General features: G+C 57.6%; 102 protein-coding genes, 1 tRNA gene, 1 pseudogene and 1 riboswitch (2 of these 105 cut by a window edge). Of the genes and pseudogenes, 48 read left to right on the forward strand and 56 right to left on the reverse strand.

Features of this window, described 5'->3' with window-relative positions; translation table 11 throughout:
- Nucleotides 1–380, forward strand: partial view of a mannitol dehydrogenase family protein gene (locus tag F3J41_RS15640; protein WP_166711718.1) — the 3' end only. 1,081 nt of this gene lie to the left of the window's left edge; the window shows 380 of its 1,461 coding nt (coding positions 1,082–1,461); its start codon lies off the left edge, out of view; it ends in the stop codon at nucleotides 378–380.
- A 99-nt stretch (nucleotides 381–479) separates the two neighbouring features.
- Nucleotides 480–1,166, forward strand: coding sequence for a GntR family transcriptional regulator (locus F3J41_RS15645; protein ID WP_021509299.1), 687 nt, complete (start codon nucleotides 480–482; stop codon nucleotides 1,164–1,166).
- A 208-nt stretch (nucleotides 1,167–1,374) separates the two neighbouring features.
- Here F3J41_RS15645 and fbaB read toward each other — a convergent pair whose 3' ends face one another.
- From fbaB to thiM, 3 genes are all read right to left on the reverse strand, one after another.
- On the reverse strand, nucleotides 1,375–2,427 hold the full coding sequence (gene fbaB / locus F3J41_RS15650; RefSeq protein ID WP_058757271.1) for a class I fructose-bisphosphate aldolase: 1,053 nt from the start codon (nucleotides 2,425–2,427) through the stop codon (nucleotides 1,375–1,377).
- A 146-nt stretch (nucleotides 2,428–2,573) separates the two neighbouring features.
- Nucleotides 2,574–3,374, reverse strand: coding sequence for a bifunctional hydroxymethylpyrimidine kinase/phosphomethylpyrimidine kinase (thiD, locus tag F3J41_RS15655; protein WP_059012819.1), 801 nt, complete (start codon nucleotides 3,372–3,374; stop codon nucleotides 2,574–2,576).
- Entirely contained in the window at nucleotides 3,371–4,156 is a 786-nt protein-coding gene (gene thiM / locus F3J41_RS15660; RefSeq protein WP_166711720.1) for a hydroxyethylthiazole kinase, read from the reverse strand. Before thiM ends, thiD begins: the two co-directional genes overlap by 4 nt.
- Nucleotides 4,157–4,189: 33 nt before the next feature.
- A riboswitch (TPP riboswitch) is annotated at nucleotides 4,190–4,286 on the reverse strand.
- 345 nt (nucleotides 4,287–4,631) lie between these two features.
- Here thiM and F3J41_RS15665 point away from each other — a divergent pair.
- Entirely contained in the window at nucleotides 4,632–4,829 is a 198-nt protein-coding gene (locus tag F3J41_RS15665; protein WP_021509295.1) for a hypothetical protein, read from the forward strand.
- Nucleotides 4,830–4,881: 52 nt separating this feature from the next.
- On the opposite strand, the gene ahpF is transcribed toward F3J41_RS15665, so the two are convergent.
- Nucleotides 4,882–6,450 (reverse strand): alkyl hydroperoxide reductase subunit F, encoded by a 1,569-nt coding sequence (gene ahpF / locus F3J41_RS15670; RefSeq protein ID WP_166711722.1) that lies wholly within the window; start codon nucleotides 6,448–6,450, stop codon nucleotides 4,882–4,884.
- A gap of 70 nt (nucleotides 6,451–6,520) precedes the next feature.
- Nucleotides 6,521–7,084, reverse strand: coding sequence for an alkyl hydroperoxide reductase subunit C (gene ahpC, locus F3J41_RS15675; protein WP_010617942.1), 564 nt, complete (start codon nucleotides 7,082–7,084; stop codon nucleotides 6,521–6,523).
- Between the two features lie 289 nt (nucleotides 7,085–7,373).
- Between ahpC and F3J41_RS15680 the strand changes: the two genes are divergently transcribed.
- Nucleotides 7,374–7,817, forward strand: coding sequence for a GNAT family N-acetyltransferase (locus tag F3J41_RS15680; protein ID WP_058757267.1), 444 nt, complete (start codon nucleotides 7,374–7,376; stop codon nucleotides 7,815–7,817).
- A gap of 3 nt (nucleotides 7,818–7,820) precedes the next feature.
- On the opposite strand, the gene apbC is transcribed toward F3J41_RS15680, so the two are convergent.
- Nucleotides 7,821–8,933: an iron-sulfur cluster carrier protein ApbC gene (gene apbC, locus F3J41_RS15685; RefSeq protein WP_166711724.1), complete on the reverse strand. Its 1,113-nt coding sequence runs from the start codon at nucleotides 8,931–8,933 to the stop codon at nucleotides 7,821–7,823.
- Nucleotides 8,934–9,095: 162 nt separating this feature from the next.
- Here apbC and metG point away from each other — a divergent pair, with 162 nt between their 5' ends.
- Nucleotides 9,096–11,129: a methionine--tRNA ligase gene (gene metG / locus F3J41_RS15690; protein WP_031280054.1), complete on the forward strand. Its 2,034-nt coding sequence runs from the start codon at nucleotides 9,096–9,098 to the stop codon at nucleotides 11,127–11,129.
- A 342-nt stretch (nucleotides 11,130–11,471) separates the two neighbouring features.
- On the opposite strand, the gene F3J41_RS15695 is transcribed toward metG, so the two are convergent.
- The gene (locus F3J41_RS15695; RefSeq protein WP_021509290.1) at nucleotides 11,472–11,819 is read right to left on the reverse strand and encodes an endonuclease domain-containing protein; all 348 of its coding nucleotides are present in this window, start codon (nucleotides 11,817–11,819) and stop codon (nucleotides 11,472–11,474) included.
- A 151-nt stretch (nucleotides 11,820–11,970) separates the two neighbouring features.
- Here F3J41_RS15695 and F3J41_RS15700 point away from each other — a divergent pair, with 151 nt between their 5' ends.
- From F3J41_RS15700 to sanA, 5 genes are all read left to right on the forward strand, one after another.
- Nucleotides 11,971–12,354, forward strand: a complete 384-nt coding sequence (locus tag F3J41_RS15700; RefSeq protein WP_021509289.1) for a CidA/LrgA family protein — start codon at nucleotides 11,971–11,973, stop codon at nucleotides 12,352–12,354.
- On the forward strand, nucleotides 12,347–13,039 hold the full coding sequence (locus tag F3J41_RS15705) for a CidB/LrgB family autolysis modulator (protein WP_021509288.1): 693 nt from the start codon (nucleotides 12,347–12,349) through the stop codon (nucleotides 13,037–13,039). Before F3J41_RS15700 ends, F3J41_RS15705 begins: the two co-directional genes overlap by 8 nt.
- A 124-nt stretch (nucleotides 13,040–13,163) precedes the next feature.
- Entirely contained in the window at nucleotides 13,164–14,060 is an 897-nt protein-coding gene (cdd, locus tag F3J41_RS15710; protein ID WP_166711725.1) for a cytidine deaminase, read from the forward strand.
- Between the two features lie 158 nt (nucleotides 14,061–14,218).
- On the forward strand, nucleotides 14,219–15,916 hold the full coding sequence (locus F3J41_RS15715) for an NAD-dependent malic enzyme (RefSeq protein WP_058757262.1): 1,698 nt from the start codon (nucleotides 14,219–14,221) through the stop codon (nucleotides 15,914–15,916).
- A 139-nt stretch (nucleotides 15,917–16,055) separates the two neighbouring features.
- Complete coding sequence (sanA, locus tag F3J41_RS15720; RefSeq protein ID WP_031280053.1) at nucleotides 16,056–16,775, forward strand: outer membrane permeability protein SanA; 720 nt, start codon at nucleotides 16,056–16,058, stop codon at nucleotides 16,773–16,775.
- 64 nt (nucleotides 16,776–16,839) lie between these two features.
- On the opposite strand, the gene mglC is transcribed toward sanA, so the two are convergent.
- From mglC to F3J41_RS15755, 7 genes are all read right to left on the reverse strand, one after another.
- A complete protein-coding gene (mglC, locus tag F3J41_RS15725) occupies nucleotides 16,840–17,850 on the reverse strand; it encodes a galactose/methyl galactoside ABC transporter permease MglC (RefSeq protein WP_021509284.1) in 1,011 nt (336 codons plus the stop codon).
- A gap of 18 nt (nucleotides 17,851–17,868) precedes the next feature.
- Nucleotides 17,869–19,389: a galactose/methyl galactoside ABC transporter ATP-binding protein MglA gene (gene mglA, locus F3J41_RS15730; protein WP_021509283.1), complete on the reverse strand. Its 1,521-nt coding sequence runs from the start codon at nucleotides 19,387–19,389 to the stop codon at nucleotides 17,869–17,871.
- Nucleotides 19,390–19,460: 71 nt separating this feature from the next.
- A complete protein-coding gene (mglB, locus tag F3J41_RS15735; RefSeq protein WP_021509282.1) occupies nucleotides 19,461–20,456 on the reverse strand; it encodes a galactose/glucose ABC transporter substrate-binding protein MglB in 996 nt (331 codons plus the stop codon).
- Between the two features lie 308 nt (nucleotides 20,457–20,764).
- Nucleotides 20,765–21,805 (reverse strand): HTH-type transcriptional regulator GalS, encoded by a 1,041-nt coding sequence (galS, locus tag F3J41_RS15740; RefSeq protein ID WP_021509281.1) that lies wholly within the window; start codon nucleotides 21,803–21,805, stop codon nucleotides 20,765–20,767.
- 141 nt (nucleotides 21,806–21,946) lie between these two features.
- Nucleotides 21,947–23,107, reverse strand: a complete 1,161-nt coding sequence (yeiB, locus tag F3J41_RS15745; RefSeq protein ID WP_166711727.1) for a DUF418 domain-containing protein YeiB — start codon at nucleotides 23,105–23,107, stop codon at nucleotides 21,947–21,949.
- A gap of 54 nt (nucleotides 23,108–23,161) precedes the next feature.
- Complete coding sequence (gene folE, locus F3J41_RS15750; RefSeq protein ID WP_021509279.1) at nucleotides 23,162–23,827, reverse strand: GTP cyclohydrolase I FolE; 666 nt, start codon at nucleotides 23,825–23,827, stop codon at nucleotides 23,162–23,164.
- Nucleotides 23,828–23,951: 124 nt separating this feature from the next.
- The gene (locus F3J41_RS15755) at nucleotides 23,952–25,082 is read right to left on the reverse strand and encodes a YbfB/YjiJ family MFS transporter (RefSeq protein WP_166711729.1); all 1,131 of its coding nucleotides are present in this window, start codon (nucleotides 25,080–25,082) and stop codon (nucleotides 23,952–23,954) included.
- Between the two features lie 103 nt (nucleotides 25,083–25,185).
- On the opposite strand from F3J41_RS15755, the gene F3J41_RS15760 reads away from it, so the two are divergent.
- Genes F3J41_RS15760 through fghA form a run of 3 tightly spaced genes read left to right on the forward strand, consistent with a single transcriptional unit; the run spans nucleotide 25,186 to nucleotide 28,122 of the window.
- Nucleotides 25,186–26,097: a LysR family transcriptional regulator gene (locus F3J41_RS15760; protein ID WP_058757258.1), complete on the forward strand. Its 912-nt coding sequence runs from the start codon at nucleotides 25,186–25,188 to the stop codon at nucleotides 26,095–26,097.
- Nucleotides 26,098–26,142: 45 nt separating this feature from the next.
- Nucleotides 26,143–27,267 (forward strand): S-(hydroxymethyl)glutathione dehydrogenase/class III alcohol dehydrogenase, encoded by a 1,125-nt coding sequence (locus F3J41_RS15765; protein WP_021509276.1) that lies wholly within the window; start codon nucleotides 26,143–26,145, stop codon nucleotides 27,265–27,267.
- Nucleotides 27,268–27,279: 12 nt separating this feature from the next.
- Nucleotides 27,280–28,122 carry an S-formylglutathione hydrolase gene (gene fghA / locus F3J41_RS15770; protein ID WP_166711731.1) on the forward strand — a complete coding sequence of 281 codons (843 nt, stop codon included), beginning with the start codon at nucleotides 27,280–27,282 and terminating at the stop codon, nucleotides 28,120–28,122.
- A gap of 47 nt (nucleotides 28,123–28,169) precedes the next feature.
- On the opposite strand, the gene F3J41_RS15775 is transcribed toward fghA, so the two are convergent.
- The 5 genes from F3J41_RS15775 to F3J41_RS15795 form a co-directional block, all read right to left on the reverse strand.
- Entirely contained in the window at nucleotides 28,170–28,958 is a 789-nt protein-coding gene (locus F3J41_RS15775) for an ABC transporter ATP-binding protein (protein ID WP_166711733.1), read from the reverse strand.
- A complete protein-coding gene (locus F3J41_RS15780; protein WP_058757255.1) occupies nucleotides 28,958–30,037 on the reverse strand; it encodes an iron ABC transporter permease in 1,080 nt (359 codons plus the stop codon). Before F3J41_RS15780 ends, F3J41_RS15775 begins: the two co-directional genes overlap by 1 nt.
- A gap of 378 nt (nucleotides 30,038–30,415) precedes the next feature.
- Nucleotides 30,416–31,882, reverse strand: a complete 1,467-nt coding sequence (locus F3J41_RS15785; RefSeq protein WP_021509272.1) for an amino acid permease — start codon at nucleotides 31,880–31,882, stop codon at nucleotides 30,416–30,418.
- Between the two features lie 136 nt (nucleotides 31,883–32,018).
- The gene (gene yieE, locus F3J41_RS15790; protein WP_058775786.1) at nucleotides 32,019–32,885 is read right to left on the reverse strand and encodes a DNA-binding transcriptional regulator YeiE; all 867 of its coding nucleotides are present in this window, start codon (nucleotides 32,883–32,885) and stop codon (nucleotides 32,019–32,021) included.
- A 9-nt stretch (nucleotides 32,886–32,894) separates the two neighbouring features.
- On the reverse strand, nucleotides 32,895–33,272 hold the full coding sequence (locus F3J41_RS15795; RefSeq protein ID WP_058757253.1) for a YkvA family protein: 378 nt from the start codon (nucleotides 33,270–33,272) through the stop codon (nucleotides 32,895–32,897).
- 106 nt (nucleotides 33,273–33,378) lie between these two features.
- Between F3J41_RS15795 and F3J41_RS15800 the strand changes: the two genes are divergently transcribed.
- Both F3J41_RS15800 and nfo read left to right on the forward strand, forming a co-directional pair.
- Nucleotides 33,379–34,425, forward strand: a complete 1,047-nt coding sequence (locus F3J41_RS15800) for a YeiH family putative sulfate export transporter (protein WP_166711735.1) — start codon at nucleotides 33,379–33,381, stop codon at nucleotides 34,423–34,425.
- A gap of 56 nt (nucleotides 34,426–34,481) precedes the next feature.
- Nucleotides 34,482–35,327, forward strand: coding sequence for a deoxyribonuclease IV (nfo, locus tag F3J41_RS15805; protein ID WP_058775787.1), 846 nt, complete (start codon nucleotides 34,482–34,484; stop codon nucleotides 35,325–35,327).
- Between the two features lie 69 nt (nucleotides 35,328–35,396).
- Here the strand turns inward: nfo and fruA are convergent, their stop codons facing one another.
- From fruA to F3J41_RS15825, 4 genes are all read right to left on the reverse strand, one after another.
- The gene (fruA, locus tag F3J41_RS15810; protein ID WP_058769933.1) at nucleotides 35,397–37,094 is read right to left on the reverse strand and encodes a PTS fructose transporter subunit IIBC; all 1,698 of its coding nucleotides are present in this window, start codon (nucleotides 37,092–37,094) and stop codon (nucleotides 35,397–35,399) included.
- 16 nt (nucleotides 37,095–37,110) lie between these two features.
- The gene (gene fruK, locus F3J41_RS15815) at nucleotides 37,111–38,049 is read right to left on the reverse strand and encodes a 1-phosphofructokinase (protein WP_021509266.1); all 939 of its coding nucleotides are present in this window, start codon (nucleotides 38,047–38,049) and stop codon (nucleotides 37,111–37,113) included.
- A complete protein-coding gene (gene fruB / locus F3J41_RS15820) occupies nucleotides 38,046–39,176 on the reverse strand; it encodes a fused PTS fructose transporter subunit IIA/HPr protein (RefSeq protein WP_166711737.1) in 1,131 nt (376 codons plus the stop codon). The genes fruK and fruB overlap by 4 nt, the downstream gene beginning before the upstream one ends.
- Nucleotides 39,177–39,453: 277 nt before the next feature.
- Nucleotides 39,454–39,708, reverse strand: coding sequence for a YkgJ family cysteine cluster protein (locus F3J41_RS15825; RefSeq protein WP_132465165.1), 255 nt, complete (start codon nucleotides 39,706–39,708; stop codon nucleotides 39,454–39,456).
- Between the two features lie 152 nt (nucleotides 39,709–39,860).
- Between F3J41_RS15825 and yeiP the strand changes: the two genes are divergently transcribed.
- The 9 genes from yeiP to yejF all read left to right on the forward strand — a co-directional run bounded on the left by yeiP (nucleotide 39,861) and on the right by yejF (nucleotide 50,731).
- Entirely contained in the window at nucleotides 39,861–40,433 is a 573-nt protein-coding gene (yeiP, locus tag F3J41_RS15830; RefSeq protein ID WP_031280049.1) for an elongation factor P-like protein YeiP, read from the forward strand.
- A gap of 99 nt (nucleotides 40,434–40,532) precedes the next feature.
- A complete protein-coding gene (locus F3J41_RS15835) occupies nucleotides 40,533–41,507 on the forward strand; it encodes a GTP-binding protein (RefSeq protein ID WP_166711739.1) in 975 nt (324 codons plus the stop codon).
- A 45-nt stretch (nucleotides 41,508–41,552) separates the two neighbouring features.
- Nucleotides 41,553–42,260, forward strand: coding sequence for a phosphatase PAP2 family protein (locus F3J41_RS15840; protein ID WP_058769930.1), 708 nt, complete (start codon nucleotides 41,553–41,555; stop codon nucleotides 42,258–42,260).
- 514 nt (nucleotides 42,261–42,774) lie between these two features.
- Nucleotides 42,775–43,350, forward strand: a complete 576-nt coding sequence (mepS, locus tag F3J41_RS15845; protein WP_031280047.1) for a bifunctional murein DD-endopeptidase/murein LD-carboxypeptidase — start codon at nucleotides 42,775–42,777, stop codon at nucleotides 43,348–43,350.
- A 227-nt stretch (nucleotides 43,351–43,577) separates the two neighbouring features.
- The gene (locus F3J41_RS15850; RefSeq protein ID WP_166711741.1) at nucleotides 43,578–45,143 is read left to right on the forward strand and encodes a cyclic di-GMP phosphodiesterase; all 1,566 of its coding nucleotides are present in this window, start codon (nucleotides 43,578–43,580) and stop codon (nucleotides 45,141–45,143) included.
- Nucleotides 45,144–45,208: 65 nt separating this feature from the next.
- A complete protein-coding gene (locus F3J41_RS15855; RefSeq protein ID WP_166711743.1) occupies nucleotides 45,209–47,017 on the forward strand; it encodes an extracellular solute-binding protein in 1,809 nt (602 codons plus the stop codon).
- A 10-nt stretch (nucleotides 47,018–47,027) separates the two neighbouring features.
- Nucleotides 47,028–48,119, forward strand: a complete 1,092-nt coding sequence (locus F3J41_RS15860) for a microcin C ABC transporter permease YejB (RefSeq protein WP_058757245.1) — start codon at nucleotides 47,028–47,030, stop codon at nucleotides 48,117–48,119.
- Entirely contained in the window at nucleotides 48,119–49,141 is a 1,023-nt protein-coding gene (locus F3J41_RS15865) for an ABC transporter permease (RefSeq protein ID WP_058757524.1), read from the forward strand. The genes F3J41_RS15860 and F3J41_RS15865 overlap by 1 nt, the downstream gene beginning before the upstream one ends.
- On the forward strand, nucleotides 49,142–50,731 hold the full coding sequence (gene yejF, locus F3J41_RS15870; protein ID WP_058757244.1) for a microcin C ABC transporter ATP-binding protein YejF: 1,590 nt from the start codon (nucleotides 49,142–49,144) through the stop codon (nucleotides 50,729–50,731).
- Here the strand turns inward: yejF and F3J41_RS15875 are convergent.
- The 3 genes from F3J41_RS15875 to rsuA all read right to left on the reverse strand — a co-directional run bounded on the left by F3J41_RS15875 (nucleotide 50,725) and on the right by rsuA (nucleotide 53,310).
- A complete protein-coding gene (locus F3J41_RS15875; RefSeq protein ID WP_021509254.1) occupies nucleotides 50,725–51,051 on the reverse strand; it encodes a hypothetical protein in 327 nt (108 codons plus the stop codon). The genes yejF and F3J41_RS15875 overlap by 7 nt on opposite strands.
- Before the next feature lie 331 nt (nucleotides 51,052–51,382).
- A complete protein-coding gene (locus tag F3J41_RS15880; RefSeq protein ID WP_021509253.1) occupies nucleotides 51,383–52,576 on the reverse strand; it encodes a Bcr/CflA family multidrug efflux MFS transporter in 1,194 nt (397 codons plus the stop codon).
- An 11-nt stretch (nucleotides 52,577–52,587) separates the two neighbouring features.
- A complete protein-coding gene (rsuA, locus tag F3J41_RS15885; RefSeq protein WP_088517030.1) occupies nucleotides 52,588–53,310 on the reverse strand; it encodes a 16S rRNA pseudouridine(516) synthase RsuA in 723 nt (240 codons plus the stop codon).
- Nucleotides 53,311–53,535: 225 nt separating this feature from the next.
- Between rsuA and F3J41_RS15890 the strand changes: the two genes are divergently transcribed.
- Together F3J41_RS15890 and rplY are read left to right on the forward strand one after the other, a co-directional pair.
- Nucleotides 53,536–55,290, forward strand: a complete 1,755-nt coding sequence (locus F3J41_RS15890; RefSeq protein WP_166711745.1) for a DEAD/DEAH box helicase — start codon at nucleotides 53,536–53,538, stop codon at nucleotides 55,288–55,290.
- Between the two features lie 131 nt (nucleotides 55,291–55,421).
- The gene (gene rplY, locus F3J41_RS15895) at nucleotides 55,422–55,706 is read left to right on the forward strand and encodes a 50S ribosomal protein L25 (protein WP_010618083.1); all 285 of its coding nucleotides are present in this window, start codon (nucleotides 55,422–55,424) and stop codon (nucleotides 55,704–55,706) included.
- Nucleotides 55,707–55,770: 64 nt separating this feature from the next.
- On the opposite strand, the gene yejK is transcribed toward rplY, so the two are convergent.
- Entirely contained in the window at nucleotides 55,771–56,775 is a 1,005-nt protein-coding gene (gene yejK / locus F3J41_RS15900; protein ID WP_166711747.1) for a nucleoid-associated protein YejK, read from the reverse strand.
- A 158-nt stretch (nucleotides 56,776–56,933) separates the two neighbouring features.
- On the opposite strand from yejK, the gene F3J41_RS15905 reads away from it, so the two are divergent.
- From F3J41_RS15905 to F3J41_RS15920, 4 genes are all read left to right on the forward strand, one after another.
- On the forward strand, nucleotides 56,934–57,161 hold the full coding sequence (locus F3J41_RS15905) for a YejL family protein (RefSeq protein WP_021509249.1): 228 nt from the start codon (nucleotides 56,934–56,936) through the stop codon (nucleotides 57,159–57,161).
- Nucleotides 57,162–57,184: 23 nt separating this feature from the next.
- On the forward strand, nucleotides 57,185–58,933 hold the full coding sequence (gene yejM, locus F3J41_RS15910) for an LPS biosynthesis-modulating metalloenzyme YejM (RefSeq protein ID WP_127834353.1): 1,749 nt from the start codon (nucleotides 57,185–57,187) through the stop codon (nucleotides 58,931–58,933).
- Nucleotides 58,934–59,005: 72 nt separating this feature from the next.
- Nucleotides 59,006–59,082, forward strand: a tRNA-Pro gene (locus tag F3J41_RS15915).
- Nucleotides 59,083–59,244: 162 nt separating this feature from the next.
- Entirely contained in the window at nucleotides 59,245–59,571 is a 327-nt protein-coding gene (locus tag F3J41_RS15920; RefSeq protein ID WP_104188522.1) for a four-helix bundle copper-binding protein, read from the forward strand.
- 33 nt (nucleotides 59,572–59,604) lie between these two features.
- On the opposite strand, the gene F3J41_RS15925 is transcribed toward F3J41_RS15920, so the two are convergent.
- Nucleotides 59,605–59,877 (reverse strand): hypothetical protein, encoded by a 273-nt coding sequence (locus F3J41_RS15925; RefSeq protein WP_058769922.1) that lies wholly within the window; start codon nucleotides 59,875–59,877, stop codon nucleotides 59,605–59,607.
- A 143-nt stretch (nucleotides 59,878–60,020) separates the two neighbouring features.
- On the reverse strand, nucleotides 60,021–60,524 hold the full coding sequence (locus F3J41_RS15930; RefSeq protein WP_211075271.1) for a hypothetical protein: 504 nt from the start codon (nucleotides 60,522–60,524) through the stop codon (nucleotides 60,021–60,023).
- 393 nt (nucleotides 60,525–60,917) lie between these two features.
- Between F3J41_RS15930 and F3J41_RS15935 the strand changes: the two genes are divergently transcribed.
- Both F3J41_RS15935 and F3J41_RS15940 read left to right on the forward strand, forming a co-directional pair.
- The gene (locus tag F3J41_RS15935) at nucleotides 60,918–61,121 is read left to right on the forward strand and encodes a hypothetical protein (protein ID WP_010618078.1); all 204 of its coding nucleotides are present in this window, start codon (nucleotides 60,918–60,920) and stop codon (nucleotides 61,119–61,121) included.
- Nucleotides 61,122–61,197: 76 nt separating this feature from the next.
- Nucleotides 61,198–61,923 carry a 4'-phosphopantetheinyl transferase gene (locus tag F3J41_RS15940; protein ID WP_166711749.1) on the forward strand — a complete coding sequence of 242 codons (726 nt, stop codon included), beginning with the start codon at nucleotides 61,198–61,200 and terminating at the stop codon, nucleotides 61,921–61,923.
- Between the two features lie 153 nt (nucleotides 61,924–62,076).
- On the opposite strand, the gene F3J41_RS15945 is transcribed toward F3J41_RS15940, so the two are convergent.
- From F3J41_RS15945 to apbE, 3 genes are all read right to left on the reverse strand, one after another.
- Nucleotides 62,077–63,729 carry a multidrug ABC transporter permease/ATP-binding protein gene (locus tag F3J41_RS15945; protein ID WP_104188528.1) on the reverse strand — a complete coding sequence of 551 codons (1,653 nt, stop codon included), beginning with the start codon at nucleotides 63,727–63,729 and terminating at the stop codon, nucleotides 62,077–62,079.
- Between the two features lie 86 nt (nucleotides 63,730–63,815).
- Nucleotides 63,816–64,457 (reverse strand): DNA oxidative demethylase AlkB, encoded by a 642-nt coding sequence (alkB, locus tag F3J41_RS15950; RefSeq protein WP_058769918.1) that lies wholly within the window; start codon nucleotides 64,455–64,457, stop codon nucleotides 63,816–63,818.
- A gap of 17 nt (nucleotides 64,458–64,474) precedes the next feature.
- The gene (gene apbE, locus F3J41_RS15955; protein WP_058775798.1) at nucleotides 64,475–65,506 is read right to left on the reverse strand and encodes an FAD:protein FMN transferase ApbE; all 1,032 of its coding nucleotides are present in this window, start codon (nucleotides 65,504–65,506) and stop codon (nucleotides 64,475–64,477) included.
- A gap of 401 nt (nucleotides 65,507–65,907) precedes the next feature.
- On the opposite strand from apbE, the gene F3J41_RS15960 reads away from it, so the two are divergent.
- Nucleotides 65,908–66,063, forward strand: coding sequence for a hypothetical protein (locus F3J41_RS15960; RefSeq protein ID WP_164861051.1), 156 nt, complete (start codon nucleotides 65,908–65,910; stop codon nucleotides 66,061–66,063).
- Between the two features lies 1 nt (nucleotide 66,064).
- Here F3J41_RS15960 and F3J41_RS15965 read toward each other — a convergent pair whose 3' ends face one another.
- The gene (locus F3J41_RS15965; RefSeq protein ID WP_166711753.1) at nucleotides 66,065–66,520 is read right to left on the reverse strand and encodes a nuclear transport factor 2 family protein; all 456 of its coding nucleotides are present in this window, start codon (nucleotides 66,518–66,520) and stop codon (nucleotides 66,065–66,067) included.
- Nucleotides 66,521–66,617: 97 nt separating this feature from the next.
- Between F3J41_RS15965 and F3J41_RS15970 the strand changes: the two genes are divergently transcribed.
- Nucleotides 66,618–67,181 carry a TetR/AcrR family transcriptional regulator gene (locus F3J41_RS15970; protein WP_058769916.1) on the forward strand — a complete coding sequence of 188 codons (564 nt, stop codon included), beginning with the start codon at nucleotides 66,618–66,620 and terminating at the stop codon, nucleotides 67,179–67,181.
- Between the two features lie 22 nt (nucleotides 67,182–67,203).
- Here F3J41_RS15970 and ompC read toward each other — a convergent pair whose 3' ends face one another.
- Nucleotides 67,204–68,313: a porin OmpC gene (gene ompC / locus F3J41_RS15975; protein ID WP_031280043.1), complete on the reverse strand. Its 1,110-nt coding sequence runs from the start codon at nucleotides 68,311–68,313 to the stop codon at nucleotides 67,204–67,206.
- 892 nt (nucleotides 68,314–69,205) lie between these two features.
- Between ompC and F3J41_RS15980 the strand changes: the two genes are divergently transcribed.
- The 3 genes from F3J41_RS15980 to rcsB are packed head-to-tail and all read left to right on the forward strand — an operon-like array spanning nucleotide 69,206 to nucleotide 73,694.
- Nucleotides 69,206–70,360, forward strand: a complete 1,155-nt coding sequence (locus F3J41_RS15980; protein ID WP_058758442.1) for an MFS transporter — start codon at nucleotides 69,206–69,208, stop codon at nucleotides 70,358–70,360.
- A gap of 24 nt (nucleotides 70,361–70,384) precedes the next feature.
- On the forward strand, nucleotides 70,385–73,042 hold the full coding sequence (gene rcsD / locus F3J41_RS15985) for a phosphotransferase RcsD (protein WP_166711832.1): 2,658 nt from the start codon (nucleotides 70,385–70,387) through the stop codon (nucleotides 73,040–73,042).
- A 1-nt stretch (nucleotide 73,043) separates the two neighbouring features.
- On the forward strand, nucleotides 73,044–73,694 hold the full coding sequence (rcsB, locus tag F3J41_RS15990) for a response regulator transcription factor RcsB (RefSeq protein ID WP_013509853.1): 651 nt from the start codon (nucleotides 73,044–73,046) through the stop codon (nucleotides 73,692–73,694).
- A gap of 42 nt (nucleotides 73,695–73,736) precedes the next feature.
- Here the strand turns inward: rcsB and rcsC are convergent, their stop codons facing one another.
- Both rcsC and gyrA read right to left on the reverse strand, forming a co-directional pair.
- Complete coding sequence (gene rcsC, locus F3J41_RS15995) at nucleotides 73,737–76,589, reverse strand: two-component system sensor histidine kinase RcsC (protein ID WP_021509234.1); 2,853 nt, start codon at nucleotides 76,587–76,589, stop codon at nucleotides 73,737–73,739.
- A 167-nt stretch (nucleotides 76,590–76,756) separates the two neighbouring features.
- Nucleotides 76,757–79,396, reverse strand: a complete 2,640-nt coding sequence (gene gyrA / locus F3J41_RS16000) for a DNA topoisomerase (ATP-hydrolyzing) subunit A (RefSeq protein ID WP_021509233.1) — start codon at nucleotides 79,394–79,396, stop codon at nucleotides 76,757–76,759.
- A gap of 176 nt (nucleotides 79,397–79,572) precedes the next feature.
- Between gyrA and ubiG the strand changes: the two genes are divergently transcribed.
- From ubiG to yfaE, 4 genes are all read left to right on the forward strand, one after another.
- On the forward strand, nucleotides 79,573–80,298 hold the full coding sequence (ubiG, locus tag F3J41_RS16005; protein WP_021509232.1) for a bifunctional 2-polyprenyl-6-hydroxyphenol methylase/3-demethylubiquinol 3-O-methyltransferase UbiG: 726 nt from the start codon (nucleotides 79,573–79,575) through the stop codon (nucleotides 80,296–80,298).
- Nucleotides 80,299–80,925: 627 nt separating this feature from the next.
- On the forward strand, nucleotides 80,926–83,211 hold the full coding sequence (gene nrdA / locus F3J41_RS16010) for a class 1a ribonucleoside-diphosphate reductase subunit alpha (protein WP_021509231.1): 2,286 nt from the start codon (nucleotides 80,926–80,928) through the stop codon (nucleotides 83,209–83,211).
- Between the two features lie 74 nt (nucleotides 83,212–83,285).
- Entirely contained in the window at nucleotides 83,286–84,416 is a 1,131-nt protein-coding gene (nrdB, locus tag F3J41_RS16015) for a class Ia ribonucleoside-diphosphate reductase subunit beta (RefSeq protein WP_021509230.1), read from the forward strand.
- Nucleotides 84,417–84,418: 2 nt separating this feature from the next.
- The gene (gene yfaE / locus F3J41_RS16020; RefSeq protein WP_021509229.1) at nucleotides 84,419–84,679 is read left to right on the forward strand and encodes a class I ribonucleotide reductase maintenance protein YfaE; all 261 of its coding nucleotides are present in this window, start codon (nucleotides 84,419–84,421) and stop codon (nucleotides 84,677–84,679) included.
- 363 nt (nucleotides 84,680–85,042) lie between these two features.
- Here yfaE and F3J41_RS16025 read toward each other — a convergent pair whose 3' ends face one another.
- The gene (locus F3J41_RS16025) at nucleotides 85,043–86,239 is read right to left on the reverse strand and encodes a nicotinamide mononucleotide deamidase-related protein YfaY (protein ID WP_059009139.1); all 1,197 of its coding nucleotides are present in this window, start codon (nucleotides 86,237–86,239) and stop codon (nucleotides 85,043–85,045) included.
- A 153-nt stretch (nucleotides 86,240–86,392) separates the two neighbouring features.
- Nucleotides 86,393–86,701, reverse strand: coding sequence for a stress response protein ElaB (elaB, locus tag F3J41_RS16030; RefSeq protein WP_021509227.1), 309 nt, complete (start codon nucleotides 86,699–86,701; stop codon nucleotides 86,393–86,395).
- A 288-nt stretch (nucleotides 86,702–86,989) separates the two neighbouring features.
- On the opposite strand from elaB, the gene F3J41_RS16035 reads away from it, so the two are divergent.
- A complete protein-coding gene (locus tag F3J41_RS16035) occupies nucleotides 86,990–88,648 on the forward strand; it encodes a glucan biosynthesis protein D (protein ID WP_031280040.1) in 1,659 nt (552 codons plus the stop codon).
- 28 nt (nucleotides 88,649–88,676) lie between these two features.
- On the opposite strand, the gene F3J41_RS16040 is transcribed toward F3J41_RS16035, so the two are convergent.
- From F3J41_RS16040 to F3J41_RS16105, 14 genes and pseudogenes are all read right to left on the reverse strand, one after another.
- Complete coding sequence (locus F3J41_RS16040) at nucleotides 88,677–89,129, reverse strand: GNAT family N-acetyltransferase (protein ID WP_166711755.1); 453 nt, start codon at nucleotides 89,127–89,129, stop codon at nucleotides 88,677–88,679.
- A gap of 175 nt (nucleotides 89,130–89,304) precedes the next feature.
- Nucleotides 89,305–90,762, reverse strand: a complete 1,458-nt coding sequence (gene nuoN / locus F3J41_RS16045; RefSeq protein WP_031280039.1) for an NADH-quinone oxidoreductase subunit NuoN — start codon at nucleotides 90,760–90,762, stop codon at nucleotides 89,305–89,307.
- Between the two features lie 6 nt (nucleotides 90,763–90,768).
- A complete protein-coding gene (nuoM, locus tag F3J41_RS16050; protein WP_031280038.1) occupies nucleotides 90,769–92,289 on the reverse strand; it encodes an NADH-quinone oxidoreductase subunit M in 1,521 nt (506 codons plus the stop codon).
- A 208-nt stretch (nucleotides 92,290–92,497) separates the two neighbouring features.
- On the reverse strand, nucleotides 92,498–94,333 hold the full coding sequence (gene nuoL / locus F3J41_RS16055; RefSeq protein ID WP_058775806.1) for an NADH-quinone oxidoreductase subunit L: 1,836 nt from the start codon (nucleotides 94,331–94,333) through the stop codon (nucleotides 92,498–92,500).
- Nucleotides 94,330–94,632, reverse strand: a complete 303-nt coding sequence (nuoK, locus tag F3J41_RS16060; protein WP_013509877.1) for an NADH-quinone oxidoreductase subunit NuoK — start codon at nucleotides 94,630–94,632, stop codon at nucleotides 94,330–94,332. Before nuoK ends, nuoL begins: the two co-directional genes overlap by 4 nt.
- The gene (gene nuoJ / locus F3J41_RS16065; protein ID WP_021509221.1) at nucleotides 94,629–95,180 is read right to left on the reverse strand and encodes an NADH-quinone oxidoreductase subunit J; all 552 of its coding nucleotides are present in this window, start codon (nucleotides 95,178–95,180) and stop codon (nucleotides 94,629–94,631) included. Before nuoJ ends, nuoK begins: the two co-directional genes overlap by 4 nt.
- A gap of 10 nt (nucleotides 95,181–95,190) precedes the next feature.
- Nucleotides 95,191–95,733, reverse strand: a complete 543-nt coding sequence (gene nuoI / locus F3J41_RS16070; protein WP_021509220.1) for an NADH-quinone oxidoreductase subunit NuoI — start codon at nucleotides 95,731–95,733, stop codon at nucleotides 95,191–95,193.
- Between the two features lie 11 nt (nucleotides 95,734–95,744).
- On the reverse strand, nucleotides 95,745–96,722 hold the full coding sequence (gene nuoH, locus F3J41_RS16075) for an NADH-quinone oxidoreductase subunit NuoH (RefSeq protein WP_021509219.1): 978 nt from the start codon (nucleotides 96,720–96,722) through the stop codon (nucleotides 95,745–95,747).
- The gene (gene nuoG / locus F3J41_RS16080; RefSeq protein ID WP_021509218.1) at nucleotides 96,719–99,442 is read right to left on the reverse strand and encodes an NADH-quinone oxidoreductase subunit NuoG; all 2,724 of its coding nucleotides are present in this window, start codon (nucleotides 99,440–99,442) and stop codon (nucleotides 96,719–96,721) included. The genes nuoH and nuoG overlap by 4 nt, the downstream gene beginning before the upstream one ends.
- Nucleotides 99,443–99,542: 100 nt before the next feature.
- Complete coding sequence (gene nuoF, locus F3J41_RS16085; RefSeq protein ID WP_349844522.1) at nucleotides 99,543–100,883, reverse strand: NADH-quinone oxidoreductase subunit NuoF; 1,341 nt, start codon at nucleotides 100,881–100,883, stop codon at nucleotides 99,543–99,545.
- Nucleotides 100,884–100,885: 2 nt separating this feature from the next.
- Nucleotides 100,886–101,429: pseudogene (nuoE, locus tag F3J41_RS16090) on the reverse strand (NADH-quinone oxidoreductase subunit NuoE).
- A complete protein-coding gene (gene nuoC, locus F3J41_RS16095) occupies nucleotides 101,404–103,203 on the reverse strand; it encodes an NADH-quinone oxidoreductase subunit C/D (RefSeq protein WP_031280036.1) in 1,800 nt (599 codons plus the stop codon). Before nuoC ends, nuoE begins: the two are co-directional and overlap by 26 nt.
- A gap of 116 nt (nucleotides 103,204–103,319) precedes the next feature.
- A complete protein-coding gene (locus tag F3J41_RS16100) occupies nucleotides 103,320–103,997 on the reverse strand; it encodes an NADH-quinone oxidoreductase subunit B family protein (protein ID WP_021509214.1) in 678 nt (225 codons plus the stop codon).
- A 15-nt stretch (nucleotides 103,998–104,012) separates the two neighbouring features.
- On the reverse strand, nucleotides 104,013–104,456 hold the full coding sequence (locus F3J41_RS16105) for an NADH-quinone oxidoreductase subunit A (RefSeq protein WP_136545532.1): 444 nt from the start codon (nucleotides 104,454–104,456) through the stop codon (nucleotides 104,013–104,015).
- 477 nt (nucleotides 104,457–104,933) lie between these two features.
- Here F3J41_RS16105 and F3J41_RS23595 point away from each other — a divergent pair, with 477 nt between their 5' ends.
- Nucleotides 104,934–105,068, forward strand: coding sequence for a hypothetical protein (locus F3J41_RS23595; RefSeq protein ID WP_021509212.1), 135 nt, complete (start codon nucleotides 104,934–104,936; stop codon nucleotides 105,066–105,068).
- Between the two features lie 48 nt (nucleotides 105,069–105,116).
- On the opposite strand, the gene lrhA is transcribed toward F3J41_RS23595, so the two are convergent.
- The gene (gene lrhA, locus F3J41_RS16110; protein ID WP_021509211.1) at nucleotides 105,117–106,040 is read right to left on the reverse strand and encodes a transcriptional regulator LrhA; all 924 of its coding nucleotides are present in this window, start codon (nucleotides 106,038–106,040) and stop codon (nucleotides 105,117–105,119) included.
- A gap of 965 nt (nucleotides 106,041–107,005) precedes the next feature.
- Between lrhA and F3J41_RS16115 the strand changes: the two genes are divergently transcribed.
- Nucleotides 107,006–108,223: a pyridoxal phosphate-dependent aminotransferase gene (locus tag F3J41_RS16115; protein ID WP_021509208.1), complete on the forward strand. Its 1,218-nt coding sequence runs from the start codon at nucleotides 107,006–107,008 to the stop codon at nucleotides 108,221–108,223.
- Between the two features lie 70 nt (nucleotides 108,224–108,293).
- Nucleotides 108,294–108,893 carry a 5'-deoxynucleotidase gene (yfbR, locus tag F3J41_RS16120; RefSeq protein WP_021509207.1) on the forward strand — a complete coding sequence of 200 codons (600 nt, stop codon included), beginning with the start codon at nucleotides 108,294–108,296 and terminating at the stop codon, nucleotides 108,891–108,893.
- Between the two features lie 25 nt (nucleotides 108,894–108,918).
- Here yfbR and F3J41_RS16125 read toward each other — a convergent pair whose 3' ends face one another.
- From F3J41_RS16125 to yfbV, 3 genes are all read right to left on the reverse strand, one after another.
- Nucleotides 108,919–109,578, reverse strand: coding sequence for a sugar phosphatase (locus tag F3J41_RS16125; RefSeq protein ID WP_058780303.1), 660 nt, complete (start codon nucleotides 109,576–109,578; stop codon nucleotides 108,919–108,921).
- Between the two features lie 14 nt (nucleotides 109,579–109,592).
- Nucleotides 109,593–110,087, reverse strand: coding sequence for a YfbU family protein (locus F3J41_RS16130; RefSeq protein WP_021509205.1), 495 nt, complete (start codon nucleotides 110,085–110,087; stop codon nucleotides 109,593–109,595).
- Between the two features lie 150 nt (nucleotides 110,088–110,237).
- On the reverse strand, nucleotides 110,238–110,690 hold the full coding sequence (yfbV, locus tag F3J41_RS16135; protein ID WP_021509204.1) for a terminus macrodomain insulation protein YfbV: 453 nt from the start codon (nucleotides 110,688–110,690) through the stop codon (nucleotides 110,238–110,240).
- A gap of 339 nt (nucleotides 110,691–111,029) precedes the next feature.
- Between yfbV and ackA the strand changes: the two genes are divergently transcribed.
- The 3 genes from ackA to F3J41_RS16150 all read left to right on the forward strand — a co-directional run.
- Nucleotides 111,030–112,232: an acetate kinase gene (ackA, locus tag F3J41_RS16140; RefSeq protein WP_021509203.1), complete on the forward strand. Its 1,203-nt coding sequence runs from the start codon at nucleotides 111,030–111,032 to the stop codon at nucleotides 112,230–112,232.
- 69 nt (nucleotides 112,233–112,301) lie between these two features.
- A complete protein-coding gene (gene pta, locus F3J41_RS16145; protein ID WP_176428128.1) occupies nucleotides 112,302–114,446 on the forward strand; it encodes a phosphate acetyltransferase in 2,145 nt (714 codons plus the stop codon).
- Nucleotides 114,447–114,592: 146 nt separating this feature from the next.
- Nucleotides 114,593–115,343, forward strand: the 5' portion of a protein-coding gene (locus F3J41_RS16150; RefSeq protein WP_166711759.1) for a 4-aminobutyrate--2-oxoglutarate transaminase. The gene runs 509 nt beyond the window's last position; only the first 751 of its 1,260 coding nucleotides appear in the window; its start codon is at nucleotides 114,593–114,595; its stop codon lies beyond the right edge, outside the window.

A 115,343-nucleotide genomic window follows, 5' to 3' on the forward strand; every position in this document is an offset into this window, starting at 1 on the left:
GCACTTATCAAATCGCCACCGACGGCACGCAGAAGCTGCCACAGCGCCTGCTGGATAGCGTGCGCTGGCATCTGCGTAACGGGACGGCCTGTGATTATCTGCTGCTGGGCGTGGCAGGCTGGATGCGCTATATCAGCGGCGTCGATGAGCAGGGCGCGGCGATTGAGGTTCGCGATCCGCTCAGCGCGCAGCTGGCCAGCATTGTTGCCAATAGCGAGGATGGCCCGCAGCGCGTTGAGGCCTTACTGCGCCTGCAGGCGGTGTTCGGCGACGACTTACGTTATCACACGGTGTTTGTTACGCGGCTTACTGAGCTGTATCAGCAGCTGCGGCTTACCGGTGCACGCGCCACGGTGCAGGCGCTGGTCACAGAAGGCTAAGCCGCCTGCACAAATGTGTAGCGCAGACGCAGCGTGCTGATTAGACTGACGCTTTCTCATCGGGCTGGCGGCGGCCAGCCGTAATACGGATATTGCTGCATGTCGATTGCCTATACCATAACCACCAGCGAACCGGTAAATCAGCAGATTTATCGCTATCTGCGGAAGGATATCGTGACCTGCGTGATCCATCCGGGCTCGCTGCTGTCGGAGAAAGAAGTGTCGGCGCGCTTCAACGTGTCGCGGCAGCCGGTGCGGGAAGCCTTTATCAAACTGGCGGAAGCCGGCCTGGTGCAGGTTCTGCCGCAGCGCGGCACCTTCGTGCGCAAAATCTCCGCTCAGCGCGTCGCCGATGGCCGTTTCATCCGTGAAGCGGTGGAGATCGCCGTGGTTCGCCGCGCCGCGCTGGAGATCGCTGCCACCGGACTGATGGCGCTGGAACACAATCTGCAGCTGCAGCGACTGGCAGCGGAACGCCACGACAGCCAGGCGTTTCTGGCGCTCGACGATGAGTTTCACCGGTTGATTGCCGAAGGCATTGACTGTCTGCTGGCGTGGGAAACGGTGGAGAACATTAAAGCGACGATGGACCGCGTGCGCTTTCTGACGCTGAGCGAAGTGTCGCCGCCGGAGAGCCTGATTCAGCAGCACGAAGAGATATTTGCCGCGCTGAAAGCGCAAGATGCCGATGCGGCGGAGAAGGCGATGCGGCGACATCTGCAGGAGATGATTCTGACCATTACGCCGATTGCCGAGCGCAACAGCGAATGGTTTGAAGGGCCGTAGTGTTGTGCGCTGAGCTTGCGGTGGGGTGTGATGCGGTGCGGTTTGATGCGGTGCGGTGTGATGCCCTCACCCCGACCTCTCCCACCGGAAGAGGGAGCTGTTTCAGTAAGCTGTCAGAGAATTAACGCATTAAAAACCGCACAAAACAGTCCCCTCTCCCGCTCGTGGGAGAGGGTTAGGGTGAGGGGGAAAAACGCCCCTCACCCCATCAGGCAATTGTCACATCCTTCGCCAGATACACATCCTGCACCGCATTAATCAGCGCCACGCCCTCTTTCAGCGACTTCTTAAACGCCTTGCGTCCGAGAATCAGCCCCATGCCGCCGGCGCGTTTATTGATCACCGCCGTACGCACCGACTCCGCCACATCGGTCGCACCGGCTGAAGCACCACCGGAGTTAATCAGCCCGGCGCGGCCCATGTAGCAGTTGGCCAGCTGGTAGCGCACCAGATCGATCGGATTCTCACTGGTCAGCTTGCTGTACACGCGCTCATCGGTGTGGCCAAACTTCACCGCGTTATAACCGCCGTTATTCTCCGCCATTTTCTGCTTCACAATGTCGGCACCAATGGTGGCCGCCAGATGGTTAGCCTGACCGGTCAAATCGGCGCTGGCGTGATAATCCACCCCATCCTTCTTGAAATCGTTGTTGCGCAGATAAGCCCACAGCACCGTCACCATGCCCAACTCGTGCGCGCGCTCGAAGGCCGCTGCAATTTCCTCGATCTGCCGGCGTGACTGCTCAGAACCAAAATAGATGGTGGCGCCGACCGCAACCGCGCCCATGTTGAACGCCTGTTCAACGCTGGCGTACAGCGTCTGGTCATACTGCGTGGGATAGCTCAGGGTTTCGTTATGGTTCAGCTTGACCATAAACGGAATGCGGTGCGCGTAGCGACGTGACACAGAGGCCAGCACGCCATAGGTTGATGCCACACAGTTGCAGCCGGCTTCAATCGCCAGCTCGACGATATTCTTCGGGTCGAAATAGGCCGGATTGGCGGCGAACGAGGCGCCAGCAGAGTGTTCCACGCCCTGATCCACCGGCAGAATCGACAGATAGCCGGTACCCGCCAGACGGCCGGTGTTGTAGAGCGTCTGCATATTGCGCAGTACCGCAGGAGAACGATTGTTATCAATCATCACGCGATCGACATAATCCGCGCCCGGCAAATAAAGGCTGTCCGCTGGAATGGTCATGCAGCGATGTTGAAGAAGCGTATCCGCCTCTTTACCCAATAACTGTACGATGTCCGTCATGTTCGCTCCTGATAAATGGCTGGAAAAGAACCGGCACCTGCCGATTCGCCCCCACAGCCTGGACCGAAACGCGCCAGGCTGGCAAATTGCTGACTCCATTTTTCAGACGGATACGCAGTGAAAAAACGGCAATCTGGCGTTACGCCCTACCACCACTGATGGAAATGATGCACCGGCCCAATGCCGTGACCGACCTCCAGCGAATCGGCGTGCAGCAGCGCCTGCTGCAGCCAGGCCTTGGCCTCCGCTACGGTGCCCGCCCAGTCCGCATGGCGCGGTCGCAATGCCGCCAGCGCCGCCGACAGCGTGCAGCCGGTGCCGTGCGTATGACGGGTGTTAACGCGCGGCGCGGTAAAGCGCTGGCGGCCGGCGCGGGTGATCAGCCAGTCCGGGCTTTCCGCATCGCTGAGATGACCGCCCTTCATCAGCACCGCTTCGCAGCCCAGTTCCAGCAGCGCATCGCCCTGCTGCAGCATACTCGCCTCGTCCTGCGCCATGCGGCAACCCAGCAGTGCCGCGGCTTCCGGCAGATTGGGCGTGATCAGCGATACCTGCGGCAGCAGCCGTTCACGAATGCTGGCTACCGCATCGGGCGAAAGCAGCGCATCGCCGCTTTTGGCAATCATCACCGTATCCAGCACCACAAACGGCAGGCTGGCGCGTTTCAGCTTCTCTGCCACCACCTCAACGATCGCCGTCTCCGCCAGCATGCCGATTTTGGCGGCGTCAATGCGCACGTCGTCCAGCACCGAGTCGAGCTGCGCCGCGACAAATGCCGGTTCGATGCGATACACCGACTGCACGCCGCGGGTGTTCTGTGCCACCAGCGCGGTAATCACGCTGGTGCCGTACGCGCCGAGCGCGGAAAACGCTTTCAGATCGGCCTGGATACCCGCGCCGCCGCTGGGGTCAGTGCCGGCAATGGTCAGGGCATTAATGCGTTTCATGCCGCCACCTCCAGCGTCCACAGCGCATCGAGAAAAGCGGCGACGAAGCTGCCGGGCCCTGCCACGCTGCGCGCGGCCTGCTCTCCCGCCAGTGACATTACGCGGCAGGCCGCTGCCACGTGCTGGATGCGCTCGCCCGGCAGGCTGCTGCACGCCGCGACTACGGCGGATAGCGCACAACCGGTGCCGACCACGCGCGTCATCAGCGGGCTGCCGCCGGCAATCGCCAGCGTCTGGCGGCCATCGGTGACGTAATCGACTTCGCCGGTTACCGCAACGATAGTGGTGCAGCGTTGCGCCAGCTGCTGCGCGGCGTTCAGTGCGGCATCGGCCTGATGCACGCTATCCACACCGCGTCCGCCTGTGGCCTGGTGGGCTAAGGCGAGAATCTCTGAAGCGTTGCCGCGAATGGCCGCCGGTCGCAGGCTCAGCAGCTGCTGACAGAATTCCGTACGCAGGGTTAGCGCGCCTACCGCCACCGGATCGAGCGTCCACGGTGTGCCGGCCTGGTTAGCGGCCTGTACCGCCGCCAGCATCGCATCGCGGCGCTCACGGGTTAACGTACCGACGTTGATCAGTAGCGCATCGGCAAAACCGGCAAACTGCGCCGCTTCATCGCCATCAATCACCATCGCGGGCGAAGCCTGCAGTGCCAGCAGCACGTTGGCGGTAAAAGTTTGCACCACGTCGTTGGTCATACAGTGCACCAGCGGTGCCTGCTGCCGCAGCAGTTGCAGAGAGTGCGCGAGTTGCGCCGGGGAAAGAGGGTCAGGCTGTGTCATAAGGCTCCCAACCGGCAATCAGGAAGGCGAATGCGGTCAGGCATCTGACTTCCCTACGCTGGCATTATCCAGATCAGGTATTACGGGTCTTTCTCAGCCTCCACAAAGAAGGGCACCCCGAGTCATGCACGTCCGTGTCAGACGTGCCTTCACAGCATAAAGGGTCAGCTTAAAGTTGTAAATCCTGCGGCGGGTGCGCTTTTTTTGCCGGACAACGAAGAGCAAAAATACGTGCGCCATCAATTTTCATGATTTTGTGTTCATCAGGAAAATATAAACAAATCGATGGAGATCAATTTTCACAAAATCCCTAAAATTCATCAGGATAGTTAATTTAATCTGCCGGGGCAGTAGTCGGGAAATAAACAGGAGAAAGCGCGCAACTTGATTAATATCAAACCGGCCGGCGGCATAACGCGGCCTAATTCCCCTCCGGATTTGAAGACCGCTGTTTCACCTTCACCCGGAATCGCTAATGACTTTATTCAGTTTTCTTCCGCACGCGCATCACTGGCACAATATCACCATTTCCCGTCAAGGCGCCGTTGCCCCCGGCGGCCGTTACCGGTACTCCACGTACCTCGAAGCCGAATGCAAACGCTGCGGCGAGCGCATCCATAAAATTTATTATCGCGATATCAGCGATGAACAGGCGCGTCGCTGGCTGGGATAAAAAAAAGCCCCGCAACACAGGTTGCAGGGCGCTTGCGTGGCTATCGCAAAACTTATTCAGCCGGTTTGGTGCGGATCAGGTAATCAAACGCGCTCAGTGATGCTTTGGCTCCTTCCCCGCTGGCAATGATGATCTGCTTGTAGGGCACCGTGGTGCAGTCGCCGGCGGCAAATACGCCTTTCAGGCTGGTTTCGCCTTTGGCGTCGATCAGGATCTCGCCCATGCGGTTGCGCTCTACCGCGCCTTCCAGCCAGTTGGTGTTAGGCAGCAAACCAATCTGTACGAAGATACCGCTCAGCGCCAGTTCGTGGCTGGTCTGGTTATTGCGGTCGATGTAGGTCAGACCGGTAACTTTACTGCCGTCGCCTTTTACTTCGGTGGTCTGCGCGTTGAGGATCACATCGACGTTTTTCAGGCTGCGCAGTTTATCCTGCAGCACTTTATCGGCGCGCATTTCGCTGGCGAACTCCAGCAGCGTAACGTGCTCGACAATACCGGCCAGATCGATGGCCGCTTCAACGCCAGAGTTACCGCCGCCGATCACCGCCGTGCGTTTGCCTTTAAACAGCGGGCCGTCACAGTGCGGGCAGTAGGTAACACCTTTGGTGCGATACTGCTCTTCGCCCGGAACGTCCATGTTGCGCCAGCGTGCGCCGGTAGCAATGATGATGCTGCGTGATTTCAGCACTGCGCCGGAAGCGGTTTCGATGGCGTGCAGACCGCCCTCTTTCGCTGCCGGAATCAGCTTGATGGCGCTCTGGGTGTCGATCACGTCAACGTCATAGTCATCAACGTGCGCACGCAGGGAACCGGCAAGCTTCGCCCCTTCGGTTTTCGGCACGGAGATGTAGTTTTCAATGTCAACGGTGTCCAGCACCTGGCCGCCAAAGCGCTCGCCCATCAGGCCGGTACGGATGCCTTTACGCGCCGAGTAGATGGCCGCCGCAGCGCCTGCCGGGCCACTGCCGACGATCAGCACTTCATAGGCGTCACGCTTGTTCAGCTCTTCAGCCGCACGCTTATCCGCGTTGGTGTCTACCTTACCGACGATTTCTGCCAGGCTCATGCGACCCTGACCGAACTCTTTACCGTTGAGGTAAACCGCCGGCACGCCCATGACGTTGCGTTCGGTGATCTCGTTCTGGAACATGCCACCGTCGATGGCGGTATGACGGATGCGCGGATTGAGCACCGCCATCAGGTTCAGCGCCTGTACCACGTCAGGACAGTTGTGGCATGACAGAGAATAATAGGTTTCGAAATGCAGGTCGCTGTCCAGCGCAACAACCTGATCCAGCAGGCTCTGCGCCTCTTTCGACGGATGTCCACCGGTCTGCAGCAGAGCCAGCACCAGTGAAGTAAATTCGTGGCCCATTGGCGAACCGGCAAAGCGCGGACCGCTGTGGCTGCCTGGGTTAGTAATCAGGAATGATGGCTTACGTACCGGTTGATCGTTCTCTTCACGGAAGCTGACTTTATCAGACAGACTCGCGATATCGGTCAGCAGAGTACGGATCTCTGCGGATTTTGCGCCATCGTCCAGTGTGGCAATCAACTCAACCGGTTTCGTTAGTTTCTCAAGGTAGGCCTTGAGCTGGGTTTTTAAATTGGTGTCGAGCATAGTGAGTTCCTGTGAAGAAAATCGGGTGCCGCAGCACCCGATGGAAGAAAGATCAAAGGGCGTAGGTGACTTAGATTTTGCCAACCAGGTCCAGTGATGGAGCCAGCGTTGCGTCGCCTTCTTTCCATTTAGCCGGGCAAACTTCACCTGGGTGAGAAGCCACGTACTGAGCCGCTTTCACTTTACGCAGCAGGTCAGATGCGTCACGGCCGATGCCTTCTGCAGTGATTTCGATGGCCTGGATGATGCCTTCCGGGTCAACGATGAAAGTACCGCGGTCAGCCAGACCTTCTGCTTCACGCATGATTTCGAAGTTACGGGTCAGAGCACCGGTCGGGTCGCCGATCATCGCGTACTGGATTTTCGCGATGGTGTCTGAAGAACCGTGCCAGGCTTTGTGGGTAAAGTGCGTGTCAGTTGAAACGGAGTAGATGTCTACGCCCAGTTTCTGGAACTCTTCGTAGTGGTCTGCCACGTCACCCAGTTCAGTCGGGCATACAAAGGTGAAGTCAGCCGGGTAGAAGAAGAAAACACTCCATTTACCTTCAACGTCTTTCTCGGTTACGTCGATGAATTCGCCGTTTTTGAATGCAGCGTTTTTGAACGGTTTGATTTTGGTATTGATGATAGACATGGGTGACCTCCGTTAAAAAGATGTGATGCAGGCTACATAATTTTCGGGCCAACTTCTAATATGCAGACGTTATCAATCAGATAATCAAAAGCTATCAAAGTGCCGACGCCAGATTTGATGCGGCTTGCCGCGGCATTCTACACAGAAAAGCCGCAGAGTTAACAGGCTTTATCTTTGCGCACGGCAACTGCTATTTTTTTATAAACATTCAATCATCTTTGCTGCACGATTCAACTGCGTGCGCAACGCCGCTAAAAACGTGCCCGCTTACTCGTCATGGAGTCTGGAAGTGAAAATTCGTCTTTTTGAAGAAGCCGACCGCCCTTTTCTACGCACGCTGTATCTCGCGGCGCGCCGTCATAACTGGACATGGCTGGCCGGCGACGACTGGCAGCTGGAAGATTTCGACGCGATTATTCCCGGTGAAACGGTACTGGTAGCGGAGATCGACGGCCACCGCGCAGGGTTTGCCGGCGTGATGGATAACGATAATTTTCTGCACAGTTTGTATGTCGATCCGGCCTTTCAGGGCCAGGGCGTCGGCAGTGCGCTGCTGAACGCGGTGCAGCAGCGTTTTACCTCCACCGGCGCGCTGAAATGTCTGCTACAGAACGAAGCGGCGCTGCAGTTTTATCAGCAGCACGGCTGGCAGCGCGAAGCGCTGGGAGAGAGCGAACAGGGCCAGTACGTGTTGATGCACCTGCCGCTGGCGTCACGCACCAGCGGCAGCTAAGGCTTAAACCGCGCGGAAGGCGATGTCGCCCGGAATCACCTCACCCTGCCAGTAAAGCTGGGCGGCAACCCGGCCCGCAAGTTCACGATACAGCGCGGTGAATTCACTCTCCGGACGGCGAATCACGGTCGGTTCACCGTCGTCGAGATCTTCGCGCAGATTAATGTGCAGCGGCAGCTGAGCCAGCAGACGGGCGTGATAATCCTCAGCCAGCTTCTGCGCACCGCCGGTACCAAAGATTGGCTCATGATGCCCGCATTCGCTGCAGATGTGCATGCTCATATTTTCCACCACGCCCAGCACCGGAACGCTGACTTTTTCGAACATCACCATGCCCTTGCGCGCATCAATCAGCGCAATGTCCTGCGGCGTGGTCACCACCAGCGCGCCGGTCACCGGCACGTTCTGCGCCAGCGTCAGCTGAATGTCACCGGTGCCCGGCGGCATATCCAGAATCAGGTAATCGAGATCCGGCCACAGCGTTTCATTCAGCAGCTGCATCAGCGCCTTGCTGGCCATCGGTCCGCGCCACACCATGGCGTTATCGTCGGTCACCAGATAACCGATAGAGTTGGTTGCCAGGCCGTGCGCCATGATTGGCGCCATGTGCGTGCCATCCGGCGAGGTGGGGCGCTGCTTTTCGGTGCCGAGCATGTCCGGGATAGACGGGCCGTAAATATCCGCATCAAGAATACCGACGCGCGCCCCTTCGGCCGCCAGCGCCAGCGCCATATTCACGGCAGTGCTGGATTTGCCCACGCCACCTTTACCGGAGCTGACGGCGACGATGTTTTTCACGCCGTTGACGCCCGGCTGATTTTTCACGCGTTTCAGGGTGGCGATGTCATGACGCAGCCGCCAGTCGATGGCGCGCGTGTTGGTCAGGCGCAGCAGTTCCGCGCTGGTCTGGGCTTTCAGCGCCTCAAACGCGCTGGCCCAGGCAAATGGCATCACCAGTTCAATGTGCAGCTTGTCGTCGAGCAGCGCCACGTGGCGTAGCGCTTTGAGGGTAGTCAGATTGTGTTGCAGCGTCGGATGCTCAAACTCGCTCAGCACGCCGATAACCACGGCGCGCAACGCTTCAGGTGAATGATGGTCCCGGGATTGTGCGGTCATCCCAACTCCTTATTTAGTCATGACGCCAGACGATGGCGGTGTGCCATCAATCATATCAGATAGGCGCTAAAAGTGACGTGGCCGAGCTGCTGTGTTTACGCCAGAGGGTGCTTCGGTTAACATCTAAGCCCGATTTTTTATTCACGGAATGCTACGCAAATTATGACTCAAGTCGCTAAAAAACTACTGGTAACGTGCGCCCTGCCGTACGCAAACGGCTCTATCCACTTAGGTCACATGCTTGAACACATTCAGGCTGACGTGTGGGTCCGTTACCAGCGAATGCGTGGCAATCAGGTGTTCTTCATCTGTGCGGACGACGCCCACGGCACGCCGATCATGCTGAAAGCCCAGCAGCTGGGTATCGCGCCAGAGCAGATGATTGCGGAAATGAAGCAGGAGCATGAGACCGATTTCGCAGGTTTCAACATCAGCTATGACAATTATCACTCCACGCACGGCGACGAAAACCGCCAGCTGTCTGAGCTGATTTACACGCGCCTGAAAGAGAACGGTTTCATTAAAAACCGCACCATTTCGCAGCTGTACGATCCGGAAAAAGGCATGTTCCTGCCTGACCGCTTCGTCAAAGGCACCTGTCCGAAATGTAAATCGCCCGATCAGTACGGCGATAACTGCGAAGTGTGCGGCGCGACCTACAGCCCGACTGAGCTGATTGAGCCGAAATCGGTGGTGTCAGGTGCAACGCCGGTGATGCGCGATTCTGAACACTTCTTCTTCGATCTGCCGTCCTTCAGCGCGATGCTGCAGGCGTGGACGCGCTCCGGTGCGCTGCAGGAGCAGGTGGCAAACAAGATGCAGGAGTGGTTTGAAGCCGGTCTGCAACAGTGGGATATCTCCCGCGATGCGCCGTACTTCGGCTTCGAAATCCCTGGTGCGCCGGGCAAATACTTCTACGTCTGGCTGGATGCGCCCATCGGCTACATGGGGTCGTTTAAGAACCTGTGCGACAAACGCGGCGACATCGATTTCGACGAGTTCTGGAAGAAAGATTCCAGCACCGAGCTGTATCACTTCATCGGCAAAGACATCGTCTATTTCCACAGCCTGTTCTGGCCAGCGATGCTGGAAGGCAGCAATTTCCGCAAGCCGACCAACCTGTTTGTGCATGGTTATGTCACGGTGAACGGCGCGAAGATGTCGAAATCGCGCGGTACCTTCATCAAAGCCAGCACCTGGCTGCAGCATCTTGATGCCGACAGCCTGCGCTACTACTACGCGGCCAAGCTCTCTTCGCGCATCGACGATATTGACCTCAATCTGGAAGATTTCGTCCAGCGCGTGAACGCTGACATCGTTAATAAGGTGGTGAACCTCGCCTCGCGCAACGCCGGCTTTATCACCAAACGCTTTAACGGCCAGCTGGCAAGCGAACTGGCAGATCCGGCGCTGTATCAGACCTTTGTTGATGCGTCAGAGAAAATCGGTGAAGCCTGGGCCAGCCGCGAATACAACCGTGCGATCCGCGAGATCATGGCGCTGGCCGACCTGGCCAACCGCTACGTTGACGAGCAGGCACCGTGGGTGGTGGCGAAACAGGAAGGCCGCGATGCCGACCTGCAGGCGATTTGCTCCATGGGCATCAACCTGTTCCGCGTGCTGATGACCTGGCTGAAGCCGGTGCTGCCGTCGCTGAGCGAGCGCACAGAAGCCTTCCTGCAAAGCGAACTGAGCTGGGATGGCATTGCGCAGCCGCTGCTCAACCACAGCGTAGCGCCGTTTAAAGCGCTGTATGGCCGTATTGAGATGGCAAAAGTGGAGGCGCTGATTGCGGCTTCGAAAGAGGACGCAGCAGCGGCGAACCAGCCGGCGGCAAGCGGTCCGCTGGCCGATGCACCAATTGGCGAGACCATCACCATTGATGACTTCGCCAAAGTCGACATGCGCGTAGCGCTGATCGAGCAGGCTGAGCTGGTAGAAGGTTCCGATAAGCTACTGCGTCTGCAGCTGGATCTGGGTGGCGAGAAGCGCCAGATTTTCTCCGGCATTCGCGCCGCTTATCCGGATCCGTCGGTGCTGGTGGGCAAGATGACCATCATCGTCGCTAACCTGGCGCCGCGCAAAATGCGTTTTGGCGTGTCCGAAGGCATGGTGCTGTCTGCCGGCCCTGGCGGCAAAGATCTGTTTGTGCTGTCAGTGGATAGCGGTGCCCAGCCGGGTATGCCGGTGAAGTAAGGGTTGGTGCGTGCTGGCCCTCACCCTAACCCTCTCCCGCTTACGGGAGAGGGAACTGCTGAGTGCGGGGTTTGGGTTCAGAGCCAGGCCTGCACATAGCAAAACCCCGCACAAGACTACCTCCTCTCCCGCTTACGGGAGAGGGAACCGCTGAGTGCGGGCTCTGGGTTCAGAGCCATGCCTGCACCTCGTTCGCTTGACTCACTCTCCCGCATTAAAAAGGGCCGAACAGCGCACGTTGTTACCCAGGTATCAAACCTGCACATAGCAAAACCCCGCACAAGAATACCCCCTCTCCCGCCTGCGGGAGAGGGCTGGGGTGAGGGGAAAACCGCACCGCGCTTATCGCGCCAATATCAGACAGCGATAAATCTCCGCCATCACCACCTCAAACTCATTAAATACCTGATGATTCCAGAAGCGAATTACGCGCCAGCCGCAGCGCTGTAAATACGCCGTGCGCCGGGCATCGTAAGCCTGATCTTCAGGCGTATTGTGCTGTCCACCATCCAGTTCCACGATCAGCGATTGCTCAACGCAGGCAAAATCAACGATGTACCCTCCAACTGGATGCTGGCGGCGAAACTTCGCGCCACACACATTTCGGTTGCGTAAATAGCGCCATAGTTTTTGCTCCGCTTGCGGCATCGCCTTTCGCAGCGCGCGCTGCGGTTGGACGGTGTGGTTCATCGCTGCTCCTTCGCTCTGGCCACCAGCTTACGCCGCTTTACTCAGCTTCAAAGCAGAGGTGTTGAAATCCTGAATCTGCATTCCAGTGTGATCGCTAGCACGCTAAGCGCTTAATGCGTATGATGAAGCGCCACGAAAACAGGAGCCTGACATGCCCACCGTGCTATCTGCCTGCTGGCGCTATCTGCGCGCCTTTGCCATCGTCTATGCCGCGCTGTATGCCGGCAACGGCCTTGCTGCCCTGCTGCCATTTACCATTCCCGGCAGCATCCTTGGCATGCTGTTGCTGTTTGCCCTGCTGGCGCTGCAGATTATCCCGGTAACGTGGGTGAAACCCGGCTGTCAGCTGTTGATCCGCTACATGGCGCTGCTGTTTGTGCCGATCAGCGTTGGCGTGATGGGCTACACCGATATCCTCAGCGCACAGTTTGGCCCGATTGTCGTCTCCTGCATGGTCAGCACCCTGCTGGTATTACTGATTGTCGGCCTGAGCGCCGAGCGCCTGCAGCGTCCGAAGGAGTCCGGCCATGAGTGACGCCTGGTGGTCACTGCCACTTACCGTAGTGGCGTATCTGCTGGCACGCCGTCTGGCAGCCAGAATCAACCTCTCTATCGTCAATCCGCTGCTGGTAGCCATGGCGATCATTATTCCACTGCTGCTGCTGACGCACCTGCCCTACGCGCGCTATTTCGCCGGCAGCGCGCTGCTTAATCAGCTGCTGCAGCCCGCCGTGGTGGCGCTGGCGCTGCCGCTGTATGAGCAGATGCACCAGATTCGCGCGCGCTGGAAAACCATCATTAGCGTCTGCTTTATCGGCAGCATTACCGCCATGGTGTCCGGCACGGCGATCGCGCTGTGGATGGGGGCGACGCCGGAAATCGCAGCCACCATCCTGCCGAAGTCGGTGACCACGCCCATCGCCATGGCAGTATCGGGCTCGCTACACGGTATTCCGGCCATCAGCGCCATTTGCGTGTTGATTGCTGGCGTGCTGGGCGCGGTGTTTGGTCACATGCTGCTGAATCTGTTTAAAGTGCGCAGCAAGTCATCACGCGGGCTGGCGATTGGCAACGCGTCTCATGCGCTCGGCACAGCGCGCGCCGCGGAGATTGACTATCAGGAAGGCGCCTTCAGTTCACTGGCGCTGGTAATCTGCGGCATCATCACCTCGTTACTGGCGCCTTTCATTTTTCCTTTGCTGATGCGCTTACTGGGGTAAAACTTGCGAGAGATCTCGCAAAGTTGAAACAAGCCAATCAGCTTGCATTGTCATAGCGACATGGATCACATATAAATCTTGAGGCGGCGCTCCGCCGCTGACGAGTTAATGAGGCCATAACATCATGCATGCACGATTCACTTCCGCTTTCTCTGCCCTGCCCGCTGCGCTGCAGAGCGCGCTTCAGCCGCTGCTGGACGCTGCTGATTTTCATGGCGTGCTGCGACCGCAGGAAGTGGCTCAGCTGCAACAGGCAACCGGTCTGGATGATGATGCGCTGGCACTCGCACTGCTGCCGATTGCCGCCTGTTGTGCCGTGGCACCGGTTTCGCACTTTAACGTGGGCGCTATTGCGCGCGGCATCAGTGGCCACTGGTATTTCGGTGCCAACATGGAGTTTTTACATGCGCCGCTGCAGCAAACGGTCCACGCCGAGCAGAGCGCAGTCACGCATGCCTGGCTGCGGGGCGAAGCGCAGCTGGCGACCATTACCGTCAACTACACGCCGTGCGGGCACTGCCGCCAGTTTATGAATGAACTGAATAGCGGTACGGCGATTCGCATCAGCCTGCCGGGCCGCGCGGTCAGCACGCTGGCCGACTATTTACCGGATGCCTTTGGCCCGGCCGATCTCAATATCAGCGAACGGCTGCTGACGCCGGTCGACCACGGTTTCCTGCCGCAGGGCGATGCGCTGCAGCAGGCCGCGATTGATGCCGCCAGCCGCAGCCATGCACCTTATAGCCAGAGTTATAGCGGCGTGGCGTTGCAGAGCCGCAGCGGCCAGATTTACCCCGGGCGCTATGCCGAAAATGCCGCCTTTAACCCGAGCCTGCCGCCATTACAGGCCGCGCTGATTCTGATGAACATGCACAACGAAGCGCTGGAAGAGATTCAGCAGGCAGTGCTGGCAGAAAGCGCCGACGCCACGCTGAGCCAGTTTGATGCCACCCGCACCACCCTCGCCGCGCTCGGCTGCAGCAATTTCTCAGTTACTTTAGTTTCGAAACCAACAGTTTAGTGATCCTTTTACCGCTTTTGTGACCTTCTATTAACAAAAGCTGTACATCTGCAGGAATTTTCATAGGATCGGGCGCCAGAACTTCACAATAAACGGGTCTGGCGTTACCTTCTTGCTGGCGACACGTCAGAAAACACTGCAACCGGAGCAAACACTGCATGGAACTCGAGTACGAAAGTAAACGTCCGCTGTATATTCCTTACGCGGGTCCGATCCTGCTGGAATTTCCGCTGTTGAACAAAGGCAGCGCCTTCTCGCTGGAAGAACGTAACGAATTTAACCTCAATGGCCTGCTGCCAGACGCCGTGGAAACCATCGAAGAGCAGGCCGAGCGCGCCTGGCGTCAGTTCCTGGACTTCAAAAACAATAACGACAAGCACGTCTACCTGCGCAACATCCAGGACACCAACGAAACGCTATTCTATCGCCTGCTGGACAACCACCTGGAAGAGATGATGCCGATCATCTACACCCCAACGGTTGGCGCGGCTTGCGAACACTTCTCAGAAATCTACCGTCGCGCACGCGGGGTGTTTATCTCCTATAACAACCGCGACCGCATTGAAGACATGCTGCAAAACGCCACCAAGCAGAATGTCAAAGTTATCGTGGTCACCGACGGCGAGCGTATTCTCGGCCTCGGCGACCTGGGCATTGGCGGCATGGGCATTCCTATCGGCAAGTTGTCGCTTTATACCGCGTGCGGCGGTATCAGCCCGGCCTACACCCTGCCGGTGGTGCTGGATGTCGGCACCAATAATCAGCAACTGCTGAACGATCCGCTCTACATGGGCTGGCGCCATCCGCGCATCACCGGCGAAGAGTACGAAGCCTTCGTTGATGAATTCATTCAGGCGGTGAAGCGCCGCTGGCCAAACGTGCTGCTGCAGTTTGAAGATTTCGCGCAGAAAAACGCCATGCCGCTGCTGGAGCGTTACCGCGATGAGATCTGCTGCTTCAATGATGATATTCAGGGCACGGCCGCTGTCACGGTAGGCACGCTGATCGCCGCCAGCCGCGCCGCAGGCAGCCGTCTGTGCGAGCAGAAAGTGGTGTTCCTCGGTGCCGGTTCCGCCGGCTGCGGTATCGCCGAGCAGATCGTCGCACAGATGAAATCCGAAGGCCTGAGCGATGATGAAGCGCGCGCGCGCGTGATGATGGTAGACCGTTTCGGCCTGCTCACTGACAAATTGCCTAACCTGCTCGATTTCCAGAGCAAGCTGGTGCAGAAGAGCGACAATCTGAAAGACTGGGACGTCACCAGCGATTCGATTTCACTGCTCGACGTGGTGCGCAATGCCCAGCCGGATATCCTGATCGGCGTTTCCGGCCAGCCGGGACTGTTCACCGAAGAGATCATTCGCGAGATGCACAAGCACTGCAAACGCCCGATCGTGATGCCGCTCTCGAACCCGACCTCACGCGTGGAAGCGACCCCGGCTGATATCATCGCCTGGACCGACGGTGACGCGCTGGTCGCCACCGGCAGCCCGTTTGCACCTGTCACCTGGAAAGGCAAAACCTACCCGATTGCCCAGTGCAACAATTCCTATATCTTCCCGGGTATCGGTCTCGGCGTGATCGCTGCCGGCGCCACCCGCGTAACGGACTCGATGCTGATGACCGCCAGCCGCGCGCTGGCTGACTGCTCACCGCTGGTTAACGACGGTGAAGGTCCGGTGCTGCCTGAGATTAAGGACATCCAGGGCGTCTCCAAAGTGATCGCCATGGAAGTGGGCAAAGCGGCGCAGCTGGCGGGCGTGGCGGTGGTTACCTCCGAGGACGTGCTGTCGAAAGCCATCAACAACAACTTCTGGCTGCCGCAGTATCGTCACTACCGCCGTACCTCGATTTAATTGCAGACCGACGCTGCCGCACGCTTCAGGTGCGGCAGCGCTTAAAAAAACGCCAGCCGACCGGCGCGAACTTGCTTAGCCGTGCCGCCTCAAGTAGCCTTGACCCATCTGAATTTTCGTCAACCGAGTGCCCGTGCGCATACTTAAACGCGTTTTCTTTGCTCTGTTTATCATCATCTTACTGGTGATGGCGACCGCGCTCGGCCTCGATCGCTGGATTAGCTGGCGAACCGCGCCGTTTATTTATGAAGATGTCGCTTCGCTGCCGCATCGTCAGGTCGGCGTGGTGCTGGGCACCGCCAAGTATTACCGCACCGGCGTCATCAATCAGTATTACCTGTATCGCATTCAGGGCGCGCTCAACGCTTACAACAGCGGCAAGGTGAATTATCTGCTGCTGAGCGGCGATAATGCGCTGCAGAGCTACAACGAGCCGATGACCATGCGACGCGATTTAATCAAAGCCGGCGTCGATCCCTCGGACATCGTGCTGGATTATGCCGGTTTCCGTACGCTGGATTCGATTGTGCGCACGCGCAAAGTCTTCGACACCAACGACTTCATCATCATTACCCAGCGCTTCCACTGTGAACGCGCACTGTATATCGCCCAGCATCTGGGCATTCAGGCGCAGTGCTACGCCGTGCCGTCACCGAAGAATATGCTGTCGGTGCGGTTCCGCGAGGTGGGTGCGCGTCTCGGTGCGCTGGCGGATCTCTATCTGATGAAGCGCGAGCCGCGTTTCCTTGGCCCGCTGGTGCCGATTCCGGCGGTGCATGAAGTGCCGGAAGATGCGCAGAGCTACCCGGCAGTTACACCGGAACAGTTGCTCGAGCTGGAAGAGAAGCTGCGGAAATAGCAGAAGCGAAACAAATAAAAAAGGGCCGCGTTGCCGCAGCCCTGATGGTTGACCTTGTTCTCTGCTATTTCTTACGCGCGTATTTCAGCGAATCAAGCGCCACGGCGAAGATGATGATGCCGCCCTTGATGATGTACTGCCAGTACGGGTTCACGCCGATGTAGGTCAGACCGTAGTTGATGACGGTGAAGATGATTACACCGGTCACCACACCCGCGACGGTACCTACCCCGCCAGCGAACGACACGCCGCCCACCACGCAGGCTGCAATCGCATCCAGCTCATACATAAAGCCGAGGTTGTTGGTGGCGCTGCCGATACGGCCCGCTTCCAGCATCCCGCCGAAGGCATAGAACACACCAGACAGCGCATACACCAGGATCAGGTTAAGCGGAACGTTAACGCCAGAGACTTTCGCCGCTTCCGGGTTACCGCCGATAGCAAAAATGTTTTTACCGAAGCGGGTTTTATTCCACAGGATCCAGACGAACACGATGGCGATAATCGCATAGAAGGTGATGAACGACAGCTTGAAGTCGCCGAAGCGCAGGAAGCCCTGGGCAAACTTCGAGAAGCCAGCGTCAAATCCGGCAATCGGTGAAGCGCCCACGAAGTCGTAGTACAGCGAGTTGATGCCGTAAACGATGATCATGGTGCCCAGCGTGGTGATAAACGGCGTCACCTTCAGGTAAGCGATGATCACGCCGTTAACCAGACCAATCACGCCACCGATGATGCACACGGTCAGAATCACCAGCGGAATCGGCACGGTTTCCAGATGCGGGAACACCTTGTTGGCGTTATCCATCGACTGCAGCAGCGTTGCCGCCACCACCGCCGCCAGACCCACCTGGCGCCCTGCCGACAGGTCGGTGCCCTGAGTCACGATCAGACCGGCTACGCCGAGGGCGATAATAATACGGACCGATGACTGAGTCAGAATGTTACTCAGGTTCATCAGGCTTAAAAAGGTCGGATCCTGGAAAATAATAATCGCCAGCAGTACCAACAGGACAACATAAATGCCGCCCTCTTTTAACCAGGTTAGCGCATTCTTTTTAGTAGTCGCTTTCATGTTAAAGCCCTTGCTTCATTAAAGGTGTAATGACGCTAAACGCAGGATTTCATTCTGCGAGGTCGTTTTAGTATCGACAATGCCCGCTACCTGACCATTACTCATTACCAAAATACGGTCGGTAATGCCCAGCAGCTCTGGCATTTCAGAAGAGATAATAATGATGCCCTTTTCTTTTTTCGCCAGCTCCGAGATCAGCTGATAAATCTCGAATTTAGCGCCGACGTCAATACCGCGCGTCGGTTCATCAAGCATCAGTATTTCCGGCTGCGTCAATAACCAGCGACCAATAATGACTTTTTGCTGGTTACCGCCGGAGAGCGATCCAATTTGGGTATGATGGCCGGGCGTTTTCACCCGCATGGCATCAATGACCCACTGGGTATCGCTTTTCATGCGTTTATTATCCAGCAGACCCATACTGGATTTATATTTCTTGATATTGGAAATGAGCGAGTTAAAACCAATATCCAGGTAGGCATAAATCCCGGTGGAACGCCGCTCTTCCGTCACCAGCGCAAAACCATGGTTGATGGCCTCGTTGGCGCTGTGGTTATTAATCGCTTTGCCGTGCAGTTTAATGGTGCCGCCCGACTTCTCACGGATACCAAATAAGGTTTCCACAATGTCAGTACGCTTGGCGCCCACCAGACCGGCAATCCCGAGAATCTCGCCTTTGTGCAGGTCAAACGAGATATCACGGATCGATGGCTGGCGCAGCGAGGTCAGATTGCGCACCTCAAGAATCACTTCACCCGGCACGTTAGTTTTGTCCGGGAAGCGCTGGTTGAGTGAACGGCCGACCATCATGGCGATGATCTTGTCCATGTCCAGCCCTTCCAGCGGCTGAGTGGCAATCCACTGGCCGTCACGCAGAATGGTGATCTCATCGCACAGCTGGAAAATCTCTTCCATTTTATGCGAAATATAAACAATACCGCAGCCGCGATCTTTCAGCTTACGGATAATGGTGAACAGGTGGTTAACTTCTTTTTCGGTCAGCGATGACGTGGGCTCATCCATAATGACGATTTTCGCGTCATAGGAAAACGCCTTGGCGATTTCAATCATCTGCATTTGCGATACCGAAAGCGTCGCGACTTTATCGCGCGGATCGATATCAATATCTAATTCATCAAAGATCGCTTTGGTATCACGATACATTTTATCCTGATCGACAAACGGACCTTTGCGCGGATAGCGCCCCAGCCACATGTTGTCCATCACGTTGCGCTGCAGCACCAGATTTAATTCCTGATGCACCATTGAAACGCCATTTTCCAGCGCCTCTTTGGAGGATTTGTAATCTATTTCCTCACCCTGAAACAGGATGCTCCCCGTATCCTTTTTATAAATCCCAAACAGGCATTTTAATAAAGTGGATTTACCGGCGCCGTTTTCACCCATTAAGGCATGGACGGAGTGCGGCCGCACTTTTAAATTCACATTATCTAAGGCTTTCACCCCTGGAAATGATTTCGAGACATTCGTCATCTCCAGCAGATATTCTCGCTGTGTGGTCGGATTCTCACTGGCCATAATTTACCTGGCTAAAAAAAGCGTTGGTCAGATGCAATAAGGCGCGGCAGAAAAGCCGCGCCCGGGACGAATTACTTCACAAACTGCGACAGGTTTTCTTTATCAACCGGTACGTACGGTACACGTACTACTTTGCCATCCATCTTGAAGTTGGTACCTGCGGTTGGCTCTTTGCCATTGGCCAGGTTGTTAGCAATGTCCAGCGTGGCTTTCGCCTGGTTTTCCGCATCGTTCAGCACGGTACCGGCCATCGCACCGGATTTCACCAGCGCCAGCGCTTCTGGCAGGGCGTCTACACCAAATACCGGAATGCTGGTTTTGTTGTGCGCCTTCAGCGCTTCAACCGCACCCATCGCCATCGCATCGTTGTTCGCGATGATCACTTCAATTTTGTTGGCGTTCGGGCCAGACAGCCAGGCGTCAACTTTGTCTTTCGCCTGCGCGGTATCCCACATTGCGGTATCCATCGCTAGCTGCTGGGTTTTGATGCCGTCTTTGTTCAGGGTTTCGATGACGTATTTGGTACGCGCTTCAGCGTCCGGATGGCCCGGTTCACCTTTCAGCAGCACGAACTGAATCTGACCATCTTTGTTCAGATCCCAGGCTGGCGTGGCTTTCCAGTGTTTCTCGATCAGCTCACCCTGCTTGATGCCGGACTCTTTGGAGTCGGTACCGACATAGTAAGCTTTGTCGTAGCTGGCCAGCACTTTCGCGTTAGGCTCTTTGTTGAAGAACACCACCGGCACGTCGTTCGAGCGCGCTTTGTCGATCACCACTGCCGCAGCAGCCGGATCCACCAGGTTGATAGCCAGCGCTTTCACGCCTTTCGCCATCAGCACGTCAATCTGGTCGTTCTGTTTGGATTGGTCGTTCTGTGAGTCGTTCATCAGCAGCTGAATGCCGCCAACGGCTTTCGCCTCTTTTTCGATGTCTTTGCGCACCATCGACATGAAGTTGTCGTCATATTTATAAATTGTCACGCCAATGCGGGTATCGGCGGCGTGCGCAGTTGCACCAAACATCATGCTGGCAACCAGTGCTGTGAGCGTGAAAACCTTCTTATTCATGGTATCTCCGGTTTTTTTATGCAGGGTATTTCATCGCGCCGTATTGCCTGCGGGCAGACAGCGCAGTCGGTTGAAACGCTATTTTTTATGGGGCAGGCGCTGCTACCAAGCCGGACCACCATCGCTATCCTGACTTCCCTGTAGGTAAACGCTTCCTGAAGTGTGTTGTGAACCATTTCAATCGGCTACTGAAACCAGACCGGGGAAGGAAAGCCCGGCGTTACATAATGTTTCAGTCCGGTAAGACGCTGCCATCATAGTGAGCGCCATGTTAATTAACTGTGAATACAATCACAGATTGGAAACGGTTACACGGCGCTATCGCCTGAATTAGTGACCGACTCCACAATTTGCCGCTGCGCCACCGAATGGCGCCGCACCAGCGTAGGCATGAAGCAGTGCGCGGCGTGCGGATCGAGCGTGCCTGCTGCGCCCTGCAGGGCCAGCTCAGTCGCCAGTTTCGCCATAGAAACAATGGGATAGCGCACCGTGGTCAGTTGCGGGTCGGTGTAACGGGAAATGGGGATGTCATCGAAGCCGATGACAGAGAAATGCTGCGGCACCTGAATACCGTTATCTTTCAGCGCGGTGAGCGCACCGGCCGCCATGCCATCGTTATAGGAGAACACCGCAGTGAGGTGCAGATTGCGCCCCAGCAGTTCCACCATCGCGGCTTCACCGCCCTGCATGTCCGGTTCGGCATGCGCAATCCAGCCCTCCGGCGGGCGGATGCCCTGCTCCGCCAGCGCCTGCAGCCAGCCGTCGCGGCGCTGCGCCACGTCCTCAATCGGATGGCTGGAGCTGAGGTAACCAATGCGCTGATGGCCCTGCTGTAACAGCATGCGCGTCGCTACCTGCGCCCCGGTGACATTATCAAGGCAGACGCAGCGGTGCTCGTAACCGGGAATAGTACGATTAATCAATACCATACCGGGAACCTGGTCCATAAACCGGGCCAGCTCCGCGTCTGTAAGCGTTTTCGCGTGTACCACCAGCGCGTTGCAGCGCTGGCGGATCAGCACCTCAATGGCATGGCGCTCTTTCTCTTCCTGATGCCACGAATTGCTGATGAGCACATGCTTGTGCATGCGCTGCGCCACGGTATCCACCGCTTTAACCAGCGCACCAAAGAAGGGATCGGAAACGTCCATGACCACCACGCCGATGGTATCACTCACCTGGGTAGCCAGCGCCTGCGCGTTGGCATTCGGCCGGTAGCCGAGCGATTCAACCGCCTGCAGCACGGCTTCGCGGGTATCAGAGGTGACTGCACTGCTGTTATTGAGCACCCGCGACACGGTGGCAACGGAAACCCCGGCCTGACGGGCGACATCACGAATCGTTATCATGCAGTTGTTCCACAGAGGAGAAAATGCGCGACTGGCGCGTAACGGCGCTATTCTGTCAGGGCATCGGAAACAGCTGCGTGAATTACGTCACACGGATGAAAACGGTTACATACAATTATGCAACCTTTGTGATGAACATCATTATCTGCCGGCGGACGCGTTATCCACTTTTCCGGCGGCGAGCTGCGTCAGCCGGCGCCAGACCCACTCCATCGGTCCCTGCGGGAAGACGCGCAGCCACAGCACGGAGAACAGAATATTGACCAGCCAGATAGCCGGTACAAAAGCCAGTAGTTGCAGGCGGTCAAATTTGAGGAACAGATCGAAGCGGTAGAACAGCGTGGTGCAGATTAGCGTCTGCAGCAGATAATTGCTCAGCGCCATGCGTCCGACGCACTGAATGGCGTAACTGATCCGCGTGGCGGCGATGGCCGGCCAGTAACCGAGACAGAGTGCAGCGTAGCCAAGGCTGATAAACGGACTGGCAAGATCGCGTGGCACCTGCAGGAAAAAGCCGCTCCAGCGAAATTCCCACTGTAGCAGCCATTGTGCCAGCACGCCGGGTATGGCAATCAGCCAGCCGATGGTGAGCAACAGCGCCGCCGCGCGTCGGTAGTGTTGCAGACTAAACTGGCCGCTCAGCCAGCCGCTGCGCATCAACGCGGCACCGATCAGCATCAGCCCGGCCAGCTGCCAGCCATACTGCGAAGCCAGCGCCATCAGGCCGGATGACAGGTGTTCGAGGCGATTCTGCACCGCTTCCCAGCCGCCGACCAGTTTCCAGTAGCTCTCATACTCCAGATCTGCCGCGCCCGGCAGCCACGAACGCGTCGGCTGCGGACTGGAGATGACGCCAAACACCAGCAGCACGGCACAGCCCACCAGATAGAGCAGCACGCCGGTATGTAATAGCGCCCGCTCCGACGGCACTTCACGCAGCATGCGCCAGACAATCAACCCAATCAGGCCATAATCCAGCAGGATGTCGCCTTCCCACAGGAACACCGCGTGGATGAACCCGATGAAGACCAGCAGCGTTAAGCGCGAGGAGATCCAGCGACTGCCGCGCGGCACTTGCAGTGCCAGCCCGGCACCAAACAGCAGCGCAAACAGCGTCAGGAATTTTAGCTGTGCCAGGCCATCCATGATTGCCCAGGTCCAGGCATCAGAAACGGAGGCTTCACCCTGCCAGGCCGGATTGAGATAGGCCGCCGAGGGCAGACCAAAGCCGACGATATTCAGCAGCAATATGCCGAGAATGGCGCAACCACGAATGAAATCCAGCGCGAGATAGCGTTGCATCGAGTGCCCTGACGATGAGAGGAACACGGGCGACAACGACGCCGCCCGTGCTGCTTAGCTGTGGCGTACCGCGCGCAGGAACTCCTGACGCGTGTTCTGGCTCGATTTGAACAATCCGCCGAGTGAAGTGGTGGTGGTCGCGCTGGTCGCATCTTTGACGCCGCGCGCTTTCACGCAGTAGTGCACCGCATCGATCGACACCGCCACGTTATTGGTGCCCAGCAGGGTTTGCAGCGCCACCAGCACCTGCTGGGTCAAACGCTCCTGCACCTGCGGACGCTGGGCGAAGAACTGTACGATACGGTTGATCTTCGACAGGCCAATTACCTTGTCTTTAGGGATATAGGCCACGGTGGCTTTGCCGTCGATGATCACGAAGTGGTGTTCACAGGTGCTGGTCAGGGTGATATCACGCACGGTGACCATTTCGTCCACCTTCATCTTGTTTTCGATGACGGTGATTTTCGGAAAGTTGGCGTAATCCAGACCTGAAAATATTTCGTCGACATACATCTTGGCGATGCGGTGCGGCGTCTCCATCAGGCTGTCGTCTTCCAGGTCCAGATTCAGCAGCTGCATAATCTGGGTCATGTGGCCGGCGATCTCGCGCTTGCGTGACGCGTCGTCCATGTCGCGCACCGGGGCGCGTAATGGCGTTTCCAGGCCACGCGCCAGCAGTGCTTCGTGAACCAGGGCGGCTTCCTGACTTAAGGTGCTCATCGTACTCTTCTCCGGCAGGTGATGCGCCCGCAGGTCTGCGCCTGCGGGGGAAATTCTGAGCGCGTATTGTGAAACACAACGCGCGCTTAATCCAGCAATCAATCCGATTGGAAATGAAAGCGTTTCAGGTGGGCGATCGCCGCATCACCAGCGCCCCCGCCAGCAGCAACCCGCCTCCGGCCACCCACAGCGCCGGATCGAGCCGGTGCCACAGCAGGCTGGAAATCCAGGACAGCAGCGGCCCACCGAGCTGTCCGATGGCATAACCGGTCGTGAGCAGGCCGGCGAGATAGCGCGCGTGGTGCGGTGCCAGCTCCCGGCTGTACTGCAGCGACAGCTGCACCACGCAGAGAAAGCCGCCGCCAATCAGCAGCGCCGCCAGCAGCAGACCGTTAATGCCCGGCAGTACGATGGCGGCGATCACGCCCAGCGCCTGCGCCCACAGCACCAGCGCCAGCCGCCGATGGCTGCTGCCCCAGTGGCGCGTCACGATTCCCAGCACGATGCCGATCACCGCCGCGCCGCCAAACACCGGCCAGACAAACTGCGCAAAAGCGCTATCAGGGAAGCGCGCCGCCGCCATTTGCGACAGGAAGGTGGCGGGCAGAATATAGCCAAAGCCGGCGAGGCTGTAGCTGAGGATCAGACGCTTCAGATCACGCGTCAGCAGCAGCGGTGCGGCGGCCTGTTGCGGGCGATGCAGCTGTCCGCTGCGCGGCAGGAAGCGCGCAATCGCGGCAATCAGCAGCAGCGCCAGCACACCGTACGCCGCCCAGGCAAACGCCGCGCTCACGCCGCTGGCGTGCAGCAGTACCGCCAGCATGCCGCTGATGAAGATGCCGGTGCCGGGACCGGCAAATACCGCTGCCGACAGGCCCGGCCGGCCGTGATGCAGCAGTTGCTCATTGCTCCATGCTGCCACCAGCACCATTGCCCAGCCGCTGGCGACGCCGATCAGGAAACGCACCACCGCGTGCAGCCACGGCCCGCTGATACAGGCGGACAGCAGCGTCAGCGCGACAGCACCCCAGACGCCCAGCTGCAGCCGCCACTCCACGTGCCGCTGCGCGCGCATCGCGTCAAACGATCCGGCCAGATAACCGAGATAGTTCAGCGCCGCGACCAGGCTGGCGCTGGCGAGCGTGAGCTGACCGTCGTGAATCATCAGCGGCACCTGCGGGGTAAACGCAAATCGCCCAATCCCCATTGCAACCACTAAACTTAAAAACGCGCTAAGCGCGACTCGCCACGCCATTCTGACTCCGGATCGATTGGATTATCACTTGTCAGCAGCATGCATGACGTTTAGACTCACGAAAAGTGAATAATATTAACCAAGTTGTTTACGAGAAGAGAATATGGATTTAGTACAGCTCCGCATGTTCTGTTCCGTGGCCGAAACCGGCTCACTGGCGCGCGCTGCCGAAATGCTGCATCGCGTGCCGTCTAATCTCACCACGCGACTGCGACAGCTGGAAGAAGAAATCGGCGTCGATCTGTTTATTCGTGAGAAGCAGCGCATTCGTTTGTCGCCGATGGGCCACAATTTCCTCAATTATGCGCAGCGCATTCTGGCGTTGAGCGACGAGGCGCTGAACATGGCGCGCGCCGGTGAACCCGGTGGTAACTTTGCCTTCGGTTCGATGGAGAGCACCGCCGCCACTCGCCTGCCGGGATTGCTGGCCGCCTATCATCAGCGCTTCCCCAACGTCGCGCTGTCGCTGGTGACCGGCACCTCAGGCGATATCATCGATAAAGTGCGTGCCGGCACGCTGGCGGCGGCGCTGGTGGACGGTCCGGCCAGTCATGACGATCTGAATGGCTGCATCGCCTTTCGTGAAGAGATGGTGCTAATCACCAGCCTCGAACACGCGCCGATTCACAGCGCCCGCGATACGCAGGGCGATACGCTGTTTGCCTTTGGCAACAGCTGCTCGTACCGCACCCGGCTGGAGTCCTGGTATCGCGACAGCCAGAGCGCACCGCACAGCGTTATGGAGATTCAGTCTTATCACGCCATGGTCGCCTGCGTAGCCGGTGGCGGCGGCGTGGCGATGATTCCCGCCTCGGTGCTGGCGCAGATGCCGGCCCGCGCGCGCGTGCAGCAGCACAGCCTGCCGCCGACCTGGCGCGACACGGCCACCTGGCTGATGTGGCGCCGCGACGCCTTTACGCCCAACGTTGAGGCGCTGAAGTATCTGATTATTGAAATGTTTGATGACCGCCCGCTCAACGATGAACTGCTGCATCCGCTGCAGGCCGCTGAGTAAGCGTTATTTTTTATCCAATCACGACATCACAGGAAGAGGGATTGTATGAACATGATTAAAACCCGCGCGGCCGTGGCCTGGGCTGCTGGCGAACCGCTAAAGATTGAAGAAGTGGATCTGATGCCGCCACAGAAAGGGGAAGTGCTGGTGCGCATCGTTGCCACCGGCGTGTGCCATACCGATGCTTACACCCTGTCAGGTAAAGATCCGGAAGGCGTATTCCCGGCGATTCTCGGTCACGAAGGTGGCGGCGTGGTTGAAGCGGTGGGCGAAGGCGTTACCAGCGTGGCGGTCGGCGATCACGTGATCCCGCTGTACACGCCAGAGTGCGGCAAGTGTAAATTCTGTCTCTCCGGCAAAACCAACCTGTGTCAGGCAATCCGCACCACGCAGGGCAAAGGGCTGATGCCCGACGGCACCACCCGCTTCTTCAAAGACGGCAAGCCAATCTTCCATTACATGGGCACCTCGACCTTCTCTGAGTACACCGTTGTACCGGAAATCTCCCTGGCGAAAATCAGCAAAGAAGCGCCGCTGGAAGAAGTGTGCCTACTCGGCTGTGGCGTGACCACCGGCATGGGCGCGGTGATGAATACCGCCAAAGTGAAAGAAGGCGACACCGTGGCGATTTTCGGCCTCGGCGGTATTGGCCTGTCGGCGATCATTGGGGCGAAAATGGCCAAGGCCGGTCGCATCATCGGTATTGATATCAATACCAGCAAGTTTGACCTGGCGCGCAAACTGGGCGCAACCGACCTGGTTAATCCGAAAGATTTTGCTAAGCCAATTCAGGAGGTTATCGTTGAGATGACCGACGGCGGCGTGGACTTCTCGTTTGAGTGTATCGGTAACGTCAACGTGATGCGTTCCGCGCTGGAGTGCTGCCATAAAGGCTGGGGCGAATCAGTGATTATCGGCGTTGCCGGTGCCGGCGAAGAGATTTCTACCCGGCCGTTCCAGCTGGTTACCGGTCGCGTATGGCGCGGGTCGGCGTTTGGCGGCGTGAAAGGACGTACTCAGCTGCCGGGCATCGTGCAGGATTACCTCGACGGTAAGTTTGCGCTGAATGATTTCATCACCCACACCATGCCGCTGGAAGAGATCAACGAGGCATTTGAGCTGATGCATGAAGGCAAATCGATCCGTTCCGTGGTGCATTTTAATAAATAAGCAGGAGGCGACATGGCATCCACTCTGGAGCTGCTGGAAGAACACCGTATTTTTGGCGGCTGGCAGCAGCGCTGGCGTCATCAGTCCGCCGTGCTCAACTGCCCGATGACGTTCAGCATTTTTCTGCCACCGCCGCGCGACGACGCGCCACCGCCGGTGGTGTGGTTTCTCGCCGGGCTGACCTGCAACGATGAGAACTTCACCACCAAAGCCGGTGCGCAGCGCGTGGCGGCCGAACTCGGTCTGGTGCTGATTATGCCGGACACCAGCCCGCGCGGCGATGCAGTGGCCAATGACAGCGGGTACGATCTGGGCCAGGGTGCCGGGTTTTATCTCAACGCCACGCAGCAACCGTGGGCGGCACATTATCGCATGTACGATTATCTCAGCGAGGAGCTGCCGGCGCTGGTGGCGGATAACTTCAAGCTGAGCGATCGCCAGTCGGTAATGGGGCATTCGATGGGCGGCCACGGCGCGCTGGTGCTGGCGCTGCGCCTCGGCGGGCGCTTTGCGTCGGCGTCCGCGTTTGCGCCAATCGTCAACCCGACCGAAGTGCCGTGGGGACAGAAAGCCTTTGCCGCCTATCTGGGCGACGATCGCCAGACGTGGCGCGAGTGGGATAGCTGCCTGCTGATGCAGAACGCTGAACATCGCCTGCCAGTGCTGATCGATCAGGGCGATAGCGATCAGTTCCTCGCCGATCAGCTACGCCCGGAGCGGCTGGAAGCAGTGGCGCGCGAGCAGAACTTCCCGCTGGAGCTGCGTATCCAGCCGGGGTATGACCACAGCTACTTCTTTATCGCCAGCTTCGTGGAGGACCATCTGCGGTTCCACGCGCGGCATTTACTGGCGTAGTGCACTTCTCTGCCCCTCTGATGCTGAGGGGCAGAACGTGTCTGGCGTCAGGCCAGTGATTCCGCCACCAGCCCATCAATCATTACCTGCGGCATGCCCTGTGAGCAGTGCTCAATGCGGCCGCGCACGCCATACACCTGCGCCAGCGTCTCCGGCGTAATCACCTGCGACGGCACACCGTCGGCCAGTAATTGCCCCTGCTTCAGCATCAGCGCGTAATCGGCATGACGCAGCGCGATATTGATGTCATGCACCACCACCACCGTCACCATATTGCGCAGCCGGGTTTCGCGCCGCACCAAATCCATTACATGGAACTGATAATTCAAATCCAGCGCGCTGAGCGGCTCATCCAGCAGCAGCAGTTCCGGACGGCGAATCAGCGACTGCGCCAGCCCGACCAGCTGCTTCTGGCCACCGGACAGCTGATCGAGGTAGCGCATCGCCAGATGGGCAATGCCCAGCTGCTCCAGCAGGTGCATGATCTCCGCTTCACTGGCCGCACTGTGTAATCCGCCGGAGGCACGCTGCGCCACGATGATCGACTCCAGCACGTGCAGATGCACACCGGCTGGCAGCGTCTGCGGCAGATAGACCACGCGCTGCGCGCGCCGGGCAAACGGCTGGCTCATCAGCTCTTCACCGTTGAGCCACAGCTCGCCCTGCCCTTTGCTCAGACCGGCCAGCGCGCGCAGCAGCGTCGATTTGCCGCAGCCGTTGGGCCCCAGCAGCACGGTGATTTTGCCGCGTGGCAGTTGCGTGACATTGAGATCGTCGATGACGTTCCGCTTCGGGTAACCGGCGTAAAAGTGGCTAACGCGTAAGCCCTGCTCCATCACACCGTCCCCCGATGCCGCAGAATAATGCTGAGAAAGAACGGCACGCCCACCAGCGAGGTGACGATGCCGACCGGAATGATGACGCCGGGAATGAGGTTTTTCGAGGCCACCGACGCCAGTGACAGCACCAGCGCGCCGGTCAGCGCACTGGCCGGCAGATAGTAGCGGTGATCTTCACCAAACATCATGCGCGCAATGTGCGGCGCGACCAGGCCGATAAAGCCGATCGGGCCGACGAATGCCACCGCCAGCGCCGAGAGAATGCTGATGCGCAACAGCGTCGCCAGCCGCAGACGCCGCACATCAATGCCGAAGCTCACCGCGCGATCTTCACCAAGGCGCAGCGCCGTGAGTTTCCAGCTGCTGAGCATGGAGAACGGCAGCAGGATGGCAAAGGCGGCGCTCAGCACGCCCAGTTTTTCCCATGAGGCACGCGCCAGACTGCCCATGGTCCAGAACACCAGGCCCTGCAGCGTATCTTCGCTGGCGATGAACTGCATCATCGAAACCAGGGCGTTAAAGGTGAACACCAGCGCGATGCCAAACAGCACCACGCCGGAGGTTGAGACTTTGGTCCAGCGCGTGATGCCATCCAGCATCAGCGCGGCAAACAAGGCGAAGACAAAGGCATTTGCTGAAATCAGCCACTGGTCCGGCACACCGGGAATACCGATGCCGAGAATGATCGCCAGCGCGGCACCAAACGCCGCTGCCGACGAGACGCCGAGCGTAAACGGGCTGGCCAGCGGGTTATTGAGGATGGTTTGCATTTCTGCACCGGCCAGGCCGAGTGAAAAGCCGACCACCACCGCCATTAGCGCATACGGCAGACGGATGTCCCAGACGATCACGCGCGTGCCGGCGTCCACCGCTGCGGGATGGAGCAGCGTTTGCCACAGCGTGTCGAGAGTCAGGCCGGCCGGGCCAAGGGTGAAATCGAGGATAACTGAAGCGAGGATCGCCAGCACCAGCACACCAATCAGCAGCAGTCGCTGACGCAGAACCTGACGATAACGGGTCAGGGTATCGGCTTCGGTGCCATGTTCCGCCACCAGCGCGGAGTCCGTACTACGCATTGTTCTACCTGTTTCCTGTCGCCTTATAACGGCTGCCACAATAGAGCAGGTGATAATAATTATCAATGCTGTCTCTGTAACAAAGCCCGAATGGTTTGCACCAGGTTTGCATAGCGTAATAGATCGCAAAAAAACGCGGCCGGGGCCGCGTTGTCAGGCATTACTGCCTGTTTGCCAGCGCAATAAATTGCGCCGCTACAGAGGGTTGCACCGATTTGTAGCGGCACGATGCATCGCGCAAAAACGCCACCAGGCCGCGTTGTCAGGCATTACTGCCTGTTTGCCAGCGCAATAAATTGCGCCGCTACAGAGGGTTGCACCGGTTTGTAGCGGCGCGATTCATCGCGCAAAACCGCCTCCAGGCCGCGTTGTCAGGCATTACTGCTTAAAGGATGGGAATTCCATCTCGCTGTATTTCACGAAGCGGGTGCCGCGCGTCAGCTTATAGCCCAGCCAGATCACCAGGAACAGCGGAATGCCGATATAGGTTGCGGCTACGCCGTACCAGTCGATGCGATCGGCGAGAAATGCCTGATAATTCTGCCCCAGCGTAATGATCAGACACAGCGCGAACGCAAACATCGGACCCAGCGGGAAGAAGCCGGAGCGGTAAGGCAGATCGGCCAGATTCAGCCCCTGTGCCACATAGCCGCGGCGGAAGCGATAATGGCTGATAGCAATGCCGAGCCAGGCGATAAAGCCAGTCATCCCTGACGTATTCAGCAGCCACAGGTACACTTCCTGATTGCCAAATTTCGAGGTCAGGAAGCACAGCGCTGCCACCACCGTGGTCGCCAGCAGGGCATTGCGCGGTACGCCGCCTTTCGACAGTTTCGCAAAAATGCGCGGTGCCTTGCCTTCCTGCGCCAGGTTAAACAGCATGCGCGTTGAGGCGTACATGCCGGAGTTACCCGCCGACAGCACCGCCGTCAGGATCACCGCGTTCATCACCGCCGCCGCGGACAGCAGACCGGCATTCTGGAACACCAGCGTGAACGGGCTGACGCTGATATCAGTGACATCGTTATGCAACAGCTGCGGATCGGTATACGGCAGAATCAGGCTGATGATCAGGATCGCGAACACATAGAACAGCAGAATACGCCAGAACACCTGGCGCACCGCGCGCGGGATATTCTTCGCCGGGTCTTCTGATTCACCGGCGGCAATCCCGATCAGTTCGGTGCCCTGGAAGGAGAAGCCGACAATCATCGCCACGCCAATCATCGCCGCAAACCCGCCGGCAAACGGCGCATCTCCCACCGTCCAGTTGTGCCAGCCAGCATTTTCTGCGCCGCGCAGGATGCCGGTAATCATCAGCACACCGACCACAATAAAAATGATAACGGTGGCGACTTTGATCAGTGAGAACCAGTATTCCGCCTCGCCGAAGCCTTTGACCGAAATATAGTTGAGCAGGAACATCAGACCGAGGAACAGCGCGCTCCAGATCCAGCCCGGCGTGTCCGGGAACCAGTAGTTCATCACCAGCTGTGAGGCGACGAGGTCAACAGCGATGGTCACCGCCCAGTTGTACCAGTAGTTCCAGCCCAGCGCGAAGCCAAAGCCCTCTTCGACATATTTGGCGCCGTAGGTGGCAAAGGAACCGGAGACCGGCATAAACGCCGCCAGTTCGCCGAGGCTGGTCATCAGGAAGTAGACCATCAGGCCGATCAGCGCGTAGGAGAGTAACGCACCGCCAGGACCCGCCTGAGAGATAGTGGCACCCGACGCGACAAACAGGCCGGTGCCGATAGAACCGCCAATGGCGATCATGGTGAGATGGCGCGCTTTTAATTCACGGCGCAGCCCAGGTTGTTGTGTTGTTTTTGAGTCATTATGCATGTGTAAACGCTATGCTGGATAAAAATAAGGCGCGATTGTAGCAGCAAAGCCTGCACTGTATAGCATTCGCCTCGGGTTATTAGTTACCTTCATAATCGGCCGGGAATTATTAGCCACAGCACAGGGCAGACAGCAGCTATTCCCGGCAATAGGCGAGGAAGCGGCTCAGCGCTTTCGACAGATGTTTCTGCCGGTGATGGATGCGATACAGGGTGCGCGTCAGGCGCGGCAGGGGCACCGGCACTTCCGTCAGCGTGCCCGCCTCCAGCAGATCGGTAATCACCCGGCGCGATAAGCAGCTGATGCCCATGCCGTGGCGCACCGCGTGTTTAATTGCCTCCGAATTGCCTAACTCCATCCCCAGCTGAAACTGCGGCAGGTGCGACAGCAGCAGGTAATCGACAATCTCACGCGTACCGGAACCGCGCTCGCGCAGGATCCACGGCGCAGCGGCCAGCGTCTCCAGCGTCACTGGCTGCTGTAACAGCGGCGCATCCGGCGCGGCGAACACCACCAGTTCATCTTCCAGCCACGGTTCGCTGATGATATCCGGCTCATGGCACGGCCCTTCAATCAGGCCGATATCGACGCGAAAATCGGCCACCGCATTGATGGCGTCCTGGCTGTTGCCAACGCTCAGCTCCAGCGGCAGCGTGGGAAAATCGCGGCGATACGCGGCAATCATCCCCGGCAGCAGATAGTTGCCGATGGTGCTGCTGGCAAACAGGCGAATCGCTCCGTTGTCCTCTTTAAACAGCTGTTCGATCTCAATCGCCTGCTCCAGCAGCCCGACCGCACGCGGATAGAGCAGCCGGCCGTGCTCGTTGAGCACCAGCCGTTTGCCGACGCGATCAAACAGCTGCACGCCGAGCTGACTTTCCAGATCGGCCAGGGCCGCGCTGACCGCCGACTGCGACAGCGCCAGCACCTGCGAGGCCTGAGTAGTTGAGCCGCTTTTCAGCACCTCGGTAAACACTTCAATCTGACGCAGCGTAATGTGCATGCGTGCTCCTTACATGGCGTACCGCTTCACCAGATAGATCACCACCGCCAGCCAGATCAGCAGCATCAGAATCAGGCCGCTCCAGCTGACGATCTTTTTGCCGCGCGCCCGCTGCACCTCGGCGCGTTCGGCGCTGCTGATGCGCACGTCGCGCGGCAGCAGACGCAGCAGGATCATCACGCCGAGCGGGATGATAATCGCGTCATCCAGCAGGCCAATAATCGGGATGAAGTCCGGAATCAGATCGATGGGGCTGAGCGCATAAGCGACGATGCCAAACGCCAGCAGCTTAAACCACCACGGCGTACGCGGATCGCGACAGGCAAACCACAGCGTCAGCACGTCCCGTTTGATGAGCTTCGCCCAGCGGCGCAAGCGCATGAACATTGTTGCCCTTCCTTATCACTTATTCCGGTTGATTATAAATATATTATCAATTTCACTTTTAAGCCAGCCAGGCGCACGCTAAAGCCTCACTGAGGAGAAGCGTATTATGGCTGAACTAAGCGTCAACAAAACCCCTTTTCATGTTCATCGCTGGCTGCCGGGACTGCTGCTGACCGCCGCCATCGCCGCAGGTGCCGCGTGGCTGGCCAGTCAGCCGTGGCTGGCTGGCGCGGGATTCGGCGCGCTGACGCTGGCCATCATTATCGGCATCGTGCTGGGTAATAGCCTGTATCCCCGCGTTGCGACCCCGTGCGACAGTGGGGTGCTGCTGGCCAAACAGCGACTGCTGCGCCTCGGCATCATTCTTTACGGCTTCCGCATCACCGTGCAGCAGATCGCCGATGTCGGCGTCAGCGGCGTGCTGATTGATGTGCTGGTGCTGAGCTCAACCTTTCTGATCACCTGCCTGATCGGCATCCGTTTACTGAAAATGGATCGCGAAACCGTGTGGCTGATTGGTGCCGGCAGCAGCATTTGCGGTGCGGCAGCGGTGCTGGCAAGTGAACCGGTGATCAAAGCCGCACCGTCGAAAGTGGCGGTCGCGGTGGCCACCGTGGTGCTGTTTGGCACCGTCGGCATTGTGCTGTACCCGTTTCTCTGGACGCTGCTGCCGCAGGTCAGCGCGCAGCACTTTGGCGTCTTTACCGGCTCGACGCTACACGAAGTGGCGCAGGTGGTGGCGGCTGGCCATGCGATGGGCGCGGAAACGGAGAACACGGCGGTGATCGCCAAGATGCTGCGGGTGATGATGCTGGCACCGTTTCTGCTGATCCTCGGCAGCTGGCTGCAGCGCCAGCGCAGCCACCAGCGTCAGGCACAGCAGCCGATCCGCTTTCCGTGGTTTGCCCTGCTGTTTATTGTGGTGGCGCTGTTTAACTCGCTGCATCTGCTGCCACCGCCGATGGTAGCGGGACTGAATCAGCTGGCGAATCTGCTGCTGGCGATGGCGATGGCGGCGCTGGGCTTAACCACCCGTTTTGGCGCGCTGAAGCAGGCGGGCGTCAAACCGCTGCTGCTTGGTCTGCTAATGTTTATCTGGCTGATTCTCGGCGGCGGCGCACTGAATGTGCTGGTGCAACATTTCATGGCGTAAGCGCATCCGCTATCATGGGCGTTTTGCATCAGCAATCGCCCATTCAGGAGAGCGGCATGAAATATATCGGCGCACACGTAAGCGCATCCGGCGGCGTAGACCAGGCAGTGATCCGTGCCCATGAAATCGAAGCCACAGCCTTTGCGCTGTTCACTAAAAATCAGCGCCAGTGGAAAGCCGCGCCGCTCTCTGCGCAGGTGATCGACGCCTTTAAAACCGCCTGCGATCAATACAACTTTAGCGCCGCGCAAATCCTGCCGCACGACAGTTATCTGATTAACCTCGGCCACCCGGTGATGGACGCGCTGGAGAAATCGCGCGAGGCGTTTATCGATGAGATGCAGCGCGCCGAACAGCTTGGTCTGACGCTGCTCAACTTCCATCCCGGCAGCCACCTGCAGCAGATTGATGAAGATGCCTGCCTTAAGCGCATCGCCGAGTCGATCAACATTGCGCTGGATAAAACCCACAACGTGGTAGCGGTGATTGAGAATACCGCCGGCCAGGGCAGCAACCTCGGTTTCCGCTTTGAACACCTCGCGGCGATTATTGACCACGTCGAGGATAAATCGCGCGTCGGCGTATGCATCGACACCTGCCACGCCTTCGCTGGCGGATATGATTTACGCAGCGAAGCTGCCTGTGAAGCCACCTTTGCCGAGTTTGAGCGCGTGGTGGGCTTTCAGTATCTGCGCGGTATGCACCTGAACGATGCCAAAAGCACGCTCGGCAGCCGCGTGGATCGCCATCACAGCCTCGGCGAGGGCAACATTGGCAAGACCGCGTTTAGCTGGCTGATGAAGGATGCGCGTTTTGACGGTATCCCGATGATTCTCGAAACCATCAATCCGGATATCTGGAAGGATGAAATTGCCTGGCTGAAGGCCGAGCAGCAGGCGTAACGGGTTTCACCGGGGCCTGTCGTCAATAAAAAAGGGAGCCGCGGCTCCCTTTGTTGTTCCTGGCTGCCGTTACGCGGCTTTGGCCAGTTCCTCTTCCGGACGTTTCAGAATCGCATAGCCCAGACCCGCAATCAGCGTACCAATCACAATCGCCAGCAGGTAACCCAGCACCGGCGTAATGGCGCCTGGAATCAGCAGGACGAACAGCCCGCCGTGCGGCGCCATCAGTTTGGCACCCATCGCCATGGAGATCGCACCGGTCACTGCGCCACCCACGATACAGCATGGCAGCACGCGCATCGGATCACGCGCCGCAAACGGAATGGCACCTTCGGAGATAAAGCACAGGCCGAGTACCAGCGCGGCTTTACCGCCCTCCTGCTGACCTTTATTGAACTTACGACGCGCTACCAGCGTTGCCAGCCCCATCGCCAGCGGTGGCACCATACCGGCCGCCATAATCGCGGCCATCGGCGCGTAGGTTTGCGAACTCAGCAGACCAACACCAAACGCGTAAGCCACTTTGTTCACCGGACCGCCCATGTCGGTACACATCATGCCGCCCAGAATCGCGCCCAGCAGGACCGCGTTAGCAGTGCCCATGTTCGCCAGCCAGCTGGTCAGGCCGCTCATGATGCCAGCAACCGGTTTGCCTACCACGTAAATCATCAGCAGGCCGGTAATCAGACTGGCCACCAGCGGAATGATCAGAATCGGCTTCAGCGCCTCCATACTTTGCGGCAGCTTCACTTTGCTGCTTAGCAGTTTCGCGGCGTAACCGGCGATGAAACCGGCGATGATGCCGCCAAGGAAGCCGGCGTTGATGCTGGTGGCGATCATGCCGCCAATCAGACCCGGGGTCAGGCCCGGACGGTCAGCAATCGAGAAGGCGATAAAGCCCGCCAGCACCGGCACCATCAGCGCAAAGGCGCTGCCGCCACCGATCTGCATCAGCGCCGCGGCTAAGGTGCCCTGCTCTTTAAACGCGGTAATCCCAAAGGCGAATGACAGCGCAATGCTCAGACCGCCGGCGACCACCATCGGCAGCATATAAGATACGCCGGTCAGCAGATGCCGATAGGCACCGGCTTTCTCTTTGCTGTCGCTCTGGCTGGCTGCCGCCTGGTTGCCGGAAGGCTGCCAGACTTTGGCTTCCGCCTGCGCTTTATCCAGCTCCTGTGCGGTTTTCTTCAGCGCCAGACTGGTGGAGGTGCGGTACATTGGCTTGCCGGCAAATTTCGCCAGGTCAACGTCGATATCCGCCGCAACGATCACCAGATCGGCCGCCGCCACTTCTTCCGGGGTGATCGGGTTGCCGGCGCCGACTGAGCCGCGGGTTTCCACTTTTACCCACCAGCCGCGCTTGCTGGCTTCCGCTTCAATCGCCTCGGCTGCCATGAAGGTATGCGCCACGCCGGTCGGACAGGCAGTGACGGCCACAATACGTTTCTGCCCGGAGCTCTGCGCCGGTGCACTTGCCGCCGGGGTTGCCGCAGCCGGCTGCCACGGTTGCGCCGCATCTTTAGCCAGCGCCAGCGCCGCCTGCGGATCGCGCAGCGCCTGCTGCACGTCCACGAGGGCAACGGACTTGCCGGCGAGCTGCGCGTTGTCGGTAACCTGCTGGCCAATCACCAGCACCAGTTCGGCGTCCGCGGCGCTGTCGACCAGCGTCAGTCCCGCCTGCCCTGCCGCCGCCTGCAGACGTTCCGAGGCTAAATGGCCTGATGCCAGGCCGAGTGAAGAATCTTTTATCAGCAGCGTTTTCATTATCGCTCTCCTGCTGTTAGTTAACGGGTTGTAAGTCGACACGCGCCATCATCGCGGCCAACTGGGTACGATCGGTCACGCCGACGTTGCTCTGGCTGACGGCCATGGCCGCCACCGCCGTCGCCAGACGCAGCGTGTGTTCACTGGATTCCCGCATCAGCAGGCCATAAATCAGGCCGCCAACCATCGAATCTCCGGCGCCTACGGTGCTGACCACTTCACACGCAGGCGGTTTGGCGATCCATTCGCCAGAGGCATTGACCCACAGCGCGCCTTCCGCACCGAGGGAGATCACCACGTGGGCAATGCCCTGCTCGCGCAGCTGGTGCGCGGCGTCAATCACATCCTGCAGCGTCGGCAGCTTGCGGCCGGCCCAGATCTCCAGCTCGCGGCGATTGGGTTTAACCAGCCACGGTGCCGCTTTCAGACCGGCCACCAGCGCTTCACGACTGCTGTCAAAAATGATGCACGGACAGTGGGTGCGCAGATCGCTCATCCATTTGGTGAACGCGTCCGGCGCAACGCCGGCTGGCAGGCTGCCGCTGACGCACACCATATCGAACTGGCCCAGCCAGGTCAGCGAGTCGGCGGTGAAGCGGTCCCAGTCCTGTGGCGTGACGTCAAAGCCCGAGAAATTGAGGTCGGTGACGTCGCCGTCTTTTTCCGTCAGCTTAACGTTAATGCGGGTACGGCCCTGCACCACCTGAAAACGATTAGCGATGCCGAGTTCGCTGAACAGCTGCTGAAAGCCGTCCTGATTCTCTTTGCCGAGGAAGCCGCCGACGGTGACGTCGATGCCGAGATCTTTCAGCACCTTGGCGACATTGATGCCTTTACCCGCAGCGTGCAGCCCGGTGGTTTTGACCAGGTTAACTTCGCCGCGCTCGATCTCCGGCGTGTAGCCGACCAGATCGTACGCCGGGTTCAGGGTGATAGTGGCAACGCGACGACTCATGCTGCCCCCTCGCCCAGACCGCTATTAATGGCTTCTTCGATAGCGTGCAGTGCCTGCTGCGCATCGTCACCGCTGGCGGTGAAACGCAGACGATGGCCTTTCTTCACGCCCAGCGCGACCACCTTCATCAGGCTGCGCCCGTTAGCCGGCTTACCGCTGCCGTCGAGATTGGTGACGGTGATATCGCTGTTGAACTGCTTGATCACACTCACCAGCGCGGTGCCCGGACGCGCATGCAGACCGTGCTCGTTGCGGATGGTGAATTCCGCGGTTAAGACGTCCGCAGCTTCATCCACTTCGCTGGTCAGCAGCGCGAGAATGCCTGCCGCGTCCGCCTTCAGCAGGCGTTCAGCCTGCTTGTTCAGCAGCAGATTGCTGAGGTAGCCCAGCACCTCAAGCGGGCGCTGATCGGTGGCGGCGACCGTCAGCAGCAGCGCTACCGGTTCGCCCTGATGCGTCAGCGGCGTCGCGCTGCGGCTCACTGCCACCGCGCTGTTGAGGTTGCCGTGCGTGCTGTCGCTCAGCCAGATGCCCTGACCGAGGCTGAGCGGTGCGTGCGAGACGACGTCCGCGACAAAGCTGGCGTCGACGGCACCGGCCGCCTGCAGACGACCGGCGTTCAGCGCCTGCAGCGTCATCAGATCGCTGGCGGCCACGTCAGTGGCGATCAGCGACGTATCGAACTGGAATTCAGCGGCCTGCTTTTCACCCATCAGCAGCGCGCGCAGCTCTTCAGCAGAGGCAGATTTCAGCTGCTCCGCGATGCTGTCATCGCTTAATACGTGGGTCAGCTGGCGCAGCAGCGCGAGGTGCTCGTCAGATTTGGCGGCAATGCCGATGGCGACGTATGCTGTCTGGCCATCGCCCCAGTCCACGCCCTGCGGGAACTGATGAACCTGCACGCCGGTTTTCAGCACCAGATCGCGGGTATCGGTGGTGCCGTGCGGAATGGCGATGCCGTTGCCGAGAAAGGTGGTGGTTTGCTGTTCGCGCGCCAGCATGCCGTCGACGTAGCCTTCGGCCACATTTCCGGCTGCGGTAAGCGCAGCGGCAACCTGACGAATGGCCTGTTCTTTATCGGACGCGCTGGCGCCGGTGTGAATGGCCTGAACTTCGAGCTGGAACATATTTCTCCTCGCTTGCTGAAAGTGAATCGTTTCAGCCTGATGGCGAAAAAATACGCTGTGCGACACGGACTTAGCCGGGAGGACAACGCTGAAACGTTTCAGGGAATATGGTACAGCACCCGGTTACAGGCAAGAAAATGCGCAATCGGCGTAGCAGATTTTTGATGCTCCGCACACTTCGCGGCGGATTTAGGATTTTTCACAGCGGGCGCGCTGACGCGTTGCTGTAACGCGGCACCTGCGACGAGCGTGCTGTTCAGCTCGCGTCAGCTTAAACTCAGGGCGCGGTATCGGCTTCCAGCTGCAGCAGGTAGATCATGGCATCGGCGCGGCTGTTACCACACATCTCCGCCTGTGGCTGTAAACCGGCACACACCGCCGGACGCAGCGGCGAGCCAAAAATTTTGCAGCGCTGCTGTTCGTCGAGCTGAACGCAGCAGGTATTGGCCGGTTTGCCGTCAGGCATACCGGGAATGGGGGAAGAGATGGAGGGGGCTGTGCAGCAGGCACCGCACTGGTCTCGACATAACATCATGCGCTCCTGCAAAGATTAGCGGCCGACAATAGCAGTCTGCACCGCGGAATTCCATGCGCGACCAACAATTTTCACCGGCCTCACTTGCCTGTTTTTCACCGCGCGAGTAAGTTGGCGCGCATCTACCTGGTTATAGCGAGTCAAGCATTATGCCAAAGGCAAACGAAATCAAAAAAGGAATGGCCGTCACCTGGAACGGTAAACTGTTGCTGGTGAAGGATATCGATGTCCAGAGCCCAAGCGCGCGCGGTGCCGCCACGCTGTACAAGATGCGTTTCACCGATGTGCGCACCGGCCTGAAAGTTGAAGAGCGCTTCAAGGGCGACGACATTATTGATGCCATCCAGCTCAGCCGCCGCGCGGTGACCTTCTCATACATCGACGGCGACGAATACGTGTTTATGGATGACGAAGATTACACGCCGTACAGCTTTAAAAAAGATCAGATCGAAGAAGAGCTGCTGTTTATTCCGGAAGGCGGCATTCCCGGTATCCAGGTGCTCACCATGGATGGTCAGGTGCTGGCGCTGGAACTGCCGCAGACGGTAGACATGGAGATCGTTGATACCTCACCTGGCATCAAAGGGGCATCCGCCAGTGCGCGCACCAAACCGGCGGGCATGAGCACCGGGCTGTCGATTCAGGTGCCTGAGTACCTGAGCAATGGCGATCGCATCCGTATCCATATTGCCGAGCGTCGTTATATGGGACGCGCCGATTAAGCGCACGATTTTCTCCGGCGGCGGTTGATTGTTATAGTATAACAACGGCCTGCGCGCCGGATGCGGTTGTCCGGCGCGGCTATTTTAACGGAGTAAATCATGACGCGCGTGAACCTGATTACCGGTTTTCTCGGTAGCGGTAAAACCACCACCCTGTTACATCTGCTGGCGCACAAACCGGCCAATGAAAAGTGGGCCATTCTGGTCAACGAGTTTGGCGAGATCGGCATTGACGGCGCCCTGCTCGCCGACCGCGGCGCCACGCTGAAAGAGATCCCCGGCGGCTGCATGTGCTGTGTTAACGGCCTGCCGCTGCAGGTTGAGCTGAATATGCTGCTGAAGCAGACTCAGCCGGACCGCCTGATTATCGAACCCACCGGCCTTGGCCATCCCAAACAGTTACTGAATATGCTGCGCGCGGCGGTCTATCAGCCGTGGATCCGCGTGGACGCCACGCTGACGCTGCTCGATCCGCGTCAGTTAGCCGATACGCGCGTCACGGAGAATGAAAACTTTCGCGACCAGCTGATCGCCGCAGACATCATCATCGCCAACAAGAGCGACAAGTGGGATGCGGAAGATCGCCAGCGGCTGGCGAGCTGGCAGCAGCAGCATTTGGGCGACCGTCAACTGGTGGAAGCCAGCTGGGGCAATATTGATCCGGCGTTGCTGAGTCAGCCGGCATTGGCGGATCGTGCGGTACCCGATGCCGCGCATCATCATCATTCGTCACGCCCGCAGGGGCTGGCGGCGCTGAAACTGGAAGGCGAAGCGCGCTGGCGTCGTGCGTTAAATGAAGGTCAGGGCTATGCTTCCTGTGGCTGGATTTTCGATGGTGACACGGTGTTCGATACCATTCCGGCTTTAGAGTGGGCGCGGCTTGCGCCGGTGGATCGCGTGAAAGGCGTGCTGCGTACCGCTGACGGTCTGGTCAGCATTAACCGTCAGGGCGAAGACCTGTTCATCGAAACGCGCCCGGTCACGCCACCCGATAGCCGTATCGAATTGATCCACCATCAGGCCGCCGACTGGAACGCCTTGCAGACTGCCCTGTTGAAGATTCGTTTAAATTAGCTGCGGTAGGTTTGCCCGTTATTTTTTTCTTTTTGAGTTACTTTTATGCGCACTACTCGTTTGATCACCATCCTGCTGCTGAATGCGCTGGGTGTGATGCTATTTATGTCGTGGTATCTGCCGCCGGAGCACGGGTTCTGGTTCGCTCTCGACAAAGGCATCTTTTTTGGCTTTAACGACCAGATGGTCGACCATCACGGCTTTGCGCTGCTGGTGGCGATCACCAATTTCCGCGGTTTTGACGCGGTGTCGCTGCTGGCGATGGGCCTGCTCTATCTGTGGTTCTGGCGCCGCGAAACGCCGCAGGGCCGACGTCGTATGCTGGCGATTGGTATCACCATGCTGCTAACGGCGGTGATTCTTAACCAGCTGGGCCACCTGCTGCCGGTTAAGCATGCCAGCCCGACGCTGTTCTTTGATAATGTGCATCGCGTTAGTGAACTGACCGGCATTCCGGCAAAAGATGCGTCCAGAGACAGCTTCCCCGGCGACCACGGCATGATGCTGATTATCTTCGCCTGCTTTATGTGGCGCTATTTCGGCTTCCGCGCCTTCCTGATGGGCCTGCTGATTGTGGTGCTCTTTTCCCTGCCGCGCGTAATGGCAGGCGCACACTGGTTTACCGATATCGCGGTCGGTTCGCTGTCGGTGGTGCTGGTAGGCCTGAGCTGGTGGTTATTAACACCGGCCAGTGACAAACTGGTGAACTGGCTCTATCGTTCGCTGCCCGGAAAATATAAACCCCAGGCGTAATTGTTTAGCGCGGGCGATTATTCCCTGTTTTTAAGATCGCCTGCGCTTATTTAATCCTGCAATAAATTATTAGCGGACTAAGCGTTTTCTGATAAAAGAAAAACCTATGCGTCAAATCGTCTGACAATGGTGTTATTCCTGGCCTGTCCAGTCAGAACCCTCTTAAAATCTCCCTTAGCGCCAGAATTAGCCGCTGTTCCTGCCGTTAATTGACGCTTAAATCGCTACCAGTTGTTGATAAAGTAACCGTTGTGTTACAGATTGATTTCACATCAAAAAAACCTATAAAAATTTATATAAAAGCACTCGCCACGCGGTCTGTAATCGGTTAACCTCAACTCCGATTACTACCGTGCAGCATAAAATTCGGTACCTTAAGCAACAAAAATGTGTGCATTAACACATTTTAGTAATTAAGGAATTGTCTTAGAGGGTCGCACTTATTAATCTCAACCCGTTTTGTCATCTGGCTGGCGACATTCTGTCGTAAGGACATCGAAGGAAAACACGTACAATGGTCAAGTCTCAACCAATTCTGAGATACCTCAGGCGGATTATTCCCGCAGTAGCATTAGCAACCCTCTTATCGGCATGTAGCAGTACCCATAACGGTCAGAACGCGAATAACGAGAATCATGAAGTTAACAACCAGAATGGTTTTTTACTTCAGGCGTCTCAGGACGAATTTGAACAAATGGTGCAGAACGTGGACGTTAAGTCCCGCATCATGGAGCAGTACAGTGACTGGAAAGGTGTGCGTTATCGCTTAGGCGGCGACACCAAACGCGGCATTGACTGTTCTGCTTTTGTTCAGCGCACCTTTCGCGAACAGTTTGGTTTAGAGCTGCCGCGTTCCACATCGGAACAGCAGGACAGCGGTAAAGAGATTTCACGCAGTAAACTGCGTCCGGGTGATTTAGTGCTGTTCCGCGCCGGCTCCACCGGTCGCCATGTCGGCATCTATCTCGGCAACGACAATTTTGTACACGCGTCTACCAGCAGCGGCGTGATGATTTCCAGCCTTAACGACAGTTACTGGAAAAACCGCTACCGCGAAGCGCGTCGGGTACTGGCAAAAAACCCCAGTTAACCCCCTTCCTTCCTGATGTTCTCAGCCAGAGAATCTGAAAACGCTGCCCCGGCAGCGTTTTTTTTCGTCTGCGGTTGCTTAAGCCAAATCCATGGCGGAAAAAGTAATTGTGAATCAAAAATATAACGAGACTTTTCGCGCAGCCTCGTTATATTCTCGTTGCCTTGAACCAGCACAGTTGTATGCGTTTTTATAATAAAAAGGGCAAGATCAGGGGAACCAACTCCATGCCACTGTCGGGGACGTTAAATCGTCATGCCAGCTACTCGCGGCGCATCGCCTGGAGTAGCGTAATTATTGGGGTCGCGTTTTTTATCCTGTTTGTCACCGTCCTGCTCACGCTGACCTGGCAAAAACGCGTCCAGCAACACCAGCAGCTGCTGGCTCACAGCCGTGACGATCTGCAACAGGTGATGTCAACCCTGGTCGAGAGCCTCTATCCGCTGCAGCAATACACTCAACTCAGCTGCAACAGCGTCAACCGTGAGCTGACCTCTCGCGCCGCCTTTGCCGGCAACATTCGCGCGATATTACTGGTACGCGACGGCAACGCTTACTGCTCTTCGGCCACCGGCGCATTTCTGCTGGCCGCCAGCGCCATCTCACCCGATTCAGAGCTGGAGCGCGACCGTGACGTCCGCCTGCTGCCCGGCACACCGCTGCAGCCCGCCAAACCAGCGCTGGCGCTGTGGCTGAAAAGTCCGGGAGCGAGCGAAACCGGCATCCTCGCCACCATGAACCTCAGCATGACGCCTTACCAGCTGCTGGCCTCTTACCATCCCGAAATCACGCGTATGGCGCTGGTGGCAGGCGACAGCGCGCTGCTCAGCGGCACCAGCCAGGTGGTACGCAGCCGCGATCTGCCGCCCTCCCTCACTGACCTGACGCTTGATGACGGCAGCATGCGCTTTGTGCTTTACGGCAGCACGCTGGCCTCACGCGATTACACGCTGGCGTTGCTGACCGGCCTGCTGCTGGCGCTGCTGGTTGCCGCAATCAGCTGGCTGCTGCTGTCGCTGCATCAGCGACCGGGACGTGAAATCCTGCTCGGCATACGGCGCGGTCAGTTTCACGTTGAGTATCAGCCGCTGGTAACGGCACACAACGGCAAACCCTATGGCGTTGAAGCGCTGCTGCGCTGGACTCACCCGGTTGAAGGCATGATCCCACCCGATGTATTTATCAGCCACGCCGAAGCGCAAAACCTGATTATTCCTTTGACCCAACATCTGTTCAGCCTGGTAGCGCGCGACGCGCGTTTTCTCTGTCAGCAACTGCCGCGCGGCACCCGTCTCAGTCTGAATATGTCACCGCAGCATCTGGCATCGGCCAGTTTTCGCCGCGACGTGCAGGCATGGATCGCCAGTATGCCCGCCGATCATTTTAACTATGTATTTGAAATCACCGAGCGCACCATGGTGCGGGAGAAGAACGCCGGCGAAATCTTCGCCTGGCTGCATGAACACAATTTCAAGATTGCCATCGATGATTTCGGCACTGGCCATAGCGCGCTGATCTACCTGGAAAAATATCCGTTCGACTACCTGAAAATCGATCGCGGCTTTGTGCAGAGTATCGGCACCGAAACCGTAACCTCGCCGGTACTTGACACCGTGTTGCTGCTGGCAAAGAAACTCAACCTGAAAACCGTGGCGGAAGGCGTGGAAACCGGCGACCAGGCGGCCTGGCTGGTTAACCGGGGCGTCACGCATCTGCAGGGGTATTTGTTTAGCCGCCCGCTGCGCCCGGAAAAGCTGATCAGCTACTATCAGAGCCAGGCCAGTTTGGGTTAACGTCACGCACCGCGCATGAAACTGCTACCATACAGTGCGGATTACCACAGGAGAGCGCCCCACTTATGCTGCTTCGTCTTGCCACAGCACTACTGATGTGCAGCGCCATTGCGCCGGTGCACGCGGTCACTATCCATGAAAGCTATGCCTTTGCGAAGCTGGGCGAACCTAAATACGCGGTCAACTTCAGCCATTATGATTACGCCAATCCGGCGGCGCCAAAAGGCGGCAAGATCACCCTCGCCGTGGTGGGCACTTACGACAACTTCAACCGCTATGCGTCGCGCGGCAACCCCGGTATCGGCACTGACACGCTGTACGACGGCCTGTTTACCACCTCAGACGATGAGCCCGGCAGCTACTATCCGCTGATCGCCGAATCAGCACGCTATCCCAGCGATTATCACTGGATGGAGGTGTCGATCAATCCGCACGCGCAGTTTCAGGACGGTACGCCGATCACCGCACAGGATGTCGCCTTCACCTTCAGCAAATTCATGACCGAAGGCGTGCCGCAGTTTCGCGTGGCGTTTCGTGGCGTGCAGGTGAAAGCGCTGAACCGGCTGACGGTGCGCATTGAGATGCCCAAACCAGATAAAGACCTGGTGCTGAGCTGGATCACGCTGCCGGTGCTGCCGGAAAAATTCTGGCAGAACAAAAAATTCAATGAGCCGATTGGCTATCCGCCGCTCGCCAGCGGGCCTTACCGCGTCACTTCGTACAAATCCGGCCAGTTCATTCAATATAGTCGGGTGAAGAACTACTGGGCGGCCGATCTGCCGGTGAACCGCGGTCGCTTTAATTTTGATACCCTGCGCTACGACTACTATCTTGATGACAACGTGGCTTTTGAAGCGTTTAAGGCCGGTGCCTATGACCTGCGCGAAGAGAGTTCGGCGAAGAAATGGGCCACACAATATCGCGGGCGCAACTTCACCAGCCACGCCATTGTGAAAGCCACCACGCCGAATGACGTCGCCACCGACACGCGCTGGCTGGCGTTCAATAACGAGAAAGCATTGTTTGCCGACCGCCGCGTGCGCGAGGCGCTGACGCTGGCGTTTGATTTTGAGTGGATGAACAAAGCGCTGTTCTACGGCGCTTACAAGCGGACCGACAGCTACTTCCAGAACACCGCTTATGCCGCCAAAGGCTATCCTGACGCCGCTCAGCTGGTCCTGCTCGCGCCCTACAAGGCGCAGCTGCCTGCCGAGGTCTTTAACAACGCCTACGCGCCGCCGCACTCTGACGGCAGCGGCTTTGACCGCAACAATCTGCTGCGGGCGATGGCGCTGCTGAAGCAGGCCGGCTGGCAGATCAAAAATCAGCAGCTGGTGAACGTGAAAACCGGCCAGCCGTTTCAGTTTGAACTGTTGCTGCGCAGCGGTTCTCAGAACGACTGGGCGCTGCCGTTCCAGCACAGCCTGGCACGGCTTGGCATTACGATGACGCTGCGTCAGGTGGACAGTTCGCAATATCTGCGCCGGCTGCGCGAAGGCGATTACGACATGATTCCGTCGCTTTATCAGGCGATGCCGTGGCCCTCCACCAGCCTGCAATATGTCTGGCAGTCGGATTACATCAGCTCCTCATGGAACACCGCGCGGGTAAAAGATCCGCTGGTCGACCATTTCGTGCAGCAGATCGTGGCGCATCAGGGCGATGAAAAAGCGCTGCTGCCGCTCGGTCAGGCGCTGGATCGCCTGCTGCTGTGGAACGCCTACATGATTCCGATGTGGTACAACGCCGAACAGCGGCTGGCCTGGTGGGACAAGTTTTCCCATCCGCAGATTAAACCGGCGTTTGCCACCGGGCTGGAAAACTGGTGGTACGATGTGAACAAAGCCGGTCGTTTACCGGCCGATCGACGCTGAGGAGAGCGGTTTGGGTGCTTATTTCCTGCGCAGGCTGTTGCTGATTATTCCCACGCTGTGGGCCATCATCACCCTGAATTTCTTTATCGTACAGATTGCGCCGGGCGGTCCGGTCGATCAGGCGCTGGCCAACATCCAGTTTGGTCATAGCACCGGTCTGCCTGGCGGCGGCGGCAGTGACAGCGGCGCGCGCGGTGCGCTGGTGCGCGACAATCCCGGCGACAGCCAGTACCGCGGCGCGCGCGGGCTGGATCCGGAGGTGGTGGCAGAAATAACCCATCGCTACGGCTTCGATAAGCCACTGCTGCAGCGCTATGGCGAAATGCTGTGGAATTACCTGCGTTTTGACTTTGGCGACAGCCTGTTTCGTAACGCCTCGGTGCTGCAGCTGATTAAAGAGAGCCTGCCGGTGTCGATCAGCCTCGGGTTGTGGAGCACGCTGATCATCTATCTGGTGTCGATTCCGCTGGGCATCAAAAAAGCGGTGCGCAACGGCAGCGCGTTTGATATCTGGAGCAGCATCTTTATCATCATCGGCTACTCAATTCCGGCGTTTTTGTTTGCCATCATGCTGATTGTGCTGTTTGCCGGCGGCAGCTATCTCGACTGGTTCCCGCTCCGCGGCCTCACTTCGCCGCAGTTTGATACGCTGCCGTGGTACAGCAAAATCAGCGATTATCTGTGGCATATCACCCTGCCGGTGCTGGCTACGGTAATTGGCGGCTTTGCCACCCTGACCATGCTGACGAAAAATTCGTTCCTTGATGAGGTGCGCAAACAGTACGTCGTCACGGCGCGCGCCAAGGGCCTGGATGAGAAGCGCATCCTGTACGGCCACGTGTTCCGCAACGCCATGCTGCTGGTGATCGCCGGGTTTCCCGCCACCTTTATCAGTATGTTTTTCACCAGCTCGGTGCTGATCGAAGTGATGTTCTCACTCAACGGCATGGGGCTGCTCGGCTATGATGCCACCATTCAGCGCGACTATCCGGTGATGTTCGGCACGCTGTATATCTTTACGCTGATTGGCCTGCTGATGAATATTCTCAGCGATCTGACCTATACGCTGGTCGATCCACGCATTGATTTTGAGGGCCGATGATGCGTTTATCTCCCGTTAACCAGCAGCGCTGGCAGCGCTTTCGTCACAACCGGCGCGGCTACTGGTCGCTGTGGCTGTTTCTGCTCATCTTTGTGATGTCGCTGGGCGCGGAATTATTAGCCAATGACAAACCGCTGCTGGTGCACTATCAGCAGCGCTGGTACGCACCACTGCTGTTTAACTACAGCGAGAGCGATTTAGGCGGCCAGTTTGCCACGGCGGCGGATTATCAGGATCCGTGGCTGAAACAACGTATTGATCAGCAGGGTTGGGCGCTGTGGGCTCCCATCCGCTTCAGCGACAGCACCATTCATTTCGCCACCGACGTGCCCTTCCCGTCACCGCCGTCCGCGCAAAACTGGCTGGGCACCGATGCTAACGGCGGCGATGTACTGGCGCGTCTGCTGTACGGCACGCGCATCTCGCTGCTGTTCGGTTTGCTGTTAACGCTGTTCTCCAGCGTGATTGGTATTGTGGTGGGTGCCCTGCAGGGTTACTTTGGCGGCCGCGTTGACCTCATCGGTCAGCGATTGATTGAAGTGTGGTCCGGCATGCCGACGCTGTTCATGCTGATTCTGCTCTCCAGCGTGATTCAGCCCAACTTCTGGTGGCTGTTACTGCTGACAGTGATCTTCGGCTGGATGAGCCTGGTGAGCGTCGTGCGCGCCGAGTTCCTGCGCACGCGTAACTTTGACTATATCCGCGCCGCACGCGCGCTGGGCGTGAGCGATAGCCGCATCATGCTGCGCCACATGTTGCCCAACGCCATGGTTGCCACGCTCACCTTTCTGCCGTTTATCCTGTGCGGTTCGATCACCACGTTGACCTCACTGGATTTTCTCGGCTTCGGCCTGCCGGTGGGCTCGCCGTCGCTGGGCGAACTGCTGCTGCAGGGAAAAAACAATTTACAGGCACCGTGGCTTGGCCTTTCCGGCTTCTTCGCCCTCGCCCTGCTGCTGTCGCTGCTGATTTTTATCGGCGAAGCGGTACGCGATGCCTTTGATCCGAGCCGGGGGCGCTAAATGAGTTTGTTAACGGTGAAGCATCTGGCGGTGGCGTTCGGGCCGCGCCGCGTGGTGGAAGATATCTCGCTGCACATCGACGCCGGCGAAACGCTGGCGCTGGTGGGCGAATCGGGATCGGGCAAGAGCGTGACTGCGCTGTCGATTATGCGTCTGCTGCCGCAGCCGCCGGTGAGTTATCCGCAGGGCGAGATCCTGTTTGACGGGCGCGATGTGTTACAGGCCAGCGAACGTGAGATGCGCGGGCTGCGCGGCAACCAGATGGCGATGATTTTTCAGGAGCCGATGGTATCACTCAATCCGCTGCACAGCGTGGAAAAGCAGCTGTATGAAGTGCTGTCGCTGCACCGTGGCATGCGGCGTGAAGCGGCGCGCGCTGAGATTCTCAGCTGCCTCGATCGCGTAGGCATTCGCCAGGCCGCGACGCGCCTGCAGGATTTTCCGCACCAGCTGTCCGGTGGCGAGCGCCAGCGCGTGATGATCGCCATGGCCTTGCTGACGCAGCCCAAACTGCTGATTGCCGATGAGCCCACCACGGCGCTGGATGTCACGGTACAGGCACAGATTTTACAGCTGCTGCGCGAACTGCAGCGCGAACTGAACATGGGCATGCTGTTCATTACCCATAACCTGAACATTGTGCGTCAGCTGGCCCACAGCGTGACGGTGATGCGCAACGGGCGCGAGGTGGAACACAACCGCTGTGACGTACTGTTTCGCCAGCCACAGCAGCCTTATACCCGCGAGCTGCTGGCCGCCGAGCCGGACGGCGCACCGGTACCGCTGATCGACGCGCCGCCGCTGTTGCAGGTAACTAATTTGCAGGTGGGTTTCCCGATTCGCCGTGGACTGCTGAAGCGCACCGTGGCGGAAAAAACCGCGCTACACAATCTCAGTTTTACCCTGCGGCGCGGCGAAAGCCTCGGGTTAGTCGGCGAATCCGGGTCAGGCAAAAGCACCACCGGCCTGGCGCTGCTGCGCCTGATTGCTGCGCGCGGCGAGATCTGGTTCGACGGCCAGCCGCTGCATCAGCTGAGCGCGAAGCAGCTACTGCCGCTGCGCCAGCGCATTCAGGTGGTGTTTCAGGATCCCAACTCTTCACTCAATCCGCGCATGACGGTACAGCAGGTGATTGCCGAAGGGCTGGCGGTGCACCAGCCGCAGCTCAGCGCTGCCGAACAGGAAGCCAGAGTCATTGCGGTGATGGAAGAGGTTGGCCTGGAGGCAGCGAGCCGCAGCCGCTACCCGGCGGAATTCTCTGGCGGTCAGCGCCAGCGTATCGCCATTGCCCGCGCGCTGATCCTGCAGCCGCAGCTGATCGTGCTGGATGAACCCACCTCGTCGCTGGACCGCTCGGTGCAAAAGCAGATCCTCACCCTGCTGCGCCGTTTACAGCAGCAGCATCAGCTGGCATATCTGTTTATCAGTCACGATTTGCAGGTAGTGCGCGCGCTGTGTCATCAGCTGGTGGTGTTGCGCCAGGGTGAAGTGGTGGAACAGGGTGAATGCGAAGCGCTGTTCAACGCGCCCGCAGCGGAGTATACGCGTCAGCTGCTGGCCTCCGCGCAGGGCGAGATCGGGCCTCAGTGACCGTCAAAGGTTTCGGCGATCGCCACGCCCTGATTTTTCAGACAGCAGTTAGTGGCGCTCTCGTCGCCGCGCTGAATCAGTAAACACGGCTGCCCTTCACATTCGGCAATTTTGCACTCGACCTGAATCTGCGCCAGCGTTTCCTGTAGCTGCTGCAGGATCTCCAGCGCCGGATGGCCATCATGGCTCAGCAGGCGCAGCGCGACCAGATCCCCGTCATGCGCGCCGTTCGCTGCTTCCTGGCGTTCAATGGCGCCGGCATGTTCCAGCGACCAGCGGTAAAGTTGTGGTAAACGATGCACAACCGAGAGTTGCAGCATAGTGTTTCGGTTCCCAGAGACAGTAACGTTATTCACAACGGACGGCTTCATCGCGGTGAATCCCCACCTGGCAAGCTCAGCATACGGACGTCAAGGATAGCCTTCTCGTTTTAAGCACAAAGCGTGATGCAACTTTATTATTTGCGAGCTTTCTCGCATTTATGCCTATGTTTACCGCGTTACGCGGCGCTTAACAATCATTTTAGACGCAATGTCGTTACTTTTTTATCAATTAATTTTCACAATATGGAAACATTAAGCAGAGCGAGAGTGCGGAGAGGGGCAAATCAGGAGGTGAAATAACAGCAGGCTCAGCATAGACCCGCCGCCATCACGCGGTGTGGCGCGGACGGGCGGCGTAGCTGAACAACACGATTGAGACGGTAGCGCACAGCGCGATGGTGGCGACCATCGGCCAGGCGCTGTTGACGCTGACCAGCGACAGCAGCGCGCCAACCAGCGCACCGACGCCAAAGCGCAGCGTACCGGCCAGCGAGGATGCGGTGCCGGCCATATGGGGAAATTCGTCGAGGATCACCGCCATCGCATTGGAGGAGACGGTCGATACGCAGCCAATGAACATTGCCACGCCAAACACCAGCGGCAGGAAACCGAGGTTGAGCGCGCTGACAATCAGCAGCCAGATGCCCATGGCAAACTGAATCAACAGACCGAGGCGGAACATCGCCAGCGGTCCGAAACGGCGCACCGCGCGGCTGTTAATCAGCGTCATGACAAACAGAAACACCACGTTGAGGCCAAAGTAGTAGCCGAAATTCTGCGGCGACACATGGTTCACTTCAATGTAAACAAACGGCCCGGCGTTAAGAAAGGTAAACAGCCCGGCAAACGAGAAGCCGCTTGCCAGCATATAGCTGAAGGCGCGTTTGTGCCGCACCAGCGCGACAAAATTGCTCAGCGTGGTGCGCAGGTGAAAACGCTGCCGCTGCTCGGGCTTAAGCGTTTCGCGGATCTGCGTTACCACCAGCACGGTGGTAATCAGTGCGGCCAATGCCAGCGTCCAGAAGATGGCGTGCCAGTTCCACAGCAGCAGCAGCCAGCCGCCGATGATCGGGGCCAGCAGCGGCGCAATGGTGGTGATCAGCATGACAAACGACATCATGCGCGAGAAATCTTCTTTCGAATAACTGTCGCGCATCAGGGCGTTAATTACCACGCTGGCCGCGGCGGCGGAGAGCCCGTGCAGGAAACGCATCAGAATCAGCTGGTCAATGGATTGCGACAGCGCACAGGCTGCCGCCGCGCAGGCAAAAATCAGCGTGCCAAGCACAATCACCGGTTTACGTCCGTAGCTGTCCGCCAGCGGGCCATACACCAGCTGACCAATGGCGAAGCCGAGGATGTAGAGATTCAGCGTCATCTGTACGCTGCCGGCCGACACCGCGAATTCACGGGCGATTTGCGGCATTGCCGGCAGATACATATCAATGGAGAGCGGCATCAGCATCGCCAGCAATCCCAGAATCACCACTAATCCCACCGGTGAATTTTTTTCCTTACGCACGCTGTCTCCCGCTATTTGCGCTGTTTCAGTTCGTCCGGCAGGCCGATGCTGTTGATTTCCGCCTCGGTCAGTTCACGGTATTCGCCTTCACCGAGCTCGTCATCCAGCACAATCTCACCGATGCTTTCGCGATGCAGCGCCGTGACGTGGTTGCCCATCGCCGCAAACATACGTTTCACCTGGTGATAGCGCCCTTCACTGAGGGTGAGGCGCGCGGCTTTCTCATCGAGGATTTCCAGCTGCGCCGGTTTGGTCAGATCTTTCTCATTGTGCAGCTGAATGCCGGCAGCAAATTTTTCGATCAGCCCCGCGTCAAGCGGCTGCTCCAGTTCCACCAGGTAGGTTTTCTCCAGGTGATGGCGCGGAGAGGTAATGCGATGCGACCACTGACCATCATCGGTCAGCAGCACCAGCCCGGTGGTATCAATATCCAGCCGCCCTGCCGCGTGCAGTTTGAACGCCGCCGGCTCCTCAATGAAATAGAGAATGGTGGGATGATCCGGATCGTCGGTGGAGCAGACATAGCCCTGCGGTTTATTCAGCATGAAATAGCGCGGGCCCTGCTGCACCGTCAGCGGATTGCCGTCGTACTCTACGGCATCGTCCGGCAGGACTTTATAGGCGGTGTCGCGCACCACTTCGCCATTGATGGTGATCTTTCTGCCACGTATTTCACGGCCGGCGATGGCACGGCTAACTTCCAGTTGCTGAGATATGAATTTGTCGAGTCGCATGAATTCGTTTTTTTGCCTGTTACTGCGGAGGGGAACTGAAACGGCATTTGCCCGGTAAATCATTTACAGCGTAGCGCGGCGGCCACGGCATAATTGAGAGCAGGGTTAACCGTTGAAAAAGTGTGGGCAGTATAGCCTGAACCTTCGCCTGCTAATAGTGCCGATCCTGCGTTTCAGCCACTTTCATGGCATAATGCGCGTCCGTTCCAGAAAAAGCCGGTTCCCATGTCGTTTACCCTGCGCCCCTATCAGCAAGAAGCCGTTGATGCCACCGTTGCCCATTTTCGCCGCCACGCCACGCCAGCGGTGATTGTGCTGCCGACCGGCGCCGGCAAAAGCCTGGTGATCGCTGAACTGGCGCGGCTGGCGCGCGGTCGCGTGCTGGTGCTGGCTCACGTCAAAGAACTGGTGGAGCAGAACCACAGTAAATATCAGGCGTATGGCCTGCAGGCGGATATCTTCGCCGCGGGCCTGCAGCGCAAGCAGAGCGAAGGTAAAGTGGTATTCGGCAGCGTGCAATCGGTGGCGCGCAATCTGGCCAGTTTTGACAGCGCCTTTTCGCTGGTGATCGTCGATGAGTGCCATCGCATCAGCGACAACGAGGAGAGCCAGTATCAGCAGCTGTTCGCCCATCTGCGCCAGCACAATCCGCAACTGCGTCTGCTGGGGCTGACCGCCACGCCATTCCGTCTGGGCAAAGGCTGGATTTACCAGTACCACTATCACGGTATGGTGCGCGGCGACGATAACGCGCTGTTCCGCGACTGCATCTACGAATTGCCGCTGCGCTATATGATCAAACATGGGTTTCTGGTGCCACCCGAGCGGCTGGATATGCCGGTGGTGCAGTACGATTTCAGTCGGCTGATCCCGCAGAATAATGGCCTGTTCAGTGAGGCCGATCTTAACCGCGAACTGAAACAGCAGCAGCGCGTCACGCCGCAGATCATGCGACAGATCATTGAGTTCGCTGAGACGCGCCGCGGCGTGATGGTGTTTGCCGCGACCGTTGAACACGCGCGGGAAATCCTCAGCCTGCTGCCGGAAAACAGTGCGCTGGTGTCGGCGGAAACCCCGGTGAAAGAGCGTGACCGGCTGATTCAGCAGTTCAAAGCGCAGCAGCTTAAGTTTCTGGTTAACGTGGCGGTGCTGACCACCGGCTTCGACGCGCCGCACGTCGATTTGATCGCCATTCTGCGCCCGACCGAATCGGTCAGCCTGTATCAGCAAATTGTCGGTCGCGGGTTGCGGCTGGCACCGGGCAAAACCGACTGCCTGATCCTCGATTACGCCGGAAACCCGCACGATCTCTTTACGCCCGAAGTCGGCGCACCGAAAGGCGCCAGCGATAACCAGCCGGTGCAGGTGTTTTGTCCGGCCTGCGGCTTTGCGAATACCTTCTGGGGCAAGGCGACCGAAGATGGCCACGTCATTGAGCACTTTGGCCGCCGCTGTCAGGGCGTGCTCGACGATGACGAGGGCAATCGCGCGCAGTGCGACTACCGTTTCCGCTTTAAAAGCTGCCCGGACTGCGGTGCAGAAAATGATATCGCCGCGCGCCGCTGCCAGCAGTGCGACAAGGTACTGGTCGACCCCGATGATATGCTGAAAGCGGCGCTGAAGCTGAAAGACGCGCGCGTACTGCGCTGCAGTGGTATGACGCTGGCGCACGGACGCGATGATAAAGGCGAGTGGCTGCAAGCCACCTATTATGATGAGGATGGCACCAGCGTCAGCGAGCGCTTTCGCCTGCGCACCCCGGCGCAGCGCACCGCCTTTGAGCAGCTGTTTATGCGGCCACATCAGCGTGCGCCCGGCGTGGAGCTCGGCTGGCAGACCGCCGCTGATGTGGTGGCGCTGCAGCCGCTGCTGCGCCATCCCGATTTTGTGGTGGCGCGCGCCAAAGGCCACTTCTGGCAGGTGCGGGAAAAAATGTTCGATTATCAGGGACGCTATCGCCGCGCCAACGAGCTGCGCTAAGCGGCGGAATCATTTGCCCCGCTGTGGCAATCCGGCTATAATGCCGCCCGCTTTTGCATCCGTAAAAGCGTATTGAATAACCGTCCTGTTGCTGGGTCGCCTGTAGCAGGAACTATAGAAGAGATCTTAAGATGTTCACTATTAATGCAGAAGTACGTAAAGAGCAGGGTAAGGGTGCGAGCCGCCGCCTGCGCGCAGCGAACAAATTCCCGGCCATCATCTATGGCGGTAAAGACGCTGCGGTTTCTATCGAACTGGACCACGACGCTGTGATGAACATGCAGGCTAAGCCTGAGTTCTACAGCGACGTGCTGACTCTGGTTGTTGACGGTAAAGAAACCAAAGTTAAAGTTCAGGCTGTTCAGCGTCACCCGTTCAAGCCAAAACTGCACCACATCGACTTCGTTCGCGCTTAATCGCTAACGGGTTGACGAAAAAACGCCGCATCTGCGGCGTTTTTTTATGGCGCAAATCGGGCGATCACTGACCGCCGGTACGACGCTGCAACTGATCGCGCAGATTCGGCGGTGTGCCTTTAATGGTCAGCGTATCGGTGGCCGGATCCCAGAAAATGCGCTCGCCCAGCAACATGGCATCAAAGTTAAGCGTTAATCCCCCGCCGCTACCGGCAAATTTCGTCAGCTGACGCAGGGTGCTGCGGTCGGCCGGGAAATGCTCTTCCAGCTCATAACCCTGCTCCTGGGTAAACGCCTGAAAGGTTTTTTCGCCCAGCGGCGGCAGCTCGCTGGAGAGATCTTCCAGCGCAATCTCCTCGCCCGCCTGCAGCTGTTCATTGCAGTAGCTGTAGACCTGTTGGCGATAGTTCTGGCGCTCATTTTTATCCAGGCTGGACTCGGCACAGTAATCATCTACCGCCTGCAGCAGCCCGCGGTTCTGTGCTTTGGTATCCAGACCGACGCTGGCACCGAGAAAATCCATGAAGAAATCGGCCACTTTGCGCCCCACGCGTCCGCGCAGGAAGGTCAGGTAGCGCGTGGATTCCGGATTGGTTTCCCACTCGGTGAGATCGATACGCGCCACGATATCGGCATGATTGATGTCCAGATAGTGCGTGCTGCTGATGTCGAGCTGCTCATTGACACGCATGCTCGACTGGCTGTTCAGCACCGCCACCAGCAGATACTCCACCGCCAGATAGCGATAGTGCAGAAACAGCACCACGCCGCCTTCGGCGAACGGGTATTTGCTCAGCTCGTCGCGCAGGCGTCCGGTAGCCGCACGGCTGAACGCCAGGAAGTCATCCTGCCCTTTGAGGCAGTTGCGCAGCGCTTCTGCCAGCTCGCTGTCTTCATTAAACAGGCCGTAAGCCTTGCTTTTGGCGCTATAGACGCGGTGTAACTCTTCCGCCATCTCTTCCACCGCCTGCGTGGCAGGTAACAGGGTATCGCGCAGCACCAGTTCCAGCTGGTTTTCATCACGTTTGACTAACTGATGCAGGGCAATCTGGTCGATATCCAGACTCATGGTAGACTCTCCTTTTGGCTCAGGCGCGTATTCAAACACCGCCCGCAGCCGCTTTCAACTGCGCGCACAAACTGATCGTTCTGCTTGCGATAAAATTGCGGAAAAAAGTGCGTTGTTACGGTAATATACCGCGTTTTCACACTTGATTAGTCGACGATATGCCACAATCATCCCGTTACAGCGACGCGCGCGTCGAACAGCTTCTCGCGCAGCTGGCGCAGGTTCTTGAAAAAGACAAAGCGCCAACCGATCTTTCCCTGATGGTGTTGGGGAACATGGTGACCAATTTGATCAACACCGACATCGCACCGGCCCAGCGCCGCAGCCTCGCCCGCTCGTTTGCGGAAGCGCTGCAGTCTTCCGTGCGCGATGACAACGCCCACTAAATTGCAGATTTGACCTCATAAATATGGTAACCAACCGGCAGCGCTACCGTGAAAAAGTCTCCCAGATGATCAGCTGGGGGCACTGGTTTGCCCTGTTTAATATTCTGTTTGCGCTTATTTTAGGCAGCCGCTACCTGTTGGTCGCCGACTGGCCCTCTTCCCTCGCCGGCCGTATTTATGCGTTTACCAGCTGGATTGGCCATTTCAGCTTTATCGTGTTTGCCGCTTATCTGCTGATTATCTTCCCGCTGACCTTTGTCGCCATGTCGCAGCGGTTGCTGCGCGTGCTCTCCGCCGTGGTCGCCACCGCCGGGCTGACGCTGATTATGGTCGACAGCGCGGTGTTCAGCCGTTTCCATCTGCACCTCAATCCGGTGGTGTGGGAACTGGTGGTCAACCCCGATCAAAGCGAGATGGCGCGCGACTGGCAGCTGATGTTTATCAGCGTACCGCTGATTTTCCTGGTTGAGATGCTGTTTGCCACCTGGAGCTGGCAAAAGCTGCGCAGCCTGAACCGGCGTTCGTTTGGCAAGCCGCTGGCCGCGCTGTTTATCAGCGCCTTCTTTGCCAGTCATCTGCTGTATATCTGGGCGGACGCCAACTTCTACCGGCCGATCACCATGCAGCGTGCCAACCTGCCGCTCTCCTATCCGATGACCGCACGGCGCTTTCTGGAGCGACACGGTCTGCTGGATGCGCAGGAGTATCAGCGCCGTCTGGTGCAACAGGGCGATCCGGAAGCGCTGTCGGTGCAGTATCCGCTCAGCGATATTACGTTCCGCGATGGCGGAACGCGTCACAACCTGCTGATTCTGACGGTGGACGGCCTGAACAATGCCACGGTGGATAAAGCGCTGCCATCGCTCAATCAGTTCGCCAGTGAAAATGTGCGCTTTACCCAGCATTACAGCGCCGGACTGCAGCCGGAAAAAGGCCTGTTCGGCCTGTTCTACGGTATCTCCTCCAGCTACATGGACGGCGTGCTGGCGGCGCGCATGCCCTCTGCCCTGCTCGGCGCGCTGAACAGCCAGGGTTATCAGTTCGGCCTGTTCTCTTCCGATGGCTTTAGCCAGCCGCTGTACCGTCAGGCGCTGCTGGCGGATTACAGCCTGCCGCAGGCTGATACCCAGCCCAACAGCACCACGGTGACGCAGTGGCAGAACTGGCTCAATGGTCAGAAAGGCGGCGCGGCCTGGTTCTCATGGATTGCGCTCAACGGCGTGACGGTAACCGGCGACAGCACCAAAGCGCGCCAGCGCAGCTATATGCGCCAGGCGACAGGCGTGGATGAACAAATCGCGACGGTGCTGCATACGCTGCAGCAGAATGATGCGCTGAAAAATACCGTGGTAGTGATCACGGCGCAGCGCGCCATCACCTTCGACAACAGCGATAATCCGGGCAACCGCGCGACGCTGCAGGTACCGCTGGTGGTGCACTGGCCGAATACTCCAGCGCAGAGCATCGATCGCCTGACCGATCAGCAGGATGTGATGACCACGCTGATGCAGCGCCTGCTGCACGTGCGCACCAATCCGGTTAACTATTCACAGGGTGAAGATCTGTTTGCCGCGCAGCGCAGCCATAACTGGGTCGCCAGCAGTGAAGATGGCAAACTGGTGGTGACTACGCCAACGGTGACGCTGGTGCTCAGCAACAACGGTAACTACAGCGCGTACGATGCCCAGGGCAAAGAGCTGAAAGATCATAAACCTCAGCTGGCGCTACTGTTGCAGGTGCTGACGGAAGAGAAACGGTTCACGGCAAACTGATTAATTATGAGGCAGTTAAGCTGCCGGCATATTGCAATCGCCAACGGAACCAGTAGTATAACCCTCCACGTTCGGCACGTAGCGCAGCCTGGTAGCGCACTGTCATGGGGTGTCAGGGGTCGGAGGTTCAAATCCTCTCGTGCCGACCAAAATCCCAAAGAAAAGCAGCCTTTATGGCTGCTTTTTTATTTTCTGCTGTAAAATCGCGGCGTTAAGCACAGCGCGGTAATAAATCCTAACGCTTTCCTTCATTGCATAATGACCAATCCTTTCCAGGATTAAACGGTTAATCACCAATGCAAGGAGGAAACATGCTTGATGAATATAAACGCTGCGTGGAGGCTTGTTATCTGTGCGCAGCCGCGTGCGACCACTGCGCAACATCCTGTCTGGATGAGGAAAATGTGGAGATGATGCGCGAATGCATCAGGCTGGATATGCAGTGCGCCAATACCTGTCGCCTCACGGCGCAGTTCATGGCGCTAAACAGTGCATCGGTGCAGCAGCTCTGTCAGTTCTGCGCCGACATCTGCCAGCAGTGCGCGCAGTCGTGCCAGCAGCATCAACACCAGCACTGCCAGCAATGCGCTCAGGCCTGTCAGCGCTGTGCAGAAGAGTGCCGTAAAATGGCGGCATGATGCCAGCCGGATTGAGATTCGCTGCGGCGAATCTCAATCGTTGACGCTGAGTGAAACCTCTGCCTCGCAGGGTTGCACCAGAATCAGCGGGCATTTCTTCACCTTACACGCCTGCGAATAAGCCAGCTCGCACACTTCGCAGATATCGCGCACTTCCGACTCATATTCATACTCCATGAAGTAGCGAAACGTACCGCTGCGCGTGTCGCTGCGCCAGAAGCGTTGCGGTTCCAGGATTTCATCCAGCTGCCTGAAGGTCAGGGCTGAGGGGTTGTGAAAACCCACTCTTACACGATATTTAGTCATGCCCTGATAATTATCGAGATTTGGCCGCGTTGCCAGCCGGAAACAATTCTCGCTGGGATAGGGAAAATCTTTGCTAACGCTGGCACATCGGGCGCCGCAACCCGATCCGTAACGGTTGCGGCGCAGAGGGGAGGCTTTGACCGTCAGCGCTGGATTTTCAATTCATCATCCCAGCGGTCTGGCGCCGCGTTTGCGGGATCGTGATCCTGCAGCAAAAACTCGCCGTTTTGCTGGGCGATCTGCTCACCGGTATCGGTAATCGCGTTTTGAATAAACACCTTTGCCTGCGCGCCATTCACAAAGGTGAGCTGATGGAAGGCGGTTTTGTTGCCCCAGTCTTTTGACGGCGCTGAAATATAGCGGATGGTGTAACTCTGGTCCTCAACGCTGCCCTGCATCACGTAGAGGCCATAATGATTTTCGCCCTGCGACAGGATTTTATACACCCCGTTGCTGTAGTAATAAATCACCGCATCCGGGAACGGCTTTTCATCATAGAGTTTGCGGTAGTGCAGTTTATGCACAAAGGTGGGTTTGCCGGGCACCACTTCAATATTGCCCTGCGCATTCTGGAAGCTGAGATCCGCTGCCTTTGCAGCGCCTACGCTCATGCAACCCAGTAACATTATGCCAGCCAGTTTTTGCATCGTTCGCTCCTTAGCCTCTTCGTCAGCCACCAGCATGTTACGCCCACGCTTTACCCCGGTTAAACGAAGCGGCTATCGATGTGTGATGGGCTTCATAATACAGCCACCACAGGAAGGATAGAGGTTTAAGATGACGGCACCATTACCGCGCCAGACGCGGCTCTTCGTCACCACTGCGACAGGCCCTGACCTTACTGTTCAGGGTGCAAAATCCTGCAGCATAATCTCGCATCTCACTTCATTCATGCTGCGAATCAGGTACTTAACTGAAGTCAGCAAAGCCGACCGGGATCACGTTTTTACTGATTTGTGACAGCAATTCATTAAAGTGAAACAAAACTGTCACAGATTTACCCTACCCTAAAGCTCCCGTTTATTTGATGGAATCTCGTTATGGTCATCAAAGCAAAAAACCTGCAGGATGCGGAAGAACTCCTGCACTCAGGCATCAGCAAAGTGGAGCTGGCGTATGATATTGGCAGCGATGATTTCTTCCGCCTGGCGAGCCACTGGTGCGACCGTGGTGCACGCATTACCAAAGGCCACCACCATTTTGTGGTGCAGATGAAGAGCTTCGCTATCCCGCCAAATCGCTAACCCGCAGCAGCCTTTTCGGCTTGCTCTGCCCGCGGCTGACTGGTAAAACACGCTTTTCCATCAGCCGTTACTCGTTATGTTCTCAGCCGAAACATCCCTGCCGCTGCCCGCTTGTGGTTTTATCACCGCCGCTGGCCACACCGCTGAATCGCTGTCGCTGGCGTGGTGCCGCTTTGATCGGCAACAGTGGCACGCCGCTTTACCTGCGCAGTGGCAACTGCCGCTGCCGTCTGCACTACAGCAGGCAACCAGCAAACGCAAAATTGAATATCTCGCCAGCCGCTGGCTGGTGCGGCAACAGCTGGCGCAGCTGGGAATCACTGATTTTGTGCTGCACAACGCGCCGGATCGCTCACCGTGCTGGCCGGCAGGCATCCGTGCTTCGCTGTCGCACAGCCATGACTGCGTGGTGATGGCCGCGACGCGCGAGGCATTGTATGTGGGTATTGATGTTGAGCAGGTGATGGCAGAGGAAACCGCGCAGGACACGGCGGAACTGCTGATGAACGCGCAGGAGCGCGCGCTGCTTGAGGGCCAGCCGCTGCCCTTTGCGCAGACGGCAACGCTGCTGTTTTCGCTGAAAGAGAGTCTTTATAAGGCGCTATGGCCGCGGCTGCATCAGCCCATGGCGTTTCATCAGGCTGCGCTGATCGATCTCGACCTGCCGCAGCAGCGCGCCAGGCTGCAGCTGTGTCAGGATTTCAGCGCGGAATTTACCCACAGCACCGTGCTGGATGCACGCTTCTGGCTGCAGCCGGCGCGCGTGGTCACACTGCTCACTCACCCGGCCTGCACGCAATAAAAAACCGGCGCGGAATGAGCCCGGGCCGGTGACAACACAAGACGACAGAAGTGTTCCAGGGAGGCAGAGACGAGGATCTCTGCTGCCATTCACTGTATCCCGCTGACAACGTCCTGCCCAATAAGGGTTTTTGCTAAGCTTTGCCGCCAGCCGTCAATGGCCGGTATCGGTGCGTTTGACGGCGTCCAGCGTGGCCATTTCGCGCTCGCGGCCGGTCAGCTCGCTTAACTGCCCATCGCGCATTTCCAGCAGCCGATCGGCATGAATAAAGTAGTGATCGTCATGGCTGATGGCGAACACGGTTTTGCCGGACGCCTGAAGCCACGGCAGCAGCTCGCGGTAGAAGATGCGGCGGAAATGCGGGTCCTGATCGGCCGCCCACTCATCAAGCAGCAGGATATCGCGCTCCTCCGCCGCCGCCAGCAGCAGAGCAAGGCGCTTGCTCTGCCCTTTCGACAGCTGCAGGTTAAGAACCCGGTTGCCTTCCAGCTTCAGCTTGTCCTGCATTTTCAGCCGTTCCAGCCACTGCTGCACCAGCGCCGGATTAGCCGGCTCACCACCGCGACGAATCAGGCGATCAAACAGGTGCACGTCAGTGAACACCGCCGAGAAGTGCTGGCGATAAGCATCAAGGTTATGCCAGTCCACCTCTTTACCGTCCAGCAGCAGGCGGCCTGAATGCGGCTGATACAGGCCGGTCAGCAGCATCGCCAGCGTAGATTTACCGCTGCCGTTACCGCCAATCAGAAACACCAGTTCACCGCGGCGCAGCGTCAGGTTGATCGGCCCGACGGCAAAACCGTGCTCGCCATAATGGAAACAGACATCGCGCAGCTCCAGCGTCTGCCAGTCGCTCACCGTCGGCAGCGCGTTGAAACCGGCGCTATAGGGGGCCAGATCGAAGGTATTAATTTTCCGCAATGCCACCTGTGCGCTGAGCAGCGTCGGCAACGCGCCAACTGCCGCCAGCAGCGGCGTGCGCAGGAACAGCAGCGTCAGCGAATAGGTCGCGGCGACAGCGGTATTGGCCCAGCCCAGACCGTTGGCCATGAAGAACACAATACCAATCGCGCCGAGCATCATAATGTTCGACCAGTTCACCGCGCTGAGATGGAAGGTATCGGCGCGCACAATGTGACGACGATAATCCGTGGCATTTTCCTGATACACGGTGTCGTAAATCAGCCGGGCACGCTCGCGGTTAAGCTGCAGCTCTTTGCGCCCTTCAATGATGGTCTGAAAATCGCGGTACAGCTCGTCCTCGATGTCGCGCAGCTTCGCCATGTGCTGATAGACGCGCGACACCAGCAGCCAGCCGCCGATCAGCGTCACCACCAGCCACAGCGTAGTGATCAACAGCATTTGCGGTGACAGCCACGCCAGATAGATCGCAGAACCCAGCGTAATAATGATGCCCTGAATCAGCTCCGGCAGGCGCACAAACGCGATAGTGATGGCACGCACGTCGCTGGTCAGGCCGGCCAGCAGCTGAGCGTTACCAATCTGCTCAATGCGTTCAACCCGGGTATCCAGAATACGTTTGATAAACTCACCGCGCAGCCGCCAGACAAAATGGTGGCCGAGCTGAGTCAGCGCCAGCTGCGACGCCAGCGTCACCGCCATCAGCAGAAACAGCTGGGCGAGAAAGCCCGGCAGCACGGTGAGCGAGGTATTGACTGCTACGATCAGTTCATTATTGATGTAGGCGATTAGCCCGATACCCAGCGCGGCGCTGAGCAGCGTCAGCACAATCACGCCGATAAACGGCCAGCGGTACTGGCGAAAAACAACCTGAAGCAATGCCATTAAAAATTATCCAGAGGTCAACCAGGCAGCCTGCAGTTTAATGGCGCTTCGGGTGAAGGCAAGAATAATTCTCATCCGTTTTACGGTTACTGGGCGCGGCGGAAGGTCAGGTTGTAACGGAACGCGCCAGCCTGCGGATGGATGCCCGCTTTTAGCGGCAAAATGCCGTGATAGCGCAGGCGCGACGGACCGCCCCACACCACGATATCGCCGTGCTCCAGCAGCACGCGCTGCGTTGCATCGCCGCGCTCGAAACCGCCAAACTGAAAAACGGCCGGCAGGCCAAGCGACACCGAGACAATCGGCTGGCGTAAGTCTTTCTCATCCTTATCCTGATGCAGCGTCAGTTTGGCGCCGGGCTCATAGCGGTTAATCAGGCAGGCGTCCGGATTGAAACCGGCAAAGCCGGCCTCCTGCGCGGTCTGCTGCGCCAGCGTGCGGAACAGCGCGGGCATCGGCGGCCATTTACGGCCGCTGCTGACATCCTGTTCGGTGTACTGGTAACCGCGCGAATCGGTCGACCAGCCGAAATCGCCGCAGTTGGTCATGGCGACTGACATGCGATGTCCACCCGGCGTGATGCGATGGGCAAACGGGTTAAGGGCCGCGACGTCATGAATCGCCGTCAGCAGCGCATCGGCCTGCTCGCGCGCCCGGCGACGCAGAATCACCGCGCCCTCGGCCAGCGGTTCCTGCCATGGCGCATCCTCACTAAATAGATCCAGCACAGTTACCTCCTGTCAGGTCAGGGCTGATCGATAAGAAACGATTTGAACTGTGGCGACATCCAGTGGCTGAAGCCGTCGCCCTGCTTCGTAATCAGATACACCGCCAGATGCTGTTTCAGCGCCAGCGCTTTGGCACGCTCGGTGCCGAGCACCATCAGCCCGGTGTCCCAGCCGTCGGCTTCCAGCGCGGTGGTGGCAATCACCGTGGCTGAGACCAGCCGGTGATCGATGGGTCGGCCGCTGGCCGGATCGATCACGTGCGAGATGCGTTTGCCATCCAGTTCATAATAGTTGCGATAGCTGCCGGAGGTGCTGATTCCGTGCCCCTGCAGATCGACGCGTGCCTCCACCGCGTTCTCGCGATCGGTCGGTTTCTGGATGGCGACCCGCCACGGCTGCTGGCTGGCATTCAGGCCGCGACTCAGCACCGCCCCGCCCACCGACACCAGATAATTAGTGATGCCCTGCTGCTCCATCAGCCGCGCCAGGTGATCGGTGGCGTAGCCTTCGCCCATGGTGGAGAGATCAACATACAGGCCAGGCAGATCTTTCTGCAGCCACTGGCCGTTCACCGTTTCAATCACGCGCAGGTGCTGCAGGCCGGTCTGCGCTTTGGCGGCGGCAATAGCGGCATCCGATGGCGTATGCGCCGGCTGCTGCGCCGGGCCAAAGCCCCACAGATTCACCAGCGGTCCGACGGTAATGTCCATCGCGCCGCCGGTCAGCTGGCCGATGCGCAGCGCGCGGGTGACGATATCGGCCATATCGGCACTGACCGGCTGGGGATCCTGCCCCTGATACTGGTTGAAGCGCGACAGCACCGAGTCCTTTTTCCAGGTGGAGAGTTCGCCATCGTCGCGATCGAGCTGCTGCTGAATCGCCTGCTGCAGCGCGGCTTTACGCTGAGAATCCACGCCCGCCAGACTCACGCGCCACACCGTTCCCATGGTTTTGCCTTCCAGCACCAGCGCCTGCTGCGCCGGTTTTTGCTCGCACCCGCTCAGCAGCAGTGCTACCATGCCTGTCAGCAGAATGTTCTGAAAATTCATCAATTCCTCGTCTGTAACTCATTACTACAGCCTATTACAAAGCATAACTCGCTTGTAAAACCGTCTAAAGCTGCTTGAAGTTGATCGCTGGCTGGCACAGCATACTGCGTTCCTGCACGAGAAACCTTACAGGAGCGACAGATGATTTATATGATTCTTGCTATTACCGCCGGGTTATTTGCTTACGGAAGTTTCCGTTGCTGGCAGCACTATCGCCACCGCCTGATTCAGCACTATCCGTCGCGCCGACGTTAAGGCAATGCACCAGCGTCGTGCATCCTGCACCGCTTCAGCGCTGGCGCAGTGTAACAAAGCGGCCACGGGGCGCGTGGCGTTGAGAGCGGTAGCATGGCATGAATTGTGCAGCGTTGATGGTGGGTTGAACATCAGCGAGGTGCAATATGAGTAAGGCAACAGAACAACAGGATAAATGGCAGCGCTGGCTGAGCTTTTCCGCCTTTACGCTGGCGGGCGTGGCGCTGGAGGGCAGCCTGCCGCCTGCCACCACATCCCCGCAGCAGGCGGCAAAGGCCAGACGCTGGCGCAACGCGCCGTAAATTACAGACCCAGCTCGCTCAGGCCCGGATGATCGTCCGGGCGTTTGCCAGCCGGCCAGTGAAACAGCCGCGCTTCAGCGCTGATCGGCAAATCGTTGATGCAGGCGAAGCGCTGAATCATCAGACCATCGGCACCAAAGTGCCAGTTTTCATTGCCGTAGCTGCGGAACCAGTTGCCGCTGTCATCGCGCCACTCATAGGCAAAACGCACCGCCAGCTTATCGTGGTGCCACGCCCACAACTCTTTAATCAACCGATAATCCAGCTCGCGGGCCCATTTGCGCTGCAGAAAGGTCACGACGTCCGCGCGGCCGTTAACGAATTCGCTGCGATTGCGCCAGCGGGTATCTTCACTGTAAACCTGCGACACGCGCTGCGGATCGCAGCTGTTCCAGGCATCTTCCGCCATACGCACTTTTTCTAAGGCACTTTGATGATCGAACGGGGGGATGAGCATTTTTTATCTCCTGATGATGTAGACAGGTCTGTCTACTTGATTCATCCTGCCGTATGTAGACAATTCTGTCTACCCCCGTAAACAGGAATTTTTTCTTATGCTCGCACCCCTGCTGTTTGATGCCAGCGCCAGCGCGCGTGACCGCATCCTGCTCAGCGCGCAACAGTTGTTTTATGCGCAAGGCATCCGTGCTACCGGCATCGATAAAGTGATTGCCGCGGCTGGCGTGACCAAAGTGACCTTCTACCGCCACTTTCCGGCCAAAAATGACTTAATTCTGGCGTTTCTGCAGCAGCGCCATCAGCGCTGGATGAGCGGCTTTCGCAGCGCGCTGGCGCAGCAGCCTGCCATCAACGTGGCGCTGCCGGCGGCGTTACTGAGCTGGTTTCAGGAGGAGGATTTCCGCGGCTGTGCGTTTATTAATAGCGCGGCAGAACTGGCTGATACCCTGCCGGAAGCGAGCGCCCTGATTCGCCAGCACAAGCGGGAGATGGCGGCCGCCATTGCCGAAAGACTCAGCACAGCGCAGCAGGATAAAACCGGGCAGATCGTGTTGCTGGTGGATGGCGCAATCGTGCAGGTTCAGATGGGGGAAGCGGCGCAGCAGGTGACGGCAACGCTGCAGGCGGCGCTGAACGCGCTGCTGGAGAGCAGAGCGTGACCCGCAGGCCACGCTCTCCGGCTTAGAACTGGTAAACCAGGCCCAGCGCAACGATGTCGTCGGTGTTGATACCGGCCGCATCGGTGAAGTTGTTGTCGTCCAGCAGGTTGATCTGGTAATCAACATAGGTCGACATGTTTTTGTTGAAGTAATAGGTCGCGCCCACGTCGACATATTTTTTCAGGTTCTGGCTGCCGTAACCTTCGATATCGCTGCCGCGTGAGGAGACGAAGGCCAGCGACGGACGCAGACCGAAGTCAAACTGATACTGTGCCACCAGTTCCCAGTTGTCCGCTTTGTTGGCATAGCCGTACGCAGCGGAATCCACCGCGCCGAAGCGGGTTGCGTTGTAAGAACGGGTGTACATCGCCGCCAGATACACGTTGTTAGCGTCATATTTCAGACCGCCGGTGTAGGCTTCGGCTTTATCACCGCGACCAAGAATGCCTGGCGCGTTGCCGTTCTGATTGTTGGTACGGTCAGACTGGAACATCGCCGCACCCAGACCGAAACCGGAGCCCAGATCATAGGTGGTGCTCAGACCCCAGCCGTCGCCGTTCTCACCCAGGACATCACGACCGGAAGAGGATTCGGTTGGGTTGTCGTTTTTGCCCTGATACTGCACGGCAAAGTTCCAGCCATCCACAAGCCCGAAGAAGTTACTGTTGCGGTAAGTCGCCAGGCCGTTGCTGCGCTGGAACATGAAGTTGTCCGCGCCGTAGGTGTCACCACCAAACTCCGGCAGCACGTCAGTCCAGGCGCCGATGTCATACAGTACTCCGTAGTTACGGCCGTAGTCGAACGAGCCCGCATCACCGAATTTCAGACCGGCGAAGCCGACACGGGTGTAGCTGTTAGCGGTGCCCTGCGATTCTGCGGTGTTCAGCGCAGCCTGGTACTCCCACTGACCGTAGCCGGTCAGCTGGTCGGTCACCTGAGTTTCACCTTTAAAACCAAAACGCAGGTAAGACTGGTCACCGTCCTGGCCATCGTTGTCCGAGAAATAGTGCAGGCCGTCTACTTTGCCGTAGAGGTCTAATTTGTTGCCATCTTTGTTATAAATTTCAGCTGCGCTTGCTGAGCCTGCCACCAGCAATGCAGGAATCATCAGGGAGAGAACGCGACGTTTCATTTTATTACCCTCTGTAATGTGCCTTTTATATGTGCCACTGCTAACTGAATGCTTAAAAATTCAGCCGGCAAGCCATTGTTATTTTATGGAGAGCAATAATCTATCACGAAAATGATACTAAATTTCCGAAAGTGTTTCATTGTATTAAATAGTTATTTCTAAATGTAAATTTCGCGGAACTAATAATCAGCACACATCGGCAAAAAATATCGCACTAATTGATAAACCGAATTTTATTCATTTAAATACATAGAGATAAGATGAGATAAGCTGCCGCACTGAATGATAAAACTTAACGCCACTCAGCGCATACAATTACTCCCGCTATCATCATTTATTTCATTATTACCTTCATTCACCCCGAATGAGAGATTTACCCTAATTCCCGCCGGACATGATTGTCCGGCATTTTTTTGCCTGCCATTTTTCTTCCGCTGTGTAATTTTATGTAAACCTGTTTACTGAGGTTAAATTAACCGCCACTCAGGACGCCATTATTTGTTCGTTTTCGCACTTTTTGTTCATTACTTAGCCATGATTGCACAATGTTAATTTCCGGGCGTAATAAAGTTGAACAGGAATATAGCCGATGCGTTTCCCCAACCGTTTGCGGAATATTCTTTACCACTATTCAGTCAGTTAGCGTTGCCGCAGTAATCGACTTTCACCCCAACTTAAGCCAAATTTTCACTGAATCTGTCGGTTTACTAAGAGCCAGAGAGCTTATGAAGTCCAGGAAATGTCTGGAAAAGCGCAGCGCCTGGCAAAAGATCGGTAATATGCTCGTTTCTGGCGACCATTTTTGCCCTGCTCTTCGCCTTCATTGAGCGGTGCCGCGCCAGCTTTAATGCTAAACTTCGTCGCTCGAACGACTTATGACAACGACACCTTTATGACAGCACTGGACGCCGCACAGCCCAACAAATTGCATCAGCGTGTCAATCTGGGAACACGCCTCGTTTTTCTCATCGCCGGTTTAAGCATGTCTGCGTGGGCACCGCTGGTGCCGTTTGCCAGCCAGCGTCTCCAGCTGACGGGCGCGTCGCTGGGCGGCCTGCTGCTGTGTCTCGGCATTGGTTCACTGGCAGCGATGCCGGTGACCGGTGCGCTGGTGGCACGCTTTGGCTGCCGCCGCGTTATGCTGTGCTCCACGCTGGTGGTGCTGGCAGTATTGCCGCTGCTGGCGACGCTGGATGTGATGTGGCTGATGGCCGCTACGCTGATGGTGTTCGGTGCCGGGCTCGGCATGCTGGATGTGGCCATGAATGTGCAGGCGGTTGAGGTTGAGAAAGCGGCGGCGAAGCCGATGATGTCCGGTTTCCACGGTTTCTTCAGCCTTGGCGGTATTCTCGGCGCCGGCACGGTCAGCCTGTTACTTGGCGCGGGTCTGACACCGCTGCAGGCAGTCGGCGTTATCATGCTGCTGATGGTGCTGCTGTTGCTGTGCAGCCTGCCGACGCTGATGACAGAGCGCCTGCATCAGCCCGATCAACCCTGGCTGGTGATCCCGCGCGGCTGGGTCGCCTTCCTCGGTTGCCTGTGCTTTATTTTGTTCCTTGCGGAAGGCGCGGTACTCGACTGGAGCGCCCTGCTGCTGCTGCAAAGTCCGGGCATGAGCGTGGCGCACGCCGGTCTGGGTTACGCCATCTTCTCCATCGCCATGACCATAGGTCGTCTGACGGGCGATAAAGTGATTCAGCGCTTTGGCCGCTATCCGGTGATGCTGACCGGTGCGCTGGCGGCGGCAGCCGGCATGACGCTGGCGGTGCTGCTGCCGTGGCCGCAGGCGGCGCTGCTGGCCTTTTTGCTGGTGGGCTTTGGCCTGGCCAATACCGTGCCGATGCTGTTTAATGCCGCCGGTAATCAACAGGATATGCCGGCCAATCTGGCGATTTCCGCCATGACAACGCTTGGCTATGCGGGTATTCTTTCAGGCCCGGCTTTAATCGGCTTTATTTCCCAGTGGCTCAGCCTGAGCGGCGCGTTTTTACTTATCGCCCTGCTGCTGCTGGCGGTTGCCGCCAGCGCCCGGCTGGTCGCGCGTTAATTGCAGGATCCTGAGACACCTATGCTGCCTTATAAATTTCCGCTGACCTCCGGCAACGTAACGCGCTTTTTCGTGGTGTTTAACCTGGTGCTGTTTCTCGCGCTCGGCGCCATGGTGCATAACAGTGTGAATGCGTGGATCATGGAAAAGCGCTACGCCATGACCGACCTGGCGCGCGCGATGCAAAAACGCATTGATGCTTACCGCTTTGCCACCTGGCAAATCTATGAAAATCTCGCCACCAGCGCCGCGGGCTCGACGCCGAGCAGCAGCCTGCAGGAGACACGCCTGCGCCCGGATGTTTACTATCTGGAGAAAACCCGCCGCAAGACCGAAGCGCTGATTTTTGGCTCGCACGACAGCAGCACGCTGGATATGACGCTGCGCATGTCCAATTATCTCGATACGATGTGGGGCGCTGAGAATCCGGCGTGGTCGATGTACTTCCTCAATGGTCAGGACAACAGCCTGATCATGATCTCGACCCTGCCGCTCAAGGATATGGCGACGCGCTATAAAGAGAGCGCGATCAATACGCTGGTGGACAGCCGCCGTGCCGAAATGCTGCAACAGGCCAATGCGCTGGACGAACGCGAAAGCTTCTCGCCACTGCGCCACTTTGCCTGGCAGAACGATCACTACTTCACGCTGCGCACCACGTTTAACCAGCCAGGTCATTTAGCCACGGTGGTGGCGTTCGATCTGCCGGTTAACGATTTGATTCCACGCAGTATGCCGCTGGAGAACTTCCAGTTACGCCAGGATGCCAGCCAGCCCGGCAGCGCCACCAGCGATGACGCCAGCAGCGAAAGCACCGCGGTGACGCTGGTTAACCCGAACCTGGAGATTGCCGCCACGCTGCCCAGCACCTCGCTCCAGCTGGTATACCGGGTGCCGCTCGCCAGCCTGGCGATGGATACCCTGCATAACCTGATGTGGCCGCTGCTGATCAACCTGGTACTGTTCCTGCTGTCTATCGCCGGCATTACGCTGCTGCGCCAGCAGTCACTGCGACCGAATGAGAACCAGAGCGCTGAGCTTGATTCGCTGCGTATGCTGAATGAGGAGATCGTCGCCAGCCTGCCGGTCGGGCTGCTGGTGTATGACTTTGGTACCAATCGCACCCTGTTGAGCAACAAAATCGCTGAGCATCTGCTGCCGCATCTCAATCTGCAGAAGATCATCAATATGTCCGATCAGCATCAGGGCGTGCTGCAGGCTACCATCAATAACGAAGTGTATGAGATTCGCCACGCGCGCAGCATGCTGTCGCCGCACACCCAGCTGTTTATGATGCGCGATCAGGATCGCGAGCTGCTGGTGAATAAGAAGCTGCAAAAAGCGCAGCAGGTGCTGGATCGCAATCACCAGATGCGTCAGCAGCTGATGCAGAATCTTGGCCATGCGCTTAATCGTCCGCTGCAGAGCATGGTGACGCAGCTGGTGCAGCTCAGCCAGCGCGATGACGACGAGGGCGTGCTGGATCTACTGGATGAGAGCCAGGGTCTGGCACGGCTGGTGGATGATATCGTCCTGCTCAACCGGCTGGAAGCCCACGACTGGTCGCCGGATGCGGGCGTGTTTAACCTGCAGGATCTGCTCGATGAGATTGCGCTGGAGAGCCTGCCGCTACTGCGCCGCAAAGGACTAACGCTGGTGGTCAACAATCAGCTGGCCAACGACGAGATGCGCTTTGGCGATCGCCGCGCGCTACGTAAAGTCCTGACCACGCTGATGCACTACGCGCTCACCACCACGCAGTGGGGCAAGATTTCCCTTGATATCAAAGCCAGCGACAGCAAAGCCAACAGCGTACTGTTCCAGCTGGTGGATACCGGCTCAGGCCTGACCGGCGACGAGCTGGCCAACGTCGATTTCCCTTACCTCGGCGAAACCACGCAGGACCGTTACGGTCAGGCGTCTGGCATGGCATTTTTCCTGTGTAAGCAGCTGTGCAAACAGATGGGCGGCCAGCTGGAGATTATCGCCAAACCGGATATCGGCACGCGCTATAACATTCAGCTGCCGCTGGCGCTGGAGCAGCAGAGCGAGCAGGAAGAGAAACTGCTGGAAGGCGTGACGGCGCTGGTGGATATCGCGGTCGAAGACGTACACAAAATTGTCTGCCGCCACCTCGAGAACTGGGGGGCAAATTGCCTGACCTCGGACGAACGCTTGTCCGGGCAGGAGCATGATGTGCTGGTGACGGACGATCCGGCGCGCCTGCAGGGCTGGGCGCTGTTGCTGGCGGGCGACGAAATGGGGCATCACGCCCTCAACGACCAGCAATTCCGGGTCAATTTCAATCTCAGCAATGCGCTGCTTGATGCGCTGCTGGCCCTGATTGAGAAGCAACTGGCTCACGATTCGATAGAGGAGAGCGACGACGATGAGGCTGCCACGCCGCTGCTGAGCGGCGGCTATTTCCAGCTGTTTACGGAGACAGTACCGCCAGATGTGAAGAGACTGTATACTGAGTCGGCGGAGAAGGACTATCCCTCGCTTGCTCAGACAGCGCATCGCCTGAAAGGCGTGTTTGCCATGCTCAATTTACTGCCGGGTAAACAGCTTTGTGAAGAGTTAGAACAGCACATTAAACTGTGCGACGATTTAACCATTAAAAATACCACCAGTGAAATTGACGCGTACGTCAACCAACTGCTGCAGCAAGGTAACCAATAAGATGAATAACCTGAATGTAATTATTGCCGATGACCATCCAATCGTTCTGTTCGGTATCCGTAAATCTCTGGAACAGATCGAATGGGTGAATGTGGTAGGTGAGTTTGAAGACTCAACAGCACTGATCAATAGCTTGTCCAAACTGGATGCCAACGTCCTGATTACCGATCTGTCGATGCCGGGCGAAAAATACGGCGACGGCATCACGCTGATCAAGTACATCAAGCGTCACTATCCGGATCTCTCCATTATTGTTCTGACCATGAACAATAACCCGGCTATCCTGAGCGCGGTACTGGATCTGGATATCGAAGGCATCGTGCTGAAGCAGGGTGCACCAACTGACCTGCCAAAAGCGCTGGCAGCCCTGCAGAAAGGCAAAAAGTACACGCCGGAAAGCGTGGCCAAACTGCTGGAGAAAATCAGCGCCGGCGGCTACGGCGACAAACGTCTGTCACCGAAAGAGAGCGAAGTGCTGCGTCTGTTCGCCGAAGGTTTCCTCGTTACCGAGATCGCCAAGAAGCTGAACCGCAGTATCAAAACCATCAGTAGCCAGAAGAAATCAGCAATGATGAAGCTGGGCGTGGATAATGATATCGCGCTGCTGAACTACCTCTCTTCCGTCAGCGCCACTCAGGTCGACAAAGAGTAATCCCTGCGGCGGTGCTTCGGCACCGCCTCTCCTCTGCCCTGCTTATCCTTCCCGGCTTTTGCGAACACGTTCTGCATACAGCGCCAGCGTGGTTTTCAGCACATCCAGCGTCACCGGTTTTGACAGGCAGTTATCCATGCCGGCATCCATACAGCGCTGTTTCTCTTCCGCCAGTGCGTTAGCGGTCACTCCAATCACCGGGAAAGCATGCCCCAGCTGGCGCAGACGCTGCGTCAGCCGGTAGCCGTCCATGTTTGGCATGTTGACATCGCTCAGTACGATATCGATATGGTTACGGCTGAGCACGTTGAGCGCATCCACGCCGTCCTGCGCCGTTTTGGTCTGATAGCCCAGCGTGCCGAGCTGTTCAGACAGCAGCATGCGGTTAATCGGATGGTCATCAACGATCAGCACCATGATGTCTTCATAGCTGGAGGCCTGCTGCGGCACCGGCAGTTCCAGCGTAGTCGCCGTTTCACTGTCGATGGCAATGCGATAAATCCGGCCCAGCAGCAGCGGCAGATCGTGCAGCGTCGCGCTGCTGTGCACCCACTGTCCCGGCGTCGTTTCCTGCGGCATATCAATGTGTTCACCGCAGATACGGATGCGCGCGCGTACCGTCTGCGCTGGCGCGTCGTGGTGATCGCAGATCATCACATCGTCCGCCCCAGCCCGCCCCTGATAGTGCGCGACCTGGATGCCCTGCTGCTGAAGCAGACGCAGCAGGAAGGCCGCCAGATAGTCGTTGCGCAGGTCAAGCCAGATGGCTTTTTCCTGCAGACCATCCAGCAGCGGCGGCGCGGGTTGCTGTCCGGCGTAGATCGGGATACGCACCACGAACTGGCTGCCCATGCCCGGTTCAGAGTCGACTTCGATGTCGCCATCCATCATGTTGATGAGCTTTTCACAGATCGCCAGTCCCAGCCCGGTGCCCTGGAAATTACGCTGCACGCCGGAGCCGACCTGGAAGAACGGGTCGAACAGGCGCGTGATCTCTTTTGCCGGGATTCCCACGCCGGTGTCGCGCACGCGAAACGCCAGATATCCCTCTTTCACATAGGCGTGCAGGATAATGCAGCCGGTGTGGGTGAACTTGATGGCGTTGTTCAGCAGGTTGGAGATCACCTGCTGCAGGCGCAGCGGATCGCCATCCAGCGCCAGCGGCACATCGTTCTCGATAAACACATACAGCGTCAGGCGCTTGCGCACCACCAGCGACAGATAGTTGCTGGCAATATGGTTGACCACCTCACGCGGCGAGAAGGGACGCGGCTCAATCTTCAGCTGCTCGGACTCGATCTTCGAGAAGTCGAGAATATCGCTGATGATTTTCAGCAACAGGCTGGATGAGTTGTTCATCGCCGTGACCAGCGAATCCACGCCCTTCGGCAGCGATTTGGTCTGCAGCAGATCGAGGTTACCGATAATGCCGTACAGCGGCGTACGCAGTTCGTGACTGACGGTAGCAAGGAACATCGATTTGGACTGGCTGGCCTGCTCGGCGGCGTGCGCCATCTCCTGCAGCGACTGCTCCATGCGCACGCGCGCCGAGACGTCGACCAGCACGCAAATCGCCACGTTCTCGTTGCGGTAGCGCGAATGCACAAAGCTGATTTGCAGGTTAGTGTTACTGCCGGTCAGCATATCGACAAAATTAACCTGCTGGCCGCCGATGATTTCATTCAGCCGCAGGCGATCTTCCTGCGTCAGCAGCGTCAGATAGTTATGCGCCAGTTCATTACTGAGGATGTTGGTGCCATCGCTGGTACGCAAAATACAGATGCCGACCGGCGCTGACGCGACAATCTTGCGGTTGAACTGCTCGTGCTCCTCCAGCCGGTGGGCGTTGTCTTCCGCCGGCAGGAACATGCGGCGTTCGAACACCCACGCCAGGGTAAACAGAATCAGCGCGCTGAGGATATTGAGCAGCAGCGCGTTGATCAGCATCAGCTTGAGCTGATCCATCAGCACATCGGTCGACAGCGACCACACCACATTGAGGCTGGACGGCGGCAGCGGCTTTTTCAGCACCAGCTGACGATAGCCGTCAAGATAACCAAACCAGGTGCTGTTATCCGGCAGATCGTCCAGTGAATAACCGGGTCCGCCGCGTCGTGAGCTGATCAGCGGGCGATAGTTTTCGTCGGTGATGGTGGCCACCAGCGGCAGCCCGCCGGGCTGAATAAATTCATCCAGGCGAATGTTCTGTTCCACGCCGAGCAGCGCCTGCAGTTTGTTGGCGACGTAAACCGGCACCACCATGTAGAAGTTGCCGATGCCTGGCTGGCTGCTGTTGGTAATCCAGTACATCGGATTACGCCGCTCTTCCTCGTTGCCGCTGCGGTAGTGCAGCACGTTTTCGCGCAGCGCCTTCAGGCTGCGTTCGCGATCGACCGGATTATTGTTACCGATGGTGAAATCTGCCAGGCACTGATTTTCGCCGCCAATAAAGAACACCCGATTGAGTTCATAGGCTGAGGCGAAATTGCTTTTCCAGTAGTTAATGAAATAGCTCAGTGAATCGAGCGAGTTACGCCAGGTGTTGCTCATTGACGTGCAGTCACCGTCGGTAAACAGCGGCGTAAACTGCGGCAGCGTGCTTTTGCCGCCCGGCATGCCGTTGAGCATATCCAGCCCGTTGACGCTGCTGCTCAGGCGATTCTCAGTGATGTACTTCAGCTCGCGCATCACATCCGCGGAGTGGCGCACATACCATTCGGCCTGACCATAATTGGTGGCAAACTCCTGGCGCACCGCGTTCTCTTTCTCGTGCAGCACATTGATGATGTAGAAAGTGGTCAACAGTGCACCCAGCGACCAGAGCAGCAGTGCCAGCGCACGAAACAGGTAGCGCGAGATGCGAAGCGTGGTGCGAAAGGAGACGAGATATTTCAAAAGAGACTCACTGGCGGCAAGGGTTATCGGGACGTTGAAAAGTTCTCATACACTAGCTTTATCAGGGCGAAAAAGCCAGTTGGCACGCGACTTTGGGAGTGAAAGTCAGACAAAAAAAACGGCAGGTCGGTTGCCCTGACCTGCCGCTTGTGACAGACAACGAACGGTTACTCTTCGTCGTCTGTTTCCGGTGCGTCGTCGTCGCTGTCGACTTCCGGCGCGATATCGTCTTCGCCTTCTGCCACGCTGCCGTCGATGGCGTCGAGTTCTTCCTCTTCCACCGGTTCAGCGACGCGCTGCAGGCCGACCACGTTTTCATCTTCCGCGGTACGAATCAGGATCACGCCCTGCGTATTACGGCCCACCACGCTGACTTCCGACACGCGGGTACGCACCAGCGTACCGGCATCGGTGATCATCATGATCTGATCGCTATCTACCACCTGTACCGCGCCAACCACTGGCCCGTTACGCTCGGTGACTTTAATCGAGATCACGCCCTGCGTGGCGCGCGATTTGGTCGGATACTCGCTGTTAGCAGTACGCTTGCCGTAGCCGTTCTGCGTTACGGTGAGAATCGCGCCCTCTTCACGTGGCACAATCAGCGACACCACTTTGTCGCCTTCTGCCAGCCTGATGCCGCGTACGCCCGAAGCCGAACGGCCCATGGCGCGCACCGCGCTCTCCGCGAAGCGCACCACTTTACCGGCGGCAGAGAACAGCATCGCTTCGTCGTTACCGTTGGTCAGCGCCACGCCAATCAGCTCATCGTCTTCACGCAGGTTGATGGCAATGATGCCGGCACTACGCGGACGGCTGAACTCCTGCAGCGCAGTTTTCTTCACGGTACCGTCTGCGGTCGCCATGAAGATGTTGAAGCCTTCGGTGTATTCGCGCACTGGCAGAATCGCGGTGATACGCTCGTTGGCTTCCAGCGGCAGCAGGTTGACGATCGGACGACCGCGCGCGCCACGGCTGGCTTCCGGCAGCTGATAGACCTTCATCCAGTAGAGGCGGCCACGGCTGGAGAAGCACAGAATGGTGTCGTGGGTGTTGGCCACCAGCAGACGATCAATAAAGTCTTCTTCTTTAATGCGCGCCGCCGATTTGCCCTTACCGCCGCGACGCTGGGCTTCATAGTCTGACAGCGGCTGGTATTTGACGTAGCCCTGATGCGACAGGGTGACCACCACATCTTCCTGGTTGATCAGGTCTTCGATGTTGATGTCAGCGCTGTTAGCGGTGATTTCCGTACGGCGCGCATCGCCAAACTGATCGCGCATCGCCACCAGCTCTTCACGGATCACTTCCATCAGGCGCTCGGCGCTCTGCAGGATGTGAATCAGTTCGGCGATCTGGTCCAGCAGCTCTTTGTACTCGTCGAGCAGTTTTTCATGCTCAAGGCCGGTCAGTTTCTGCAGACGCAGATCAAGAATGGCCTGTGCCTGCTGCTCGGTCAGGTAGTAGCGACCGTCGCGAATACCAAACTCCGCTTCCAGCCACTCCGGACGCGCGGCGTCGTCACCGGCACGTTCCAGCATGGCGGCGACGTTGCCGAGATCCCACGACTGCGCCAGCAGGCCGCTTTTCGCTTCGGCTGGCGTCGGAGCCCGACGAATCAGCTCGATAATCGGATCGATGTTGGCCAGCGCAATCGCCAGACCTTCAAGGATGTGCGCACGATCGCGCGCTTTACGCAGTTCGAAGATGGTACGACGCGTCACCACTTCACGGCGGTGGCGAACGAAGGCTTCAATGATCTCCTTCAGCGTCATGATCTTCGGCTGGCCCTGATGCAGGGCAACCATGTTGATGCCGAAAGAGACCTGCAGCTGCGTCAGCGAGTAGAGGTTGTTGAGCACCACTTCGCCGACCGCATCGCGTTTCACTTCAATGACGATACGCATGCCGTCTTTGTCAGATTCGTCACGCAGGCCGCTGATGCCCTCAACGCGCTTCTCTTTCACCAGCTCGGCAATTTTCTCGATCAGGCGCGCTTTGTTCACCTGATACGGGATTTCATTGACGATGATGGTTTCACGACCGGTTTTGGCGTCGGTTTCGATCTCGCCGCGCGCGCGGATGTAAATTTTACCGCGCCCGGTGCGGTAGGCTTCTTCAATGCCACGACGACCGTTGATAAAGGCGGCGGTCGGGAAATCCGGCCCGGTAATGTGCTCCATCAGCCCTTCGACGCTGATGTTTTCATCTTCGATGAACGCCAGGCAGCCGTTGATCACTTCCGTCAGGTTGTGAGGCGGAATGTTGGTCGCCATGCCGACGGCAATACCGGAGGAGCCGTTGATCAGCAGGTTAGGAATTTTGGTCGGCAGGACTTCTGGGATCTGCTCGGTGCCGTCATAGTTCGGCACAAAGTCGACCGTCTCTTTTTCCAGGTCAGCCAGCAGTTCAGAGGAGATCTTCGCCATGCGCACTTCGGTATAACGCATCGCTGCGGCGGAGTCGCCGTCGACCGAACCGAAGTTACCCTGACCGTCGACCAGCATGTAGCGCAGGGAGAACGGCTGGGCCATGCGCACGATACTTTCGTACACAGCGGAGTCACCGTGTGGGTGATATTTACCGATAACGTCACCGACCACACGGGCAGATTTTTTATAGGGTTTGTTCCAGTCGTTACCCAGTTCGCTCATGGCAAAAAGCACACGGCGATGCACCGGCTTCAGGCCATCACGTACATCGGGTAAGGCTCGGCCAACGATGACCGACATGGCGTAATCGAGGTAGGAGTTTTTCAACTCTTCTTCGATATTGACCGGTGTAATTTCTCTCGCAAGGTCGCTCATGGAGCCGCTATCCCTCTACATAATCCCGGATTTTAAAGGTGCGAAAGTATATCACATCGCTTGCGTACGGTGAACGTAAAGCAGGGTTTTGTGGCGCTTTTCCTTTGCGCTGAGAGATGCCTCGCAGGGTTTATGCGTTTATACTGGTGGCATATTTTGTCAGGAGTCATGATTCAATGAATGAACAACCGCAGGAAAGCCGCCAGAACGTTGACCACGCCGAAATTGCCAAGTTTGAGGCGGTTGCATCACGCTGGTGGGATTTAGAGGGTGAATTTAAGCCGTTGCACCGCATCAATCCCCTGCGTCTTGGCTGGATTGCCCAGCACAGCCATGGGCTGTTCGGTAAGAAAGTGCTGGATGTCGGCTGCGGCGGCGGCATTCTTGCCGAGAGCATGGCGCGCGAAGGGGCGGAGGTCACCGGTCTGGATATGGGCGCCGAGCCGCTGGAGATCGCGCGTCTGCACGCGCTGGAGAGCGGTGTGAGCGTCAATTACGTGCAGCAGACGGTTGAAGCGCATGCGGCCAGCCATGCCGGTCAGTACGACGTGGTGACCTGTATGGAGATGCTGGAACACGTGCCGGATCCGCGTTCCGTGGTGCTGGCCTGCGCGCAGCTGGTGAAACCGGGCGGCGAAGTGTTTTTCTCCACCATCAACCGTAACCCTAAAGCCTGGCTACTGGCGGTGTTTGGTGCTGAATACGTGCTGCGCATGGTGCCGCGCGGTACCCATGACGTGAAAAAATTTATTCGTCCTGCCGAGCTGCTGAACTGGGTGGATGAGACCGCCCTGCGTGAACGCAATATGACTGGCCTGCACTACAATCCGCTGACCAACCAGTTCCGCCTTGGCCGCGGGGTGGACGTCAATTATATGGTGCATACCCACCGTCAGGCGTAAACGACCTGTTTGGCCTGCCTGCCCGTGGGCAGCGCTGTTGTAGCGGCGCGATGTATTACGCGAGAAATCGCGCCGCTATGGAATCTACGACCGGCAATTTACTTAACTGAACGGCATAACGCCCTACTAACTGCCAGTCCTCCTCTCACTTCCGACCGCCCCCGGTTTATCACGCGCTGGCCCTATCCAGATCAATTTCCTTTTAGACGCTGCGATGCGCTTTTTGTAAGGTGAAAAGGTCATAAAAAATTCATAAGCAAACGCAGATAAGTTCGCTGCTGACGGAGCGGCGCGGGCTTTTTTCGCCTGGGAAATTTCCCGAATCGCAGCGGTTGAGCAATAAACACGCGCTCGATCAAAAATTGAAAAAAAACCTGTTATCCGTTGACACCAGGTGCAGGCCTTGTGGCGTGGGGATCCAGGATTTTCCCCACCCCCCAGGGCGTAAAATTTTGTGAAAATCAACTCTTGTGATGATCCGATTGCTGACTAGAATACTCACCATATTGTTGTTCAAACTTTCCGCACCCCCTATATATAGTGTTTATCCACAGGCTTACTCACAATGAGCCGCCTGTGAATAGACGGGGGATAATTTTGTATTTCATGGACAGGTAAACACGCGACATGAACCAAAGTCTGCTCGTTACGAAACGCGATGGCCGCCAGGAGCGCATCGACCTCGATAAGATTCACCGGGTGCTGGACTGGGCAGCTGAAGGGCTGAACAATGTCTCCGTCTCGCAGGTTGAGTTGCGTTCGCACATCCAGTTTTACGATGGCATCAAAACCTCGGACATTCACGAGACCATCATCAAAGCGGCTGCCGATTTGATCTCCCGTGACGCGCCTGATTACCAGTACCTGGCCGCGCGTCTGGCGATCTTCCACCTGCGTAAAAAAGCGTACGGTCAGTTTGAGCCACCGAAGCTGTACGACCAGGTAGTGAAAATGGTCGAGATGGGCAAATACGATCGCCATCTGCTGGAAGACTACAGCACCGAAGAGTTTGAGCAGATGGACGGCTTCATCGACCACTGGCGCGACATGAACTTCTCCTACGCGGCGGTGAAGCAGCTGGAAGGCAAATATCTGGTGCAGAACCGCGTCAGCGGTGAAATCTACGAGAGCGCCCAGTTCCTGTATATTCTGGTCGCCGCCTGCCTGTTCTCCGGCTATCCGCGCGATACGCGTATGGATTACATCAAGCGTTTCTACGATGCGATCTCCACGTTCAAGATCTCGCTGCCTACGCCTATCATGTCCGGCGTGCGCACCCCGACCCGTCAGTTCAGCTCCTGCGTACTGATCGAGTGCGGCGACAGCCTGGATTCCATCAACGCCACCTCCAGCGCTATCGTGAAATATGTTTCACAGCGTGCCGGCATCGGCATCAACGCGGGTCGCATTCGTGCGCTCGGCAGCCCGATCCGCGGCGGTGAAGCGTTCCACACCGGCTGTATCCCGTTCTATAAGCACTTCCAGACGGCGGTAAAATCCTGCTCGCAGGGCGGCGTGCGCGGCGGTGCGGCAACGCTGTTCTACCCGATGTGGCATCTGGAAGTGGAAAGCCTGCTGGTGTTGAAAAACAACCGCGGTGTTGAAGGCAACCGCGTGCGTCATATGGATTACGGCGTGCAGATCAACAAGCTGATGTACACCCGCCTGCTGAAAGGCGAAGACATCACCCTGTTCAGCCCGTCCGACGTGCCAGGCCTGTATGACGCGTTCTTCGCCGATCAGGATGAGTTTGAGCGTCTGTATACCAAATATGAGAAGGACGACAGCATCCGCAAGCAGCGCGTGAAAGCCGTCGACCTGTTCTCGCTGATGATGCAGGAACGTGCCTCAACCGGCCGTATCTACGTGCAGAACGTTGACCACTGCAACACCCACAGCCCGTTCGATCCGGCCATTGCGCCAGTGCGTCAGTCTAACCTGTGCCTGGAGATTGCGCTGCCGACCAAACCGCTGGAAGACGTCAACGACGAAAGCGGCGAGATCGCGCTGTGCACCCTGTCCGCCTTTAACCTCGGCGCGATTGAAAGCCTGGACGATCTGGAAGAGCTGGCGACGCTGGCAGTACGCGCGCTGGATGCCCTGCTCGATTACCAGGATTACCCGATTCCGGCGGCGAAACGCGGTGCAATGGGCCGCCGTACCCTGGGTATTGGCGTGATCAACTACGCCTATTACCTGGCGAAACACGGTGTGCGCTACTCTGACGGCAGCGCCAACAACCTGACGCACAAAACCTTTGAAGCCATTCAGTACTGGCTGCTGAAAGCCTCCAACGAACTGGCGAAAGAGCAAGGTGCCTGCCCGTGGTTTAAAGAGACCACTTATTCGCAGGGCATTCTGCCGATCGATACCTATAAAAAGGATCTCGACAGCGTATGTAATGAGCCGCTGCACCTTGACTGGGAAGCGCTGCGTGAGTCGATTAAAACCCACGGCCTGCGCAACTCCACGCTGTCTGCACTGATGCCGTCTGAGACCTCTTCGCAGATTTCGAACGCCACCAACGGTATCGAGCCGCCGCGCGGTCACATCAGTATCAAAGCGTCGAAAGACGGGATTCTGCGCCAGGTAGTACCGGAGTATGAGCGTCTGAAAGATCAGTACGAACTGCTGTGGGAGATGCCATCAAACGACGGCTATCTGCAGCTGGTTGGCGTGATGCAGAAGTTTATCGATCAGGCGATTTCATCGAACACCAACTATGATCCAGGCCGTTTCGCCAATGGCAAAGTGCCGATGAAACAGCTGCTGAAAGATCTGCTGACCGCGTACAAATTTGGCGTGAAGACCCTGTACTACCAAAACACCCGTGACGGTGCCGAGGATGCGCAGGACGATCTGGCGCCGTCTATTCAGGACGATGGCTGCGAAAGCGGCGCCTGTAAAATTTGATCGAAAGGCGCCTGCGGGCGCCTTATCGTGTCTGGGCCAGCAGCGGCTGGCCCGTTTCACTTTTGGACTTAGTCATGGCTTACACTACTTTCTCACAGAACAAAAATGACCAGCTGAAAGAGCCGATGTTCTTCGGCCAGTCAGTGAACGTTGCCCGTTTCGACCAGCAGAAATACGACATCTTTGAAAAGCTGATCGAGAAGCAGCTCTCTTTCTTCTGGCGTCCGGAAGAGGTTGACGTCTCGCGCGATCGCATCGACTATCAGGCGCTGCCGGAGCACGAGAAGCACATCTTCATCAGTAACCTGAAGTATCAGACGCTGCTGGATTCCATTCAGGGCCGCAGCCCGAACGTAGCGCTGCTGCCGCTGATTTCGATTCCCGAACTGGAAACCTGGGTAGAAACCTGGGCGTTCTCCGAGACCATCCACTCACGCTCGTACACCCACATCATCCGTAATATCGTCAACGATCCGTCACTGGTATTTGATGACATCGTGACTAACGAGCAGATTCTGGCGCGCGCGCAGGATATCTCGAAGTATTACGATGATCTGATCGAGATGACCAACTACTGGCATCTGCTGGGTGAAGGCACGCATCAGGTGGCGGGCAAGAGCGTGACCGTGAACCTGCGTGCGCTGAAGAAGCAGCTGTATATCTGTCTGATGAGCGTTAACGCGCTGGAAGCAATCCGCTTCTACGTCAGCTTTGCCTGCTCGTTCGCCTTTGCCGAGCGCGAACTGATGGAAGGTAACGCCAAGATCATTCGTCTGATCGCCCGTGACGAAGCGCTGCACCTGACCGGCACCCAGCATATGCTGAACCTGATGCGTACCGGTGAAGACGACCCTGAAATGAAAGAGATCGCCGCAGAATGTCGTGACGAGTGTTTCGATCTGTTTAAGAAAGCGGCCGAGCAGGAAAAAGAGTGGGCTGAGTATCTGTTCAGCGGCGGCTCAATGATTGGTCTGAACAAGGACATTCTGTGCCAGTACATTGAGTACATCACCAATATCCGCATGCAGGCGGTGGGCCTTGATCTGCCGTTCCAGACGCGTTCTAACCCGATTCCATGGATTAACTCGTGGCTGGTGTCAGATAACGTGCAGGTGGCGCCGCAGGAAGTTGAAGTGAGCTCCTATCTGGTGGGTCAGATCGACTCCGAAGTGGGCGAAGACGACTTCAACGATTTCCAGCTGTAAGCATGAGCCGTTCCGTGGTAATCCTGCGCAGCTCCGGCTCCCGGCTGGAGTGCGCAGACGAACACCCTAATCTGCTGACGACGCTGGAAGCACACAATGTGTGCGTCGAGTTTCAGTGTCGCGAAGGCTACTGCGGCTCCTGCCGCATGCGTCTGCTGAAAGGCGAAGTGGATTATGCGGAAACCCCACTGGCGTTTATTCAGCAGGGCGAGATTCTGCCCTGCTGTTGTAAGGCCAGAGGGGAGATTGAGATCGAGCTGTAACCTGCCGCTACACCAAACCCAAAAGTCCTTTAATGCTGCAACATCCATACAGGTCGTCAGAGAGGTTGCCGCTTGCTGCACCGGCGTAAATCCATCCCTGGAGCCTGCCGCCGCGCCGTCCTGGCGCGGAGGCTGCTGCAAGCGGCAACCTCCCCCACGCCCTATCAGGCTTCTTCATTGCGGTAACAGAACGTCACCCTGCAGCGACACCAATGCTAACGGGAAGAGGGGATGTTGAGCTAAGCCGGACGTCACGCGGCAAGGATGCCGCGTGTCGAGGCCCGCAGGGAGCGGGTTTTGCCGTTCCGGGCGTGCTCAACTTCCCCTCTGACCTTGCTGATGATGACCGCCAGCACAATCGGGTTAGCTCTTCACCGTCTCCAGAACATCAATCCAGCCGTGACCGGTACTGACTTCACTGCCGTGCAGCCAGCGGCGCAGCATATTCATCGCCATCATCGCTACCACTTTCTGCCGGGTTTCCAGATTGTGCCGCCCGTGGGTAAATTTCACCCGCTGGCCCCAGCTGGCTTCCGGTGTGTGCAGCGCAATCGACACTTCCCCTTCCTGCAGATCGCCAACCGACAAGGCCAGCACTGTACCCTGCTGAGCGGCTAACTGACGCGTGCGCGTAACCTGCGCTTCCAGCGACTCCTCACGTGCCGGCAGCAGCTCAGCGGCGCTAAGCGGCACCTGCGCGGCGGCCAGCTGCCAGTGCAGCAACCCGGCCGTGTATTGTTCGCTCAGAGCAAGGCGGAAGCCGCGATCGTGCAGTTCCCGCGCCAGCACGGCCGGCAGCCCTTCAAAGCCTTCAAAAATGGTGCACTCGGCCAGCAGTAACTTAACCTGCTGCCACACCTGCTCCATCGCCACGCGCTGGCTGGCCGGGCCGGTCAGTTTGATCTCAATGATGGGCATCGACGAACGGTAGCCCATCACGACGCCTTCCGGCAGCGGCAGCGGTTCAAGCTCGGCGGCAATATCGCTCTCGCCGCGGCCAAAGGTGGTCAGACGCAGGCACAGCGGGGGTTCTGGCAACGCAAAACGCGCCTTAAGACGCGGAATAATCTGCTGCTCAACCATCACTTTGAATTCTGACGGCACGCCGGGGGTAAAGAATATCCAGCAGCGATTAAGCTGCAGGGCAAACCCACAGGCGGTGCCGACCGGGTTATCGATCAACTCGGCATTGGCCGGGATCTCCGCCTGCTTGCGATTACTGGGTGCCATGAGCCGCCCGCGGCTGGCAAACCAGGCTTCCATCTTCTCCAGCCACGCCTGCTGCAGCACCAGCTCGCTGCCACTGGCGGTGGCCGCTGCCTGGGCGCTGAGATCGTCGCTGGTCGGCCCGAGACCGCCGTTCACAATCAGAACGTCGGCAATCTGACTGCGACTCTGTAGCGCTTCAACCAGCGAGCTCATCGCATCGCCGACCGTACTGCGACTGGTCATCGGCAGGCCGTGCTGAAACAGCACATCGGCCAGCCACGCAGCGTTGGTATCGACAATCTGCCCATGTAACACTTCATCGCCCGTTGAGAGCATTTCGACACGTATCACGATCTCTTCTCCTTATCCCTGTGGCTTTCACTGTAGGGAGCGCGCAGGCGAAACACAATCGCCGCCGGTGCGAAATAGCGGGTTAATCGCGATGCGGAAAGGAAACAGCGGGAAAGCAGGAATCGGGCGCGACGGACATCGCGCCCACGGGGATTAACGGCGCGCCAGCAGCAGGCCAACAAACAGACCGGCAGCCGCACCGATACCAATGCCCTGCCACGGTTTTTCATGCACGTAATCGTCGGCACGATACGCTGCCTGTTTGGCACGATAGTAATAGCTGTCGGACGCCTGGCTCACGCGATTCTTCACGTCTTCCAGCGCCTGCTCGGCTTTCTGCTTCAGTTCGATATATTTCTGGTCCGCCGGATCGCCCGAGGAGCGCAGCACTTCTTCCAGCGTTTCCGTCAGCAGCGCCAGATCGTCATCAAGACGGGTTTCAAATTGATCGGTAGATGACATGTTCACAATCCTCCATGTTTAAATGCGGTGTCGATTAACTATAGTCATAAATTGCGTTTTTGCGCCGCGCCGTCATCCGCTGACTGCGCTTTTTGCCGCGCTGAACGCAAAGTTATGTCATCCGGGGCGTTGCACGCGGAATTGTGCTTCGTTTATTTGATTAATCTGATAAATTTTCAGCGGACTGAATTTTTTATTTTCGCCACTGTCGTAACCCCCTGTAGCCTGACGCTAAATGTCTTGCGACAGCCTCAATACACCCGAGCAGCTAAGGAAAAGATTTCCGGCATGAATCGTAGAAAATTTATGAAAGCGTCCATGGCCCTCTCTGCCGTTAGCGGCATGACCGGGCTCTCCTCGCTGTTTGCGCAGTCCGCCTGGGCCGATGATGGCATCGCCGACGGAACCGCCGTGCGCTTCGATTTCGATGTGCTGAAAAAGAAAGCCGCGGCGCTGGCCAAACAGCCCTGGGGCGGCGCGCCCGGCCCCCTGCCCGCGACCCTGGCCAATCTGACACCGCAGGCGTATAACGAAATTCAGTACGACGCTAACCACTCACTGTGGAACAACATCGCCGACCGCGAGCTGGATGTGCAGTTCTTCCACGTTGGCATGGGCTTTAAGCGCCGCATTCGCATGTTCTCCGTGGACGCCGCCAGCCGCGAGGCGCGGGAAATCCACTTCCGTCCGGAACTGTTTAATTATCACAACGCCAACGTGGATACCCAGCAGCTGGTGGGTAAAACCGACCTCGGCTTTGCCGGTTTCCGCGCCTTTAAAAAGCCGGAGCTGGCGCGACGCGACATCGTTTCTTTCCTCGGTGCCAGCTACTTCCGCGCGGTAGATGAAACCTACCAATATGGCCTGTCAGCCCGTGGCGTCGCGGTTAACACCTTCAGCAATGGCCAGGAAGAGTTTCCCGACTTCACTGCCTTCTGGTTCGAAACACCCAAAGCTGAAGACACCACCTTTGTGGTGTATGCACTGCTGGACGGGGCCAGCGTCACCGGTGCCTACAAGTTCACCATCCACTGCGAAGAAAAACGCGTAGTGATGGAGGTGGAAAACCACCTGTTTGCGCGCAACGAGATTCGTCAGCTCGGTATTGCGCCAATGACCAGCATGTTCAGCTGCGGTACCAACGAGCGCCGCATGTGCAATACCTATCATCCGCAGATTCATGACTCCGATCGACTGGCAATGTGGAGCGGTAGCGGCGAGTGGATTGCCCGTCCGCTGAATAACCCACAGCGCCTGCAGTTCAATGCCTATCAGGATGAAAACCCGCGCGGCTTCGGTCTGCTGCAGCTGAATCATGATTTCAAAGATTATCAGGATGTGATTGGCTGGTATGACAAACGCCCCAGCCTGTGGGTGGAGCCGATCGGTAAATGGGGTAAAGGCGCCATCAACCTGATGGAGATCCCGACGACCGGGGAAACGCTGGATAACATCGTTTGCTTCTGGCAGCCGGCCGAGCCGGTCAAAGCTGGCAGCGAATTTAATTTCCAGTACAAACTCTACTGGAGCCAGCTGCCGCCGGTACGCAGTGGTCTGGCCCGCGTTGATGCCACGCGCACCGGTATTGGTGGCTTCCCGGAAGGCTGGGCACCGGGCGAACACTTCCCGGACCAGTGGTGCCGCCGCTTTGCTATCGATTTCATTGGCGGCGACCTGCAGGCGGCCGCGCCGAAAGGCATTGAACCGGTAATCACCGTGTCGTCCGGCACCTTCAAACAGGTGGAGATTCTCTACGTCGAACCGCTGAAAGGGTACCGTATCCTGTTTGACTGGTATCCGAACAGCGACTCAACCAAACCGGTGGATATGCGCCTGTTCCTGCGCACCAAAGATGAGACGCTGAGCGAAACCTGGCTGTATCAGTACTTCCCGCCACCGCCCGATCAGCGCAAGTACACCGACGACCGGCAGATGACGCCGGGCTAACCTGCACGGCGAGGCCAACACCTCGCCGTTAGTTTTTCTGCATGCCGACGTGCGGAATATTATCTTCCAGATAAACATCCGTGACCGCCCGGAAGCCCAGGCGACCATAAAAGCCTTCCAGATGCGCCTGCGCGGACAGATACACCGCCCGCTGCGGCCAGTGCTGTTCGCAGCTGTTCAGCGCCTGCTCCATCAGCCGATAGCCCAGTTTCAGGCCGCGCGCCTCTTGCGATACAATCACCCGACCAATGGTCACCGGCGAGGAAGCCAGCGCGGGCGTCAGCAGACGCGCATACGCCAGCAGTTTGCCATCAAGAAAGCCCAGCAGATGGCGGTTATCAGCCGTCAAATCCTGGCCATCTATGTCCTGATACGGACAGGCCTGTTCGACGATAAACACCTGATTGCGCAGCGCCAGCACGGTATACAGCTGCTGCGCGGTCAGTTCACTGTGGTGGCAATCAAGCCATTGCATATCCATCGTGCTTCCTTGTCTGAGCGAAAAAAGTGATCTTTACAGCCTATCACAGCGCATGCGCTAAACGCAGTGGGCAGCACGTAACAGGGGCTGACACGCGGAGCTATGTGATCAAACTCTCAAATTGCAGGCAAAAAAAATCAGGCCCGCAGGCCTGATTGTGAAGATGACGCGCTGTTTACATCAGCGGCTGGGCCAGCTGCACCAGCGTGATGAGCGGCTGCGGATAAACACCGAGCAGCAACACGAGGATAGCGGAGATCAGCACCACCACACCACCGGCGGTGAACGCCCAGTTGGCTGGAGTATCACGAGTGTGCAGTTCCGGCGGGCTGAGGTACAGGCTCACCGTAACGCGCAGGTAGTAATACAGACCAATAGCGCTACCGGCGACAACCGCCGCGGTCAGCCACCACAGATGCGCGTTAACACCAGACGCGATGACGTAAAACTTACCGATAAAGCCCAGCGTCATCGGGATACCGGCCAGCGACAGCATCATCACCGTCATCACGGCGGAGAGAATCGGACGATGCCAGAACAGACCGCGATACGAGTAAAGCGTATCCGCATCCGGACCACGGTACGGGCTCGACATCAGGCTGACTACACCGAAGGCGCCGAGGCTGCTGAACAGGTAACCGGCCAGATAGACACCGGCGGTTTCCAGCGACAGCTGATGGGTTTTCACCGCAATCAGCGCCACCAGCAGATAGCCAAGATGCGCGATAGATGAATAGCCGAGCAGACGCTTGATGTTGCTCTGCGAAATCGCCATCAGGTTACCGAACAGGATCGAGACGAAGGCAATCACACCCAGCACGGTGCGCACCGCTTCACTGTCGGTTACCGGTGCGTACATGAACAGACGCATGATGACCGCAAAGATAGCGATTTTGCTGGCGGTGGCGAGGAAGGTCGAGACCGGAGCCGGCGCGCCCTGATAAACGTCTGGCGTCCACAGATGGAACGGCACCAGCGACAGCTTAAAGCCAAGACCGATGATCATCATGCCCAGCCCGACCAGCAGCAGCGGCTGCTGAATCATGCTGTCATTCAGGCTTTTGCCGAGCTGCACAAAGCTCAGGCTGCCGGAATCGGCGTAGACCAGCGCAATACCGAAGATCAGGAACGAGGAGGCCGCAGCCGACAGAATCATGTACTTCAGCGCCGCTTCCAGCGAGCGCTTCTGACGGAAGGCGTAGCCGATAAGACCAAACAGCGGCAGCGACAGCAGTTCGATACCGATGAACAGCGCCGCCAGATGGTTGGCGCTGGCCAGCACAATCCCGCCCAGCGCAGCGATCAGCACCAGCAGATAGAACTCATCTTTGTTGTCCGGGAAACCGGCCAGCCACGGATAAGCAAAGGTGCAGGTTGCCAGACTCGCCAGCATCACCAGCGCGGTATAGAACATCGAATAGCCATCCACGCGCAGCAGCGGCGTGACATCCATGGCGCCCACGTGGCCCACAAACCACAGCGACAGCAGCGCGAGGTTAAGACCGATGACCGTCAGCGTGGCATTAACAAAGTGGTTGCGTCGCCACGCAATGGACAGCATCACAACCACCACCGTCAATCCGACGATTAACAGCGGTAGCAACGCGATCAATTGTTGAGGAGTTATTGTCATGGCGAATTACGGCCTTGTAGTTGAAATTGAAGCGGTAAACCACTGCTGAATATTGCTCATCGCAGCATGGGACGTGTCGAGGATTGGCTGCGGGTAAACGCCCAGCAGCACCAGCAGCACGACCAGTACACCGATGGTCAGGAATTCGCGCGGCGACATTCCAGCCAGCGGCTCTTTTGATTTGGCTTCGCCGTAGTAAGCGCGCTGCATCATGATCAGCGAGTACACTGAGGCAAATACCAGGCCGAAGGTGGCAATCACGATAATCAACGGCACCACCTGATAACTGCCGGTCAGAATCATGAACTCACCCACAAAGTTACCGGTGCCCGGCATACCGAGGTTAGCCACGGCAAAGAACAGCGACAGGCCCGGAATCCACTTGATGCGCGACCACAGGCCGCCCATCTGGCGCATGTCACGGGTATGCAGACGTTCATACAGCTGACCGCACAGGATGAACAGCGCCGCGGCCGACAGGCCGTGCGCAATCATCTGCACCACCGCGCCCTGGAACGCCAGCTGGCTGCCGGTGTAGATGGCAATCAGCACGAAGCCCATGTGCGAAATCGAGGTGTAGGCGATCAGGCGTTTAATATCGGTCTGCGAGAACGCCATCCAGGCGCCGTAGAAGATACCGATGATGCCGAGCCACATGGCGATCGGCGCGAACTCCGCCGAGGCATTCGGGAACAGCGGCAGGCTAAAACGCAGCAGGCCGTAAGCCGCAGTTTTCAGCAGGATACCGGCAAGGTCAACCGAACCAGCGGTCGGTGCCTGGCTGTGGGCATCCGGCAGCCAGCCGTGCAGTGGCACCACCGGCATTTTCACCGCAAAGGCGATGAAGAAGCCGAGCATCAGCAGATACTCAACGGTGTGTGACATTGGCGTTTTCAGCAGCTCTTCATAGCTGAACGTCCAGACGCCAGTGGCGTTGTAGTGCACGAACACCAGCGCCAGAATGGCAATCAGCATCACCAGACCTGACGCCTGGGTATAGATGAAGAATTTGGTTGCCGCGCTGATACGGGTTTTCCCGTCAGACGCTTTGTGACCCCAGAGCGCGATGAGGAAGTACATCGGCACCAGCATCATTTCCCAGAAGAAGAAGAACAGGAACATGTCGATGGCGAGGAACACGCCGATCACGCCGCCGAGAATCCACATCAGGTTGAGGTGGAAGAAGCCCTGATACTTTTCGATTTCATTCCACGAGCAGAGAACCGCCATCAGACCCAGCAGGCCGGTCAGCACCACCATCAGCAGCGACAGGCCATCCAGCGCCAGATGGAAATTAATGCCAAAGCGTGGGATCCACGACACCAGGAAAGTCGACTGCCACTGCGGCAGGCCCGCAGCCTGCGTCAGCGAATAGCCGCCCTGCAGCCACAGCTGCAGGCCCAGCGCCAGCGTCAGCCCCATGGTGATCAGGGCAATCCAGCGCGGCACCTTCGCGCCAAGGCGCTCAGCCAGCCAGCAAAGCAAGCCCCCAACAAAGGGTATAATTATTAGCCAAGGTAATAACACGGCGTACATTCCCTATTTTCGTCTTCGTTCAGGCTATCGGACGCGCCTGTTTCGCCTCGCCCGCGCGGGCAACGTTCACGTATTACTACGCGCCGGTTGCTGCGCTAACGAACACCAAACTGACTGCGTTGATCTCACCCGTGCATCAGACAATTTTGAACATTCTTACGTGGGGCGCTAAACCATCGCGCGCCCCGCTCATCAATCGTTAAATCACCAGCATCAGCGCCAGTACCACCACGGCACCGACGCTCATCGACGCGATATACCAGCGCAGATAGCCGTTCTCACTCACCACCAGACCTTTATTACCGATGCGCGACAGCAGCGCCGGCAGGTTCATCAGTGAATTGAGCGGATCGCGCTGCAGCAGCCAGGCAATGCCAAGGTACGGTTTAACAAATACCTTGTCGTACAGCCAGTCGAAGCCCCAGGCCGCGAACCACCAGGTGCCGAAGAAACGGCCCGGCGCGCTGTTGGCGATGCGGGTGACCAGCTGACGTTTGCCCAGCCACAGCGCGGCGGCAATCAGAATACCGATAATCGCCACGGCACCCGAGGTGATTTCCAGCGCCACTTTGCCGGTTTCACCAAACTCGTTCTGTGGCAGCACGCCCGCCAGCGGAGGCGTAATCAGCGCGCCAACGAAGGTTGAGAGTACCAGCAGCACAATCAGCGGCAGGTGATGCGTGATGCCTTTACCGGCATGCGCATGAATTTTCTCTTCGCCGTGGAACACGATGAAGATCATGCGGAAGGTGTAGATTGAGGTAAGGAATGCACCCACCAGACCGGCGACCATCAGATTGATGTGACCGTTAGCCAGCGCACCGAACAGAATCTCGTCCTTACTGTAGAAGCCGGCGGTAATCAGCGGCAGCGCAGCCAGCGCGGCACCGCCCACCAGGAAGCAGACATACACCAGCGGGATGCTCTTACGCAGACCGCCCATTTTGAAAATGTTCTGCTCGTGGTGACAGGCCAGAATCACGGAACCGGAAGAGAGGAACAGCAGCGCCTTGAAGAACGCATGGGTCATCAGGTGGAAAATCGCGGCGTCCCACGCCTGTACGCCCAGCGCCAGGAACATGTAGCCGATCTGACTCATGGTGGAGTAAGCCAGCACGCGTTTGATGTCGGTCTGCACCAGTGCGGCGAAGCCCGCCAGCACCAGCGTAATCGCACCAACGATACCCACCAGATGCAGCACTTCCGGCGTCAGCAGGAACAGACCGTGGGTGCGGGCAATCAGATAGACGCCTGCGGTTACCATGGTGGCAGCGTGGATCAGCGCGGAGACCGGCGTCGGACCGGCCATCGCATCGGCCAGCCACGTCTGCAACGGCAGCTGTGCCGATTTACCCACGGCACCACCCAGCAGCATCAGCGTCGCCCACTGCAGCATGTGGTTGTCCGCCGCGAAGTGCGCCGGGGCCAGCTCCATCAGCTCACGGAAGTTCAGCGTACCCAGCTCGTTGTAGAGAATGAACAGCGCAAAGGCGAGGAACACGTCACCGACACGGGTGATGATGAAGGCTTTCATCGCCGCTTTGCCGTTTTCCGGATTGCTGTAATAGAAGCCGATCAGCAGGTAGGAACACAGCCCTACCCCTTCCCAGCCAAGGTACATCAGCATCAGGTTATCGGCCAGCACCAGCACCACCATGCTCGCGATGAACAGGTTAGTGTAGGCGAAGAAGCGTGAATAGCCCTCTTCACCGCGCATGTACCAGGAAGCGAACATGTGGATGAAGAAGCCGACGCCGGTAACCACCGACAGCATGGTCAGCGACAGACCGTCCAGCACCAGGTTCACTTTGATGTCAAAGTTACCCACGTGCATCCAGGTCCACAGCGCCTGGGTAAATGGCTGCTGGCCGTGACTGAAGAAGTCCACACCCACAAATACGGTGGTCAGCGCCGCAAGGCCCACTGAACCCATCCCCACCGCAGCCGACAGGTTCTCCGACCAGCGACCACGGGAAAACGCCAATAGCAGGAAGCCAATCAGCGGAAATAATACGGTTAAATAGAGAAGATTCATCCGCGCATCTCGCTCACTGTGTCAATGTTCAGCGTCTGACGACGACGATAGAGCTGCAGCAGCAGCGCCAGACCAATACTGGCTTCCGCCGCCGCGAGGCTGATTGCCAGGATGTACATCACCTGACCGTCGGCTTGTCCCCAGTAGCTGCCTGCCACCACCAGCGCCAGCGCCGCGGCGTTGATCATGATCTCCAGACCGATCAGCATAAACAGCAGGTTGCGGCGCAGTACCAGCGAGGTCAGGCCGAGAACAAACAGCACAGCAGCCAGAATCAGGCCGTGTTGTAATGGGATCATGCGTGCTCCTCCTTATTGGCCGCCGCGTCTGACACGCGGTTGCTCAGCACTTCGCCCTGACGATCTTCACGTCCGATATGGAACGCCACCACCAGACCGGCCAGCAGCAGCATTGACGCCAGCTCAACCGCCAGAACATACGGGCCAAACAGACTGATGCCCACCGCTTTGGCATCGATGACGGTGCCATCAATACCCTGGTCGGTCGCGGTCAGGATGGCGTAGATCATCACCACCAGCAGCAGCAGCGAGACAATGCCCGGACCGATCCACAGCGACGGCTTCAGCCATTCGCGCTCCTGATCCTGCTGGGTTTTACCCAGGTTGAGCATCATCACTACGAACACAAACAGCACCATGATGGCACCGGCATAGACGATGATCTCCAGTGCACCGGCAAAATAGGCACCCATTGAGAAGAACACGCCGGCAATCGACAGCAGCGAAACAATCAGGTACAGCAGCGCATGTACCGGATTGGTGTGGGTGATGACGCGCAATGTCGTCAGCACCGCCACCAGTCCGCAAAGATAAAACGCAAATTCCATACCTGGCTCCTTAAGGTAATAAGCCTTTAACGTCGATCGGTTTGGCTTCGTTTTCCGCGTCGCCTTTATCTTTACCGTCGATCGCCATACCTGCCATGCGGTAGAAGTTGTACTCCGGATATTTACCCGGGCCGGAAATCAGCAGGTCTTCCTTCTCATACACCAGATCCTGACGCTTGAACTCACCGAGTTCGAAGTCCGGCGTCAGCTGAATCGCGGTGGTCGGGCACGCTTCTTCACATAAACCACAGAAGATGCAGCGCGAGAAGTTGATGCGGAAAAATTCCGGATACCAGCGGCCATCCTGCATCTCCGCTTTCTGCAGCGAAATACAGCCGACCGGGCAGGCAACGGCGCACAGGTTACAGGCCACGCAGCGCTCTTCGCCGTCCGGATCGCGCGTCAGCACGATACGGCCACGGTAGCGCGGCGGCAGATAAACCGGCTCTTCCGGATACATCTGGGTTTCGCGCTTGGCGAAGGCATGCATGCCAATCATCCAGATACTGCGCACTGTCGTGCCGAAGCCAACGACAATATCTTTTAAAGTCATCTCAAAACCCCTTACTGCGCGTTGTACAGAATCACTGCGGCAGTGGCCAGCAGGTTCAATAACGTCAACGGCAGACATACTTTCCAGCCGAACGACAGCACCTGGTCATAGCGTGGACGCGGCAGCGCAGCACGAATCAGGATAAACATCACCATAAAGAACGCCGTTTTCAGGGCGAACCAGATGAACGGCGGCAGGAACGGACCGTGCCAGCCACCGAAGAACAGGGTGACGATCAGCGCCGATACGGTAGTAATGGCCACGTACTCACCGACAAAGAACAGGCCGAACTTCATCCCGGCATATTCGATGTGGTAACCGTCGGCCAGTTCCTGCTCCGCTTCCGGCTGGTCAAACGGATGACGGTGGCATACCGCGACGCCGGCAATACAGAAGGTCACGAAGCCAAAGAACTGCGGGATGATGTTCCACAGGTGCGTCTGGCTCTCGACGATGGCGTTCAGGTTAAAGGAACCCGCCTGCGCCACCACGCCCATCAGCGACAGGCCGAGGAACACTTCGTAGCTCAGGGTCTGCGCGGAGGCACGCATTGCACCGAGCAGCGAGTATTTGTTGTTACTCGACCAGCCCGCGAACAGTACGGCGTATACCGCCAGACCCGCCATCATCAGGAAGAACAGCAGACCGATATTCAGGTCGGTGACCATCCAGCTCGGCGAAACCGGCACAATCGCAAACGCCAGCAGCAGCGAAACGAAGGCGATGACCGGTGCCAGGGTAAAGATGAAGCGATCGGTAAACGGCGGAACCCAGTCCTCTTTAAAGAACATTTTGATCATGTCCGCCGCCAGCTGCAGCGAGCCGCCCCAGCCTACGCGGTTTGGTCCATAACGGTTCTGCCACAGGCCGAGCAGACGACGCTCGGCAAAGCTCATGAAGGCACCACAGGCCACCACCACCAGCAGGATGACAATGGCTTTCACCACCTGCAGGATGATGTCAATAACGTCCGGTGTCAGCCAGCTCATTGCGCTGCCTCCTGCAGTTTGTCAATTTGCGCACCCGCGAGGAACGGCGGTACACCCGGCATGCCGAGCGGCAGACCCACCTGCCCCGCCTGCAGTGCCGCAGAGAAGCGCACCGGCAGACGCAGCGTTTCACCGGCGCAAACCAGCTCCACGGATGCACCATTGTTAACCCCCAGCTTCTCAGCATCTGCCGGGTTGATCACCAGCGTGGCCGGTGCCATACGTTTCTGGAAGGTTGGCGAACGCTGAGTCATCTCTTCACTACCAAACAGCTGATAGTAAGGAGCCACGCGATACTGGCTGCCGCCCACGAAGCGTGCCGGAACCTGGCTGAACCAGTCCAGTGCACTTTCGCTGGCTTCAAACAGACGCACGCCCGGATCGCCATGACGCAGTTTACCGCCCACTTCCGCCTGGAACTTGTTCCACGCCTGCGGTGAGTTCCAGCCTGGTGCCCAGGCAAAAGGAATCTGCGAACGCGGTGCCGACGGCTGGTTGTTACCTTCCATGGAGAAGGCAAACATGGTGTCTTTATCCTGCGGCTGACGCGGTTCGTGCACGCTGATGTTGGCGCGCGCGGCGGTACGGCCACTGGCACGATGCGGTGAACGCGCCAGTTTCTGGCCACGAATACGGAAGCTGGCGTCCGGCGCCGCGTCCTTAATCCCTTTCAGCTGCGGCAGCGCCACAATCGCGGCATCAATCACGTGATCGAGCTGCGTCCAGTCAATCTGGCGGCTCTCGACGGCGCTGTGCAGCGAATGCAGCCAGCGCCAGCTCTCCAGCATCACCACGCTATCGTCGTAGTAGGCCGGATCGTAAACCTGGAAGAAGCGCTGGGCGCGACCTTCATGGTTGATGGAGGTGCCATCGCTCTCAGCAAAGCTGGCGGTGGAGAGTACCAGACCGGCTTTCTCCAGCGTGGCCGTGCGTTGATGATCAACCACAATCACGTGCGCGGTGTTGTGCAGTGCCGCATCGACGGTGGCTTTCGGCGCGTGACGGTAGAGATCGTTCTCCAGCACCACCAGCGCTTCCGCTTCGCCTTTATCCAGCTGCTCCAGCGCGCTGTCCAGCGACTGGCCGCCCATCAGGCCGAGACCAAAGCTGTTGGCCGCGCCGGCGAGGAAGGTAATACCCACGTCGGCACCGCGCGCTTTCAGCGCTTTAGCCACGTTGGCTGCCGCTTCAATCATTGCCGTGCTGCCTGAGTGGGTGCCGGAAATGATCAGCGGTTTTTTCGCGCCGGCCAGCGCCTGAACCACCACGTCCAGCTTGCCGTTTAGGCTGCTGTCAAAGTCGCTAACCGCCGGTGCGCTGTCATCCAGCGCGTGCGCGATGGCGAAGCCCAGGCGTGCCTGATCTTCCACCGGTGCGCGATAGCTCCACGCGGCAATATCATCGAGACGGGTTTCATCAACGTTAGTGACAAACAGCGGATGTTTGGCGTGCTGACCAATGTTGAGGATGGCGGCGATCTGCCAGTCCGCAACTTTCTGAGCGGCGGCCATTTCGCGAGCTTTGCCTTTAACGGCCTGACGCACCGACAGCGCCACGCGGGCACCGACCTGAGTCAGATCTTCACCCAGCACCAGCACGGCGTCATAGCTTTCAATTTCACGCAGCGATGGCGTGTAGATGCCGCCCTGCTGCAGCACTTTCAGCATCAGCTCAACCCGCGCCTGCTCAGCTGCCGGCATACCGGTTGAGAAGTTTTCTGCGCCCACCAGTTCGCGCAGCGCGAAGTTGCTTTCAATACTGGCGCGTGGTGAACCGATACCGATCACCTTCTTCGCCTGACGCAGGATATCCGCGGCGGCATTAACCGCCTGTTCTGCGTTCAACGTGATACGGTCAGTGCCGCGCAGCTGTTCCGGATGACGCGGACGATCTTTACGGTTCACGTAGCCATAGCCGAAACGGCCACGGTCGCACAGGAAGTAGTGGTTCACCGATCCGTTGTAGCGGTTTTCGATACGACGCAGCTCGCCATAGCGCTCGCCCGGGCTGGTGTTACAACCCACGCTGCACTGCTGGCAGATGCTGGGCGCAAACTGCATATCCCACTTACGGTTATAGCGTTCAGAGTGGGTTTTATCGGTGAACACGCCGGTCGGGCAGATTTCTACCAGGTTACCGGAGAATTCGCTCTCCAGCGTGCCATCTTCCGGACGTCCAAAGTAGACGTTGTCATGCGCGCCGTACACGCCAAGATCTTTGCCATCGGCGTAATCTTTGTAGTAGCGCACGCAGCGGTAACAGGCGATACAGCGGTTCATCTCATGCGAGATAAACGGCCCGAGATCCTGATTCTGATGGGTACGCTTGGTAAAACGGTAGCGACGGAAGCTGTGTCCCGTCATTACCGTCATATCCTGCAGGTGACAGTTACCGCCCTCTTCGCACACCGGACAGTCGTGCGGGTGGTTGGTCATCAGCCACTCCACCACGCTTTCACGAAACTCTTTCGCTTCGCCATCGTCGATGGAGATAAAGGTGCCGTCAGACGCAGGCGTCATGCAGGACATGACGAGGCGACCACGGGTATCTTCGGCATTCTGGAATTGCTTCACCGCGCACTGGCGGCAGGCTCCCACGCTTCCCAGCGCCGGATGCCAGCAAAAATAAGGAATATCAAGGCCCAGAGACAGACACGCCTGCAGCAGGTTGTCCGCTCCGTTCACATCATATTCTTTACCGTCTACATGGATTGTAGCCATAGTGAACATGCTTCCGTAAGGCTCGTCCGCAGACGAGCGTTAAACATCTAATTCCTGCCCCGCAGCCTCAGGCCCGGGCGATTCCGTGTACGACGGCGGCTTACCAGCGCGCTTTCAGCAGGTTAGGCTGAATCCCGCCAATCGCGCGGGTATTGCCAAACACCTGCGGCGCAATGCCAGCTTCAAACTCGTCACGGAAATATTTAATCGCGCTCTGCAGTGGCTCAACGGCACCCGGTGCGTGGGCGCAGAACGTCTTGCCCGGACCGAGCTGGCGGCACAGCTGCAGCAGGGTTTCGATATCCCCCGGCTGGCCTTTTTTCTGCTCCAGCGCACGCAGGATCTTCACGCTCCACGGCAGACCGTCACGGCACGGCGTACACCAGCCGCACGACTCGCGCGCAAAGAACTCTTCGAGGTTGCGTACCAGCGACACCATATTGATTTCGTGGTCGACCGCCATCGCCAGCGCGGTACCCAGACGGCTGCCGGCTTTGCCGATGCTGGCAAATTCCATCGGCAGGTCGAGGTGCTGCTCGGTCAGGAAGTCGGTACCGGCTCCGCCCGGCTGCCAGGCTTTGAACTTCAGGCCATCGCGCATTCCGCCGGCATAATCCTCGAGGATTTCACGCGCGGTGGTACCAAACGGCAGCTCCCACACGCCCGGATTTTTCACCCGACCGGAGAAGCCCATCATCTTGGTGCCTGTGTCTTCGCTGCTGGAGATGTTTTTGTACCACTCCACGCCATTCAGGAAGATCGCCGGGACGTTGGACAGCGTCTCAACGTTGTTAACGCAGGTCGGTTTGCCCCAGACGCCGGCACTGGCCGGGAACGGCGGCTTGGAACGCGGGTTAGCGCGGCGCCCTTCCAGCGAGTTGATCAGCGCGGTCTCTTCGCCGCAGATATAGCGGCCCGCACCGGTGTGAACAAACAGCTCGAAATCGAAGCCGGTACCAAGAATGTTTTTACCGAGATAGCCCGCGGCAGTGGCTTCGGCGATGGCACGACGCAGATTTTCCGCTGCTTCGATGTATTCACCGCGCAGGAAGATGTAGCCACGGTAGGCTTTCAGCGCAAACGCACTGATCAGCATGCCTTCCACCAGCTGGTGCGGCAACTGCTCCATCAGCAGGCGGTCTTTATAAGTGCCAGGTTCCATCTCATCGGCGTTACACAGCAGGTAACGGATGTTCATGGATTCATCTTTGGGCATCAGGCTCCATTTCAGGCCGGTGCTGAAGCCCGCACCGCCGCGCCCTTTCAGGCCGGAATCCTTCACTGCAGCGACGATCTCGTCCTGGCTCATGCCCTTCAGCGCTTTATCGGCGCCAACGTAGCCGTTTTTACTGCGGTATTCATCGAACCATACTGGCTGTTTGTCTTCACGCAGACGCCAGGTCAGCGGATGGGTTTCCGCAGTACGAATGATCTGTTTAATGGTCATTGATACTGCTCCAGCAGGTTGGCGATGCCTTCCGGCGTCAGGTGAACGTGGGTATCTTCATCCACCATCATGGTCGGGCCTTTGTCACAGTTGCCGAGGCAGCAGGTTGGCAGCAGCGTAAAGCGGCCATCCGGCGTAGTTTGTCCCGGCTTAATGTTCAGGTTCTGCTCCAGCGCCGCCTGAATGCCCTGGTAACCGGTGATGTGGCACACCACGCTGTCGCAGTAGCGGATCACGTGGCGGCCAACCGGCGTACGGTAGATCTGGCTGTAAAACGTCGCCACACCTTCTACGTCGCTGGCCGGAATGCCCAGCACCTCAGCAATCGCGTTGATGGCACCGTCCGGCACCCAGCCGCGCTGCTTCTGCACGATCTTCAGCGCTTCAATCGACGCCGCGCGCGCATCTTCGTAGTGATGTTTTTCATGCTCAATAGCGTGGTGCTCGGCCTCGCTCAGCACAAAGACCTCAGTCGGGTCGATGGTTTGAATGGCAATTTTTTGATCGTGCATAATTAGCGGTCCACGTCTGACATAACAAAATCGATACTACCGAGGTACACGATCAGGTCGGATACCAGGCTGCCGCGGATCACCGAAGGGATCTGCTGCAGATGCGGGAAGCTCGGCGTACGCACGCGGGTGCGGTAGCTCATGGTGCTGCCATCGCTGGTCAGGTAGTAGCTGTTGATCCCTTTCGTCGCTTCAATCATCTGGAACGATTCGTTGGCCGGCATTACCGGGCCCCACGAAACCTGCAGGAAGTGCGTAATCAGGGTTTCAATGTGCTGCAACGTGCGCTCTTTCGGTGGCGGCGTGGTCAGCGGATGATCGGCCTTGAACGGGCCTTCCGGCATGTTCTTCAGGCACTGCTCAAGGATACGCAGCGACTGCCACATCTCTTCCATCTTCAGCTGCACGCGGGTGTAAGCGTCGCTGATACCGGCGCCGACCGGCACTTCGAAGTCGAAGTTTTCATAGCCGGAGTAGGGACGCCATTTACGCACGTCGAAGTCCAGACCGGTAGCGCGCAGACCGGCACCGGTGGTGCCCCACGCCAGCGCTTCGTCCATGTTATAGGCGGCCACACCCTGCGAACGGCCCATCAGCACGGTGTTGCGCAACGCAGCTTTGTCGTACTCTTTCAGACGCTTCGGCATCCAGTCGAGGAACTCGCGCAGCAGACGTTCCCAGCCTTTCGGCAGATCGTGCGCCACACCGCCGATGCGGAACCACGCCGGGTGCATACGGAAACCGGTGATCGCTTCCACCACGTCATAGATTTTCTGACGGTCGGTAAAGGCAAAGAACACCGGCGTCATGGCACCGACGTCCTGAATAAAGGTGGAGATGTACAGCAGGTGGCTGTTGATACGGAACAGCTCTGACAGCATCACGCGAATCACATTCACGCGATCCGGTACGGTGATGCCCGCCAGCTTTTCCACCGCCAGCACGTAAGGCATTTCGTTTACGCAACCGCCGAGGTACTCGATACGGTCGGTATACGGAATATAGCTGTGCCACGACTGACGCTCGCCCATCTTCTCCGCGCCGCGATGGTGGTAACCCACGTCCGGCACGCAGTCGACGATCTCTTCGCCATCCAGCTGCAGAATGATGCGGAACGCACCGTGCGCTGAAGGGTGGTTCGGACCGAGGTTGAGGAACATGAAGTCCTCATTGGTGGTGCCACGCTTCATGCCCCAGTCTTCCGGCTTGAAGGTCAGTGACTCCATCTCCAGATCTTCTTTCTGCTTAGTCAGCGTGAAAGGATCGAACTCGGTGGCGCGCGCCGGGTAGTCTTTACGCAGCGGGTGCCCTTCCCAGGTCTGCGGCATCATGATGCGCGTCAGGTGCGGGTGGCCGTTGAAGGTGATACCAAACATCTCCCAGGTTTCGCGCTCATACCAGTTGGCGTTAGCGAAAATTTTGGTGATGGTGGGCACATTCAGATCGTTTTCAGACAGCGCCACCTTGAGCATGATGTCGCGGTTGCGTTCAATCGACAGCAGGTGATAGAAAACGGAAAAATCCGCGGCGGGCAGACCGGCGCGGTGGGTACGTAAACGCTCATCGAAACCGTGCAGGTCATAGAGCATGACGTACGGCTTCGGCAGCTTACGCAGGAATTCAATGATTTCCAGTAGCTGTTCACGCTTCACCCAAACGACCGGAATGCCGGTGCGGGTGGCCTGAACGGTAAAGGCATCCGGCCCAAAACGGTTACGCAGCTCGCCGATCACCGGATCATCCAGGTGATCCCGGGTTTGCCATGCAGGCTGAGCGAGATCTTGCGTGGTTAAATCTGTCATACGTTACTCACCATTCCGGCCTGTAATCAGGCACTCAAAAGAAGGCGTCAGGATGGCGGCACACACTACGTTGTCATTATCTGCTGCGGCCGTGGCTCCATCCGTGTACGGGGTGCTTAAACTTCGTCTGGGGTTCTCAGGTTGGTGACGGCAATACGCTCACCACGCTTTCTTTCACGCTCAGACTGCATATTGGCGCGATACACGCCCTGATCGCCAACCACCCACGAGAGTGGACGACGTTCTTTGCCGATGGACTCACGCAGCAGCAGCAGCGCCTGCATGTAAGCTTCCGGACGTGGCGGACAACCCGGGATATACACATCAACCGGCAGGAATTTATCCACACCCTGCACCACCGAATAGATGTCATACATGCCGCCGGAATTGGCGCAGGCCCCCATCGAAATCACCCATTTTGGTTCCAGCATCTGGTCATACAAACGCTGAATCACCGGCGCCATTTTGGTAAACGGCGTACCGGCGATCACCATAAAGTCAGCCTGACGTGGCGAGGCGCGCATTACTTCTGCACCGAAACGCGCCACATCATGTACTGCGGTGAATGACGTGGTCATTTCCACGTAGCAACAGGAAAGGCCGAAGTTATACGGCCAGAGAGAGTTTTTACGACCCCAGTTCACCATGTCATGCAGGGCGTGCTCGAGCTTGCCCATATAGACGCTGCGATGAACGTGCTGCTCCAGAGGATCGGTAACAATCTCCTGTTTCTGCAGGGGATAACGGTCGTTATCGCCCCCGTTCGGGTCTACGCGTGTCAGCGTGTAGTCCATCTTATTGCCTCGCTTTTACTGCTTATGAGGGTTGGTGTGACTGTGGCTGACCGGGCTCGATTTAACGACTACGCGACGACGCGCAGGCGCCCAATCCAGCGCACCGATGCGCACCAGATAAACCAGGCCTGCCAGGAGCACCAAAATGAAAATTGCGGCTTCGACAAAGCCGACCCAGCCGCTTTCGCGAATGGAGGTCGACCATGCGTATAGATAGAGGGCTTCGACGTCGAAAATGACGAAAAACATCGCAACCAGATAGAATTTTGCCGAGAGGCGGATATGGGTATCACCGACGGATTCGATACCGGATTCAAACGGCGTGTCTTTGTGGCGCGCGCGTGCACGTCCACCTAACAACCAGCCACCGGTTAACATAAAGGCACACAGGCCAAACGCGATAACAATGAAAATAATAAACGCCCAGTGATGAGCGATGACTTCTGTGGTTGTTGACATACTCTTTGCTTACTCATCAAAAGTGGCGATGGCATCCTGCACTGTCGCAGCAAACACACCACATCGATTCAAGGGAAGGATAAAAAACCTTATAAACTTTGCTGTCTTTATCAATTAAGCAGCAATTTTATGGGGTTTTTTACTCCTTTCTATAACCTTTTGTCAACTTTGACAAAAGTATCCAAACATTAATTTACACCCGCATCATATTATTAACATATGCACCCCTGAGCGCCAGCTAAATCGCTTCAGTTTGTACGGTTAATTTCAGTGTAGCGGGTATTCACATGCATGGATCGTGCATTTAACAATCATAGTTTGACAGGTCTTGCGCGGATTTCCCCCCCCTTATCGGGGGTATTTTTTTGATCCAGAACACATATTGACGTTTTTTGCTGGAAAAACCGGCAGGCGGTCCGACGAAAGACGGAGATAAAGTTGGCACGAAATGATAAATAAATTCCGCGCAGGATGAAAATGAAACACATTTCACTTTTCAGGAAGTTAGTGAAATTATCAGGTGCAAATCGTGCTAAAAAAGCGGAAATAACCGCCATAAAAAAAGCCTTAGCTGATTTTCATCAGGCTAAGGCTCTTTTCTCTAACTTTTAACAATTATCTGGCATGCCGGTTGTGACGGATTACCAGTAACGGTCAACCTTACTCTTCATCATCCAGCAGCAGCGTACCGTCCGGATTCGCGCTCAGATTGTAAGGATCGTTAGTGGACTGCATCGCGTTGAAGATGGCCAGTGCCAGCTCATTATCGCTGTCCGGATTACGGCACAGCAAATATTGCGTATCCGGCAGCACCGGCAGGCCTTCTGCCGCCCCCATCACGCGCAGCTCCGGGCTCATCATTTCAACCGGACGCGCGGTGACACCCAGCCCCGCTTTTACCGCCGCACGTACCGCCGCCAGCGTGGAAGCCACGTAGGAGATACGCCACGGGATACCCGCTTCGTTGAGATGATCGATCGCCATGTCACGGTACGGGCTTGGCTCGTCCAGCAGCACCAGCGGAATGGCTTCACCGCGCTGGAAAATATAGTCTGCCGCGCAGTACCACAGCGTTGGCGAGGTGCGCAGCACCTGGTAGGTGAAGTTACCCGGACTGGAGGTGGTCACCACCAAATCCACTTCGCCCTGGTTCAGCATCTCCATCATAAACGGATTACGCTTCACGCGGACGTCGATTGCCAGTTTCGGATACACTGACGTTACGCGGTTAAGCAGAAACGGCAGAATGGTATCAGAGGTATCGTCAGACGCGCCAATCGTCAGCACGCCCTGGATATTGCTGTACATTAAAGAAGTGCAGGCTTCATCGTTGAAACGCAGGATCTTCCTGGCGTAGCCAAGCAGCTGAATGCCATGCTCAGTCAGCAATTTGTTACGTCCATGTCTGGCAAACAGCTCTTTACCTACCAATTGTTCCAGACGTTGCATCTGCTGGCTTACGGCTGATTGCGTTCTGCATACTGCTGCAGCGGCGGCAGCAAAAGTATTCAGGTCAGCAACGGCGACAAAAGTACGCAGCAGATCGAGGTCGAGATTCAGTATCGGACGATTTGCATTAGTCATGTTATTTCTTCACTTATAAGATTTTTTGAAACTTCTACCCTGGTGTATTACCATACTTATCAAAGAGATAAGTGGTAATGGTGCTTAATGATCGCCCTGTGTGAAGGCGCTCATGAAAAAATCGAGTCAGGCGGATGCCGACGAACACATCACCGCAAAACGGGCAATGGCGTCGTAAAAGTCAGAACAACTTCCTGGGCCAGGGACGTCAGTAGAACGTTGCTGGAAGCTGTGTAGTTGCCTGGTTTCCCGCCAAACTGTCCTGCGGGGCAAAAAGGAATAACATCTTGTTATGCTGATGCGAAGCGATAAAGTGCATCAAATAATAAATTATACTTAATCATTTTTACGCTATAAATGGAAATGTTTTTGTTCAAAACATCGTAATTTTTGACCAAAAGCCATTTCCGGCACATCCTGCCACAACGCTGCTGATTTTTTAACCCGCCTGGTTCTTAAACTGAATGATAAGCGTTAAAGTGACAGCGTAAATGCTATTTAAGCCGCTGCCACGCGGTTTTATCCCCGGCTGACGGGGCCTGGTTTCAACCGCTTCGCAAAGCAAATAACCATCGTCATCGCCTCATGCCAGATAGTGCTTAATCATTGCTGCACATTTTTTCGGCATCTAACAAGATTCCTTTAACTATTTCATCAAGTCGCTAACCATTCCTCAGACCGCAGTTAAATGAAAAATTGCTGAATGGCGCGGCGCGCGGCTGGATATCCCGGTTTACAGGCGACCCGATCAGGGCAAGCATTTAATGTTGATTCCTGCCATTTTAATAGATAATTAAACCAGTTTTAATAGTTAAAAATGCGTTTCGCGCCACTGAATCCGGCAAAGCCTGGCTATCGCGCCAAAACCCAGCGCTGCCCTTCTTTTGTTACGGTGAGAGGAGTAAATTGAGCAGGTTTGATTTTAGTGGCAGGTTAAAAGGACTCTGCCCATTAAGGCGGTAACGATGAATTTTCAAATTGATAAATCCGGCAAGCTGGAAAATGTCTGTTACGACATTCGTGGCCCGGTACTGAAAGAAGCTAAACGTCTCGAAGAAGAAGGCAACAAAGTTCTCAAACTCAACATCGGCAACCCTGCCCCGTTTGGTTTTGAAGCCCCTGATGAAATCCTGGTAGACGTGATTCGTAACCTGCCGAGCGCGCAAGGCTATTGCGACTCGAAAGGTCTCTATTCAGCACGTAAAGCCATCATGCAGCACTACCAGGCGCGCGACATGCGCGACGTTACGGTAGAAGATATCTATATTGGCAACGGTGTGTCTGAACTGATCGTGCAGGCGATGCAGGCGCTGCTGAACAGCGGCGATGAGATGCTGGTGCCCGCGCCAGATTATCCGCTGTGGACGGCGGCGGTTTCGCTGTCGAGCGGCAAAGCGGTGCACTATCTGTGCGACGAATCCGCGGGCTGGTTCCCGGATCTGGATGATATCCGCAGCAAAATCACACCGCGTACCCGCGGGATCGTGATCATCAACCCCAACAACCCGACCGGTGCGGTGTACAGCAAAGAGCTGCTGCTGGAGATCGTGGAGATCGCCCGCCAGCATAACCTGATCATCTTCGCCGACGAGATCTACGACAAGATTCTGTATGACGAAGCCCAGCATCATTCGATTGCCGCGCTGGCACCGGATCTGCTGACCGTGACCTTCAACGGGCTGTCCAAAACCTACCGCGTGGCGGGTTTCCGCCAGGGCTGGATGGTGCTGAACGGACCGAAGAAGCACGCCAAAGGCTATATCGAAGGTCTGGAGATGCTGGCCTCGATGCGTCTGTGCGCTAACGTGCCAGCGCAGCATGCCATTCAGACTGCGCTGGGCGGCTATCAAAGCATCAGCGAGTTTATCGCGCCGGGTGGACGGCTGTTCGAGCAGCGCCAGCGCGCCTGGGAACTGATCAACGATATTCCCGGCGTCAGCTGCGTGAAGCCGCAGGGCGCGCTCTATATGTTCCCGCGCATTGATGCGAAGAAATTCAACATCATGGACGACCAGAAAATGGTGCTGGATTTCCTGCTGCAGGAAAAAGTGCTGCTGGTGCAGGGCACTGCCTTTAACTGGCCGTGGCCGGATCACGTGCGCATCGTTACCCTGCCGCGCGTGGACGACCTCGAGATGGCCATCAACAAGTTTGGTCGCTTCCTGCAAGGCTATCGCCAGTAATCTGTGACGCGTATACTGTTTGACTTTCGGGGAGCCGCACAAGCTCCCCGCCGTGCAACAGGAACCGTCCATGACCCGTAGCCACTTTTTCGCCCACCTCTCCCGCCTGAAACTCATCAACCGCTGGCCGCTGATGCGCAATGTGCGCACGGAAAATGTCTCCGAGCACAGTCTGCAGGTCGCCATGGTGGCGCATGCGCTGGCCATCATTAAAAACAAAAAATTTAACGGCAATCTGAATGCCGATCGCATCGCCATGCTGGCGCTGTATCACGATGCCAGCGAAGTGCTGACCGGCGATTTGCCCACGCCGGTAAAGTACTACAACGCGCAGATTGCCCATGAATACAAGAAGATTGAAAAGATTGCGCAGCACAAGCTGATTGAGATGCTGCCGCCTGAGTTGCAGGACGCATATCGTCCGCTGCTGGATGAGCACCTGCATAGCGAGAGCGAGCAGGCGGTGGTAAAACAGGCTGATGCGCTGTGCGCCTACCTCAAGTGCCTTGAAGAACTATCGGCCGGCAACAACGAGTTTCTGCTGGCCAAAGCCCGTCTGGAGAAGACGCTGGCGCAGCGGCGATCGCCGGAGATGGATTACTTCGTTGAAGTCTTCATCCCCAGCTTCAGCCTGTCGCTGGATGAAATTTCCCAGGATACGCCGCTGTAACCTGCGCCGCTCAGCGTGGGCTGTTTCAGGCGCGGAGCGTCACGCTGAAGTAACCGTCCAGCTGTTTACTGATGTGCAGCGGCTGCAGATTTTCCACCTGCAGCGCCACTTCACTCAGGCGTGGCGCATCGGCCGGCGGATTGACCGCCACCACCGCGCTGCCCGCTTCCAGCCCGGCGATAATGCCCGCCGGTGCATCTTCCACCACCACGCATTCTGGCGCAGAAAGCCCGAGCCGCTCAGCGCCCAGCAAATAAGGTTCAGGATTGGGCTTACCGAATTTAATGTCCTCGGCGGTAATAAACACCTCCGGCAGCGGTAAACCGGCCGCTTTGTGACGGGCATGCGCCACCGGGATCGATCCCGAAGTCACAATCGCCCAGGGAATGTCGAGTGCGTTCAGGGTGGTCAGCAACGCGTGTGCACCGGCAATCGCCTGCACGCCTGCCGTGTCTTCTGCTTCCAGCTGCTCCAGCCAGCGAAATTCGGCCTGGATCGCTGCTTCAGACTGGCCCGCCATAAAGTGGCGCAGCGAGTTGATCGCCGGTTTGCCGTGAATGTAGTCCAGCACCTGCTGCGCAGCCAGGCCGTGGCGTGCGCCCCAGCTTGACCAGGCGCGATTCACGGCCGGCAGTGAATCCACCAGCGTCCCGTCTAAATCAAACAGAAAACCCCTGTACTTCACACGTTGCTCCTTATTCAGGCATTGAGGATTTGCGCGATCTCATTCTCGCTGAGGTGATACTGACGCGGACAAGTGTGCCACACCGCCAGCATGCGTTGGTATTTTTCCCACATCGGGGTTTGCGCATTGAAGCCGTGGGTGCCGGAATCGAAATGGGTATAGCGCCCTTCCACGTTAACCATAAAGCGTACGTAGCCGAGGTAACGCGCTTCGGTGGCCGCGTCGAAGCCGAGAAACGCCAGGCGACGCTCTTCAATGTTGCACGGCGCCTTGTGATTGGACCAGGAAACATGCAGCGCATGATGCATTTCCATAATGTCGATCAGCGTACGGCAGGTCGCCTCGCTCAGCTCGCCGAACTCTTTGTCCAGCTCGCGCAATTGCAGTCCATAGCCGCGTTCAATAATGGTCTGATAGCGGCGATAGCGCTCGGCGTTATCCGGCTCAAGCATCGCCATCATCTGGTATTGATTAGAAAGAATCAGTCGCTGTGCATGGGTCATTTCCATGGTTTACTCCCGGGCCGCAGGGCCGCTTAAGATTTAAACAATGCAGAAATGATTACACAACGAAAGCGATGCGTGTATGTCCGCATCACTATTCTTTGATTTGAACCGGGATTGGGCGCAAATTCTCTGGCAGAGAAAAGCGCCATTTGATCAAAGATCGTCGAGGAAAGTACGGTCGAGCTGCTTAAAAGCACGCTTGAGCACATCCGCCAGCGCCTGGTAAGTCGGCTTGCCGTCGACGGGGGCAATGGCCTGTCCGGCCTCTTCCAGTTTGGCGCGCACTTCGTGGAACCAGTGCAGCAGCGTTGGCGGCAGCGGCGTGACGGAACGTTTACCCAGCCACCATAATCCCTGCATCGGCAGGCTACAGGCAAACAGCGCGGTGGCAATCGCCGGACCGAGCTGCCCGCCGAGCGCGATTTGCCACGTCAGCGTAAAAATGGCCAGCGGTGGCATAAAGCGAATCGCAAAGCGGGTTGCCGTCACCACACGGTTCTCAGGAAACACCGGCGCCAGACGTTTGTCGGCGGGCCAGGTTTTCATGTAGTGCTGGCCGCGCTGAAATAAGCCGAACCAGCCTGGATTGCCTGCGTCATTCGCCATGGTAGACCTCAACTATTACTGCAACATTTAAAAAAATTTTATAACTACACAACTTTACGTGACATCCTTCAAAAGATTTTGTCTTTGCGGGTCACAGTGGGTATTCTGACGCCGTTTTTGCAACATTACCGGAAGCCGCAGCTCAATAAAAGAGCGCGCTGGAGCCATGTTTCGCTTCGTGGATTTCAAAAATCTGCGTAAAATTACCGAAATTTTTTGCGTGTCGTTTCTTTTTTGACTAGCGCATGATGTTAATCATTAATCTACCAGCTTTCATAGGCTACGCTGTTAGTCTGATTGCGTTATTTTTAGCCACTATTTAACAAAATAGGTACTTCCATGTCGACGAAGTTAGTACTGGTCCTCAACTGCGGCAGCTCCTCTCTTAAGTTTGCCATTCTCAATCCAGCCAGCGGTGACGAATACCTTTCCGGTCTGGCGGAGTGTTTCCACCTGCCGGAAGCGCGCATCAAGTGGAAACTGGACGGCAGCAAACAGGAAGCCCCGCTCGGCGCGGGCGCAGCGCACAGCGAAGCGCTGAACTTCATCGTTAAAACTATTCTGGCACAAAAACCAGAGCTTTCGGCACAAATCGCTGCAATCGGCCATCGTATCGTTCACGGCGGCGAGCAGCTGACGCAATCGGTGGTGATTGACGAGTCCGTCATTCAGGGCATCAAAGACGCGTCGTCCTTCGCGCCACTGCACAATCCGGCGCACCTGATCGGTATCGACGAAGCCATGAAAAACTTCCCGCACCTGTCGGATAAAAATGTCGCCGTTTTCGACACCGCCTTCCATCAGACTATGCCGGAAGAGTCCTATCTCTATGCCCTGCCGTACAACCTGTATAAAGAGCACGGCGTGCGCCGCTACGGCGCGCACGGCACCAGTCACTACTATGTGACGCAGGAAGCCGCCAAAATGCTGAACAAGCCGGTCAGCGAGCTGAACATCATCACCTGCCATCTCGGCAACGGCGGTTCTGTGGCGGCCATCCGTAACGGCCAGTGCGTAGATACCTCAATGGGTCTGACGCCGCTGGAAGGTCTGGTGATGGGCACCCGCAGCGGTGACATCGATCCGGCTATCGTCTTCTTCCTGCACGATACGCTGGGCATGAGCGTGGATGCGATCAACAAACTGCTGACCAAAGAGTCCGGCCTGCTCGGCCTGACCGAAGTCACCAGCGACTGCCGTTACGTGGAAGATAACTACGCCACCAAAGACGATGCCAAACGTGCGATGGATGTGTTCTGTCACCGCCTGGCGAAGTACATCGGCAGCTACACCGCACTGATGGAAGGCCGTCTGGATGCGGTGGTGTTTACCGGCGGTATCGGTGAAAACGCGGCGATGGTGCGTGAGCTGGCGCTGGACAAACTGGGTCTGCTTGGCTTCGAGGTTGACCACGAGCGCAACCTGGCTGCACGCTTCGGCAAGTCCGGCTTCATCAATAAAGAAGGTACCCGCCCGGCGGTGGTGATTCCAACCAATGAAGAGTGGGTCATCGCCCAGGACGCCGCGCGCCTCACCGCGTAATGTTTCTCTCCGTCAGCTTCGGCTGACGGTGTTGTTTTTGACACCCTGTAACACCGCGAGGTTTCTATAGTGTCACGTACAATTATGCTTATTCCTACCGGCACCAGCGTCGGCCTGACCAGCGTCAGCCTTGGCGTGATTCGTGCCATGGAGCGCAAAGGCGTGCGCCTGAGCGTGTTCAAACCGATCGCCCAGCCGCGCGCTGGCGGCGATGCGCCAGACCAGACCACCACCATCATTCGCAAAAACTCCGCTATTCCGGCCGCGGTTCCGCTGCCAATGTCTCGCGTTGAGTCGCTGCTGGGTTCTAACCAGCAGGATGTGCTGATGGAAGAGATCATCGCCAACTACCACGCCAACGCCAAAGATGCGGAAGTGGTGCTGGTGGAAGGCCTGGTTCCGACGCGCAAACATCAGTTTGCCTCGGCGCTGAACTATGAAATTGCCAAAACGCTGAACGCGGAGATCGTCTTCGTCATGTCGCTGGGTAACGACTCACCGGCACAGCTGAAAGAGCGCATCGAACTGACGCAGAGCAGCTTCGGCGGCAGCAAAAACAAAAACATCACCGGCGTCATCATCAACAAACTCAACGCGCCAGTGGATGAGCAGGGCCGTACCCGTCCGGATCTGTCAGAAATTTTCGACGACTCCTCGAAAGCCAGTATCGCCAACATCGATCCTAAGCAACTGTTCGCCAACAGCCCGCTGCCGGTGCTGGGCTGCGTGCCGTGGAGCTTTGATCTGATCGCGACGCGCGCCATTGATATGTGCCGCCATCTCAACGCGGAGATCATCAACGAAGGTGAAATCCACACGCGTCGCGTCAAATCCGTAACCTTCTGCGCGCGCAGCATCCCGCATATGCTGGAGCACTTCCGTCCGGGCTCGCTACTGGTGACCTCAGCCGACCGTCCTGACGTGCTGGTGGCGGCCTGTCTGGCGGCGATGAACGGCATCGAAATTGGTGCGGTGCTGCTGACCGGCGGCTATCAGATTGAAGCGCCGATTGCCCGTCTGTGCGAACGCGCCTTCCAGACCGGCCTGCCGGTGTTCATGGTAAAAACCAACACCTGGCAAACCTCGCTCAGCCTGCAGAGCTTTAACCTGGAAGTGCCGGCTGACGACACGCAGCGCATCGAAAAAGTGCAGGAGTATGTGGCCGGCTTTATCAATGCTGACTGGGTTGAATCACTGACCGCCACATCCGAACGCAGCCGTCGTCTGTCACCGCCGGCATTCCGCTATCAGCTCACCGAACTGGCGCGTAAAGCCGGCAAGCGCATCGTCCTGCCGGAAGGCGACGAACCGCGTACCGTTAAAGCGGCGGCGATTTGTGCCGAGCGCGGCATCGCCACCTGTGTGCTGCTGGGCAATCCGGATGAGATTCAGCGCGTGGCCGCAGCGCAGGGCGTTGAGCTCGGTAAAGGCATTGAAATTGTCGATCCGCAGGTGGTGCGTGACAACTACGTGCCGCGCCTGGTTGAGCTGCGTAAGAGCAAAGGCATGACCGAAGTGGTCGCGCAGGAGCAGCTGGAAGATAACGTGGTGCTGGGCACCATGATGCTGGAAAGCGGCGAAGTTGACGGTCTGGTCTCGGGCGCGGTTCACACCACCGCCAATACCATTCGTCCGCCGTTGCAGCTGATCAAAACCGCGCCGAACAGCTCGCTGGTCTCCTCGGTATTCTTCATGCTGCTGCCAGAGCAGGTGCTGGTGTACGGCGACTGCGCCATCAACCCGGATCCTAATCCGGAGCAGCTGGCCGAGATCGCGATTCAGTCCGCCGACTCCGCTAAAGCCTTCGGCATCGATCCACGCGTAGCGATGATCTCCTACTCTACCGGTAACTCCGGTGCCGGTAGTGACGTAGAGAAAGTGCGTGAAGCAACGCGCATTGCGCAGGAAAAACGCCCGGATCTGGTGATTGATGGCCCGCTGCAGTACGACGCCGCAATCATGGAAGACGTCGCCAAGTCTAAAGCACCGAACTCAGCGGTGGCCGGACGTGCGACGGTATTTATCTTCCCGGATCTCAACACCGGTAACACCACTTACAAAGCGGTGCAGCGTTCTGCCGACCTGATCTCCATCGGGCCGATGCTGCAGGGCATGCGCAAACCGGTTAACGACCTGTCACGCGGTGCGCTGGTCGATGATATTGTCTACACCATTGCGCTGACGGCGATTCAGTCGCAGCAGGCTGAAGGCTAATCCCCTTCCCCGCTCCGCATCAGCACGCCCGCCCGGGCGTGCTTTTTTTTATCCTGCGCCACAACCCTGCCCGTATAAACGCACTGGCAAAATCCCGCCTGCGCGCTAACACTGATTACACTCTCCCGCGACTTACGAGGTCAGCAATGAGCAACAGTGATGTGCACAGCCGTCGGTTACAGGCCACGCCGCGAGGCGTGGGCGTGATGTGTGATTTCTTTGCGGCGAAAGCCGAAAACGCCACGCTGTGGGACCAGCAGGGGCGGGAATATATTGATTTCGCCGCCGGCATTGCGGTGCTCAATACCGGACACCGGCATCCCAAAGTGCTGGCGGCGGTACAGCAGCAGCTGACGTGCTTCACCCATACCGCGTTTCAAATCGTGCCCTATGAGAACTACATTCACCTTGCGGAGCGTCTGAATGCGCTGGTGCCGATTGAAGGCGCCGTGAAAACCACCTTCTTCTCTACCGGCGCCGAGGCGGTTGAGAACGCGGTGAAAATCACGCGCGCAGCCACCGGCCGCCCGGGGATTATCGCCTTCAGCGGCGCGTTCCACGGTCGCACCAATATGACCATGGCGCTGACCGGCAAAGTGCTGCCTTACAAAACCGGCTTCGGCCCGTTTGCCAGCCCGGTGTTTCACGCGCGCTACCCCAATGCGCTGCATAACGTCAGCGTGCACGATGCGCTCGACAGTCTGGAGACGATTTTCCGCAGCGATATCGCGCCACAGCAGGTGGCGGCCATCATCTTTGAACCGGTTCAGGGCGAAGGCGGATTCTATGTCGCGCCGCCAGAGTTTGTGACGGCGCTGCGTCAGCTGTGCGATCGCCACGGCATCCTGCTGATCGCCGATGAAGTACAGAGCGGTTTTGCGCGCACCGGCAGGCTGT

Source organism: Pantoea sp. Ap-870, assembly GCF_011752515.1.
GTDB lineage: Bacteria > Pseudomonadota > Gammaproteobacteria > Enterobacterales > Enterobacteriaceae > Pantoea > Pantoea dispersa.

Excerpts from the sequence above, each read along its gene's own strand:
- F3J41_RS15645 (WP_021509299.1), top strand. The coding sequence starts at position 480 with ATGTCGATTGCCTATACCATAACCACCAGCGAACCGGTAAATCAGCAG.
- fbaB (WP_058757271.1), bottom strand. The coding sequence starts at position 2,427 with ATGACGGACATCGTACAGTTATTGGGTAAAGAGGCGGATACGCTTCTT.
- thiD (WP_059012819.1), bottom strand. The coding sequence starts at position 3,374 with ATGAAACGCATTAATGCCCTGACCATTGCCGGCACTGACCCCAGCGGC.
- thiM (WP_166711720.1), bottom strand. The coding sequence starts at position 4,156 with ATGACACAGCCTGACCCTCTTTCCCCGGCGCAACTCGCGCACTCTCTG.
- F3J41_RS15665 (WP_021509295.1), top strand. The coding sequence starts at position 4,632 with ATGACTTTATTCAGTTTTCTTCCGCACGCGCATCACTGGCACAATATC.
- ahpF (WP_166711722.1), bottom strand. The coding sequence starts at position 6,450 with ATGCTCGACACCAATTTAAAAACCCAGCTCAAGGCCTACCTTGAGAAA.
- ahpC (WP_010617942.1), bottom strand. The coding sequence starts at position 7,084 with ATGTCTATCATCAATACCAAAATCAAACCGTTCAAAAACGCTGCATTC.
- apbC (WP_166711724.1), bottom strand. The coding sequence starts at position 8,933 with ATGACCGCACAATCCCGGGACCATCATTCACCTGAAGCGTTGCGCGCC.
- metG (WP_031280054.1), top strand. The coding sequence starts at position 9,096 with ATGACTCAAGTCGCTAAAAAACTACTGGTAACGTGCGCCCTGCCGTAC.
- F3J41_RS15695 (WP_021509290.1), bottom strand. The coding sequence starts at position 11,819 with ATGAACCACACCGTCCAACCGCAGCGCGCGCTGCGAAAGGCGATGCCG.
- F3J41_RS15700 (WP_021509289.1), top strand. The coding sequence starts at position 11,971 with ATGCCCACCGTGCTATCTGCCTGCTGGCGCTATCTGCGCGCCTTTGCC.
- F3J41_RS15705 (WP_021509288.1), top strand. The coding sequence starts at position 12,347 with ATGAGTGACGCCTGGTGGTCACTGCCACTTACCGTAGTGGCGTATCTG.
- cdd (WP_166711725.1), top strand. The coding sequence starts at position 13,164 with ATGCATGCACGATTCACTTCCGCTTTCTCTGCCCTGCCCGCTGCGCTG.
- F3J41_RS15715 (WP_058757262.1), top strand. The coding sequence starts at position 14,219 with ATGGAACTCGAGTACGAAAGTAAACGTCCGCTGTATATTCCTTACGCG.
- mglC (WP_021509284.1), bottom strand. The coding sequence starts at position 17,850 with ATGAAAGCGACTACTAAAAAGAATGCGCTAACCTGGTTAAAAGAGGGC.
- mglA (WP_021509283.1), bottom strand. The coding sequence starts at position 19,389 with ATGGCCAGTGAGAATCCGACCACACAGCGAGAATATCTGCTGGAGATG.
- mglB (WP_021509282.1), bottom strand. The coding sequence starts at position 20,456 with ATGAATAAGAAGGTTTTCACGCTCACAGCACTGGTTGCCAGCATGATG.
- galS (WP_021509281.1), bottom strand. The coding sequence starts at position 21,805 with ATGATAACGATTCGTGATGTCGCCCGTCAGGCCGGGGTTTCCGTTGCC.
- yeiB (WP_166711727.1), bottom strand. The coding sequence starts at position 23,107 with ATGCAACGCTATCTCGCGCTGGATTTCATTCGTGGTTGCGCCATTCTC.
- folE (WP_021509279.1), bottom strand. The coding sequence starts at position 23,827 with ATGAGCACCTTAAGTCAGGAAGCCGCCCTGGTTCACGAAGCACTGCTG.
- F3J41_RS15755 (WP_166711729.1), bottom strand. The coding sequence starts at position 25,082 with ATGGCGTGGCGAGTCGCGCTTAGCGCGTTTTTAAGTTTAGTGGTTGCA.
- F3J41_RS15760 (WP_058757258.1), top strand. The coding sequence starts at position 25,186 with ATGGATTTAGTACAGCTCCGCATGTTCTGTTCCGTGGCCGAAACCGGC.
- F3J41_RS15765 (WP_021509276.1), top strand. The coding sequence starts at position 26,143 with ATGAACATGATTAAAACCCGCGCGGCCGTGGCCTGGGCTGCTGGCGAA.
- fghA (WP_166711731.1), top strand. The coding sequence starts at position 27,280 with ATGGCATCCACTCTGGAGCTGCTGGAAGAACACCGTATTTTTGGCGGC.
- F3J41_RS15775 (WP_166711733.1), bottom strand. The coding sequence starts at position 28,958 with ATGGAGCAGGGCTTACGCGTTAGCCACTTTTACGCCGGTTACCCGAAG.
- F3J41_RS15780 (WP_058757255.1), bottom strand. The coding sequence starts at position 30,037 with ATGCGTAGTACGGACTCCGCGCTGGTGGCGGAACATGGCACCGAAGCC.
- F3J41_RS15785 (WP_021509272.1), bottom strand. The coding sequence starts at position 31,882 with ATGCATAATGACTCAAAAACAACACAACAACCTGGGCTGCGCCGTGAA.
- yieE (WP_058775786.1), bottom strand. The coding sequence starts at position 32,885 with ATGCACATTACGCTGCGTCAGATTGAAGTGTTTACCGAGGTGCTGAAA.
- F3J41_RS15795 (WP_058757253.1), bottom strand. The coding sequence starts at position 33,272 with ATGTTCATGCGCTTGCGCCGCTGGGCGAAGCTCATCAAACGGGACGTG.
- F3J41_RS15800 (WP_166711735.1), top strand. The coding sequence starts at position 33,379 with ATGGCTGAACTAAGCGTCAACAAAACCCCTTTTCATGTTCATCGCTGG.
- nfo (WP_058775787.1), top strand. The coding sequence starts at position 34,482 with ATGAAATATATCGGCGCACACGTAAGCGCATCCGGCGGCGTAGACCAG.
- fruA (WP_058769933.1), bottom strand. The coding sequence starts at position 37,094 with ATGAAAACGCTGCTGATAAAAGATTCTTCACTCGGCCTGGCATCAGGC.
- fruK (WP_021509266.1), bottom strand. The coding sequence starts at position 38,049 with ATGAGTCGTCGCGTTGCCACTATCACCCTGAACCCGGCGTACGATCTG.
- fruB (WP_166711737.1), bottom strand. The coding sequence starts at position 39,176 with ATGTTCCAGCTCGAAGTTCAGGCCATTCACACCGGCGCCAGCGCGTCC.
- F3J41_RS15825 (WP_132465165.1), bottom strand. The coding sequence starts at position 39,708 with ATGTTATGTCGAGACCAGTGCGGTGCCTGCTGCACAGCCCCCTCCATC.
- yeiP (WP_031280049.1), top strand. The coding sequence starts at position 39,861 with ATGCCAAAGGCAAACGAAATCAAAAAAGGAATGGCCGTCACCTGGAAC.
- F3J41_RS15835 (WP_166711739.1), top strand. The coding sequence starts at position 40,533 with ATGACGCGCGTGAACCTGATTACCGGTTTTCTCGGTAGCGGTAAAACC.
- F3J41_RS15840 (WP_058769930.1), top strand. The coding sequence starts at position 41,553 with ATGCGCACTACTCGTTTGATCACCATCCTGCTGCTGAATGCGCTGGGT.
- mepS (WP_031280047.1), top strand. The coding sequence starts at position 42,775 with ATGGTCAAGTCTCAACCAATTCTGAGATACCTCAGGCGGATTATTCCC.
- F3J41_RS15850 (WP_166711741.1), top strand. The coding sequence starts at position 43,578 with ATGCCACTGTCGGGGACGTTAAATCGTCATGCCAGCTACTCGCGGCGC.
- F3J41_RS15855 (WP_166711743.1), top strand. The coding sequence starts at position 45,209 with ATGCTGCTTCGTCTTGCCACAGCACTACTGATGTGCAGCGCCATTGCG.
- F3J41_RS15865 (WP_058757524.1), top strand. The coding sequence starts at position 48,119 with ATGCGTTTATCTCCCGTTAACCAGCAGCGCTGGCAGCGCTTTCGTCAC.
- yejF (WP_058757244.1), top strand. The coding sequence starts at position 49,142 with ATGAGTTTGTTAACGGTGAAGCATCTGGCGGTGGCGTTCGGGCCGCGC.
- F3J41_RS15875 (WP_021509254.1), bottom strand. The coding sequence starts at position 51,051 with ATGCTGCAACTCTCGGTTGTGCATCGTTTACCACAACTTTACCGCTGG.
- rsuA (WP_088517030.1), bottom strand. The coding sequence starts at position 53,310 with ATGCGACTCGACAAATTCATATCTCAGCAACTGGAAGTTAGCCGTGCC.
- F3J41_RS15890 (WP_166711745.1), top strand. The coding sequence starts at position 53,536 with ATGTCGTTTACCCTGCGCCCCTATCAGCAAGAAGCCGTTGATGCCACC.
- rplY (WP_010618083.1), top strand. The coding sequence starts at position 55,422 with ATGTTCACTATTAATGCAGAAGTACGTAAAGAGCAGGGTAAGGGTGCG.
- yejK (WP_166711747.1), bottom strand. The coding sequence starts at position 56,775 with ATGAGTCTGGATATCGACCAGATTGCCCTGCATCAGTTAGTCAAACGT.
- F3J41_RS15905 (WP_021509249.1), top strand. The coding sequence starts at position 56,934 with ATGCCACAATCATCCCGTTACAGCGACGCGCGCGTCGAACAGCTTCTC.
- yejM (WP_127834353.1), top strand. The coding sequence starts at position 57,185 with ATGGTAACCAACCGGCAGCGCTACCGTGAAAAAGTCTCCCAGATGATC.
- F3J41_RS15920 (WP_104188522.1), top strand. The coding sequence starts at position 59,245 with ATGCTTGATGAATATAAACGCTGCGTGGAGGCTTGTTATCTGTGCGCA.
- F3J41_RS15925 (WP_058769922.1), bottom strand. The coding sequence starts at position 59,877 with ATGACTAAATATCGTGTAAGAGTGGGTTTTCACAACCCCTCAGCCCTG.
- F3J41_RS15930 (WP_211075271.1), bottom strand. The coding sequence starts at position 60,524 with ATGCAAAAACTGGCTGGCATAATGTTACTGGGTTGCATGAGCGTAGGC.
- F3J41_RS15935 (WP_010618078.1), top strand. The coding sequence starts at position 60,918 with ATGGTCATCAAAGCAAAAAACCTGCAGGATGCGGAAGAACTCCTGCAC.
- F3J41_RS15940 (WP_166711749.1), top strand. The coding sequence starts at position 61,198 with ATGTTCTCAGCCGAAACATCCCTGCCGCTGCCCGCTTGTGGTTTTATC.
- F3J41_RS15945 (WP_104188528.1), bottom strand. The coding sequence starts at position 63,729 with ATGGCATTGCTTCAGGTTGTTTTTCGCCAGTACCGCTGGCCGTTTATC.
- apbE (WP_058775798.1), bottom strand. The coding sequence starts at position 65,506 with ATGAATTTTCAGAACATTCTGCTGACAGGCATGGTAGCACTGCTGCTG.
- F3J41_RS15960 (WP_164861051.1), top strand. The coding sequence starts at position 65,908 with ATGAGTAAGGCAACAGAACAACAGGATAAATGGCAGCGCTGGCTGAGC.
- F3J41_RS15965 (WP_166711753.1), bottom strand. The coding sequence starts at position 66,520 with ATGCTCATCCCCCCGTTCGATCATCAAAGTGCCTTAGAAAAAGTGCGT.
- F3J41_RS15970 (WP_058769916.1), top strand. The coding sequence starts at position 66,618 with ATGCTCGCACCCCTGCTGTTTGATGCCAGCGCCAGCGCGCGTGACCGC.
- ompC (WP_031280043.1), bottom strand. The coding sequence starts at position 68,313 with ATGAAACGTCGCGTTCTCTCCCTGATGATTCCTGCATTGCTGGTGGCA.
- F3J41_RS15980 (WP_058758442.1), top strand. The coding sequence starts at position 69,206 with ATGACAGCACTGGACGCCGCACAGCCCAACAAATTGCATCAGCGTGTC.
- rcsB (WP_013509853.1), top strand. The coding sequence starts at position 73,044 with ATGAATAACCTGAATGTAATTATTGCCGATGACCATCCAATCGTTCTG.
- gyrA (WP_021509233.1), bottom strand. The coding sequence starts at position 79,396 with ATGAGCGACCTTGCGAGAGAAATTACACCGGTCAATATCGAAGAAGAG.
- ubiG (WP_021509232.1), top strand. The coding sequence starts at position 79,573 with ATGAATGAACAACCGCAGGAAAGCCGCCAGAACGTTGACCACGCCGAA.
- nrdA (WP_021509231.1), top strand. The coding sequence starts at position 80,926 with ATGAACCAAAGTCTGCTCGTTACGAAACGCGATGGCCGCCAGGAGCGC.
- nrdB (WP_021509230.1), top strand. The coding sequence starts at position 83,286 with ATGGCTTACACTACTTTCTCACAGAACAAAAATGACCAGCTGAAAGAG.
- yfaE (WP_021509229.1), top strand. The coding sequence starts at position 84,419 with ATGAGCCGTTCCGTGGTAATCCTGCGCAGCTCCGGCTCCCGGCTGGAG.
- elaB (WP_021509227.1), bottom strand. The coding sequence starts at position 86,701 with ATGTCATCTACCGATCAATTTGAAACCCGTCTTGATGACGATCTGGCG.
- F3J41_RS16035 (WP_031280040.1), top strand. The coding sequence starts at position 86,990 with ATGAATCGTAGAAAATTTATGAAAGCGTCCATGGCCCTCTCTGCCGTT.
- F3J41_RS16040 (WP_166711755.1), bottom strand. The coding sequence starts at position 89,129 with ATGGATATGCAATGGCTTGATTGCCACCACAGTGAACTGACCGCGCAG.
- nuoN (WP_031280039.1), bottom strand. The coding sequence starts at position 90,762 with ATGACAATAACTCCTCAACAATTGATCGCGTTGCTACCGCTGTTAATC.
- nuoL (WP_058775806.1), bottom strand. The coding sequence starts at position 94,333 with ATGAATCTTCTCTATTTAACCGTATTATTTCCGCTGATTGGCTTCCTG.
- nuoK (WP_013509877.1), bottom strand. The coding sequence starts at position 94,632 with ATGATCCCATTACAACACGGCCTGATTCTGGCTGCTGTGCTGTTTGTT.
- nuoJ (WP_021509221.1), bottom strand. The coding sequence starts at position 95,180 with ATGGAATTTGCGTTTTATCTTTGCGGACTGGTGGCGGTGCTGACGACA.
- nuoI (WP_021509220.1), bottom strand. The coding sequence starts at position 95,733 with ATGACTTTAAAAGATATTGTCGTTGGCTTCGGCACGACAGTGCGCAGT.
- nuoH (WP_021509219.1), bottom strand. The coding sequence starts at position 96,722 with ATGAGCTGGCTGACACCGGACGTTATTGACATCATCCTGCAGGTGGTG.
- nuoG (WP_021509218.1), bottom strand. The coding sequence starts at position 99,442 with ATGGCTACAATCCATGTAGACGGTAAAGAATATGATGTGAACGGAGCG.
- nuoC (WP_031280036.1), bottom strand. The coding sequence starts at position 103,203 with ATGACAGATTTAACCACGCAAGATCTCGCTCAGCCTGCATGGCAAACC.
- F3J41_RS16100 (WP_021509214.1), bottom strand. The coding sequence starts at position 103,997 with ATGGACTACACGCTGACACGCGTAGACCCGAACGGGGGCGATAACGAC.
- F3J41_RS16105 (WP_136545532.1), bottom strand. The coding sequence starts at position 104,456 with ATGTCAACAACCACAGAAGTCATCGCTCATCACTGGGCGTTTATTATT.
- F3J41_RS23595 (WP_021509212.1), top strand. The coding sequence starts at position 104,934 with ATGAAACACATTTCACTTTTCAGGAAGTTAGTGAAATTATCAGGTGCA.
- lrhA (WP_021509211.1), bottom strand. The coding sequence starts at position 106,040 with ATGACTAATGCAAATCGTCCGATACTGAATCTCGACCTCGATCTGCTG.
- F3J41_RS16115 (WP_021509208.1), top strand. The coding sequence starts at position 107,006 with ATGAATTTTCAAATTGATAAATCCGGCAAGCTGGAAAATGTCTGTTAC.
- yfbR (WP_021509207.1), top strand. The coding sequence starts at position 108,294 with ATGACCCGTAGCCACTTTTTCGCCCACCTCTCCCGCCTGAAACTCATC.
- F3J41_RS16130 (WP_021509205.1), bottom strand. The coding sequence starts at position 110,087 with ATGGAAATGACCCATGCACAGCGACTGATTCTTTCTAATCAATACCAG.
- yfbV (WP_021509204.1), bottom strand. The coding sequence starts at position 110,690 with ATGGCGAATGACGCAGGCAATCCAGGCTGGTTCGGCTTATTTCAGCGC.
- ackA (WP_021509203.1), top strand. The coding sequence starts at position 111,030 with ATGTCGACGAAGTTAGTACTGGTCCTCAACTGCGGCAGCTCCTCTCTT.